The sequence below is a fragment of the Hymenobacter sp. 102 genome (assembly GCF_049949205.1).
In the GTDB taxonomy this organism is placed as follows: Bacteria; Bacteroidota; Bacteroidia; order Cytophagales; family Hymenobacteraceae; genus Hymenobacter.
The window spans coordinates 1,434,718-1,550,060 of the sequence record NZ_CP188172.1; the positions used below are offsets into that span (position 1 = coordinate 1,434,718).

The window sequence follows — 115,343 nt, forward strand, 5'->3', positions numbered from 1 at the left end:
CGGCTTCACGAGGAAGCGCACCTGACGGGCGGCGCTATCTACGGCGGTGTTGTTGGGCCGGATGGCGGGGTTCTGGGCCGTGAGCAGCGGCTCGGTAGCGGGCAGCCAGCGGGCAGCCAGGCGGGCGGCTTCCGGCTCGGTGATGGGCAGCACGGTGCCGTGGCGGGGGTGAAAGTTCATGCTCACCTCGCCATCCACCACCTTAAACGTGCGCAGGTCACTGGTGCGGGTAAACTGGTACTGGCCGCTCATGTACCGGTCGTACATCAGGATGTAGTCGGCGGAGCCGTTGAGCCGGAACGTGCCGGCACCCTCCACCGCGTCCTTGGTCTGCTGCACGTACTCGTCGCGCAGCACGTAGCCGCTGGTCAGCTTATCCGACACGGCTACTTTGATGCCGTTACCCTGGCCCTCGGTTTTGAAAAACAGGTAGAACTTGCCATCCTTGGCTACAATGTCACCGTCGATGCAGGAGCCGTTGGTGGGCGAAAAGAACAGCTGTTTCGGCTCACCTTCCAGGTCAGTAAAATCCTTGTTGGCGTAGGCATAGTAGATTTTGTCGGGGTCGTCGCCGTGCTTCAGGGAGAAGTACACCAGGTACTTCCCGGCCTTCGCGTCGTAAATGGTTTGCGGAGCCCACACCCGCTGCAGGTTTTCCTGGCCTTTGTAGCGCCGCTGGAAGTTGATAGCGCTGTGCGTCCAGTTCACCAAGTCCTTGGACTTGAGCAGCACCATGCCCCGGTTGGAACTCCAGCCCTTGGCCGATACCATGTCGGTGGCCACCAGGTAGAACTGCCCATCGGGCCCGCGCAGAATGTGGGGGTCCCGCACGCCGCCGGTTTCACTAATGGCGGCCGAGTTGATAACGGGCCGGTTGCCGTTGAGGGCGCGGTAGTGGTAGCCGTCGGGGCTGAGGGCAAAGCGGATGGCCTCCTCCTTCTTCTCGTTGCCGGTGAAGTACACGAACAGGTAGGCCGTGGTCTTGGGCGGCTTAGAACCCTTGGCGAAGCCGGGCCCAACCGTTGCCACCCCAAGCAGCAGCAGCAGCGCCGCAAGAGCAGTCCGGCGCAGCCAGCCACTGACCGGGGCAGCAAACGGGTTAGAACGAGTACCCCAATGGGCAACGGCAGAAACTAGAGGAGGCAACATGGCGGGTGGAAAATCGGCGGGAAGGAAGCTCCACGAAAAACTGGTTTTTCCAGCCGAAATCCACAACTACGCAACTCGCTGGCGAATTTCTTCCCCTACTTTGACCATTTCGGAGCCGTTAGCTCCTACCTTTTTAGACCGTCATGCTGAGCCCCGCGAAGCATCTCTACCGCTTCGTTGTTCGGTAGTGATGCGTCGACAAGCTCAGCATGACGGTCTTCCTCCTTCGCTAGCTCAACCCTACCCCGTGATTTTGAAGGCGTACGCCAGCCCGGCCGCCGGGGCCTGGGCGGGCAGCTGCACGCGCAAGCCCTGGGCCGTTTGCTCGAAGCTCAGCGGCTGCCCGGCTTCTCCCAGCAGCTCTACGCGGCGCACTGGCTGCGGGCGGAGCGAGTTGCCGGTGGCCAGGGAGGTGATGAACAGCTGCCCATCGGTGGGCCAGCCCAGGGCGGTGGCGTACAGCACGTCGCCCTTGGTGGCGAAGCGGATATCCTGCGCCCCGAAGGCTTTCCCTTTACCCTCGTTGAAGCCCTGGGCGCTGAGGGCTACTGCCTGCGCCTGGGCCGGACCTTCGCCGAACACGCCCCAGGGCCGGGTGCCGTAGATACTCTCGCCGTTGGCCTGCATCCAGCGCCCGATTTCGGCCACAATGGCCCGCTCCTGCTCGTCGATGGTGCCGTTGCCGCGCACGGGCACGCTCAGCAGCAGATTGCCGTTTTTGCTCACCACGTCTACCAGCGTCTGCACCACGGTTTGGGCGCTTTTATAGCCGTGCCGGTCGTATACGCCGCGGTTGTAGTGCCACTCGCCCAGGCAGGTGCAGGTTTGCCAGGGCAGGGGCTCGGTTTGCTGGCTCTGTCCCCGCTCGATGTCCCATACCAGGCAGCGGCGCTGCGCCTCGGTGAGAATTTTGCCGGTAATAACGGCTTCGTTGCGCCCCCGGTGCCGGCGGATGCTGGTGTTGTACTGGTAGGCCGCCAGCCGCAGCCCCACGTCGCTGACGGGCCAGAGCGGCAGAGCAGTGTCATCGTAGTACACCAGGTCAGGCTCGTATTTGTCGAGCAGCTCGGCGGTGCGCCGGTAGAACTTCTCGCAGTAGGCCGCATCGGGCTTGCTGGCCCCGTCGCCCCAGTCCCACTGCTGATGGATGGAGCCGGGGCCGCTGGGGGCGTGGTTTTGCGCGTAGAGAGCCTGCGGGTCGAGGCCCTCCCACCACTGGCCCTTGCCCTCGGCGGCGGTGAGGTGGCCATCGTAGGGCACGCCGGCCAACGGGCCGGTTTTGTCGGCCTGGCGGGCGGTGTCGTACCAGTTCCAGGCGTGGGCGGCGTGCACGCTCACCCCGAAGCGCAGGCCGTGCTTTTTGGCCGCTTTGGCCCAGCCGCCCACCAGGTCCTTTTTCGGGCCGAGACGGGTGGAGTTCCAGGGCTGGTGGCGGCTGTCGTAGAGGTCGAAGTTGTCGTGGTGGTTGGCCAGGGCCACGAAGTACTGCGCGCCGGCCTGCCGGTAGAAGCCCACCAGCTCCTCGGGATTCCAGGATTCGGCCTTCCACTCCCGGATGATGTCTTTGAAGCCGACCTTCGACGGGTGGCCGTAGTGCTCCAGGTGCGACTTATACTGCCAGCCTCCCTGCTCGTACATGCCCCGGGCGTACCAGTCGCCCGACTCCGGCTGACACTGCGGACCCCAGTGCGCCCACAGCCCAAACTTGGCATCCCGAAACCAGTCGGGCACCTGATATTGAGCCAGGGATTCCCAGGTCGGCTCAAAGCGCGGGGCCGTGGCGGCAGTAGCCGGCCGGCTCTGGCCCAGCAGCGCCCCCGGGAAATATGCAGCCGGAGCAGCCAGCGCCAGACTTTTCAGTAGTTCTCGACGGTTCATGGAAGGAGGGATAATGGAGCGGTGGTGACTATTTGAACAGTAGTAACCAGAAGCCCGCCATGCTGAGCTTGTCGAAGCATCTCTACCGCTTCGTCTGGATTCGTTCGACGAAGCGGTAGAGATGCTTCGACAAGCTCAGCATGACGTTGTTTCACACAAGACCAACGACAGCCAGTGCGGCGTTACTTCTTCTCTTCTTTCTGCACAGCCGGCTGCGTCACCAGGTCCACGTCCACTACCTTGGCCGGGAACCACACCGTCATTTCACCCTTGCCACGGTTAGCCCAGGCGTAGTACGGAATGGCCGTCAGCGTCTGCGGTACTGTTTGGATGGAGTTGGTGGCTTCGTTGACCTGCACGGCGGGCACGGTGGCGGTGAGGGCGGTGACGCCGTTGAGCAGTTCGGGCTTATAAGTAGCCGTGAACTGCGCCGTGGGCGGCACAATGAGGTTACTGGCGCGGCCCTGGTTGTCGGTCCACTCGGCGCAGTACATAAGGGGGCCGCGCTGCAGGGCCACTTTGCCCAGGTCGTCCTGCACGTGGGGGTTGGCCACCACGCGGCGCACTTCCATCGGCAGCGTCACCGTCACCACGTCGCCCTTATGCCACTTGCGGGGCAGCACGGCGTAGCCGTTGCGCAGCTGGTAGGGCACGGGCTGGCCGTTCACTTTCACCTCCACCTTAGCGGCTGAGGGCTGGGCGAAGGTGTAGAGGTTGGTCGGCAGGGCTTCGCCGCGGGCCCAGCCGGGAATGCGCACCAGCAGGTTGAAGTCGGTGGCGCGGGCGGGGTTGACGGTGAACTGCAGGCCGCCGTCCCAGGGGTAGTTGTTCTGCTGCACCAGCTGCACCTTGTCCTTACCCACCTGCAGGTCGGCGGTGCTGCTCACGAAGAGATTCACCAGCACGTCGCGGCCCTGCTGGCCGTACACGTAGCCGGGCAGGGCCGGAAACAGGCGGGCCAGGTTGGTGGGGCAGCATGAGCAGTCGAACCAGCCGGAGCGCTGGGCCTCGCTTTGGTTGAAGCTGGCCGAGTTCTTCACCTGCATGGCGTTGGAGTAGAAGAACGACTTGCCATCCAGCCCCACGCCCGAAATCAGGCCGTTATAGAGCACTTTCTCCAGCACGTCGGCGTATTTGGCGTCGCCGTGGAGCTGCCACATGCGCTGCTGCCAGTACACGTCGGCCACCGAGGCACAGGTTTCGTTGTAGGCCGTGGCGTTGGGCAGTTCGTAGTTCCGGCCAAACCGCTCCCCGTCGGAGGCCGCGCCGGTGCCGCCGGTCACGTACAGCTTCTTACCCACCATGTTCTGCCAAATGGTATCCACGGCCACCAGCAGCGGCTTGTCGCCGGTGAGGGCGGCCACGTCGGCCATGGCGGAATACAGGTATTCGGCGCGCACGGCGTGGCCGATGGCCTCCTTCTGAGCTACCACGGGCTGGTGGTCCTGCCAGTAAGCACCGTTCTTCCATACGTCCTGGCTTTTGGCATCGTAGCCCTTGTACTGCCCGCGCTGGTCCAGGAAGAACCTAGCGGTGGCGAGATACTTGGGCTGGCCGGTGGCGCGGTAGAGCTTCACCAGGCCCATTTCCACGATTTCGTGGCCGGGGGCCACGGCCCGCTTGCCGGGGCCGAAGGTGGCGCACACTAAATCGGCGTTTTTCAGGGCAATGTTCAGCAGGTTGCGCTTGCCGGTGGCTTCGTAGTGCGCCACGGCAGCCTCGTAGAGGTGGCCGGCGTTGTAGAGCTCGTGGCTTAGCTCCCGCTCCTTTTCCCACCGCTCCTTCCCGGCCCAGGCGTGCGGGTGCTGGGGGTCGATGGTACGGGCGGTGTAGAGGTAGCCGTCGGGCTCCTGCGCAGCCGCTACTTTCTTGATCAGTTCGTCCACGTAGGCATCCAGCTTGGCGTCGGGCTCCAGCTGCATCGAGTACGAAGCGCCCTCGATGGTCTTGTAGATGTCAGTATCGTCGAAGGGGTACGTGGTGGCGAACTTGCCCGATTTGGCGGCAGCCATTTCGAAGTTTTTCACCCGGTTGGTGGCCTCGCAGCGCTGAAACGAGGCTGGAATGGTAACATCGGTATTGGTTTTGAGCCGGGGCAGCCAGAAGTTGTCGGCCAGCTTCACCTTGGTAAACGGCACGGCCTGAATGGGATAATCAGCTTTCTGCTGGGCCAGCGCGGCGGTGGCGAGGCGCAGGCCCAGGGCCGTGAGCAGCAGCGGTTTCAGGGGGAAGCGAGTGGTAGGCATGGGAAGGGCTGTTGTACCGGATGCGGAATAAAACGAAGCGGGTTGGGCTCGGCCGGACGCGCGAAAACCGCTCCCCGCGCGGCACCCGCCGGCCGGTAGGTTCCCACACCTACCCGACTGGCTGCAGCAGCAGGCTTTCACTCGCCGGGGTGCTGGCTTGCAGACCACTTCCCCGATGCTGCCGGCGGCGCCGCGCGGTGCGCGGTTCTCCCACCTTCCCCTTCGTGTAGCAGGCGGCCCGCCAGCGCAGGCCCCGCAAAAACAGAGCAGGCCACAAACCCGCGGCACCCGGCCGGCGGTACCATTCCCACACAGTACCGCCGGCACTCGGATAACGACCTGCTTCTCTCAAAGCAAACGGGTCCCCTTCACCCTGGTCGTGCTGCGGCAGCGCACCCAAGGCGCCGCGTGGTTTGTGGCCTGCTGAAAGCCGTTGGCAAAGCGGTTAACAGTACTTCGTATCCCGTTCTGCCTATGGCAAAGTTCAGCAGCATCAGGGTAAAGCAGGCGGGACAAATTGGGCGTTTAGCCGGGTCTTATTCGTCAGCAAGTTGTTTTTCAGCGGGTTTTATAAAAGAACGTCATGCCCAGCCGGAGGCGAAGCATCTCACTCGGCTGATGTTGTAATGGTCGCTAGTGTGTAAGGCATCGGCCCTTATCGTGAAGCATACCGATGTTCGCGGCACAGATTCAGACGCATCTCATAATTTGCTATCTAAATCAGTGGTTGACTGCTAACCACTGATTATAACCAGTTGGCGCGCAGAAGCCCCCTGAGATTTTATTACCGCTTCTTTATGCCTCACTCAATCTTAAATAGAATTTTGGTTGTAGCTGCGGCAGCAATTGGGCTAAGCAGTTGCGAGAGAACATACCGTGGTGACCAACTCTCTGCTAATGAAACCACCCGAATCAAAGCACTTGCCCAACTGAGCGAAGACGAACAGATTTACCAGTTCTATTCTAATAATGACGGAGTCGAAGGTGCTGGTAATTACTGTACTACTAAACGCATCGGGCACTACTGGCGTGGCCAGCGCGCTTACGAGATAGAATCAGCTTATTACCAGGATATTGCACGAATCACGCCATACTATAATCCGCCCGGCGATTTTGTTGTCCCCTACTTACTTGTCACGCGTAAAGACAGCACGCAGTTCAAAGTGTTTGTGGGAGGGGAACACAGGCAGGTAAAAGATTTTTTTGTCAAATGTCTTACTCATTGGAGAGTTGGTCATTGAGTTTAGCCAGCAGTTGAGATTCCTCGACAAGCTCAGCGTGACAGGCTGTGCTCCTACTCCTCAAACCGCACTACCCGCCGGGTACCATCGGCCATCTGCACGGTGATGCTGCGGTAGTCGGCGGCCGACAGGCTGCGCACGGGCAGTAGCTCGGCTTTGGTCCACTTCTGGCCCGAGCGTTTCCAGAGCAGCAACGTAGCCAGCAGCGGCCGGCTTGGGGCTGAGGTGCCCACAGCGTTGAGCACGGTGCTTTTCTGGCTGACGGGGTGCAGACCGGTAGCGTCCACGGCTTCCACCGCGTCCCAACCCTGCAGGGGTACCAGGGCCAGCTGGTAGGTGCCGTTGTCGAGGAGGTGCACGGTGCGGCCCTGCACGCGGCGGGTGCTGCGGCGCACCGTGCCGGTGAGGTTGGGTAGGGCGTAGTGGCCCAGGCGCAGCGGCAGCGTTTCGGTGCTCTGGTTGACATCGAGCCGCAGGATACCGTTGGGCAGGGGCACGTCGGCCAGGCGCAGCTTCACGTTGGGGTTGGTTTCCAGCACGGCGTCGCGGTAGTACACGCCTTCCTCGAAGCGGCGGAAGGTGTACAGGCGCAGCGGCTCCCATTGCCCTTTCTGATTTTTGAACACGTAGTTCATGGCTACCCCGCCGTTGGGGCCGTCGGCCTGCCAGGGGAAGGCCGAGTTGTAGCTCAGGCGGTTGTAGTTCTCGTCGCCGCGGTAAGGGTCGGAGCTGGGCTGGTGGCAGGGGGCGCGCAGCTCGGCCGCGCCGGTGTTGGGGTAGTCGGTTACCAGAATGTTGGGGCCGGCCTCGAACTTGTTGAACACCGTGCCGCTGGCCAGCGCCGGCGTGGCCCAGGCGCCCTCGTTCTCGGGGGCGGTCCAGAAGGGCGAGTCGGCGGGCACCAGCAGGCCCAGAAAGGCTTTGGCCAGCCAGTACACGCTGCCCCGGCAGCTGTAGGGCTGCACGGCCGGCTCGAAGGCCCCGTAGAAACCCAGCGTGGGCACGTTGTCCTGCAGAAAATCGGGGTTCTGCAGAAACTGCAGCATAGCCCCCGAGGCAATGCGCCGCATCCAGCCGAAGTTGGTATCGGCGGCGGGGCGCAGGCCCATCAGCGGGAAGGGCACTACCGCCGCGAAGCGGTACGTGATGCTGCGTCCCCACATAATCATGTGCCCGTCGCGCCCAAACTGGTAGGGGTACGTGTCGTGCAGCGGGGCGAAGTTCGCATCGAGCTGGCGCACCACCTCGGGGTAGCGCTGCCGGCCGTAGTACTCGCTCCACAGCCGGCCGTACATCTGAAACGCCCACATGCTGTAGTAGTCATAGGTGGGCGCATCATTGTACCAGCCCTGGCCATCGTAGTGGGCCAGCTGCTTTTGCAGGTATTCTTCCAGCAGCTTTTTATTGACCGGGTAGCCTCTGGAATCGAAAAAGCTGAGGATGAAGATGTTGAAGTAGCGCCAGTTCTGCGGCACCGTGGGCCCGTCGCCGTAGCTAAGCATGGTGGCGGCCAGGGCATCCTTGGTGGGCTGGGGCAGCGGGTCCCACAGGATTTCGGGCGCGGCAAACAAAGCCACGCTCAGCCCCCCAAACTCTACCAGGTTCTGGCTGGGGCCACCATCCTTGGCCCGGGGCTTAATAAAGCTGGGGCTGGCGGGGTTTACCAGCAGGCCGAGCTGGTGGCGGTAGTAGTCGGCTACCCCGATGCCGTTGAGCGTGAGGCCGGGTTCTTCCTTCAGCAGGGGCGCGGCCATAAACAGCGTGCGGCACAGGCCCTCCAGCTTCTCGGTAGGTACCTGGCCGGGAGTGCGCGAGTAGCTTTTGCCCGGTTGCTTCGGAAACTGCATCGGGTCGTCCAGCTTATGCACGTAGCTGAAGGCCCCGCTGAGCAGGTAGCGGGCCGCCTCCTGCCAGTGGCGGCGCGTCATGCCGGTAAACGGGCTTAGCTGCCGGTCGGGCTGGTTGATTTCGAACGGGGGCAGCTTCTCGGCGGCGGGCGGCACCGAAGGCATACCCGCGTTGGTGGGCCCGGCCTGTTGGGCCCGGCCCGCCAGAGTCAGGAGCAGCAGCGCGGCGGTGAGGATGGGTTTGAGCACGGAGCGGTGGAAGGAGAATGGATGAGCTGATAAAACCGGCTGTCATCCTGAGCATGTCGCGCATCAAGCGAGGACGAAGGACCTTTTACGTTGCAACGATACTCGTTCAGACGTGGTAAGGTCCTTCGTCCTCGCTTGATGCGCGACATGCTCAGGATGACAGAAAAGATGGAGACAGACAAAGCAAAAACCGACGGCCGAAGCGGGTGCTCCAGCCGTCGGTTCAATTTCTTAATAACCGGGGTTCTGACCCAGATTGGCGCTGATGTTCCGGTCCCGCTCGGCCTGCGGAATGGGCAGCAGCAGGTTTTTCTGGGTGAGGCCGGTGACGAAGGCGCCGTTGAGGCGGGTGGCGCGCTCAATGAGCGTGCCGGTGCGCACCAGCGTAATGCGGCGTTGCTCCTCCCCAATCAGCTCCCGGGCCCGCTCATCCAGAATGAAGTTCAGGTCAATCTGGCTGGCGGTTACCTGGGCGGCCTGGGCCCGGGTGCGCAGCACGTTGATGGACGTGGCCGCATCCGCGAGCTTGCCCTGCTTGAACTGAGCCTCCGCCAGCAACAGGTAAGTTTCGCCCAGGCGCATCATGGGCAGGTCCTTGATGGTACCGAAGCCGAAGGTGTCGGTGGGGTCAAACTGGTTCCACTTGGTGGTGTAGGGCGTGATGTAGAAGATGGTATCCGAGCCCTTGAGGCCGGTTACCGGCTTGCCGAACGTAGCCGGGCGCGAGGCGTCGTTGTAGTAGAACTTGCGCTTGAGGTTGTACTTGGAGTTGCGCATGTCGGGCCCCGAGTTGTAGAGGCGGTAATCCACCCAGTTGCTCAGGCGCAGGCGGGCCAGCCCCCGGCCGCCCAGGGAGTCGGCCAGGGCCATGCCGGGCACGTTGTAGTAGGCCGGTACCCACACGCGGCGCTGCTGGGCGCTGGTGGTGCCGCCCGGAATCAGCAGTTGCTGCTCAATGCCCCAGATCAGCTCGGTGTTGCCCTGGCTGCGGCGCTGGTTGCCCACAATGAACATGTCGGAGAAATAGTCACCGGGCTGGTTGGACTTCACCCCGTAGCGGGCCCGGATGAGCTGGTACACGTTGCTGTTGATCAGGTCCCGCAGCACCTGCTCGGCCAGAGCGGGCTTGTTGTCGCGCAGGTACACTTCCCCCAGCAGCTGCTGGGCCGCGCCCCGCGAAATCCGCCCCGAAATAACCCGGTTGCCGGGCAGCATGCTCGGAATGGCGGTGGTCAGGTCGTTGATGATGAAGGCGTTGATGTCGGCTACCGGCGTACGCGTGAAGTCCGTGCGGGGCGAGGTAACGGGCTTGTCCACCAGGGGCACGTCGCCCCACAGCGTAGCCAGAAAGTTATAGGCGTAGGCGCGGAAGAAACGGGCCTCGGCGCTGATGCGGTTCTTGTAACCCTGGCGCACCGTGGAAGGGGCCATGACCGCGCCGTCAATAATCTGGTTGGCGTTGTTGATGGTGCGGTAGGCCCAGCTCCAGAAAATTTCCGAGCCCCGGTCCTGGGCCGTAAGCTGGTTGTAGTTGTAGTAGGGCACTTCCACGCCCTGCACCTGCCCGGGCATGGCCACGTCGGTACCCAGCTGCATGATGCTGATCAGCCCCTGCTGGTCGGAGTGGGTGTACTGCTCCCGCACCACCGACTGCAGGCCGGCCATGGCCGCCTCAAAACCCAGGGAGTCGGTAAGGACGGTTTGCGGGGTGTACAGGGACTTGGGGGTTTCGTCGAGGTATTCTTTGTCGCAGGAGCTAAGCACCTGAGCCAGGCCCAGCAAGCTGGCAGTGGCTAGTAAAATGCGTTTCATCGGTCGTCAGAGGGAATGCAAGGGTGGGAATTAGCGCAGGGTCACGTTCAGACCCAGCACGTAGCTGGCCGAGTTGGGGAAGTTGGGCGTACCGCCGTCCACGTTGCCCGTGCCGTTGCCCAGGGTGTAGTTCTGCTCGGGGTCGTAGCCAACCCACTTGGTCCAGGTGTAGAGGTTGCGGCCCGAGGCGTAGGCCGACACGCCGCCCAGCTTGAGACGCTCGGTGAGGCCGGCCGGCAGCGTGTAGCTCAGCGTCACGTCCTTGAGGCGGGTGAAGCTGGCGTTGCTGGGGTAGCCGTAGCCGCGGGGGTTGTAGTAGTTCAGGCCGGGGCGGTCCTGGCGGGCGTTATCAGGGGTCCAGTAGCCCACTTCCCGCGGGGTGTTCAGGCGGCCGCCCAAGTCCACCAAGTTCAGGGTGGGGTTGTTCTTGAGCACGCCCTGTACCGTTTGCAGGAACACGCGCAGGCTCAGGCCCTTCCAGGTGAAGGTGTTGGTGAGGCCCGCCGTGTATTTGGGCTGCGTAGAGCCCTGGTACTGCCGGTCGAGGGAGGTGATTTTGCCGTCCCCGTCGAGGTCGGCAAACTTCAGGTCGCCGGGCTTGGCGCCGGGGTCCAGGGAGGTAGCATCCTCCCCTACCTGCCACACGCCCACCATGCGGTAGTCGTAGATGGCGCCCAGGGGCTTGCCAATGAAGCGGCGGTTGCCGATGTCGTCGGTGCCGTTGCCGTACAGCTCCAGCACCTTGTTGCGGATTACGGAGAAGTTGCCGTTGGACTCCCAGGTGAAATTGGCGGCCCGCACGTTGGTAGTAGCCAGCGTCAGCTCCACGCCCCGGTTCTGCACCCGCCCGATGTTGTCGAGAATGGTGCCGTAACCGGTGATAATCGGAATCTGCCGGGCCAGCAGCAGGTCTTTGGTTTTGGCATCGAAATACTCCACCGTACCCGTAATGCGGTTATTCAGCACGCCAAAGTCCACCGCGTAGTTGGTGCTGGTGGTCTGCTCCCACTTCAGGTTGCTGTTGCCGATGTTGCTGGCCCGCAGGCCCACGGCCGTTACGCCGCCGTAGGCGTACTGCAGCAGGGCGTTACCGGTGATGGTGCCGTAGGGCCCGATGCCCTCGTTGCCGGTGGTACCGTAGCTAAAGCGCAGCTTCAGCTGGTTTACCAAGGAGTTGCCGCGCAAAAAGCCTTCGTTGGCCACATTCCAGCCCAAGGCCACCGAGGGGAAGATGGCGTATTTATCGGCATTGGCCCCGAATACCGACGAACCGTCGCGGCGGGCCGTGGCCGTAAACAGGTAGCGCGAGTCGTAGGAGTAGTTCAGGCGGCCCATCTGCGACACCAGGGCCCGCCGCTCACTGTAGGAGCCGATGGTGGGCGGATTGGAGCCTGAGCCAATGCTGTTGAACCCGATCTGGTCGTTGATGAAGCCCGAGGCGTTTTCGGTGGTGGTGAAGTAGGTGTTCTGCTGGGCGCTGTACAGGGCCGTCACATCGAAGTGGTGCTTGTCGATGTCGTGGTTGTAAATCAGCAGGTTTTCCAGCGTGTAGTTGTGCCGCTCGTCGTTGGTAAGCTGGGCAAAGCCGCGCTGGTTGCCAAACTGCCGCCCTTCGTAGTAGGCGTAGCGGTACGGCCGGTACGAGTACGTGCCGTTGATGCGGTATTTCAACCCTTTCAGAAAGGTCGGCTGCACCTCGGCGTAGGCCGTACCGGTGAGCTGGTTTACGCGGCTTTCCCGAGTAGTGGTAAGGCCCAGCAGCGGGTTGCGAATGAGTTGCTCCGGCGGCTGCGGAAAGATGGTGTAGGTACCATCAGGATTATACACGTTGCCGTAGGGGCTGGCTACCTGGGCTAGGCCCAGGTCCACGCGGCCCCCATCGTCGTTGTTGCGCGAGAAGAACGAGGACGTACCCACCGTCAGCCAGGGCGTCAGGTTGGCGTCGACGTTGGTGCGCAGGCTCACGCGCCCAAACTGGTAGCCCTTCAGCACTCCGCGCTGCTTGAAGTAATCCGCCGACACGAAGTACTTGATGTCGTTGGTACCACCCGAGAAGGACAGGTTGTGGTCCTGCAGGTAGCCCTGCTGGCTTACCAGGTCCATCCAGTCCACGGTGCGGTTGTTGTTGTAGTTGTCCAGCTCGCCGGTGTTGGGCACGGGCGTCACGTTGATGCCGCGCTGCCGGGCAAACTCCTGGTACTTGGCCGAGTAGGCCGGCCCATCGAGCGGATGCAGGCGGGTTACCAGGTTCTCGAAGCCCGCGTAGCCGTTGTAGCGAATCTGGGGCTTACCGGTTTTGCCCCGCTTGGTGGTGATGAGAATAACCCCGTTGGAGCCCCGCGTACCGTAAATGGCCGTGGAGGAAGCATCCTTCAGAATCTCAATGGAGGCAATGTCGTTGGGGTTGATGTCGTTGAAGTTGCCCGGGAACGGCAGACCGTCCACCACCAGATACGGGTCGGTGTTGGCCGTAATGGAGCGCACCCCCCGAATCTGAATGCGCGGCTGGGCACCGGGCAGGTTGGAGCCCCCCGTGATGGTCACGCCCGCCACCGCGCCCTGCAGGGCCTGGGCCACGTTGGCCACCGGCAGCTTCTCTAGGCGGTCCTGGGGCACCGACACCACGGAACCGGTTACGTCGGAGCGTTTCTGGGTACCGTAGCCCACTACTACTACCTCGTCGAGAGCTTTGGCATCGGGCTGCAGGCGGATGCTCAGGCTGCTGCGGCCGTTCACCGGAATTTCCTGGGCCGCAAACCCGATGGACGACACCAGCAGCACCGCGTTGCCGTCGGGCAGGCGCAGGCTGAATTTGCCATCGGCATCAGTGCTGGCCCCGGTGGCAGTGCCTTTCACCACCACGGTAGCACCGGGCAGCGGCTGGCCGTTATTATCAGTCACGGTACCCGTTACCGTAACTTCTGGCGCTGGCTCGCGGGTGGGCAGCGCGGCGGCCGACCCGGGGGCGGCAACGGCCAGAGCGGCGGGGAGGGGAGCCAGGGCGCCGTACAGGAGTAAATGTTTTACCCTCATAGATGCGTGGGTTGTGGGGGCCGGTAGGCCGAGTGGGAAAATGGTGTGTAGAAAGCGGATGAAGTCGGCGGAATACCCGGGCAGGCGGCGTGGGAACGCCAGCCCCGGCAAGCCCCGCTGATACTGCTGAAAATCAGTTGATCAGCAGTCAAATGTATTGGGCTTAGTATCCGAACTGCGGGCGTTTTCTGAGCAATAAGCGGGGCCTAATTCGCCGGCTGCTGGTTCCTTAAGTGGTTTCTCAGGATTTCGTAAGTAAGGCCTTACTTCTTTGAGCACAAGGATCCTGCACTGACACCGGAACCAGCGCCTACGCCCCTATTGCCCCGCCGACTTAGCGCCGGGTTGGGCGAAGAAGTCCAGGTTCCAGCGGTCCAGCCACTCAATGGTGGGCTGCCCCTGCCGGAATTGCACCGGCAGCCAGAGGTAGCGGCTATCCTTCAGGTCCTTGGGGTTCCACCGGTCGGCCAGGAAGATGAACGAGCCCGGCCGCCCCGGGGCCGGCAGCACGTAGGTTGACTGCCCCCCAAAGGTTTTCTGGGCATTGGGCCCGCGCATGGGGTCGCCCAGTTCCTGCCAGGGCCCGAACAGGGTATCGGCGACGTGCAGCGTGGCCTGGTTGGGGTCCCAGCCGGTGCAGCCGCTGGTGATGAGGTAATACCTGCCGCCGGTTTTGAACACGGCGGGGGCCTCCCGGTGGTTGCTGAACAGCAGGGTATCCTGCTTGGTAGCCGTCAGGAAATCATCCGAGAGCCGGGCAATGCGCAGGTCGTAGTTTTCCCGGGCCGAGTAGATGTGGTAGGCCCGGCCGTCGTCGTCGAGGTACAACGTCATGTCGCGCGACATGTGGCCGTTGGGCCGGAAGCTGCTCACGTAGCGGAAGGGTCCGGTAGGCTTGTCGGCCACGGCTACCCCGGCGCGGGCGGCACTGTAGCCTTTGCCCTTCAGCTCCAGGTGAAACCACATCACATACTTACCGGTCTTCTTATTGAAGAGCACCTTGGGCCGCTCCATCAGGCAGCCCTGCTCAATGTCGTGGCCGGGCTGGGTGCTGGGCTGCAGGGCCACGCCCTCGTAGCGCCAGTTGTACAGGTCCCGGGAAGAGTACACCGTCACGCCTTCTTCCTGCTGCTGGGCGCGCTTCTCCCCGTACCAGTAGTACGTTTTGCCTACCCGCAGCACGCCGCCGCCGTGGGCGTTGATGAGGTTGCCCTCGGTATCGTGCCACTGCTCGCCGGGGCGAAAGGCCGTGTGTTTCACGTTGGCGCCGACAGCAACGGCGGGAGCAGCCGGAGCCTGGGCCAGGGCTACGCCGCTCCAGAAACTCAGGCAAACGGCCGCTAGGTGAATACGCATGGTAGCAGAGAGTAGTAAAACGCCAAACTCCTGTAGCAAAGAGGTATGCAGGCCGGCAGAACAAGTAGGCAGTTCGGGACTCCGGGAGCACCTGAGCCGCCTTGCTACCCTAAAAGTAGCCGGCCGCTTCCCCCGCGAATGGGGGGGATTTTAGGCGAATTAGGGGGGTGTATTTTGGCGTAGGCGCTTTCGGCCGCCGGGAGCTTCCTGGGCTGGTTGGCAGGGGGGAGTAATTCGCGGACAGAATGTTATTTTCGTAGCCACAGCTCCTCCGTGGGGCTTGTGCATTGCTCCAGCCCAGCTGCTTTGCCCTGCGTCCTTGTTTCTTCTGCCGCCCCACCCCTACCCATTCGTGACGTTCCCGCTTCCCACCAAATGGCCCCTTGCCGGCTCCCTGCTTTGTCTGCTGCTGCTGCTGCCCGCGGCGGTGCAGGCCCAGAACACGGCCCCGGAAGACTTCCGCTTTGAGCACCTCACCGTCGACCAAGGCCTGTCGCACAGCGACGCCATGGCCGTGGCCCAGGACCGGTCGGGCTTTATCTGGGTGGGCACCAACCGGGGCCTCGACCGGTACGACGGCTACAACCTAAAGCAGTACGTGCTGCCCGTAAACCCGCGCAAGGGCGTTACGGCCAACCGCATTCAGGTACTGCACGTGGCCCCCGATGGCCGGCTGTGGGCCGGTACCGAGCGGGCCGGCCTCAGCCGCTACGATGCCGCCGCCGACCAGCTGCTGAACCTCGACGAAACCACTGGCCCCGAGCGGCTGCGGCCCCTGCTGCAGAAGCTTGCCCGCGTCAGCGTTTCGGCGCTGGCCTCCGATAAGCGCGGCCGGCTGTGGATAGGCACTCAGAACGACGGGGTATTTGTGCTGACCTTCGACAAGCAGGGCGCCCTTACCGACCTTACCCAGCTGGCTCCGCTCACGCCCTCGGCCCAGGACCAGCTGCAGGTAACCAGTCTGGCCGCCGACGTGGAGGGCAAGCTGTGGATTGGCACCCTGAACGGCGGCCTGCGCGTGGTGCGCCCGGAAAGCACCCACCTCACGGCCGAAGCTACCGAGCTGACGGCCCCCGTACGGGCCCTGCACCTGGACCGCCGCGGCGACTTATGGGTGGGCACTGGCCAACAAGTGTACTGGGTAGCCGCGGCCAACCGCCGCACCGTGCGCCGCCTCACCGAGCACCCCCAGAGCCTCACGTATCCGCAGCTCCAGTCCTTGCTACTGGATTCGTTTGGGCGGCTCTGGGTGGGCACCATCTACGGGCTGTATATCTGGGAGGCCGGGGCCGTTACGGGCACTACCCCACCCCTGCGCCCGGCTCCGCCTACCCTGCTGCTGCCCGAGGACGGGGAGCCGTTCAAGATCAACTCAGAGCGCGTCCACCAGATTTTTGAGGACCGCAACCAGATTGTATGGCTGTGCGCCTCGGCGGGCGGCCTCAATAAAGTGGACCTGCGGCAGAAGCCCTTCGGGCGGTTGCGGCGGCAGCTGGGCGGGCAGTCATCGTTGTCCAACAACTACGTGAACACGCTGTATAAGGAAGAGGCGCGGAATATCCTCTGGTTTGGCACCCGCAACGGCGTGGCCGCCTACGACCTGACCCGGCGCACGTTCCGCAATTACCTCAACCAGGAGAAAAACAGCACCACCCGCGGGGTCGATGTGGCGAACATCTTCCAGAGCAGCAACGGCACGCTCTGGTTTGGCACCCGGGGCTACGGCCTGGCCAGCCTGGTGCGGCGGGGCGGCCAGGATAAGCTCACCACCATGCGCCAACTGCCCAACGGCACCGACCTGGGCCGGGCCGGGGTGGAAAGCATGGCTGAGGACCGGTTTGGCACGCTGTGGGTGGGCACGTTCACCTCGGGCCTGGTGCGCCTTACGCCCGAGGGAAACGTGCTGAGCACCTACCGCGCCGGCAAAACCGGCCTGCCTACCAACCACTTTACCTACTTGCTCTACGACCGGCAGCGCGACGTGCTCTGGGCCAGCACCACCGATGCGGGCCTGCTGAAGCTCCGCCCCACCGCCGACTCGCTGCAGGTGCTGCGCCAGTTCAAAACCGACCCCACCGGCCGTACCAAGGGCCTCACCGTAAACTATGTGTGGCCGCTGCTGCTCGACCGGGAAGAAAACCTGTGGATGGGCACTATTGGCGGGGGCCTGCACCGCCTCAGCACCGATGCTCAGGGCCGGGAAACCGTGCAGAGCTACCGCAAATACCTGCCCGAAACCGACGTAGAAAGCATCCTGGCCGATGACGAGGGCCACCTCTGGATTGGCGGCACCGGACTGTACCGCTTCACGCCCGGCACCCGCCAGTACCTGCGCTACGACGTGGCCGATGGCCTGCAGAGCAACGCCTTTAAAATTGGCTCGGCGGCCCGGTCCCAGGATGGCACGCTGTACTTCGGGGGCGTCAACGGCATCAGCTACTTCCAGCCCCACACCATTCAGCCCAACCCCTACCCGCCCGTGGTGCAGATTACGGGCCTGCGCATTGCCAACCAGCCGGTGGCCGTGGGCCAGGAGTTCAACGGGCGCGTGGTGCTGCAGCAGCCGCTGTCCAAGCCGCAATCCGTAACCATTAAGGCCTCCGAAAACGACTTTTCGGTGGAGTTTGTAGGGCTGAACTACGCCAACCCCCAGAAAAACCGCTACGCCTACCGGTTGGTGGGCTACAACCAGAACTGGGTGTACCCGGCGCCCGGGCAGCGCACGGCTTCCTTTGCCAACCTGCCGGCCGGGCACTACACCTTCGAGGTGAAAGCCAGCAACGGGGAAGGCGTGTGGTCGAAGCAGGTGGCGGCCATGCAGTTTGATGTGCGCGCGCCCTGGTACAAAACCTGGTGGGCCTACGTGCTCTACGGGGTGGTTGTAGTGGGCGGCGTGCTGCTGTACCGCCGCAACGAAATGGCCCAGCAGGAGCTGCAGAACCGCTTGGCGCTGGAGCAGTTCCAGAAGCAGAAGGAGAAAGAAGTAACCGACCTGAAGCTGGGCTTCTTCACCAACGTCTCGCACGAGCTACGCACCCCGCTCACGCTCATTCTGGGGCCCATGGAGGAGATTATGCGCAGCACCGGCCCGGTGCAGGACTTGCGCGGCAAGGTGAACCTGATGCACCAGCAGGCCCGCAAGCTGCTGGAACTGGTGAATCAGCTGCTGGACTTCCGCAAGGTGGAAACCGGCAACGTGCCCCTGCGCGCCGTGCCCGGCGACGTTACCCGCTTCCTGACCGACATCTACGCCATTTTTCGGCTGAAAGCCCAGGAACGGGCTGTGCAGTACGTGCTGGACGTGCCCAGTGAGCCGGTGCAGCTGTACTTCGACCGAAGCAAGCTGGAAATCATCCTCACCAACCTGCTGGCCAACGCCTTCAAGTACACCCGCGACAAAGGCCGGGTGGAGTTGTCGGCCACCATCATTGGCAGCCCCGGCGGGGAGGCCGTGTACACCGGCGAACAACTCACGGGCAACTACCTCAAAATCAACGTCAGCGACACGGGCGTGGGCATTAAGACCAACGAGCTGGAGCGCATCTTCGACCCCTACTACCAAGCCTCGCACACCAACACCCTGCGCATGACGGGCACCGGCATTGGCCTCTCGCTGGCCCGGCAGTTTGCCGAGCGCCACGGCGGGCAGCTCACCGTGGCCAGCACCGTAGACATTGGGACGTCCTTCGAGCTGCGCCTGCCGTTTGGCCAGCAGCACCTGCGCCCCGAGGACATCCAGCCCGACACCGACGAGGCCACGCCCCTGCAGATCGACGAGGAGCAACTGCTCACGCCCCTGGAAGAAACCGACCTGCCGGCCTCGGCCCCGGTGCATGCGGGCCCGCCCCGCCTGCTGGTGGTGGAAGACAACGACGAGGTACGCCAGTACCTGCAGCAGCTGTTCGAGGGTGACTATATAGTGAGCACCGCCGAGGACGGCCTGGTGGGCTGGGACAAAGCCCTGCACCAGCTGCCCGACCTGATTATTTCGGATGTGATGATGCCCCGCAGCGACGGGTTGGAGCTGTGCCAGCGCGTGAAGCAGCATCCCAAAACGGCCCACATTCCGGTGCTGCTGCTCACGGCCCGCACCGCCGAAACCCACCAGTTAGAGGGCTTAGGCATGGGGGCCGATGATTACATGAACAAGCCCTTCAACCCCACGCTGCTGCAGGCCAAGGCCGAAACCATGCTCCGCAACCGTCGCAAGCTGCACGAGTTCTACCAGCGGCAGATTTTGCTGGAGCCCACCGAAATTGTGGTGGCCGATGCCGACCGGGAGTTCCTGGAATCAGCTATGGCCATTGTAGAGCAGAACCTGGAAAACCCGGAGTTCAGCGTACAGGTACTGGTGCGCGAAATTGGCATGAGCCAATCGGTGCTGTACCGGCGCATCAAGAGTATCACAGGCCAAACGGTTATCGAGTTTATTCGGGACGTGCGCATGAAGCGGGCCGCCCAACTGCTGGCCCACACCCAGATGCGCGTGTCGGAGGTGGCGTTCCAGGTAGGCATCGAAAATGCTAAGTACTTCCGCACCACCTTCCAGAAGATTTTCGGGGTGGCCCCGTCGGAGTACGCCAAGCAGCACCGCCAGCGCCGCGAACCAGCCTCCCCCACCGAGTAGCGTACACAAGGAGTTTCCACTCGGCGGGGAAGGCCGGTTCGCGGTTAGTTAGCGTTTACTTTGCAGAAGCCTCGGCGGGTACGGAGTGGCGTTGGGCGGCGGGTTGCTGCAGAAAATCCAGCACCAGTTCCAGCACCTTGGCCGGCTTCTCCTCAAATAGGTAGTGCCCACTATCGAGAATCCCGACTACTTCCACATTCTCCGCCATGTAGGGCAGGCTCATGCGCAGGTAGCCGTATGATACGCAGCTCCCGATGCCCAGCACCGGCATGGTGAGGCGGCTGTACGTGGCGGCATCGGCAATATCTTGGTTGAAAGCCTGGTACCAGGCGTTGGCCGCGCGGATGCTCTCGGGCAGGTCATAGTGGGCGGCGTACACCGCCCGCTCGAACTCCGTCATGTGGCTGTCATCGAGCATCACGTAGGGGAACAGGTAGTCCAGCAGGTAGCGGAACCGCCCGGCCAGCAGCTGCTCCGGCAAGTGCTTCACCTGGTTCAGGGCCATCCACCACGCGTACGGCTGCTGCCCGTCCATTTTCTCCCCGAACGCGCCGGGGGCCGGCAGCAGCGGCATTTGCCGCATCCCTTCGCTGGGGTGTGCCCCGTCGGCCAGAATCAGTTTCTCAGTAGCCTCCGGGTAGTTGAACCCGAAGCTGGCGGCCACCATGCCGCCAATATCGTGGCCCAGCAGCGAAGCCCGGCTAATACCCAGGTGGCGCAGCAGCTCGTGCACGTCCTGGGCCATCGTCTTTTTATCGTAGCCGGTAGCGGGCTTGTCCGAGCTGCCCATGCCCCGGATATCGAGGATGATGACGCGGTGGTGCCGGGCCAGTTCGGCGGCAATGGGGTGGTAGGAATACCAGGTTTGGGGCCAGCCCGGCAGGCATACCAGCACCGGGCCCTGCCCGCCCTCCACGTAGTGCAGCCGCACCCCGTTCACGGTGGCGTAGTGGTTGGTGAAGCCGGGTAGTTGTTTGATCAGCTCCTCATCGGAGTAGGCCGCGGGAATGGCAGAAAGCGTGTGCATGTGCGTGTATGTGAGGGTGAATCCGCTGCCAACCGGAGGCAGCCGGAATTACCCCAAAGGTCAGCGGCGGCCCCGCGGCACCACGCCCAATTCTTGCGCACTACTTGTCGATTCTTGCTCTTTTAGATTGCTCTACCCCCGCTGGTACGCCTGGGGGCTCTGGCCCACGGCCCGCTTGAAAGCCGCCGCAAAGTGCGCCGGCGAGGCAAAGCCCAGCGCATCGCCAATGGCGGCTACCGGCAGCGCGCCGGCCCGCAGCAGCTCCCGGGCCCGCCGGATTTTCCACTCCAGCACGTATTGGTAGGGCGAGCGGCCGGTGGTGTGCTTGAAGCGCCGGGCGAAGTGAAACACGCTCAGGTTGGCCAGTTCCGCCAGCACCTCCAGCCGAACGGGTTGCTCTGCGTGGGCTTCCAGGTAGTCGTCCAGCCGGGCCAGCACCGCGGCGGGCAGCCCAGCCACGGCTTTGCCAGCCAGCCGCCGCTCAAACGAGGCGTAGTGCTGGATAAGATGGTAGCTGAAAGCGGTTATCAGCGACTCGGCGTAGAGCTGCCCCAGCGCGTGCGGTTGGCTGGCCGCCGTCAGCAAACTCACACCCACCTGGGCCAGCAACCCATCCTCGCACCGAAACCGCTCGTGCAGGGAAAAATACCGGAGGTCCAGGTCGCGGCGGGCCCGGGTTTCCAAGGCGGCGGCATCCAGATTCACCTGCACAATGTCCACCGGTCCGTCCCAGCCGAAAGCGCCGTATTCGCCACCCGGGTAGATGCCCACATCCCCGCTCCGAAACTGGTCGACCTCTAACCGGGGTCCGGTCTGGCGGCTGTTGATGATGGGCTCGTTGCCCTGGTGTATCAGAACGAGGTGCTGCTCGTGGGCGTGGGCCGGCAGCGTCATGGCCTCCAGCTGAAACCGCTCCACCCGCACTCCCGGCCAGGCCAGCTCCGCACTGCTGACCAGGGCCGGGCGCTCATATAGCTCCGAGGTGTACGTGTAGCGAGATGGTGCCTGCATGCTGCAAGTAACGGTGAAAGGCCGAAAATGATGGTGCGAGCGTCAGCCACCGGAAGCCGGCGCTACTTCAACATCCAACTAACCATAGGAACGGCACTAGCCGCAGCATGTTCCTCCGCAATCTGTATTCACCGGCTCGTGCCAGCCTGACAAACTGACTATTACCTGTAACGGCGTGCTCTTGCAGGAAAAGGGCTTACAGGCTACCGACGAATCTGCCCCTGCACTTTCCTTAAAAAAGCCCCCGATTCCGGGGGCTGCGTCTGCTACTATTGCTAGTGAATTTGTGGGTTCTTTGGATCTAGTAGTCCACTGACCGATTAACCGGGTATGCAACGACGTTCTTTCCTCACGGGCCTGGGAGCCGGAGTTTCGGTGCTGGCATTGCCGACGGCCGTTTCCGCCGCCGCTACCCTGCCCCCCGCCCCCAAACCTACCGACCGGGACTACTGGGTAGCTACGCTGTTGCGGGTGGCCGAACCGGTACTGACGGCCACGGCCCAGAACCAGCTGCGGGCCACCATGCCCGTGGAAACCGCCCCCGGCCACGAAGCGGGCCGCCGGCAGGTAACGCACCTGGAGGCCCTGGGCCGCACCCTGGCCGGTCTGGCCCCTTGGCTGGAACTGGCCGACGTGCCCGCTGCGGAACGCGCCCAGCAGCAGCGCTGCGCCGAGCTGGCCCGCCAGGCCATTGCTAACGCCGTGAATCCGCAGGCTGCTGATTTCATGAACTTCACCCAGGGCGGACAGCCGGTGGTGGATGCGGCCTTCCTGGCCCACGCCCTGCTGCGGGCCCCTACCCAGCTCTGGGAAAAGCTGCCCGAAACCGCCAGGCAACAGCTCACGGCAGCCCTGCAGAGCACCCGCGTTATCAAGCCTTACTACAGCAACTGGCTGCTGTTCAGCGCCATAATTGAGACCGCGCTGCTCCGGTTTACCGGCAGCGGCGACCTGATGCGCATGGATTACGCCATCAAAGAGCACCAGACCTGGTACAAGGGCGACGGCACCTACGGCGACGGGCCCGACTACCACTGGGACTACTACAACAGCTACGTGATTCAGCCCATGCTGCTGGACGTGGTGGGCACGCTGGTGGCCGCGGGCAAGGAGAACAAGGAGCTGCTGGAGAAGCTGCAGGCCCGGGCCCGGCGCTACGCCGCCGTGCAGGAGCGCCTCATTGCCCCCGATGGCTCGTTTGCCGCCTTCGGCCGCTCCCTGGCTTACCGCTGCGGGGCTTTCCAACATTTGGCGCAGGCCTCGTTGCAGAAGCTGCTGCCCGAGGAGTTGCCGGCCGGGCAGGTGCGCAACGCCCTCACGGCCGTTATCCGCCGCACCCTGGAGGCTAAGGGCACCTTTGATGCGAAGGGCTGGCTGCAGATTGGGCTGTGCGGGCACCAGCCCGGTATCGGGGAGCAGTACATTTCCACGGGCAGCCTGTACCTGTGCACCACGGCGTTTCTGCCGCTGGGCCTGCCCGCCACCGATGCCTTCTGGAGCAGCCCGGCCCAACCCTGGACGGCCCAGCGCATCTGGTCGGGGCAGGACGTCAAAACCGACCACGCCTCCTAACGCCCACCTTTGGCTGCCTACCCGGCAGCCGAACCTAACCTGCTTTTCCCGATGAATATATCCGCCCTGCTGCTTCCTTTTACCGCCCTGTTGCTGGGTGCCCGCCCGGCTCCGGTGCAGCAAACCGTAACGGTGCGCAACCGCCTGCCGGTGGCCCGCACGCAGGAAACCGTGAGCTTGCCGGTAAGCCAGCTCTCGAAGGCCATGCAGCAGCTGGGGCCCAACGGACTGGTGGTGAAGGACGCGCAGAGCGGCGCGGTACTGGTGAGCCAATGGCTGGATTTGAACGCCGACGGCCAGCCCGAGGAGCTGCTATTCCAGACCGACGTGCCAGCCAGGGGCACCCGCCGGTTTGTGCTTACGGCCGGCACGCCCCCAGCGGCCTCGCCTACCCTCACCACCTTCGCCCGCTTTGTGCCCGAGCGTACGGATGACTTTGCCTGGGAAAACGACCGGGTGGCCTTCCGCACCTACGGCCCCAACGCCCAGGAGCTCTTTGACCGCAAAGACCCCAACGGCACCCTCAGCAGCGGCATGGACTGCTGGCTGAAGCGCGTGCCCTACCCGATCATTGACAAGTGGTACGGCCGCCACGTGCACGAAAAGCCCTTTGCCTACCACACTGATACCGGTGAAGGTTACGACCCCTACCACGTGGGCAGCAGCCGCGGCACCGGCGGCACCGGCGTGCTCGACGGGGATAAGCTGTACGTCTCGCGCAACTTCACCGGCTACAAAGTGCTGGCCCTGGGGCCCATCCGCACGGTGTTTGAGTTGACGTATGCGCCCTGGGATGCCAACGGCCGCCGCGTGACGGAAACCAAGCGCATCAGCCTGGATTTGGGCTCCAACCTCACCCGCTACGAGGAGCACGTAGCGGCCGATAAGCCCCTGCCCAACCTCACCGTGGGCCTCACCCTGCACGAGCAGAAAGGCCAGGTGCAGGCCGACCCCAAAGCCGGCTGGGCCCGCTACTGGGAGAAAATCGACGACTCCTACCTGGGCACCGGCGTGGTGGTGGCCCCCGGCTACCTCACCGATTACCAGGACCACCGCTCCGCCCAGAAAGACCAGAGCCAGCTCTACCTCATAACTCGTCCCAAAGCCAGCCAGGTAGTGTTCTACGCCGGGTTCGGCTGGCAGAAAAGCGGACAGTTTGCTTCCGCTGAAGCCTGGGACGCCTACCTCTCCCATTTTGCAACCTGTCTGGCCTCCCCGCTTACGGTTTCCGTAAAATAAACTGCCGCGCAGATTTTTCTCTTTTTCCCCTTCTCTTATGCAAGCCCTCGTTCACGCCATTGCCAGCGCCTTCACCGATGCTTTCGGCCACGATGCCGCCCTGCTGGTGCGCGCCCCCGGCCGCGTCAACCTCATTGGTGAGCACACGGATTACAATGGTGGTTTTGTGCTGCCCGCCGCCATCAACAAGGAAATTTTCTTCGCCGTAGCCCCCAACGACCTGGGCCGCATCCGGCTGGTTTCCTACGACAAGCAGGAGCGCCACGAGGTGGAGCTGACCGGCGAGCAGCTCACGCCCGGTCCGGTGCAGTGGGCCAACTACCTGCTGGGCGTAGCGGCGCAGTTTCAGAAGCGCGGCCTGGCCGTCCAGGGTTTCGACTGCGTGTTCGGCGGCACCATTCCAATGGGCGCGGGCCTGTCGTCGTCGGCGGCCGTGGAGTGCGGTCTGGCCTATGCCCTGAACCAGCTGAACAACTACGGGCTGAACTCGCTGCAGCTGGCCCAGCTGGCCCAGAAGGCTGAGCACGAGTTTGCCGGCGTGCTGTGCGGGCTCATGGACCAGTTTGCCAGCATCATGAGCCGGGCCGGCCAGGTAGTGCGCCTCGACTGCCGCTCCCTGGAGTACGTGTACTTCCCCTTCGATACCCAGGCCGCCCAGGTGGTGCTGTGCAACTCCGGCGTAAAGCACAACCTCGCCGACTCGGAGTACAACGTGCGCCGCAGCCAGTGCGAGCGGGGTGTGGCGGTGCTGCGCCAGCACTACCCCACCATCCAAACCCTGCGCGACGTAACCCTGGCACAGCTACAAAAGCACCAGGCGGAACTGGATGAGCTGACGTACCGCCGCTGCCGCTACGTAATTGAGGAAAATGAGCGGGTGCTGCGTGCCTGCGACTACCTCACGGCCGGCGACCTTACCTCCTTCGGCCAGCGGATGTACGCCTCCCACGCCGGCCTGCGCGACGACTACGAGGTGAGCTGCCCCGAGCTGGACGTACTGGTGGAAGCCGCTCGCGACTTGCCCGGCGTGTTCGGTTCCCGCATGATGGGCGGCGGCTTTGGCGGCTGCACCATCAACCTGGTGGCTCCCGAGCACGTGGAGGATTTCGTGGCTGAAGTATCCCGGCGCTTCACCGCCCAGTATGGCCGTCCGCTGGAAACCTACCACGCCCACATTGTGGCGGGCGTGAGTGCCGTGCCCGCAACCGTTGGCGCTTAATTTCTGACTTGCTTTTCCCTTTTGCTGTGGCTGAATTTGATCTGACTGAACACCCGCACCGCCGCTACAACCCGCTCACCGGCGAGTGGCTGCTGGTTTCCCCGCACCGCTCCAAGCGCCCCTGGCAGGGCCAGCAGGAGGCCACCGACGAGGCCCCCCGCCCCGCCTACGACCCTACCTGCTACCTCTGCCCCGGCAACGTGCGCGCCAACGGGGAAGTAAACCCCGCCTACACCGGCACCTTCGTCTTCGACAACGATTTTGCCGCCCTGCTGGCCGATACACCCGTGGGCGAGGTCAACATTGGCGGGCTCTTGCGGGCCGAGGCCGAATCGGGGGTGGGCCGGGTCATCTGCTTCTCGCCCCGTCACGATTTAACCCTGCCCGAAATGAGCCCGGAGGCTATTCGCGGGGTGGTGGACGTGTGGACCGCGCAGTTCCAGGAGCTGGGTGCCCGCCCGGACATCAACTACGTGCAGATTTTTGAGAACAAGGGCCAGGTGATGGGCTGCTCCAACCCCCACCCCCACGGCCAGATCTGGGCTCAGCGCACCGTGCCCGGCGAGCCGGCCAAGGAAACCCGGCAGCAAGAGGCCTACTTCCAGCAGCACGGCCGCAGCCTGCTTTCGGATTACCTGGCCCTGGAGCTGGAGCAGCAGCAGCGCGTGGTGCTGGCAAACGCGCACTGGGTGACGGTGGTGCCCTACTGGGCCATCTGGCCCTTCGAGACGCTGGTGCTGCCCCGCCGCCACGTGCAGGACCTGACCCAGCTCACGGGCGAGGAAAAGGACGCGCTGGCCGACATGATCCGCCAGCTCACCATCCGCTACGACAACCTGTTCCAGACCTCCTTCCCCTACTCCGCCGGCCTGCACCAGCGCCCCACCGACGGCCAGGAGCACGAGGCCTGGCACCTGCACCTGCACTTCTACCCCCCGCTATTGCGCTCGGCCACCGTACGCAAGTTCATGGTGGGCTACGAGCTGCTCGGCAACGCCCAGCGCGACATCACTCCCGAAGCCGCCGCCCAGCGCCTGCGCCAGCTGCCTGACGTGCACTATAAAGCTGCCCGTTAGTAGCTCATCTGACTACCAGTGGTACCAAAAGGGAGCCGGAAATGAATTTCCGGCTCCCTTTTGGTACCACTGAATTACGCCTGCACGTCATTCCGAGCGGAGCCGAGGAATCTCGCGTGCTGATGTTGTAATAATAATCCAACGTCAGCACGCGAGAATCCTCGGCTCCGCTCGGAATGACGTTCTAATTTTTATCTAGATAAGTGCCCGGCAGTGCAGCCCTAGAACGATTTGGTGAAGTTGACTTTGATTTTCACCTGGAAGTCGCCGATGACCTTGAAGATTTCCTTGAGGGTGACCTGCTCTACCTGGGTGAGCTTTTTGGGGTCGAGGTAGTTGGTGGGGGCGGCGTGGTCGTTGATGAGCTGGCGGGCCTGTTTCTGCAGGCGCATGCCCATGAGGTAGTAGTAGGCCTGCAGCAGCTCCTGGTACTCCTGCTCCCGAAACACGCCCAGCTCCCGCAGCCGGGCCAGCCGCTCGCCGGTATTGGTAAGGAACACCCGGTTTTGCAGGGCGTACACGCGCACCAGGTCCACGATGGGGGCCATGGCTTTTTTCAGGTCGAACACCTGCTGCCCGTCCTGAGCGAAGGTGCGGAAGCCGCGGAAGAACGTGAGCGGAGGCTCGTACTGCAGCGCGTTTTTGGCCATATAGAATAGAAACCGCTCCAGCGGCTGGACCAGCTCTTCGCGCAGAAAGCCCTGCAATTCGTCAATCAGCGTGAAGTCGCCGTACAGGCCCCGGCAGTCGAAGAAAGTAGCCATCTGCATCACCGTTTCGGGGTTCGACTCGCTCATCCACTGCCGATAGTAGCCCTTCCAGTACGAGAGGGAGTGCGTCCACTTGGAGTTTTTGGCCATGAAACCGCCCGTACAGTAGTGCAACCCAATGTGGTTCAGTTCATCCGACACCCGGGTGGCAAACCGCAGGAAATAGTCGCGCACCATGGTGCGCTGCTCGTTGGCCTTGTCCTCGTAGATGATGGCGTTGTCCTGGTCGGTGGCCAGGGTTTGCTCCTTGCGGCCCTCACTGCCCAGCACCATAAACACGAAGCGGGCCGGGGCCGGCCCCAGCTCGGCCAGGGCCTGTTCAATCACCTTCAGGGCAATGGTATCGGCCACGGTGGTGATTACCTGGTTCACGATGTCGGCCTTCACGCCCCGGCTCAGCAGCTGGTTCACAATGTCGGGCACCATCTCCCAGCGGCGCTTCAGCTCCCGGGTGCTCTGGGCCAGCTTCACGGCCTGAATGAACATAAACGGTGACTGGGCCAAATCCGCCAGCAGCTTGTTGCGGCTCAGAAAGCCTACGTACTCACCCCGGTTTTCCACCAGCAGGTAGCGGGTTTTGGTCTGGAACATCCGCAGCACGGCCTCATACACGAAGGCATCCTGATTGATGCTTACCAGCGGGGTGGCGGCCACCTCGCCCACCGGCCCGCGGGCGTCGCGGCACTGGGCTAGTACGGCGTCGCGCAGGGTAATATCGGTGCAGTACCCTACGATGGGCCCGCCCGGCTCCTGCTCCACAAACAGGCAGCTCACCTTAGCGGCAGCCATGCGGCGGGCGGCTTCAAAAATAGGTTCCTGGCTGGCACAACGCACCAGCTCCCGCACTTCCAGGGTGCTGATACGGCGCGAAAACAGCTGGTCGGCTACCAGAAAATTCTGCTGGGGCGGCGAGTCGGGCTTCACGAAGTGGGCATACTCCTCGTTGAGCATCCGCTCCCCGTACCGGGCCGTGAAGTAGGTAAAAAACGGCTCGTAGGCCAGGCACAGGGCCCGAAAGTCGCGGCGGGGCAGCTGCAGCACCCGCGTGCCCTTCAGCACCACCACCGTGCGCAACGAGCGTTTCTTGTTGAGCAGAATGGACATGCCCCCGTAGCAGGTACCCGGGCCGTAGAGCTCGGGCAGGCGCTTGTGCTGCTCACTATCGAAGAAAAACGTTTCGTAGCCGCCTTCCACGATAATATCGAGGTGGCGCAGTTTGGTCACGTCCTGCTGGTACAGCAGCGTTTCGCGGGGGTGTTGCACTTCCGTCAACAACTCTCCCAGCCCACTCAGTACTTCCTCGGGCAGCAGGTTGAAGGGCGCAACGGTACGCAGAAAAGCGAGGCGGTTATCCATGCCAAAACAGGTAAAGCAGTACAAACGCGCCCACCAGGCCCAGCACCCAGGGCCAGAGCGAAAAGCGCGGGGCAACCTCGGTGGGCTCCGTGAGCAGCGGCTGGCCATTAAGCACCGCATCCGGAATCAGCTGGCGGCGGCGCAGTTCAAAGAAACACCGGGCCGTGGCTTCCGCATCCAGGCGCGCGTCGTGCAGGCGGGCCATGGGCTCCCGAAACAGCAGCTCGTGCAGCTCGCCCAGCCGGAGCGGGCGCCCGCCCGGGTGCAGGCCAGGGGCGGCGCTGAGCTGCATGGTGCAAAACTGCGGCAGGGCCGGCAGCGGGTTTGGCAGGGCCGCACGCCGCAGCGCAGCCCCCAACACATGAAAATCCAGCCGCAGAAAATGCCCTATCACCCGGGGCTGATAGCGGCGCAAATCGGCCAAAAAGGTATTGAGCACCTGGATGGGCTCTTGCCCGTGGGCAGCCAGAAAATCGGCCGTCAGCCCATGAATGGCCACCGACTGGGCGGGTAGCTCAGCTGCCGATATCGGCAGATACGCTTCAAATGCCTTCACCAGCTCGCCCGCTTCGGTGTACACCTGCCAGGCCACCTGCACTACCCGCGGCCACTCCCACTCCTCGCTGTAGGGGCGGTGCCAACGGGCGGGCAGGCCGGTAGTTTCGGTATCCACGAAGAGCAGGTACTTGCTGGTCATTGCAGGAGTTACTAACGGGCCGCAGCGTTGGCCTGCCTGCCCGAAGCTGGTGGAGCCGCCGCTTCCCGCTGCGACGATTCGCGGATGAGCAACTGGGGCGGCAGCACCGTTTGGCGGGGCGTGAAGGGGGTGCCGGCGGCCTCAATCAACTCCAGCAGCAGCTGTACCGCAGCCTGGCCCATCTCATTGCAGCGCTGGTCGACGGTGGTGAGAGTGGGCCGCGTGATAAGCGTAAAGGCCTCGTTGCTGAACCCGGCCACCGCTATTTCCTCGGGCACCCGGCAGCCCTGGGCCTGCGCCTCCTGCAGGGCCCCCAGCGCGGCATAGTCGCCGGCGGCGAATACGGCATCGGGCGGCTGCGGCAGGGCCAGCCAGCCGCGCATGGCCTGGGCAGCTTCCGCCTGGGTCATGTCAGAAAAGCAGATCAGGGCCTCGTCGGGGGCCAGACCGGCGTCGCGCAGCGCGGCCACGTAGCCCTGGTGGCGCTGCCGGTAAATGCTCAGGTGCTGGGGCCCGGCCAGATGGGCAATGCGCCGGCAGCCCTGGGCCAGTAGGTGGCGGGTTGACTGGTACGCGCCCTCGTAATCGTTGAGGACTACGGCATTAACAGCAGCGCCCTCGGGGCTCCGGTCGAAAAACACCAGCGGCAGCCCCCGGGCCTGCACCTTGTCAAAGTGCGTGAGCTCCCGGGTAGTGCGCGACAACGACACCAGAATACCGGCCACCTGGGCGCTCAGCAAGGCCTCCACGTTGCGCTGCTCCTGCTCAGCATCCTCGTGCGACTGGCAAATGATGACGTTGTAGCCGGCCCGGCTGGCGGCCGTTTCAATGCCGTGCACTACCGAGGGGAAAAACCGCCCTTCGATGTAAGGCACGATGATGCCCAGCAGCTTGCTACGGCCCTTGCGCAGGGCCGAGGCCACCCGGTTGGGCTGGTAATTGTACTTCTTGGCCAGCTTCTGCACCTTCCGCTTCATCTCCGGCCCGATGCTGTGATGGTCGCTCAGGGCCCGCGAAATAGTAGTCATGGACACGCCCAGCTCCCGGGCCAGGTCGGCCATGGAAACGGGCGAGTGGGGCGCGGCGTCGGTGGTTTTTTTACGAGGAGGCATAGCCGGTTATCAGTTCAGGGCGCGGAAGCTGTTTGGCACTCGGGCAACCCGTCAGGCAGAGTAGCTTCAAACACAAAGGTAGGAGGAATGAAAGCTGACCACTTAAAACAAGGGCGTCATGCGGAGTTGATAAAAGCTGCTACTAGTGGTGTAGCTATAATCAACTCCGCATGACGCCCTAATCAGCTTCTAGCGCCCGCCAAAGGCCACCTCGTTGTAGCGCAGCTCGTTTTTGAAGGTGCGCAGCCTGGTTGCTTCGTCAATCACCAGGCACTCGATACCGGCCATTTCGGCGAAGTCCTCCAGATACTCGGTGGTCAGGTTCTGGCTGTAGCCGGTGTGGTGAGCCCCGCCGGCCAGAATCCAGGCGGCCGCTCCGGTAGCCAGGTCGGGCTGCACTTTCCACAGCACCCGGGCCACAGGCAGCTTAGGCAACTCCTGCTCCGGCGCCACGGCCTCTACCTCGTTCACCACCAGCCGGAAGCGGTGGCCCAGGTCCACGATGGTGGCATTGAGGGCGGGGCCGGCCGGGCAGTTGAACACCAAGCGGGCCGGGTCGGCTTTGCCACCGATGCCCAAGGGGTGCACCTCTACCTTGGCCTGGCCCTCAGCAATGCTGGGGCAGATTTCCAGCATGTGCGAGCCTAGCACCAGCTCGTTGCCGGGCTGAAAGTGGTAGGTGTAGTCTTCCATGAAGGAGTTGCCGCCGGGCAGGCCCGCGCCCATCACCTTCATGGCCCGCACCAGGGCCGAGGTTTTCCAGTCCCCTTCTCCCCCAAAGCCGTAGCCCTCGGCCATCAGGCGCTGGGTGGCAATGCCGGGCAGCTGGGCCATGCCGTGCAAATCCTCGAAGGTATCGGTGAAGCCAATGGCCTTCTTCTCCTGCAGAAACTGGCGCATGCCGGCCTCAATGCGGGCGGCCTCGCGCAGGCTTTCCCGCTGGCTGCCGCCGGCCCGCAGCGTGTCGCCCAGCTCGTACTGCTGCTCGTAGGTAGCCAGCAGCTCGTTTACCTGCTCCTCGCTCACGGCGTTAATCACGGCCACCAAATCTCCGATGCCGTAGGTATTCACCTCGTAGCCGAACTGCAGCTCGGCCTCTACTTTATCGCCTTCGGTTACGGCTACGTAGCGCATGTTGTCGCCGAAGCGCACGATGCGGCCGCCCTGCCAGTCGGCCCAGGCGCAGGCGGCGCGGGCCCAGATGCTCAGCCGCTCGTGCACCCCGGCACTCTGCCAGTGGCCCACCACCACCTTGCGCTTCAGCCGCATACGGGCCCCGATGAAGCCAAACTCCCGGTCGCCGTGCGCCGATTGGTTGGTGTTCATGAAGTCCATGTCAATGTCCTGCCAGGGAATGTCCCGGTTGAACTGGGTGTGCAGGTGGGCCAGCGGCTTCTGCAGAATCTTCAGGCCGTTGATCCACATTTTGGCCGGCGAGAAGGTGTGCATCCAGGCAATCAGGCCCACGCAGCCGGGCGTGGTGTTGGCCTCCTGCATCAGCTGGTAGATTTCCTGGGGGCCGGTGAGCACCGGCTTGTACACCACTTTCACGGGCAGCGCGGAGCTCAGGGCCTCGGCAATCTGCCGGGAGTGTTGGGCCACTTGTTCCAGGGTTTCGGGACCATAGAGGTGCTGGCTACCCGTGATAAACCAGACTTCGGAGTGCGAAAGATCAAGCATGAGAAAAGGGAGCCCCACTGCCCCGCCCGCCAGGCCGTTAAGACTGGCAGCCGCAAGGGTCAGCATTTTCGGCTATTTTTAAATTATCGATTGTGTAAAACGAGCAAAAAAACATCAGCAGGATTGCCCGTAGTAGGAGTTGGCGCCGTGCTTTCGCTCGTAGTGTTTTTGCACAAGGGCTTCTTTCAGGCGGGGCACCTCCGGGCGCAGGGTGCAGCTCAGGTAGGCCATGCGGGCTACTTCCTCCAGTACGGCACTGTTGTACACGGCTTTGTCCACCGTTTTGCCCCAGGTGAAGGGCGCGTGGTTGCCCACCAGCACCATTTCTACCTCCGTAGGCGTGAGGCCCCGGCGCTGAAACTCGTTGATGATTTGCCACCCAGTCTGGTGCTCGTAGTCGCCCCGGATAAGCTCGTCGCTCATCGGTGGGGCGCAGGGCACGTCCACGGTGAGGTGGTCGGCGTGGGTAGTGCCTAGGATAGGAATGTCCAGCTGCGTTTGGGCCCAGGCCGTGGCATAGGTGCTGTGCGTGTGCACAATGCCGCCAATTTCTTCCCAGTGCGAATAGAGTACCGCGTGCGTTTTGGTATCCGACGAGGGCCGCTTCTCCCCTTCTACTACCTGGCCGGCAAAGTCCACAATCACCATGTCCTCGGGGCGCAGCGTCTCGTAGGGCACGCCGCTGGGCTTGATGGCAAACACGCGGTTTTCACGGTCCACTACGCTCACGTTGCCGAAGGTGAACAGCACCAGCCCCAGTTTGGGCAACTGCATGTTGGCCTCGTAGCAGCTTTGTTTCAGGGTGTAATACATGTTGGTTTTTGGTTGGTTGTTGTTGGTTTCTGGCTCCTGTTTGGATTGTGCACCAGCGCCAAAAACCAGCTCTAGGCCATACTTTCCGTGTTCTGCTCCACAAACCGGCCCAGCTGCTGGTACTGCTGGTAGCGCACCTCGTAGTCGGCCACGCGGGCGGGGTTGGGCGCGTACGTGTCGGCAAAGCCGTTGCCCATGGCCCGCTGGGCGGCTTCCACGCTGGGGTGCAGGCCGGCGGCCACGGCCGCGTACATGGCCGCGCCCAGGGCCGGGGCCTGGTCCGATTCGGCCACCTTGATGGGGCGGTTGAGCACGTCGGCCAGGGTCTGCATCATAAAGGCCGACTTCTTGGCCACGCCGCCCAGGGCAATTACCTGCCGGATGGGAATGCCCTCCTGCTCAAACCGCTCCACAATGCGGCGGGAGCCGTAGCAGATACTTTCTACCAGGGCCCGGAAAATCTGCGGGGCGTCGGTGCCCATGGAGAGATTCAGCAGGGCGCCCTTCAGGGCCTGGTTGGCGTCGGGCGTGCGGCGGCCGTTCACCCAGTCCAGGGCCAGCACCTGGGATTCTTCGGGCTTCACGGCCGCAGCGGCGCGGCTCAGCTCTACCAGCATCGTGTCGCTCAGCTCCTGGCGCAGGGCCTGTTGCTGCTCGGTGGTCAGCACCTTGGAGTGCGGCAGCACGGCCCGCAGCGGCCACTCCAGCATCTGCCGGTACCAGGCCAGCAGGTCGCCCACGGCCGATTGGCCGGCCTCCAGCCCCAGCATGCCGGGAATCACGGAACCATCCACCTGCCCGCAGATGCCGGGCACCAGTTGCTGGCCCACCTCGTCCATGGGGGCCACCACAATGTCGCAGGTGGAGGTACCCATTACTTTTACCATGGAGTAGGCCTCGATTTCACCCGCCACAGCCCCGGCGTGCGCATCGAAGGTGCCCACGGCCACCACCGTGTCGGTGGTCAGCCCCAGGCGCTCGGCCCACTCCGCACACAGGTGACCGGACACCTGGTCGGCGGTGTAGGTGTCGTTGAACAGGCGGGCGCGCAGGCCAGTGAGTTTGGGCTCCAGGTGCTGCAGGAATTCCTCCGAGGGCAGGCCGCCCCAGCTCTCGTGCCACATGGCTTTGTGGCCGGCGGCGCAGCGGCTGCGCTTGAAGCTGTGCAGGTCTTGGCCGGTGAGCAGCAAGGTCAGCCAGTCGCAGTGCTCCATCCAGGAGTAGGCGGCCTGAGCCACGGCGGCATCGGTGCGGGTTACGTGCATGATTTTCGCCCAGAACCACTCCGAGGAGTAGATGCCGCCCTCGAACTTCGTGTACTCAACGCCGCCCCAGGTACGGACTTTGTCGTTGATTTCGGCGGCTTCGGCCAGGGCCGTGTGGTCTTTCCAGAGCACGAACATGGCGTTGGGGTTTTCCTCGAAGCCCGGCGTGAGGGCCAGGGCCACGCCCTGCTCGTTCACGGGGCCCGGCGTGGAGCCGGTAGTATCCACGGCCAGGCCCACAATCTGCTCGCGGGGCACCTTGCCGGCCACGGCCCGCACGGTGGCTTCCAGGCCCTCCAGGTGGTCGAGCGGGTGCTGGCGAAACTGGTTCTGGCCGGCGTTGCAGTAGCGCTGCTGCGCCCAGCGTGCAAACGGATGCACGGCCTGGGCCACTTCGGTGCCGGTGCGGGCATCCACCAGCAGCGCCCGCACAGAGTCGGTGCCGTAGTCAATGCCGATAACGTATGTCTTTTCCATTTAGTGAGATGGTGAGATGGTGAAATGGTGAGTTGATGTCAGGGATACTAGTGCCGCGCAGTCCGCGTCAGCAACACGGCACTCACCATTTCATCATCTCACCACTTCACCTAGGGGCGCACGCCGAAGGTGTAGCTGGTGGTTGAGCGCAGCGTCTGGCCGGGCTGCAGGATGGTGCTGGGGAAGGCGGGCTGGTTGGGCGAATCGGGGAAGTGCTGGGTTTCCAGGCAGAAGCCCGCGTGCTTCCCGTACACCTTGCCGCCCTTGCCCTTCAGGCTGCCGTCCAGAAAGTTGCCGGTGTAGAACTGGATGCCCGGCTCGGTGGTGCGCACCGTCATGGTGCGGCCCGTGGTGGGCTCGTACACCGTGGCCGCCTCGTGCAGGCCGTCGGTCTGGGTGAGTACCCAGTTGTGGTCGTAGCCGCCGGGCACCTGGGCAATCCGCTCCCCAATGGCGTGGGCTGAGGTGAAGTCGAAGGGCGTGCCCTTTACCGGGCGCAGCTCCCCGGTCGGAATCAGACTGGCATCCACCACCGTGTAGCGGTCAGCCGGGAGGGTCACCTCGTGGCCCAGCACATCTTTGCCCCCACCCAGGTTGAAGTAGCTGTGGTTGGTCAGGTTCAGGGGCGTGGCCTTATCGGTGGTGGCCGAGTAATCGATTTTCAGCTCGTCCTTGGCTGTGAGCGTGTAGACCACCGTCACATCAAGGTTACCGGGGTAGCCCTCTTCCCCATCCTTACTGCGGTAAGTGAGCGTGAGCGTCTGCCCATCGGCCGAGGAGCCGGGCTGGGCCTGCCACACTACTTTGTCGAAACCCTTCAGGCCCCCGTGCAGGTGGTTGGGGCCGTTGTTGGTGGCCAGCGTGTACTCTTTGCCGTCGAGCGTGAAGCGGCCCTTGGCAATGCGGTTGCCGTAGCGCCCGATCAGGGCCCCGAAGTAAGGACCGGATTTCCGGTATTCGGGGCTCTGGTAGCCGGCCAGGCTGTCGAAGCCCAGCACCACGTCGCCGAGCTGCCCTGCTTTATCAGGCACGAGCAGGCTGGTGACGGTGCCGCCGTAGGTACTGATGGTGGCTTTGAGCCCGTGGGCGTTGGTGAGCGTGTAGAGCTGAACGTCCGTGCCATCGGGCAGGCGGCCGAATGGGCGGGCGGTGGGTGTTTGGGTGGTATCCATGACAGTAGCGGCGGGGTCAGATGTAGTGGAGGAAGGGCGGTCGGCTCGTTCCGGGGAGTTGCAGCCGGCTACTGCCAGTACGGCGGCCAGCAAAGCAATGTGGTAGACGTTGAACATAAAGACCAAGGAGAAACTCAATCAACGGAGCAGAACTGTTAACAAAACCCTGAACGGCAATAACCAGCCCACAAGGTAGTACGCAATATCAGTTTACACAAACGATTGTGTAAACTGACAAGTATTTACTGTCTGTATTTCTCAAGAACCGGTAGTGCGTCGTCTCTCTATAGCAGTTTCGGGGCTGGCCTGTTTCCACAACATCGTCAACGCAGTCCACCCGATAACCAGTCGCCGCAGGCAGCATAGTGCTTTCGTATCAGAGCAATGACTGCTGCCATATTTTATAGGAATCGGTGATTCAGTCAGGCACAATTACGAGGTAACGACCGGGAAATTATTGGGAGCTGGCCCCTGCCGTTTGAACCGATATGGATGGCACTTACTCCTGCTTTCTGCTTTCGGGATTGCGCCCTGCCGTAGTTATCTTTGTAGATACCGCTGCCGCTTTTTCTACCATTTAAGGCAGAGTATTTCTTTTCTGGTGCCGTTATCTGCCGCATGAAAATTCTTCGCGTCCGTTTTCTCAACCTCAATTCCCTGCGCGGAGAGCATTTCGTTGACTTCAGCCGGACGCCCCTCTCCGATGCCGGCCTGTTTGCCATAACCGGCCCCACCGGCGCGGGCAAAACCACCATTCTCGACGCTATTACGCTGGCTCTCTACGGGCAGGTACCCCGGCACGAGAGCAGTGGCCCCGAGCACGTAATGAGCCACGGCACCGGGGAGAGTTGGGCTGAGGTGGAGTTTGAGGTGAACGGGCAGCAGTACCGCAGCAAGTGGGGCCAGTACCGGGCCCGCAAGCAGCCCGGCGGCAAGCTCCAGGACCCCAAAATGGAGCTGAGCGAGCGGAAAACGGCCGAGGACGGCACCGAATCGTGGCCGTTTCTGGAAACCTACAAATCCAAGGTACCGCCGCGCATTGCCGAGCTGAGCGGACTGGAATACAAGCAGTTCCTGCGCAGCGTGCTGCTGGCCCAGGGCGACTTCACCCGCTTCCTGAAAGCCCCGGCCGGAGAGCGGGCTCAACTGCTGGAAAAGATTACCGATACCCGCAAGTACTCCGATATTTCCCGGGCCGCGTTTGAGCGGGCCAAGCAGGAAAACCTGCTGGTAGAGCAGTTGCGTCAGGGCCTGGAAGGCGTCACGTTGTTGTCGGCGGAGGAAGTAGAACACTTGCAAACCGAGCTGCAGGACCTCAACGCTCAGCTTGCCAAAGCTACTGCCACGCAGGAACAATGGCGCGAGGCCCGGCAATGGCACCTGCGCCTGCAAGAGCTGCGCGAGAAGCTGCGCACCACTCAGCAGCGGCAGCAGGAACTCGCTGCCCAGGCCGAAACGCTGGCTCCCCTGCGCCAGCGCCTGGCCCTGCACCAGCAGGCCGCGCCCTTCGCCACCGACCATGCCCTGTTACTCCAAACCGAGCGGCAGCTGAGTACGCTGCAGCAGGAAGCGGCCACGCTCCAAACCCAACTGCCCCAACTGCAACAGGCGGCCGCCGCCGCCGAAACGGCCGGCACGGCCGCCACGCAGGCGCACGAGCAGGCGGCGGCCACCCTGCGCATCCAGGAGCCCCGCCTCCGGGAAGCCGAACTGCTGGACCACCAACTTCGGGAAAAGCAGCAGCAGCTGGAACAGGGCAAGCAGGAGTATCAGGAGCAAAACCAGCTCTGGAAGCAGCAGAACCAGGAGGCCACCACCGCCGACCAGCAAAGTAAGCTGCAGCGCCAGCAGGCTCGGGAGCTGCGCGAGTGGCTGCTGCCACGTACGGTGCTCAGCACCGTGGCGGAAGCCCTGCCGCCCCTGAGCGGCTACCTCCAGGACTGGCAGTACAACCGGACGGAGCTAACCGAGCTGAGCCGTAACCTGCAGATGCGCCAGCAGCAACTAGCCGTGGCCACCGTTACCGAGCAGGCCAGTTCCGAATTGCTGCGCACAGCCCAAACCCAACTAGCCACGGCCACCGAGCAGCAAACCGCCGCCTCCGCTACCCGCCTCGACTGGCGCCACCAGCTTAGCCACCACGTAGCCCGCCTGCACCGGGAGGAGACGGCCCTGGAAACTAGCCTGCAGGACTTGCGCCGCCTCATGCACGCCCACCAGCTGATTCTGACCCACGAAGAAGCCCGCCAGCAGCTGCAAGCCGGGGAGCCGTGCCCCCTATGCGGGGCTTTGGAGCACCCGTACGCTGCGGGCGTGCTGGGCGTGAGCGAGGACTCGGTGCAGCGCGACCGGGAGCGGGAAAAGGCACTAACCCAGCAGATTGTAACGCTGAAAGGCCGTATCAACCGGTTAGTAAGCATTAGCGGGTTACTAGAAACCGATACGCTGCCCACCGCACCCGAAAGCACCGTGTTGCGCTGGCTCTCGGAGGAAGAGGAAACCACCGTGCCCGGCATTGTGCGCGGGTTGGTGCAGGAGCTGCGCACCCTGGAGCAGCAGCAGCAGGAAGCGCGCCTGGCCCAAACCAAAGCCGAGGCCGACCAATACAACGCCCGCCAGCAGCAACAGCAGCTCCAGACGGAGCTGCAGCAACTCACCCTGCGCCTGCAGGATGCCCAGGAGCAGGCTCCCAAAATCAAGGACATCATCAGCAGCCTGCTCAAAACCTTCGGGCTGGAATTTTCGGGCGAGAATGGGCCGGAGCTGGTGCGCCGCTTGGAGCAGGCTGGCGCCACGTACCGCCAGAAACTGCAGGAAGCTGAAAAGCTGGAACGGGAACTGGAGCTGACCCAGGAGCGTGCCAACGCCGCCCAACAGCGCCGCCAGGAGCTGCAGCAGTGGCTGGACAAGCGCAAAGCCGAGTTGCAATCCAGCCACGCTGAACTACAGCAGCTGCAGCAGCGCCGCCAGGAGCTGCTCCCCGATGCCAACGTGGCCCAGGCCCGGCAGCAGCTGGAAACCGCCCTGCTCCACGCCGACCAGCACCGCCAGCGCCTCGACCAGCAGCAGCAGCAGCACCGCACTGCCTTATCCGTAGCGGCGGATAAGCTTCAGCAGCGCGAGCAGGCCGTTAGCCACCAGCAACGGGAGCTGCAGGAGCGCCGTGCAGCCCTCATTCAGGCTCTCACTGCCGCCGGCCTCAGCCCTGACCCGGCTATCCTGCCGGCATTACTGTTGCCCCACGCCGAGGCTACCACCGTGCAAACCCAACTACAGCGCTACGAGCAGGCTATACACGCCGCCAATCAAACCGCTGAGGAAACCAGGCAGCAGCTAACCACCGAGGAAAATCGCCGCCTCACCACCGAACCCCTGGAAGCAGTAAGTCACTATCTGGCAGCCGCTGGCGAGCAGTTGGCCGCCCTGCACCAGCAGGTTGGGCAGCGCCAGGAGCGCCTGAATGCCCACTTGGCCGGGCAGCAGCGCCACGCCACGCTGGCCACGCAGCTGGAGCAGCAGCAGCAGGAAGCCCGCCGCTGGCGGCAGCTGGCCGACCTCATCGGCTCGGCCGATGGCAAGAAGTTCAGCGAGTTTGCCCAGGGCCTCACCCTGGCCCGCCTTACAGACCTGGCCAACCGCCACCTGCACCGCTTCACCGACCGGTACCGCATCCTGCGCAACACCGAGCAGCACCTCGATTTACTGATTCAGGACGAGTACCAGGCTGGCGCTGTACGCACCATGAATTCCTTATCGGGTGGGGAGAGCTTTTTGGTGAGTCTGGCCCTGGCCCTGGGCCTCTCAGAGCTGGCCGGCCGCCGCACCCAGATTGACACACTGTTCATCGATGAGGGCTTCGGTACCCTTGACCCCGATACCCTGGACGTGGCCCTCTCGGCTTTGGAGTTGCTGCAGGGCACCGGCAAAACCATCGGCATTATCTCCCACGTCGAGGGCCTGAAAGAGCGCATCAGCACGCAAATCAGCGTAAAAAAAGGTGCCGGAGGCATCAGCTCTTTGCAGGTGCTAGGATTTGGGCAGGAGGTGTAAATGCTGCTCGAAATGACAGTTCAAGTGGTTCAACGTACTTCCGCCTGGCCCGCCTCCCGGATTTCGGCCCAGGTCCAGTAGCGTTTTGGCTTAATGCCTGCGTAGCCTGCCCGAAAAAACGCTACTACTTCCTGTTCCAACTGCTCCGCTGTGATGGAGGAAGTATAGATGGGTCGCTGGTCGGGGTCGGCGTAGCGCTGCACTTTGGTGAGGCTTTTACCACCCAGCCGCAGCAGCGGCCCGGTATCGGTAATGCCGTCGAAGGTCCAGCGGCGCGGGGTAGTTTCCAGTTGATTCAGGCGGGCCGTGAGGGCGTCCAGCGGCAGCCGCGGCAGCGTAGGCCGGCTTTCCAGGTCAATCCAGGTAGTGTACTTATACTCAAACTCATAGCGCTGCTGCCCATACAGGCTTAGCACCATGTCAGAACCCGCCGTCGCCCCGAACAGTGCGTAGTAGGGCAGCGGCTCCGGCGTGTGCACTACCGTCAGTCCAATTTCGGGGTAGCGGCGCAGTATAGTAGCCGGACTTTGCAGCACGGCCACTCCCTGCCGGACCCGGGCGTACTCCGGCTCCCAGGCAGAGCGGGCGGTTTCAGGGTTTTCCAATACGGCGGCAAACCGCGGCAGAAACCAGGCAAATTTCTCGGCCGAAGCCTCGTCTTCCCGCTGCCGCCGGGCCGGGGCTCCAAAGGGCTCGTAGAAGCGGGCCTTTTCCTCGGCATTCAGCCAGCACACCAGTTGCAGTGCGTGGTCGGCCTGCGGGTCCTGCCACTCAATTTCCCGGAAGTCGCCGAGGGTAGCAACCAAGCGCAGCAGGTGCTCGTGGTGCAGGGCCAGTTCCGGATTAAGCAGGCTCCACACCCCCACAAAGCCATCAATATCGAAGTGGTTGGCTGTAACCGCCCGCGCTTCCAGCCCTGGCCAGGCGGGCCGACGCAGAGCCCGCAGCACTGAGCCGGCGCTGGTATCGTCGCGCAACTGGCTGGGCGTGGCTGCCCCGCGCCAGTGGGCCAGGGTGAGTACTGCCCCCAGCCCGGTACTATCAACTACAATAGTGGGCTGCTGCCGCAATTGCCGGAAAGGCACAAACTGTTTGGAAGAAAACACGGGAAAAGTGCTCGGTGGGCTAGGCAAAGGTACACGGCCAGGCCGGGTTGCCTAGCGGCGGGCCCGGCGGTTGCTGATGCGCTCTACCCGGCTGCGACGCACCCAGTGCAGGTATTTCTGCAGCTCCTCAGCCGTCCGCAGGCTTTCAATGGTGTTGTAGCGGCGGGCCAGGTCCTTATTATCCAGCAACAGGTGCACGGTACTGTGGCAGGGCTGGCACAAATCAACTACCGGCCCGTAGCGGCCTCCCTGCTCCCGCGGCACCAGATGATGACGGGACGTTTGCTGCACCTCCCGCTCGCACAACCCGCAACGGCCCGCGCCCGGATCAGGTAAAATTATCGGGGGGCCATAATTTCTGTTCTTGCGCATACCAGTTAAGTGCGGTCGTACGATAAACTGAAGCTGAGCGGTTTGAGTGGATCGAAAAAAAATAAGGTAAGGACAACAAAATTTTATTGCAGTTATCGGATATCGTTTATATTTGATTGCGCCTCAGCTGTATGCTCCAGTGAAATACACTCTGGCAGGTGCAGCTTCAGTTCTTTCGTATCCGAACGGGCTTTTGTCTTTTTCACACTCTTATTGTTTTTCTATGCGCGTTTCTACTCCAACTCTTTCTGTTCGCCGTTTGCTGCAAACTGCTGGCTTACTGCTGGCTCTGGTAGTGTTTGCGCCCAAGCAGGCCCACGCCCAAACCTGGATGGTGTCCACGGAGGCCTACGTGAAAATCGGCGTGATGGATAAATTCGGCCAACTGGGAGGCTACACGGCTAAATTCATAGTAATCAGCCAGGATAATGGCAAAGAATACACCCTCGTGAAGCAGGTTCCGAAGGGCCAGAACGGCATAGACGTAATATTCCCTTCGGAAGCTTCGGAATCTGATTATTTCAAAACTGAGCGCGGCGAAGCGGGTAAAGCCACCCCGGGCCGCTACACCTGGGAGTGCCAGGTGGGCGGGAAAAAAGTAGTGGGCGGACGCTTCGGTTTTTCTGAAGTCGCAAATGATGTTACCTTGGTGGGGAAAAAATAACCTTCCCTTTTCACCCACACTCACCCACACCCAAAAGCCCAGTGTTGCAGCACTGGGCTTTTTTGTGTTTGTGCCGGTGTGGTACGGGCACACCATTTCCGGCACCTCAGTCGTATAGGCTCTGACTGCCGGCGCGGTGCCGGCGGCTACTCTCCCCCAGCAACATGCCTAAAAAGTCGTTTTCTGAACTCATTAACAGCCCGGGTATGCCGGTGCTGGTCGATTTCTACGCCGATTGGTGCGGGCCCTGCAAAACGATGGCTCCTATTCTGGAACAGGTGGCTGGCCAGCATCAGGGCAAGCTCAAAGTCATTAAGATCGACGTGGACAAGAACCAGGCAGTAGCCCAGCAATTTCGGGTCCAGAGCATTCCCACCCTGATTCTGTTTCATAAGGGGCAGCCGGTATGGCGGCAGGCAGGCGTAGTGCCGGCGGCTCAAATCAGCCAGGTGGTGCAGGGAGTGCTGCAGTAAACTGCCCCGACGCGGGGGGCTGCCGGAGCCGTTGAACATTCCCGTTGGCGCGGGGTTATTCAGCCATTTACATTGGGTATCCGTACTTTCGGACTCATGGATAACGAGGGTCGAATGAGGTTTTGGTTACTGCTCACCATTTTTTGGGTAGCCGGCATGGCCGGACCGAGTTGGGCCTGGGCTCAGGCACAGTACATCCTTAGCGGCACCGTACGGGCCGGCAGCACCTCGGAAATACTGCCGGGCGCTACCGTGGCCGTACCTGCCCTGGGCCTGGGAGCCACCGCCGACGAGCAGGGAGCCTATTCCCTGCGTTTGCCCGAGGGCCGCCACCAGGTAGTGGTATCCTTCATTGGCTACGACGCCCAGACGCTCGTGCTCAACCTGACCCGCAACCAGCGCCAGTCGTTTCGGCTGAGCAGTGCCGGCAATCAGTTGGGCGAGGTGGTGGTGGAAGGCCGGGGCACCCTGCAGCAGAAGCTGCAAACTGCCCAGATGAGCGTGGACCGCCTCACGGCCAAGGAAGCCAAGCTGTTGCCCGCTTTGTTCGGGGAAGTGGACATTCTCAAAACCCTGCAGCTAAAGCCCGGCGTGCAGAACGGCGGCGAAGGCACCTCGGGCCTGTTCGTGCGCGGGGGCTCTGCCGACCAGAACCTGGTGCTGGTGGATGATGCCTTGGTGTACAACCCCAGCCACTTGTTCGGGCTGTTTTCGGTATTCAACCCTGATGCGGTGCAAGCGGTAGATTTGTACAAGGGGGGGTTTCCGGCCCAGTACGGGGGGCGGCTGTCGTCGGTGGTGGATGTGAAGATGCGGCCCGGCAACGCCGAGAAGCTGGGTATAAGCGGGGGCATCGGGCTGATTTCCTCGCGCCTGACGGTGGAGGGGCCCATCAAAAAAAGTAAAGGAGCCTTCCTGGTATCGGGGCGCCGTACATATTTTGATGTATTTACCCGCCAGATTAACAAGCTAAATGAGGGGCAGGACGACTACAACCCCATCCCCGACTACTACTTCTACGACTTCAACGCCAAGGCCAACTACAAATTGGGCAGCAAGGACGAGCTGTTTTTGTCGGGGTATCTGGGCAATGATGAATTTGGATTCAACTCCCAGAATGGCTTCGATTTTAGCTTTAACTGGGGCAATGCAGTGGGGTCTTTGCGCTGGAATCACGTGTTCAATCCGCGGCTGTTTCTGAACACCACGGCCTCCGTCACACACTATAAGTACCAGATCAGAAACCAGCTGGACCAATTTGCCTTCAACCTCTCATCTGACATCCGGGACCTGACGCTGCGCTCTGACCTGGACTACCTGCCCAACGACCGGCACGCGCTGAAATTCGGAGTAACGGCCACCCACCACCGCTTCGGCACGGGCAGCCTGCAGGCGGGCTCCGCCGACGGCCGCCTGGCCCTGGGCTCCGACATCAGCTACCCCGGTGCCGAAGCGGCTCTCTACGCCTCCGACACGTACAAGCCCACCGAGAAATGGCAGCTGGAATACGGCCTGCGCGTTTCGGGCTTCCAGTCGGGCTCCGACCAGTACGGGGGGCTGGAGCCCCGGGCGGCGGTGCGCTACTCGCTTACGCCCACCGTGTCATTGAAAGGCAGTTACGCCCTCATGTACCAGTACGTGCATCTGGTTACCAACTCCGGGGCCTCCTTGCCTACGGATATCTGGTATCCCTCCCGTAAATCCGTGAAGCCGCAGCGGAGCCAGCAAGTGGCTACCGGTATCAGCTGGCTGCTGGGCGACGGGCGCTACCTCATCACCAATGAGGTGTACTATAAATGGGCCCAGCGGCAGATTGACTTTAAGGACGGGGCGCAGCTGTTTGTGAACCCCGATCTGGACTCGGAGTTCCTATTCGGCAAGGGCTGGGCGTATGGCAACGAGGTGTACCTGGAGAAGAAACAGGGCCGCACCACCGGCTGGATTGGCTACACCCTGGCCTGGACCAAACGGCGCTTCCCACCCCAGCGCGGCACCACCGGCATCAACAACGGCAACACCTTTTACCCCACCTACGACCGGCGCCATAACCTGACGGCCGTGGTGCTGCACAGCCTCTCGGAGCGGGTACAGCTTACGGGCTCGTTTGTGTTCAGCTCGGGGCAGGCCACTACCCTGCCACTGGGCCGGTTTGTGTTCCAGGACCTGTACGGTGAGCGGGCCTCGGCCGTGCCCATCTACCCCCAGCGCAACACCTACCGGCTGGCTCCCTACAACCGTCTTGATTTGGGGGTGGTCTGGAAAATGCGGCCGAACCGCTGGTTTCCGGAGTCGGACCTGACGTTCAGCATCTATAACGCCTATAACCGCCGCAACCCCTACTTTGTGTACTTCGACCAGGTGAAGGATGAGCAGACGGATGAGGTGGTGAGCTTCCGGGCCCGGCAGGTGTCGCTGTTCCCGGTAATTCCTTCGGTGACGTATAACTTCAAATTCTGAGCACGAAGTATGCAGATTTCTTGGGTTACGCAGATTATAGGGGCTGGTTCCGGGCGCAGCGGGCAGCCGGGTGGCCGTTGGGCACTGGGGCTGCTGGCGGGCGGGCTGGCTTTGCTGAGCGGCTGCGGCCTGCAAAAAGATATTGACGTGGAGCTGCCCGCATATCCGCCCCAGCTGGTAGTGGAGGGCTACCTTGAAAACGGCCAGATTCCGCGCGTGGCCGTCAGCGAATCGGTACCATATCTGACGGCCCCCACGCCCCAGGTACCTACCGATGTGAAGGCCTTCGTGATTTTGCCCAACGGTCAGCGGCAGGAGTTGCTGTTTGCCCCGGGCACCGACCGGCGCACGGGTAAAATCTACACCCACGCCGGCACCCGCCGCCTCACCATTCAGCCCGGTCAGACGTTCGGGCTGGAGCTGACCGACTCCAAGGGCCGGCGCGTAACGGGCTCGGCTACTATGCCCGCACTGGTGCCCATTGATACCGTGGAGTGGAAGTTCAACGACAAGCAGGGCGAGTTTCGCAAGGCCTATGTGCTCACCCGCTTCCGCGACCCCGCCGCCACCACCGACTTCTACCGCCTCCAGATTCATAAGAGCCGGCTGGCTACTTCCCCCAGCGTTGACTACACGCCTGAAGACCGCCTCAACAACGGCCAGGAGTTCACGCTGGGTACCAGCTACGAGTTTGCAACTGACGATACGCTGTTCGTGACGCTGTACCACTTAGATCAGCCGTACTACCGGTTTCTGCAGTCGGTGCAGGATGCGCGCAACGCCAACGGCAACCCGTTTGGGCAACCCGCCGCCATCAAAAGCACCGTGGAAGGCGGTATTGGCGTGTTTACGGTGCTCAGCTACCAGCGCCGCCGCGTTATTCTGAAATAACATGCCGGCCGTTTAAAAGCTACCCGCCGGGCAGCCTCCGCTGCGGGGTCACCCGGAAATACCCCTTGCCCTACAAACGCAGAAAAGGCTTCCTGCCAAATGGCAGGAAGCCTTTTTCACGCATCCTGAATTCGACTCTATAGCTTCTCCAGTACCCGCCGGAACAGGGCGGTGAGGCGGGGCTCGGCTACGGCGGCGGTGCGCAGAATATCCGCCAACGACACCTTTTTGAGCTTGCCCGGAGCGCACAGGTCGGTGATAACCGACACGGCCAGCACAGGCAGGTTCATGTGCACGGCGGCAATCACCTCGGGCACCGTGCTCATGCCCACGGCATCGGCCCCAATGGTACGCAGGTAGCGGTACTCGGCGGGCGTTTCCAGCATGGGGCCGGGCAGGCTGGCATATACGCCCCGGCGCAGGAACTGAGCCAGGCCCAGTTCCTCGGCCGCTTCCTCGGCCAGGCGCAGCAGGTGCAGGCTGTAGGGCTCCATCATATCGGGGAAGCGCAAACCCAGCTCATCCAGGTTTTTGCCGATGAGGGGGTTAGTGGGCTGCAGGTTGATGTGGTCTTCCAGCAGCATCAGGTCGGAGTAGTTGTAGTCGGGGTTGAGGCCGCCGCTGGCGTTGCTCACCAGCAGGTGCTCAATGCCCAGCAGCTTCAGCACGCGCACCGGAAATACAATCTGCTCCATCGTATAGCCCTCGTAGTAGTGAAACCGGCCGCGCATCACCAACACCCGCTTGCCGGCCAGCGTACCGGCCAGCAGCTCGCCGGCGTGGCTTTCCACCGTGGATACCGGGAAGTGCGGAATATCGGCGTAGCTGAAGCGGTGCTGTACATCTAGTTCCTCAGCCAGAGCACCCAGGCCGGTGCCCAGGATAATACCGGCCTGGGGGTGAAAACCCTGTAAAGTATGGCGGAGGTAGGTCGCGGCTTCGTTCAGTTCTTTCATCATCTGTTTTTTTGGTGCAAGGTACAGGTTCGCGCAGTGGCGTGCGGTGGGCGGCGCGGTGACTCGCAGGGCCGTTCAGTGGGCCACTGCGAGTCACCGCACTGCCCACCGCACGAAAACAAAAAACCACCGACTTGCGCCGGTGGTTTTCTATGGAGAGCAGAAACTCCTATTGCACCTGCACCTCAAACGGCATGCGCATCTGGGCACCTTTCATTTCGGAGAGCTTCTTGTACTGCTGGTACATGGGGTACATCGGGCCCATTTCCTCCTTCACCATGCGCAGCTTGGCTTCCTCAGAAAAAGAGCTGAGCAGGCTTTCGGCAAACGATTTCTGCCGGGGCAGCTTCTGAATGCGGTAGTCACCTTTTTTGAGATTGGCGCGGCGGGCGGCAATGTGCAGGGCATCATCCATGGAGCCCAGCACATCTACCAGCCCGCGGGCTTTGGCTTCAGTGCCCGACCATACCCGGCCTGAGGCCAGGCGGCGCAGACGCTCCACCGGCATTTTGCGGCCCGCGGCGGCTTTGCTGGTGAAGTCGGCGTAGATGCGGTTGATTTCCTGCTGAAACTGCTGCTGCTCAAACGGGGTGAGGGCACGGGTGATGGTGGGGAAATCGGAGAACTTGCCGGTAGTCACGCGGTCAGTAGTTACCCCGATTTTGTCGCGCAGGAAGGGCTCAATATTGGGCAGCACCCCGAACACCCCGATGGAGCCGGTAATGGTGGTCGGGTGAGCTACAATCGTGTCGCAGCCCATGGCAATGAAGTAGCCGCCCGAAGCCGCCACGTCCGACATGCTGGCAATTACCGGCTTCACTTTCTTGGTGAGCATCACTTCGCGGTAGATGATATCAGAGGCCAGCGAGGAGCCGCCGGGCGAGTTCACGCGCAGTACCACGGCCTTCACGCCTTTATCGAGGCGGGCCTTGCGGATGGCTTCGGCAAAGCGGGTGCTGCCGATGCTCTCGTTGCCGCCTTTGCCCGTTACAATGTCGCCCTCGGCGTACACCACGGCAATGCGGTTGCCGCTGGTGCTGCCCTCGTCCTCGTCGGCCGATTTCTTGTAGTCCGACAGGTCTATCAGGCTCAGCTTGTCGTCTTTCTCCACGCCCAGCTTGCCCTTGATGTAATCGGTAGCCTGGTCGTAGTAGCCCAGGTCGGTTACCAGCCCGAGGCGCTTGGCGTCGTCGGCGTTGTGCACCAGCATCGAGTCACTGATGACCTTGAGGCGGGCCGGAGCAATTTTGCGGGCGGCGGCTACCTCCGCCAGCATCGAGCCGTTGAGCGAGTTCAGGAACGAAGCCGTCTGCAGGCGGGCTGAGTCGGACATGTTAGTGCGGAAGAACGGCTCCACGGCACTCTTGAACGAGCCCACGCGGAAAATCTGCGCCTGCACGCCCAGCTTATCGAACAGGTTTTTGTAGTACATCGTCTCCGACGACAACCCATTAAACTCCAGCGTGCCCTGCGGATTCAGGTACAGCTTATCGGCAATAGAAGCCAAGTAGTAGCTCTTTTCCGACTGCGCATCGGTGTAGCTCACGATGAACTTGCCGGCTTTCTTGAAGTCGAGCAGCTCTTGGCGCACTTCCTCCAAGGAGGCCATACCGCCCTGCACCAGTTCCAGGTTCAGGAAAATGCCTTTGATGTCGTCGTCCTTTTTGGCGCGGCGGATGGCATTTTTCAGCTCATCCAGGCCAATGGTGCTGCTCTGCCCACCCGTAAAGCCCGAGAAGGGGTTAGTGAATTCCCGCTCCCCAATGGGTTTGTCCAGGGTCAGCTCCAGTACTGAGTTGCGGGCCACGGTCACTTCTTTATCGGAGGAGGCGGCGGCCACAATGAAGCCCACCAGCAGCACCACGCCCAGCAGGGAAAACAGCACGAGGCCGGTGAAGGAGGCCAGCACGTACTTAAAAAATTGTCTCATGGAAGTAGCAGGTTACGTATCTGAAGCAAAAGTAGCCGCTTTCCGCCCCCGCCGCCGGGTATTCAACCAACGGCCCGGTTTGGGGCGGCAACGGACGTTGGGAGGTGGTTAGGTGGATAGGTGGTTGAATGGTTAGGTAGTTGGGTGGTTGGAAAAGAACTGTCATTCTGAGCGCAGCGAAGGACCTTATCAAGCCAGAACGAGCCGTTGCAACGGTTGCCGTTACAACGTGATAAGGTCCTTCGCTGCGCTCAGGATGTCAATCCAACCACCCAACTACCTAACCACCCAATCAATACCCGTATTTCTCGCCCCAGAGCTGGCGCAGGCGCTCCTGGGCTTTGGCTTCGGCGGGGTTGTGGCCGGGTCGGTAGAACACGGTGCCGCTGAGCGCGTCGGGCAGAAACTCCTGGTAGGCAAAGTTGCCGGGGTAGTCGTGGGAGTACTGGTACTGCTGGCCGTAGCCCAGCTCGGCCATGAGTTTGGTGGGCGCGTTGCGCAATGGGATGGGCACCGGCTGCACACCCTGCTGGCGCACCAGCGCCCGAGCTTCGCGGATGGCTTTGTAGCTGGCGTTGCTCTTGGGCGAGGTGGCCAAGTACACCACCGTCTGCCCCAGAATGATATCCGACTCCGGCATGCCAATCACCGTAACGGCCTGGAAGCAACTCTGGGCCAGCATCAGGGCGTTGGGGTTGGCCAGGCCTACGTCCTCGGAGGCCAGAATGAGCAGGCGGCGGGCAATGAACTTCACGTCCTCCCCGCCTTCCAGCATCACGGCCAGGTAGTAGAGGGCCGCGTTGGGGTCGGAGCCGCGGATGCTCTTGATGAAGGCCGAAATGACGTCGTAGTGCATTTCGCCGCCCTTGTCGTAGCGCGCCAGGTGCTGCTGGGCCAGCTGCTGCACCACCGCGTCGGTTATCACAATCTCGCCGGTTTTGGGGTCGGGGCGGCTGGCTTCCACCACAATTTCCAGCAGGTTCAGCAGCTTGCGCGCGTCGCCACCCGAAATGGTGAGCAGGGCCCCGTACTCCTGCATCCGCACCTTTTTCTGGCGCAGAATTTCGTCGTTGGCTAACGCATTGTCCACGATGCCGGTGAGAATATCCTTGCCCAGCGACTCCAGCACGTACACCTGGGCCCGGCTCAGCACGGCCGGAATCACCTCGAACGAGGGGTTTTCGGTGGTGGCCCCGATGAGCGTGACCACGCCCTGCTCCACGGCCCCCAGCAGGGCATCCTGCTGGCTTTTGCTGAAGCGGTGAATCTCATCAATGAACAGCACCGTGCCGCGCTGCTTTTTGGCCCGCTCAATTACCTCGCGCACGTCCTTTACGCCGGCATTCACGGCGCTGAGCGAGGCGAAAGGCTTGCCCTGCTCCTGGGCCAGCAGGTTGGCCAGGGTGGTTTTGCCCACGCCCGGCGGGCCCCACAAAATCAGGCTGGGCAAACGGCCGGCGTTGAGGTAGCGGCGCAGCACGCCCTCGGGCCCGATGAGGTGCTGCTGCCCGGCGTATTCGGCCAGGGTTTGGGGACGCATGCGCTCGGCCAGCGGCGCCCCGGGGCGCGGAACGAATGGCTGCGCAGCAGGCGCAGGGTCAGAATCGAACAAAGAACCGGTAGACATAAGGTAGGTTTGTGGCGTAAGCTTTAGCTTGCGCCGGGCGTGTCATCACGCTGTACGTACTCGGACCGGCACTGGCTTCGCGTTGCTGCCCACAAACCGGTCCACGGCGCAAGCTAAAGCTTGCGCCACATTCTCGCGCAATGAAGAATTCAGTGAAGGTGCACAGCGCCTTGTTTATCGTGGCCCTGATTTACGCCGCCAACTACAGCATCTCCAAGGACGTGATGCCACGCTACGTGGGACCGTTCGGGCTGGTGCTGCTGCGCGTGGTGGGCGCTACCGTGTTTTTCGGCATTCTGAGCCGGCTAGTAGCCCCGCAGGACCGCATCACGGGCCGCCCCGACCAGCTGCGGGCCATTGCCTGCGGCATCCTGGGCATCGGGCTGAACCAGCTGCTGTTCTTCTCGGGCCTTAACCTCACCTCTCCCATCAACGCCTCCCTGATCCAGACCATTGCGCCGGTCGTGACGGTACTGGCCTCGGTGGTGCTGCTGGGCGAGCGGCTCACGCTGCCGCGGCTGGCGGGCATCGGGCTGGCCGGTGTGGGGGCCGCCAGCATTATCCTGAGCCGGGGGCCGGTGGCGGCTGGGGGCCAGGATGGGCTGCTGGGCAACGTGTTCATTCTGCTCAACGCCACGGCGTTTGGGGTGTACTTAGTGCTGGTGATGCCGCTCATGCGCAAATACCACCCGTTTACGGTGCTGGCCCGCATTTTTTTGGTGGGGGCGTTTTTGGCGGTGCCGGCCGGCTGGCAGCAGGTGCAGCAACCCGATTACGCCAGCTTCCCATTAGGCATCTGGGCGGCCATTGCCTATATGGTTATCTGCCTCACCATTCTGGCCTACCTGCTCAACAACTGGGCCCTGAAGTACGCCTCGCCCTCGTTGCTGGGAGCCTACATCTACCTGCAGCCGGCGCTGGCGGTACTCATTGCCGTGAGCTTGGGCAAAGACGTGCTAACCTGGGACCGGGCCTGGCAGGCGCTGCTGATTTTCGGGGGCGTATTTCTGGTGAGCCGCAAGCCGAAAGCTGCCCCGCAGCCGGTGCCGCTGGAGCCGGTGCAGGATTAAAGCTCTCAGAGCTTCCGCCTTGGGTCAATCGCACGGTTTTCCGGGCGGGTCTGCCGAACTTTGGGGCTACCCCTCCCCTGCCGTGGCTTCCGCCGACACTCGTAAAATCATTCACCTCGACATGGACGCGTTTTACGCCTCCGTGGAGCAGCGCGACAACCCGGCGCTGCGCGGCAAGCCCGTGGCGGTGGGCGGCTCCCGGGCCCGGGGCGTGGTGGCGGCGGCCAGCTACGAGGCCCGGCAGTTTGGGGTGCGCTCGGCTATGCCCTCCAGCACCGCCCTGCGCAAGTGCCCGGAACTGGTGTTCGTGAAGCCCCGCTTCGAGGTGTACAAGGAAATATCCCGGCAAATCCGCGGCATCTTCGCCGGGTACACCGCCCTGATTGAGCCCCTTTCGCTGGACGAAGCCTACCTCGACGTAACCGATAACCACCGGGGCGTGCCGCTGGCTACGCAGGTGGCGCGCGAAATCCGGGCCGAAATCCTGCGCCAGACCCAACTCACGGCCTCCGCCGGCATCAGCTACAACAAGTTTCTGGCGAAGCTGGCCTCCGACTACCACAAGCCCAACGGGCAATTTGTTATCCGGCCCGGACAGGGTGAGGCGTTTGTGGAGCAACTGCGGGTGGGCGAGTTTCACGGCATCGGGCCGGCCACGGCGGCGCGGCTCAACCAGCTGGGCATTTTCACGGGGCTGGACCTCAGGCAGCAGTCCGAGGCGTTTCTGCGCCAGCACTTCGGCAAGGCGGGCTCGCACTACTACCTCATTGCCCGCGCCCAGGATAACCGCCCCGTGGTGCCTGACCGGCTGCGCAAGTCGGTGGGTTCCGAAACCACCTTCGAGCACGACCTGCACCTGGCCGAGGAGCTGCGCGCGGGCCTGCAGCCCTGCCTCGATGCGGTGTGGGGCCACTGCCAGCGCACGGGCGTGCGGGGGCGCACCGTCACGCTCAAAGTCAAGTTCACCGATTTCCAGCAAATCACCCGCAGCCGCACGCTGGTGGGGCTGGTGCCCGGCCCCGAGGCGCTGGCGCAGGTAGCCCATGAGCTGCTGCTGGCTCTGCTGCCCCTCAACAAAGGCGTGCGCCTGCTGGGCGTGTCCCTCTCCTCTCTCGAAACCCCGGACGACCTGGTGGGCCGGCAGTTGGCTCTCCTGTTGTAACCGGGCATAAAAAAAACTCCCGGCATATTCAGCCGGGAGTTTTTCAGAAATCGGTTGAAATACGAGCCTAGTTATCGGCCTTCATTTTCGATTTGCTGCGCTTGTTTTTGGCCTTTACATCAGCTCCGGTAGTGGTGGCGGGGCGGTAGGTGCCGTTGGTCGTCGACTGTGTTTCTACCGTGGTAGTCGTGGCCGGTACCGGCGTAGTCGACATGGGCGTGGTCGTGGTGGTCGACTGGTTAATGGTGCCCTGGCTCTGCATGGGCTGACCCTGCATCGGTACCGTAGTCGTCGGCTGGGTCGTTGTCGTGGTGGTATTGGTGGTGCTGGTTTGGGCGTTAGCGGCAGTAGCACCAGTCACGAGCAGGGCGGCAATGGCAAGAAACTTTTTCATAGCAGGTCAAATGAGGAGGTGAAAAATCGGGCGGCTTCACTGAGTCGTAAGCCTGTCGACTATGCCTTTAACGTCAGCGCCCAGGCTTTAGCCAAAAATGCCCGTATTTTATAACCTGTTCATTGCCAGTTACTCGCCAACTTAATCCGTTTATTTCAGTAGTTCGTGCAGCACCGTTTGCATAGAAAATACCCGGTTGCCGGCCTCCTGAATCACCAGCGAGTTAGGCGAATCCAGCACGGCATCCGACACCTCCACGTTGCGGCGTACGGGCAGGCAATGCAGGAATTTGGCGTCATTGGTGAGGGCCATGTGCTGGGGCGTGAGCATCCAGGTGGGGTCGTTCTGCAGCACCTGCCCATACTGCTGGTAGCTGCTCCAGTTTTTGGCCTGCACGTAGTCGGCCCCTTCCAGGGCTTTTTTCTGGTCGTATTCAATGCGGGCACCCTTCGTAAACTTAGGGTCCAGCTCGTAGCCCTCGGGGTGAGTGATGACGAAATCCACCCAGTCAATTTCCGAAAACCAGTCGCAGAACGAGTTGGGCACGCACTGAGGCAGGGCGCGCACGTGCGGGGCCCAGGTCAGCACCACTTTCACCCGCTCCTTCTGCTTGGTTTCGGCCACCGTAATCAGGTCGGCAAAGCTTTGTAGCGGGTGCAGCGTGGCGCTTTCCAGGCTGATAACCGGCACCGTGGCGTATTGCAGTATTTTGTTGAATACTTCCTCGCTGTAATCGGCTTCCCGGTTTGTGAGCGTGGGGAAGGTGCGCACCCCCAGCACGTCGCAGTACTGGCTCATCACGGCAATGGCTTCCTTGATGTGCTCCTGCGTGCCGCCGTTCATCACCGCGCCATCGGCCATTTCCAGCGTCCAGGAGTCGGCACCGGCGTTGAGTACCCAGGCCTGCGCGCCCAGGTTGTAGGCGGCTTTTACGGAGCTGAGCCGGGTACGCAGGCTGGGGTTGAAGAAAATCAGCCCCACGGTTTTGTTGCGCCCCACGTGCTGGTAGCCAAAGGGGTTGGCTTTGATTTCCAGCGCCTGTTGCAGCAGGGCCTTATAGTCGCCCGCATCGGCGAAGGAAGTGAAGTTTTTCATGGCAAATACAAAAACGAAGGCGCAAAGAACGGCAAACCCGACGGATTGCGCTGCAACTCGTCGGGTTTGTGAACTACTGCCTGGAGCCTGAAAGGCCGCTAGTACGGCAGGCCGTCAATGCTGGGATGGCGCTGCTCGTGGTAGAAGCTGAAGCCCACTTTGCTGCCCCGGCTTACCTGCTGGTTTTCCAGCTTCTGCTTCACCGAAATCTTCTGAATGTCACTCAGCGGCGGGGCAATCAGGTCGTTGTTCACGGCGGCAATCATGGCGCTTTCCACGAACAGCTTGAGGCTGTCCTCCGTCACGGGGTTGTCCGACATGTCATTATCGGGCAGCTCCAGCTGCTGCACACCTTCCAGAAAATAGTGGTTATCGATGTTGATGAGCAGGCGGCCCACCAGGTAGCCGGGGTCGTTCAGGCGCTGGTACTTGATGCTGTCGGCCATGAAGTTGTAGGCCATGATGTGGCCGAAAAACCGCCGCCGGAAATCGTCCTCCACGTAGCGCGTCGCCATGGGGCCGTAGTCGTCGGGGAAGGTGACGATGTTGGAGTGCAGCACGAACACCAGCAGGTCGCCCGAGAACCGGATGTGAAATTCCATATCGTTCACCGGCCGGTATTCGATAATGACGGTGGAATCGACGGGTGTGATGCGGCGGCTCAGCTCCACCACCAGCTCCTGCGACACTTTCCGCAGCAAATCAAAAGTAGCCAGCGTATTGCGGTAGATGGACTGCTTGGCGGAAGATTTCTGCTTCAGCCCATCAAAAATCACATCGAGGCGGTCAGCGGGCGAGGGCTCGGGGGCACCGGGCGCATTGGGGGCCTGATTAGTGGAGTGGAGGGAGGCAGTAGGTGCGGCCAGCGGGGCGCCGGGCGTACCGTCGTCGGTTTGGGGCAGAGTAGCGGGCGAGGTGTGCGGCATTACCATGTGAGTAAAGGAGCTGATCTGAAACACAGAAACAAGCCCGGATTCAACAACCAACTGCGCCGGAGCACAGTCTCGGAATCTGGTACCTACGCAAACTAGCCGGCTCTTAGTTTCGATGCTACGGCTTTCGACCAAGCGGCTTCCCGGCCGGATTATACCTGGCAGGGGCCCGGCAAATTTAGCTTTCCACCTTGCCGGACAACGGTGGCGGCGCTATCAGCTGCCCGGCCACCGGCCAGGCCGGGCTGCGAAATGCCACCGTACGCAGCCCCTGATACGGAAAGCCGGGTACGGCGGGCAGCAGCATCGGCTGGGCCAGCGGATGAGTCAGGGCCTCCCCAACGGTACGCACCGCGCCGGCCGGCACGGCCAGGGCTTCCAGGGCCGCCAGCAGCTCCGAACCGTCCACCTCGGCAATACGTCCGGCCAGCAATGCCTCCAGCTCCTGCCGGTGCGCTACCCGGCTGGGGTTGCGGCGGAAACGCTCATCCGCCGCCCACGCCGGCCGTTGCAGCACGGTGCACAGCTGCTGAAACTGCCGGTCGGAGCCCACGGCCAGCAGCAGGCGCGTGCCATCCCGGGCGGTGTACACGGTACCGTAGGGCACAATGCTGGGGTGGCCGGAGCCCATGGGCCTGGGGTCGTGGCCGGTGACGAGGTAGGTGGCCGCCTGGTTGGCCAGGGAAGCCAGCGCGCTAGCCAGCAAGCTTACCTCTACCAAAGCGCCCTGGCCGGTCCGCTCGCGCCGGTACAGGGCCGTGAGCAGACCTTCCTTGAGCTGATGGGCCGTGAGCAAATCGATGAGGGCTACGGGCATTTTCTGGGGCGCATGGCCGGGGCCGGCGGCGTTCAGGTGCATGAAGCCGGTTTCGGCCTGCAACACGGCGTCGTAGCCGGCGCGGGTTTCGTGGGGACCGTAGCCGGTGATGTGGCCGTAAATCAGGCGGGGGTTCTGGGCCGAAAGCGTGGCGTAGTCGGCCCCGAGCTTCTCGGCGTCGCCGGGCTTATAGGAGGTCAGCACGATGTCGGCGCGGGTGGTCAGCTGGAGCAGCGCGGCGCGGCCGGCTTCGGTGGTCAGGTCGATACTCTGGCTGCGTTTGCCCCAGTTGGCGCTGCTGAAGTAGGCCGTTACGGTAGTGGCGGGGTCTTCGGCGGGGGTGCGCCAGGTACGGGTGACGTCGCCGGCCGGGGCTTCCAGCTTGAGCACCTCGGCGCCCAGCTCCGCCAGAAACTGGCCCACCTGCGGCCCGGCCAGCACCGCAGCCAGCTCCAGCACCCGCAAGCCGGCTAAGGGTAATTCAGAGGCAGTGTTCATGCGGCCGAAGGTAGGAGGCCCGGCGCACACTCAGGATGCCAGGTAGCCCCGGTCGCGCAATTCGGTCCAGGGGTCGTGCAGCTTCTCCAGCCGGCCCCCGTGCAGCAGATACACCACATCGGCCAGGGCCAGCACTTCGGCGTAGCGGTGGTCGGTGATGAGCAGGCCGGTGCGGTGCCTGGCCGTTTGCAGCAGGTGGCCCAGTTGCTCGACGTGCACCGGCATAATTCCCGAAAAGGGTTCATCCAGGAGCAAAAACCGGTGGTCACGCGCCAGCAGCAGCAGTACCTGCAGCAGCCGTGCTCCGCCCCCGGACAGCTCCTGCAACCGGCCGCCGGCCCGCACCTGTTCCTGGAATTCCGGAAAACCAGCCAAAGCAGCCACGGCATCAACGCCCAGCAGGCGGGCGGCCTGCCGGATGGTAAGGCTACCGGGCAGCAGGGGCACTTGCGGCAGGTAGCTCATGAGGCCGGCTTGCCGATACGCGGGCATTACCCGCTGCCCATTCACCCGCACAGAAGCATCGGGCACGGCGCGGGAGCCGAAAATAGTTTGGAGCAGGGTTGATTTCCCGCTGCCGTTGCGCCCCAGCAGTGCTACAATCTGCCCGGTTTGCACCCGCAGGTACACATCCGATAAAATGGTGCGCTGCCCGAAAGCCAGCTGAATTCCATCGGCCTCCAACACCCATGGACTTGTTTGTGCAGCAGGCATCATGGAATCAGCAGCCGGGCGGCCTCTACGAGTAGGACAAACACAACCCCATCGAGCAGCAAGGCGCTACCCCACAGCTGCCAGGGCGACAGGTGAAGGTTGCGGTAAAACCAATACTGGTGCGGCCGAAACTGGCTCAGCAGGTAGATAACGGGTGGGAAGGTAATTAGCTTCAGCAGCAGCAGGGGTACCAGCCGGGGCGGCCAGTTCCCAAACATCGGGAGCAGGGACGAGCCGATAATCAGCCCGGATACGGCCAGCGTGTACCCCAACACGGAGCGGTAAAATAAGGCCAGTGCCTTCAGATGATGGAGCATGGATAAAACTAAACCAGAATATGCCGGGCTAACGCGCCGGCCGCCGGTTTAGTCTTTGTGCCCCAACCGTGCAAACACCGGAAATACCACTTCCCGCTCACCGGGTCCCCACAGCCGCGTCAGCTCCCCGGCAATCTGCAGCACGGGGTCCTGCTGGTGCTGCTGCTGGTAGTTAGCCACGCTCGACCACGTGCGCAGGTAGTTCAGCAGCCACTCCGCCGACCACTGCCGCCGCACCGCGAAACGGGCAGTTTGTACCCCGGCAAACGGGAATGGCAGCCGGGCGTACTCATCCACAATGTGCCAGCGGTTATCATCCCAGTAGGGCCGCATGGTGTCGTCGTGAAAGTGCCGCACCAGCGGGTCTAGTTCAGGGCTGATGGAGAGCAGATTGTAGCCCCATTCGGCCAGCACGCCGCCCGGCCGCAGCACGCGGCGGGCTTCGGCGTTGAAGGCGTCCATATCAAACCAATGCAGGGCCTGCGCCACCGTTACCAGATCGAAGCCATCCCCGCCAAACGGCGTATGCTCAGCTTTGGACGTTTGGTAGCGGATGTTGGGCCGTTGCGGAGCCTTACTTAACTGGGCGGCGCTGATGTCGGTGGCGTCTACCTGGGCAAAATGCCCGGCCAGCACGGCCGCTACCTGCCCGTTGCCGGTAGCGCAGTCCCAGGCGGCGGCGCGGCCCGGCACCTGCGGGAGCAGCCACTGGTACAGCTCCGCCGGGTAGTCGATGCGGTAGCGGGCGTATAAGTCTGCCTGAGAGGAAAACCGGTCGAGCGTAGCCATGGTGTGGGGTTGATTGTTTGCAAGAAGACAGGCCGTCATTAAGAAGGTAGCCGAAGAATTTCGCGCACTGACGTCTGGTTTACTACCACCACATCAGCACGCGGGATTCTTCGACTACGCTCGGAATGACGTTCTTGGCTAAGTATTGCTACCATTCTGCTACTTAGTAAAGACAAAAAACGCCCATGTCCTCTCCCATTCAAACCGGCCTTTTGGCCTACGGCATGTCGGGCCGCATTTTTCACGCGCCGTTCGTGCAGGCCCACCCTGGCTTTCAGCTACGGGCCGTGGTGGAGCGCAGCCGCAAGCAGGCCCAGCAGCATTATCCTACCGTTACGAGTTACGACAGCGTGGCCGAGCTACTGGCCGACCCGGCACTGGAGCTGGTCATCATCAACACGCCCAATGACACCCATTTTGCCCTCGCCCGGCAGGCCTTGCAGGCCGGCAAGCACGTACTCATCGAAAAGCCCGTAGCCACCACCGTGGCCGAGCTGGATGAGCTACTGGCCCTGGCCGCGGCCCAAAACCGGCACGTGCTGGCTTACCAGAACCGCCGCTGGGACTCCGATTTTCAGCTGGTGCGCCAGGTGGTAGAAAGCCGGCAGCTGGGCAAGTTGACTGAGGTGCATTTCCGCTTCGACCGGTACAAAACGGCCCTCAATACCAAAACCTTCAAGGAAGACCCCGCCGTGCCCGGCAGCGGCCTCAGCTTCGACCTGGGCCCGCACGTGCTGGATCAGGCCCTAAGCCTGTTCGGCCGCCCTGAGCAAACGCGCTTCACCCGGGCCCGCCACCGCCCCGGCTCCCGCGTCGATGATTACTTCCACGCTCATCTGCAGTATCCGCAGGGCCTCAACGTGTTTGTGGCCGGCAGCCTGCTCACGGCCGCGCCGGTGCCGGCCTACGTGCTGCACGGTACGCTGGGCTCCTTCCAGAAAAGCCGCGCCGACGTGCAGGAAACCCAACTCGACCAAGGCCAGCTGCCCACCGCTGCTACCTATGGCCACGAGCCCGCCGGCCAGGAAGGCACCCTCACACTGGTGCCCGCCCCCGGCGAAACCCGGGTTTCGCACCTGACTGCGCCCCAGGGCCAGTACCAGGGCCTGTTCGACGCCGTGCACCAGACCATCCGCCACGGCCAGCCCTTCCCGGTGCGCGCCGAAGAGCTGCGCTGGCAGCTGGAGATTCTGCAACTACCCACGCACAAGCAGTTTTAGAGCAAATTCCGAGTTACTGCGCAAGGTGTAGAGACGTACCAGTGGGCACCTCTACACCCTGGGCAGTGACTCAAAAAATGTTCGGAGGTTACTTCACATACTGCGCCAGCGCTTCGCGCAGGGCGGCTCCTTTCAGATTAACCGCCAGGATTTTCCCGTTGGGGTCAATCAGAAAGTTCTGCGGAACGCCGGTGACGTGGTACAGGCGGGCGGCCGCGTTTTCCAGGCCCTTCAGGTCCGAAACCTGGGTCCAGGGAAGCTGGTCGGCGGCAATGGCTTCTACCCACTTGGCACGGCCTTTTTCGTCGTCAATGGATACGCTCAATACATCGAAGTTGCGGCCTTTGTATTCATTGTAGGCCTTGACGACCGTCGGATTTTCCTGACGGCAGGGGCCGCACCAGCTGGCCCAGAAATCCACCAGCACGTACTTGCCCCGGTAGTCATGCAGGGAAACCATTTTGCCGTCGGGAGTTGGTTGGGTGAAATCGGGGGCCTGGGTACCCGCCATTACCCCCTTCATGCCCGCCAGCCGCGCGCCATACTCGCGGCCGGCCGCGCTGCTTTTAAGCTCCGGACTCAGGGCCGCGTAGAGCGGTGCCACTTCCTCATAAGCAGGCTCAATCATCTGTATTGCCGTCAGCGCGTGCAGGCTGACCCAGGATGCCGGGTTGGCTTTGATGAAGGCGTGCTGGGTGGCGGCTATCTGCTTATTAAAGCTGGTGAATTTAGCCTGTACCTGCTCCCCGAAAGCGGGGTCCTGCTGTTGCTGGGCTGAGGCCTTCTGCAATTCGGCTCCATACGCCTCCACGTTGGCAAAGACAGGTTTCAAGGCCTCCTTCAGCCGCAGATTATCGGCATTGACCGGCCCGCCTTTGATGGAGACGTGGGTCAGCGAATCGGGGCTGGTAACGACTACCGTGCCCGGTTCCAGGAATATGAGCGTCTGTGCCCGCGCACCGCGCAGGTTAGCCGGCCGGCCCTTTTGGCGTAGCAGCAGTTCAGCCATAACCGGCTCCGCAGCCGTGCCCCTGATTTCAAACGCGCCATTCTTCACCACGGCGGAATCCAGCGCCGAAAGGCCGCTCACCAGATACACTTTGGCCGGCGCACTGACGGTGCCAAGCTTCCCCTTGATGGTATAGGTAAATGGCTGCTGGGCCTGGGCAAAGCCGCCGCTTAGTAGCAAAATCGGCAGGATACGCTTCTTCATACGTTGGATAAGAGGATGATGGGAAATACGCGCCAGATAATGCCCAGGACGCAGGGGTTTTCGGCAGCGGACAAGTAACGGAAATTTCGCCGCTCCACGGCTGCCGCCGGGCCCGGGGCGGGTTCCGCCGTCAATCCCCTATCTTTGTTAGCAAAGCACACAAGCGGTTTGCTGACCGAGACGCAAGGTCAGCCCTCTATCATCTTAACGAAGCTGTACCTTGACGTTTCACGAGTTTAACCTGCACGATGACCTGCTGGCGGGCATCGATGCCATGAATTACCTGAATGCCACGCCTATTCAGGAGCAAGCCATTCCGCGCATTCTGGAAGGCAAAGATTTGATTGCCTGCGCCCAGACCGGCACCGGCAAAACGGCGGCCTACCTGCTGCCCCTCATCGACAAGATTTCCCACGCCAAGCACGGCACCACCTCCACGCTGGTGTTGGTGCCCACCCGCGAGCTGGCCACTCAGATTGATGAGCAGGTAACCGGCTTTGGCTATTTCGTGGAAGCCAGCTCCATTGCTATTTACGGCGGGGGCAAATCGGAGGGCTGGGAGCAGCAGAAGCGCGCCCTTACCTCCGGGGCCGACATCATCATTGCCACGCCCGGCCGCCTCATTGCCCACATGCAGATGGGCTACGTGAAGTTTGAGGACCTGAAATACCTGGTGCTCGATGAGGCCGACAAGATGATGGACATGGGCTTCTCCGATGACATCCTCAGCATTGTGCGCCAGCTGCCCAAGCAGCGCCAGACGCTGCTGTTCTCGGCCACCATGCCCAACAAAATCCGGGAGTTTTCGCAGCAGATTCTGAATCAGCCCGAGGAAATCCGGCTGGCCGTATCCAAGCCCGCCGCCGGCATCGACCAGCAGTTCTACATGGCCTTCGACCGCCAGAAGATTTACCTGCTGGAGCACATCATCAAAACCCAGGATGTGCAAAGCATGGTGCTGTTTACGAGCCAGAAAGCGGCCGTGGGCGGCATTGTGCGGGCCATTAACAAGCTCGGCATTGAAGCCCGGGGTATTTCGTCGGACCGTACCCAGGAAGAGCGGGAGGAAATCATGCGGGCCTTCAAAAACAAGCAGTTCCCCATCCTGGTAGCCACCGACGTGCTCAGCCGCGGCATCGACATTGACAGCCTCAGCCACGTGGTGAACTACGACATTCCCCGCGCCGCCGAGGACTACGTGCACCGCATTGGTCGCACGGCCCGCGCCGCCACCAAAGGCACGGCCATCACCTTTATCAGTGACCAGGACCAGGACAGGGTGGTGAAGATTGAGAAGCTGATTGAGCGGGAAGTAGAAAAGCAGCGCATCACCGAGGCAATGGGCCTGGGCGAAGCGCCCGAGTTCGACCCCAAACGCTTCAGTGGCCTGCGCGGCAAAATTGGTGGCCGCCCCGAGCGCGGCGGCCGGAGCGGCGGCTCCGGCGGTGGTGGGGGCCGTGACCGTGGCCCCCGCTCCGAAGGAGGCGGCCGCAGCGGCGGTGGCCGCGACGGAGCCCGCCCCAACCGCGGCGACGGTAAACCCGACGCCGACCAGCAGGCCCGCATTGCCCGCGCCGCCGCCGCCCTGGCCGCCCTCGATGCCGGCCAAGCCCCCGCTCAGCCCTACCAGCGCCCGCCCCGCGAAGACCGGCCCGAGGGCAGCGAAAGCCGCCCCCGCCGCGAGCCACGGGAGCCCCGTGCCCCCCGCCCGGAAGGCGAAGCCCGCCCGCCCCGGGAGCCCCGCGCTCCACGCCCGGAAGGGGAAGCCGCTGCCCCCCGGGCCGAAGGCGACAAGCCGGAAGGCCAGCGCCGCCGCAAGCGCGGGGGCCGCAACCGCTCAGGCCGTGGCCCTCGCCCCGAGGGCGGCGCACCGGAAGCGGCAACTACTGCACCGGCTGCCCCCAGCGCGGAGTAAATTGCAAGCATAGAAAAGCCCCCGTTACGTAGCGTAACGGGGGCTTTTCTATGTTTTTTCTGTACGTTAGGCAAATGTAAGATTATGCTACTGTGGCAGGATTACTCTGTCAGATAGGCCATAAATCCTTCTACGAAATAGTCAATGTTTTCGTGATTTTCCTCGAACCTGTAGCATAGCTCCGGTTGCGCTTTGCAGGCGTTCCATTGCCGTTGAATACTGAGTAAATCTTCCGTTGTGAATTCAAACTCCTGCTCCTCTAACACCTGCATAGCCATCTGCTTGGCTTCGTACCCCTGATAGAACAGAATTTCAAACAACTCTTTCAGGTGGTGCCGACAGTCCAGGGTTTGCAGGGCGTACACCAGCGTACCGTTATAGCCTCTGGTATTAGGGGTACGAATAGCAGCCAGCAACGGCTCAATGGCTCGATTATCGGCCCGGCCGCGCAGAGCTAAGGCCGCTGCGTTTCGGGCACGCGGATTTGTGTCGGATAACAGACTGAGTAGCGCATCAAATCCCTGGTTTCCAGGTAAGTTGGCTAGTTGATTGCATGCGGCATTAGCCTTCTGCCAATCATCGGATGTCGCTTCCTGCTTCAGCTGTTCAACCTCGCTCATATACTTACGTTTACAGCACCTGCCCTAGCCCAAACAGCAAGGTAAATACCAGCGTGGTCAGCGCCATTTGCTTCAGCAGCGGGTCCAGTTGCATACTGTCCTGGCGCTGCCACACGGCGGCGGCATTGCGGGCCAGTAGCGGGGCCGCCAGCAGGAACAGCCACTGCCAGGGCGAGTGGTAGGTGAGCACCACGTAGAGCACGGCGCACACCAGCCCGGCCGTGAGTAGCACCACGTGGTACACGCGGGCCCGCTGGGGGCCCAGCCGCACCGGAATGGTGATTTTACCAGCCAGCTCATCGGAGCGAATGTCGCGGATGTTGTTCACGTTGAGTACGGCCGTGGCGAAGCAGCCCAGCGCGGCGGCGGGCAGCAGCACGGGCAGCGGCAGATTGCCGGCCTGCAGAAAATACGTGCCGCACACGCCCACCAGCCCGAAGAAGATAAACACCGACACGTCGCCGAGGCCGGCGTAGCCGTAGGGCCGGGAGCCGGCCGTGTAATTCACCGCCGCCCAGATGGCCGACAGCCCCAGCACGAAAAACGCGGCTGTAACCCACACGGCCGCCGCGCCCAGCGCCACCCACAGCAGGGCCACTCCACTCACCAACGACAATGCCCCGAACACCACCATGCCGCGCTTCATCTGCGCCGGGCTAATGGCGCCGCTTTGCACGGCCCGCTGCGGCCCCTCGCGGTGCACACTGTCGGCCCCATTCTGGGAGTCGCCGTAGTCGTTGGCCAGGTTGCTCAGGATTTGCAGCAGAATGGTAGTGAGGGCTGCCAGCGCTACCACACTGCCCCGGAACTGTCCGTTGCTGGCCGCCAGAAAGCCCCCCGCCATGATGCTGGCCAAAGCCAGCGGCAATGTGCGCGGCCGGAAGGCCGAAATCCAGGCTTTGGCGGGACTGGCGGGAGCAGAAACGGAAGACGACATGACAGGAAATTAAACTGTGGCAACGCATTGCCTGCGCCAACCAATTAGAATAGTGTATTTTTCTAGCCAGCAGATGGGGCTAATGCAGCAATCCGCTCGGCTGTCAGCTCATCAAAGTGTGCTACCACCAAGTCGGCATGACTCAAATCCTGCAGCGGAGAATGCGCACTGCTGTACCCGATGCAGTAAATGCCGGCCGCCTTGGCCGCTGACACGCCGTTGCTGGAATCCTCAATTACCACGCACTGGTTTTTGGGGGCCTCCGACAGGCTGGCGGCGTGCTCGAAAATAGCAGGGTCGGGCTTGGAGCGGGGGAAGTCTTCGCCGCTTACCAGGTGCGAGAAATACGGCCCCAGCGCAAACCGCCGCATCACCCGCTCAATGGTTGATTTAGAAGCCGACGAGGCCAGAATCAGCTGCAGCTGGTGCTGGTGCAGGTCTTCAATGAGGCGTCGCACTCCCTCCAGCAATTCCAGGTCGGGCTTCTCATCGAAGGCCCGGTTGAAAAACTCCCGCTTCATCAGCACCAATTCCTCCACGGCCGGCTCCAGGCGGTGCTTGTCCTTGAGGTATTGGTACACGTTTTTGGTGGAGCGGCCCGTGAACGTGGCGTACTCGGCCGCCGGCACCTCAATATTCAGCTCCGCAAAATGTCGGTAGTAAGCATAGCGGTGAACGGGTTCGGTATCGACGATGACGCCGTCCATATCGAAAATAACGGTGCGAACCATAGGGCGAAAATTGGCTTTCGGGGCGAAGGTAGCGCCCTGACGCAAGAATAGCGCGCAACCCGGGGCTGCGCGCTATTCTTATTGAAGCGCATTGAAACGCGGGCTACTAAAGGCCAGCCGACAGGTATTTACTTCATAATGGCTGCTACCAGCTCCTCGCTCATGGGCTTTACTTTGGACGGATAGAAGGCTACCACGTGGCCTTTCTCATCCACCAAATATTTGCAGAAGTTCCAGGTAGGCACGTCGCCTACCGCGCCGTTTTTCGCTTTGTCGCTGAGGAACTTGTACAGCGGGGCCGCGTCGTCACCTTTCACCGACACTTTGCTGAACAGCGGAAAGGTTACGCCGTAATTTTTCTCGCAGAACAGGGAAATCTGCTCGTTGGTACCCGGCTCCTGCCCGCCGAAGTTGTTGGCCGGAAAGCCCAGCACCGTCACTTTGTCGCCGTGCTTTTTGTACAGCTCTTCCAGCTCTTTGTACTGCGGAGTGTAGCCACACTCGGAGGCCGTATTCACGATGAGCAGCTTCTTGCCTTTGTACTGGCTCAGCTTTACCGGCTTACCGTTGATGTCGTTGACGGTGTAGTCGTACACCGTGCCCGTGGCGGCAGTGGTTTCGGAGGTCATGGCCGGAGTGGTGGAGTGAGTGGGAAACGAGGCGTAACCGGTAGCAACCAGCGCACCTAAGAGCACGAAAGCTTTCATTGCAAGCAGCGTATGGGGGAAATTCAGTGGAAAACCGCCAGACCTACGCAATGTTCGCGCCAGCAGTTTTGAGACTGACAAGGTACGACCGGTAAGGCCTCCGGCGGCGCTTCACGGGTTGCCAATGCCAAAAATCTGTACATTTGGCCTTGGCCGCGTCCTCATTCCCCGGCTGCCGTACGCATGCGTAAGACTCTCTATTCGGTCGTTACCGGAACAGGCAGCTACCTTCCCTCACAAGTTGTCAGGAACGAAGACTTTATCAAATCGTCGTTTTTTGATGCGACTGGCCACCCGCTCACCAAGCCGGGTGCTGAGATTGTGCAGCAGTTTGCCAACATCACCGATATTCAGGAGCGGCGCTACGCCGAGGATAATCAGGTAGCTTCAGATCTGGCGTTTCTGGCGGCCCAGGATGCGCTGCACTCCAGCCATACCGACCCTGAAACGCTGGATTACATTCTGGTGGCCCACAATTTCGGCGACGTGGCCCTGGACAACCGCCGCTCCGATTTCGTACCTACGCTGGCGGCCCGCGTCAAGCACAAGCTCGGCATTGAAAACCCCAACTGCGTAGCCTACGACCTGCCCTTTGGCTGCCCGGGCTGGCTGCAGGGCGTTATTCAGGCCGATTACTACCTGCGCTCCGGCGACGCCAAGCGAGTATTGGTCATTGGAGCCGAAACCCTCTCCCGCGTGTGCGACCCGCACGACCGGGACAGCATGATTTACGCTGATGGGGCCGGTGCCATGCTGCTGGAAGCCCGGGAAACCGACGCGCCGGTAGGCATTCTGGCCCACGGCACCCGCTCCGATACTATCCAGGCGGCGCACCTGCTGCGCATGGATAAGTCGTTCAATCCCGCCTACGAGGGCACTGAGCTGTTCCTGAAGATGGAAGGCCGCAAGCTGTATGAATACGCGCTGAAAACCGTACCTCAGGCCATCAAGGACACGCTTGATAAAGCTGGCCTGCCCATTACGGCCATGCGCAAGCTGCTCATCCACCAGGCCAACGGCAAGATGGACGAGGCCATTCTGAAACGCCTCTACGCCCTGTATGCTATTGATGCGGTGCCGGCCGGCGTGATGCCCATGACCATTTCCTGGCTGGGCAATTCCTCCGTAGCTACCCTGCCCACCCTGCTGGACCTGATGCTGAAAGGCCACCTGCCCGACAACGACCTACAGCCCGGCGACGTCATCGTGTTTGCCTCCGTAGGTGCCGGTATGAACTGCAATGCCGTGGTGTACCAGATGTGAAGTGTCATTGCGAGCAGCGCGAAGCACCCGAAGGACAGCGCAGCTAATCCTTCCTTTTCATAGGTAAAAACCCTGAGGAAATGACAAGCCCCTAACGTCCATGCTGGCGTTAGGGGCTTTTGCCTAGGTCAGAGTTGAGAGCTTCGTGACGTGTCATTGCTTCGCGCTACGCGCAATGACACGTCACAATTTCACCTGTTTAGGTAGTGCGCGGGGTGAGCCATTTTTCCAGGCTCACGGGCTCGTAGGCCAGCATGGCGTCCAGCATGCCGTGGGGCTCGGGGTGGCTGAGGAGCTGGTTGCGGTTTTCGCGGCGGAGCAGCGCTTCGTCGGCCATGTGGTCGAGGGCGCGGAGCAGGTGGTCGTAGTAGCCGGCCACGTTGAGCACTCCGATGGGCTTCTGGTGCAGGCCCAGCTGGCCCCAGGTGAGCACTTCAAACAGCTCTTCCAGCGTGCCGTAGCCCCCGGGCATGGCCACGAAGCCCTCGGCCAGGTCGGCCATCATCAGCTTCCGCTCGTGCATACTTTTCACGATGTGCAGTTCCGTAACGCCCCGGTGCTCCACTTCCTTAGCCACCAGAAAATCGGGAATAACCCCGATAACCTGACCACCGTGGGCCAGTGCGCTGTCGGCCACAGCACCCATCAGGCCAACCCGGCCCCCGCCGTACACCAGCGTGATACCCCGCTCGGCCAGGGCCTTGCCCATTGCCTGGGCCTGCAGGGTAAACTGTTCGTTGGTGCCGCTGCTGGCACCGCAATACACGGCTACGCTTTTCATAATAGTACTGTCATTGTGAGCATGTGACGCATCAAGCCCGTGTGGAAGCAATACTTCCTTCTCCGGCTCCGGGGTTTTGCCTACGTGCGAAGCCCCTGACGTGGCAACCACGTCAAGGGCTTATCAGATTTTTGAGAGTGACACTACGAAGGAGGAAGGATTAGCTGCGCTGTCCTTCGGGTGCTTCGCTCGGCTCGCAATGCCAGCCAGGTTATTACATCCGCTCAGGCACCTGAATGCCCAGCAGGCCCAGGCTGGCCTTAATGGTACGGCCGGTTTGGGCTGAGAGTGCCACGTAGAATGAGCGGCTGGTTTCGTTGGGCTCAGTGAAGATTTTGATGTCGGTGTAGAAGCGGTTGTAGGCGCGGGCCACGTCGTAGGCATACTGAGCTACCACGGCGGGCGAGAACGTGCGGGCAGCTTCCTGCACTACGCTGGCGTAGCGGCCCAGTTCCTGCACCATTTCGCGGGCGGCAGCAGGCAGTACCGGCAACGGGCTCAGGTCGGCCTCCTGGCTGATGCCCATTTCGGCAGCCTTGCGCAGAATAGCGGCAATACGGGCATGGGAGTACTGAATGAACGGTCCCGTGTCGCCTTCCAGCTTCACCGACTCTTCGGGGTTGAAAAGCATCCGCTTCTTGGGGTCCACTTTCAGCAGGTAGTATTTCAGCGCGCCCAGGCCCAGCATGTGGTAGAGCTGCTGTAGTTCCTGCTCAGGGAGGCCCTCGGTTTTGCCTTTTTCGAGGGTGGCAGCTTGGGCGGCCTCCACTACTTCGCGCACCAGCTCGTCGGCATCCACCACGGTGCCTTCCCGGCTTTTCATCTTGCCCGAGGGCAGGTCCACCATGCCGTAGCTGAGGTGGTAGATGGCGTCGGCGTAGGGCTTGCCCAGCTTCTTAAGCACGGCCTTCAGCACCTGCATGTGGTAGTTCTGCTCGTCGGCAATAACGTACACGCTCAGGTCGTAGCCGAAATCCTGGTACTTCAGTTCGGCCGTGCCCAGGTCCTGGGTGATGTACACGCTGGTACCATCGGCGCGGAGCAGCAGCTTCTCGTCGAGGCCTTCCTCCTTGAGGTCCACCCACACCGAGCCATCTTCTTTCTTGAAGAATACACCCTTTTGCAGGCCTTCCTCCACCCGCTCCTTGCCCAGCAGGTAGGTGCCCGACTCGTAGTAATACTTGTCGAAATCAACGCCGATGTTCTGATAGGTGGCGTCGAAGCCTTCGTACACCCAGCCGTTCATCTGCTTCCAGAGGCTTACCACGTCCTCGTCGCCGGCTTCCCAGGCGCGCAGCATGTCCTGGGCTTCCAGCATCATGGGGGCCTGGCGCTTGGCTACGTCGGCGGCTACGCCCTCGGCCTCCAGCTGCTTCACCTGCTCGCGGTAGTGCTTCTCAAACAGCACGTAGTATTTACCGGCCAGGTGGTCGCCCTTGATGCCGGCACTCTGCGGGGTTTCGCCCTGGCCATACTGCTGGTAGGCCAGCATGGATTTGCAGATGTGGATGCCCCGGTCGTTGACCAGATTGGCCTTGGTTACGGTAGCGCCGGTGGCTTTCAGGATTTCGGCCACCGAGTAGCCGAGGAAGTTGTTGCGCAGGTGGCCCAGGTGCAGGGGCTTGTTGGTGTTGGGCGAGGAGTACTCTACCACCACGTTCTGGGGGCCACCGGTGGGCACGGACGCACCCGCCGGCGTCTGACGGAGTTGCTCAAACGCCTTTATCCACTCGGCATCGGCAATTTCCAGGTTCAGGAAGCCCTTCACCACGTTGTAGCCGGCTACCAGCGGCGAGTTAGCTACCAGCCACTCGCCCAGGGCCTGGCCAAGTTGCTCGGGACCTTTGCCCAGCTGTTTGGTGAAAGGGAACGTGATGAGGGTAAACTGCCCGGCAAACTCCTTGCGGGTGGGCTGCAGCGTCAGCTGCGCGGGGGCTACGGCAGCACCAAATACCTGTTGGATAGCGGCCTGAAGAGCCGTTTTGAGGGTCTGTTCGAGTTGTTGCACGGAAAGCGAATCGCTTGATTACGTGAAGCCCACCGGGGGACTTCGGAAAGATTATCGGACTGGTGGCGGACCAAACGGGGCGTAAGCAGCAGCCATAGCGGGAGGCAGGGCCGCTGCACGATGCTAGCACCCACCCCGGCCGATGGTTACGCCGGGAGTCGTCGTTGCCGAAGCCAATAATCCGATACCATAGCTACTTATGCCGCTCGCATAAGGGCGGGCTGCTGATGCAAAGGTAAAAACCTACGCCGGAAGCCGCCCGAAAAATATCCCTTCCTCGCCGAAATGCCCTTCCGCAGGCGGAGCACGCCACCGCGCTACCCGGTTTCGCCGCAGCTACCATCATTCCCTTGCGCTGCACCCCGCCATTTCCGACCTTAGGCTATGGCTACCTCCCTACTCATCCTCACCGATTTTTTTCAGGCGGCCGATGCGGCCCTGAACTACGCTACCAATCTGGCTGCCCCCTTAGAGGCCCGCCTGGTGCTGTTGCATGTGCGCCGCGACTCCGTGCTGGACCCGGAAATGTTTACCGGGCAGCTCTCCAACCTCAGCCGCGAAGCCATTCACCTGGCCCTGAGCAGCCTAGCCCGCGACTTATCGGTACCGGTGGTGGCGGAGGTAGGGCACGGGCGCGTAGCCTTTGCCGTGGCCGATGCCGTGAGCCGCCACCACCCTGCCCTGGTGGTGCTGGGACGCCCCGACTTAACCAGCACGCCCGATGAGCTGGTCACTACCACTTCGCTGGATATTCTGCGCACGGCCCCCTACCCCATGCTGGTGGTGCCGCATACGGTACGCAATTCCGCCTTACCGCGCCGCGTGCTGCTGGCCACCGATGGCGAGGAGTTTACCCTGGGCCAGTTTGCCGGCACTGCCCGCCGCCTGCTCAACGCCCTCCGCGCTGAACTGACGCTGTTGCGCGTGGTACCCCAGGAAACGCCGGAAGCCGATACAGCCGCCTTGGACGCCGTGCTGCGCACCGGCCTGACTGCCGACCTATCCACCGTGCACACGCGTACGGTTACAGCCGAGCAGCCCGCCGAAGGCATTTTGCAGCTCGCTCCCGAGTATGATCTGGTAGTACTCATTGCCCGTCGCCGCAGCTTTCTGGGGCAGCTGTTTCACCGTAGCGTCACGGCCGATATCATCCGCCGCAGCTCTGTGCCGGTGCTGGTGCTGCCGGCTCAGGAGTGAGCGTGCCCACCCCGGCTAATGCTCCCAGCAGAAACCTAGAAAGAAACGGCTACCGCAGCACCTGCTCACGGCACCGGCCGGAGCCCCACCCCTCCCCACCGGAAGTAGCCGCCGATGATGACGGGGCAGGTGAGAGCGTCCTGAAAGCCGAGCTGCCGTTTTCATCGGACGTTACAATTGCCCCGTCATCACGCTACGGTACTGCGGCGCTTGGTCTGCTTCACGTCCCGCTCAATCTGGTGCATTACCTGGCGCAGGTTGGAGTCGATGACAGTGAGCAGGGGCTGCAAGACGGCAACCTCAAAGGGACCAGGATATTTTTCCAGGTGCTCCACGGGCTCCAGCACGGCTCCCATGTGTAAGTGCATCAAACTCGGCTTGATTTTGTGCGCTCCCGCCTGCAAGCGGGGTAGGCTACCGTCGGCCAGGGCACTGTGCAGCTCCTGCAGGATGGCCGTGCTACTCTCCAGGAAGGTTGCCAGCATGAAATCAATAAATTGCTGGTCGCCCCGGGCTGTTTCGTGGAGCAGGGCCAGGTCATAAAGCTTTTCCGGACGCTGCTCCTCCTGCTGCTGGGGGCGCGCAGTCCAGTTATACACCATCTTGAGCAGGTCCTGTTCCTGAAAGGGTTTGGCCAGGTAATCATTCATGCCGGCCGTAAGGCATTTTTGCTGCTCGCCCCGAATGGCGTTAGCCGTGAGAGCCACAATGGGGGTAGTCACCTCCAGCTCCAGACGTAAAAACTCGGTAGTTTCCAGACCGTTCATCACCGGCATCTGCACATCCATCAGAATCAGGTCGAAGGGCACGGCGGCTTGCCGGATCAACTCCACGGCCACTGCTCCGTTTTCGGCCTCCGTCACGTCCACGCTGGCCTGCATCAAAAACGACTTGGCCAGCAGGCGGTTGAAGTCGTTATCCTCCACCAGCAGCACACGCCGCCCCCGAATGCCGGCCTGAATGGCTTTGGTACCAAACGACACCGCTTTGCAGGGCATATCGGCAGCGGAGCCAATGGGTAGACGCAGGGTAAAGCTGATAACGGTGCCGTGATTTTTCTCGCTTTCGATGCGCAGCTCCCCTCCCATCAGGCCCACCAGCCGGCGACAGATACTCAGCCCCAGTCCCGACCCCCCAAACTTGCGCGTCACGGACGAATCCTCCTGACTGAAGGCGCTGAAAATCCGGCTCAGGTATTCCGGCGTGATGCCGATGCCCGTATCACTCACGGTAAACTCCACTGCGGCTTCCTGCGCCGTGAAGTCCACCAGCTCACAGCTCACTGTTACCTGCCCCTTTTCCGTGAATTTGACGGCGTTGCCAGCCAGGTTTAACAATACCTGCGTAATGCGGTACGGGTCACCGATGAGCACGTCGGGAATGCCGGCTTTCACCCACGTGACCAAGTTGAGGCCTTTTTCCTCGGCTTTGTACTGCAGGGTTTTCTCAATCTGCTGACACAGGGCCTGCGTACTGAAGCCGATGTGCTCCAACGTAAGCTTGCCAGCATCAATCTTTGATAAGTCCAGCACGTCGTTGATGATGACCAGCAGGTTTTCGGCCGAGGTACTGATGGCATTCAGATAGTTGTCCTGGGTTTTGGACAGAGGCGTCTTGGCCAGCAGCTGACTCATCCCCAGAATGGCGTTCATGGGCGTGCGGATTTCGTGGCTCATATTGGCCAGAAACTGGGCCTTGGCTTTCGAGGATTCCTCAGCCTGCTTTTTGGCCTCGCGCAGGTTGGTTTCCAGTAGTTTCTGGTGAGTAATATCCATGAAGATGCCCGTAGTGCCTATCACGGTACTGGCTTCGTCGTAGAGCGGTGCTCCCCCGATGAGCATCCATTTCAGAACTCCGTTTTTGGTTCGTACCTGCGCCTCATATACGTCTGAAATGCCTTGCAGACGCTCGATCTGCTTACGCTTCAGCAAGTCGTCATCATTCGTTGAGCAAATCAGGGAGAAGATGGAATGGTCCAGCATTTCCTCCTCCTCATAGCCGATAATTTCGCAGAAGCTATCATTCACGTAGCGGACCCGATCCTCTAAATCTACTTCTACCAGGCCCAGACTCATATTCTCAATGATGGTCTGGTACTTCTGCTCACGCCGCTTCAGCATGTACTCGTCCTTCTCCTGCTGAGTAATATCCTGGAAAGTCCAGAGGTGGCCGATGTTTTCGTGGTGGTGGTAGATAGGCTGGGAGCGGCGCTGAAACACCCGTTCATTGGGCAAATGCAGTGTTTCGGTGCCCTGCCAGCGCGTGCGGAACAGGTCCCGCAGACAGGTGCCTACCGGCATGGGGTGCGCCCTAACCACTGGCGACATCTCCAGGCACGAGGACAGATCCATACCGATGAGCTCATCGGGGGAGCAGGGCAGCTGGTTCAGCTGGCAGAACTCCTCGTTAGTGAGCAGCACCCGCGCGTGCTCATCCACCAGCAGAATTGCGTCGTTGAGGTTGGCAATCACGTTGCGCAGGCGCAGAGAGGAAAAAGCCAGCTCCGCCTCCGTTGTTTTGCGCCGGGTAATATCGGTGATAATACCCGAAAAAATCAGGGGCATTCCCTCGGTAGTGAGCCGGGTGACGGCTCCGCGGCACAGCACCCACTTGTAGCTGTTATCGTGACACCGCAGGCGGTGCTCAATGTTGAGCAGGGTAGTATGCCCCAGCAGTTGCTGCTGCCAGGCGTGGTGCACCAGCTGCAGATCTTCGGGGTGAATGCGGGCGGCCCAGGCCGCGTAGTCATTGGGAAATTCCTGTTCTGAGTAGCCCAGCATCTGGCGGTACGCGGCCGAAAAAACCATGCTTTCCGTTTGGTAGTGATATTCCCAAAACCCGTCCCCAATCAGATTAAAGGTTTGCCGCCACCGCTCTTCAGTGGTGACCAACTCCAGACTGGTTTTCTTCAGTTGGGTGATGTCCTCCATAATGCCGGTGTACACCAGCCCCTGGTCATCCTGGCGTGAGAGCACCGAGGAGCCCCGCCACCAGCGTATCGGCTGGCCGGGCACCACCAAGCGGCCCTCAAACTGCCAGGGAGTGCCCGTTTGGATGGATTTGCGCACCGAAGCCCGCCACTGTTCCTGGTCTTCGGGATGCACGAATTCACTTAACTGATCCGCTTCGTTCAGCTGAATGCCGAATATGTTGTAGAGCTGGGGGCTTACGTACTTGAAGAAAAAGGATCCGTCGAAGTTTTCGCGCCACTGGTAGAGCACCACCGGCACCTGCCCGGCTACGTTCTCAAACCGCTCCTCACTGGCCCGTAGCGCGTGCTGAAGCTGCTGTTGCTGCTCCTCCAGGTGTTGTACCTGGGCCCGTAACCAATCTATCTCGGCCTGCAACTGGGGAGAGTCCAGAAATGATACCATAGTTATACAGCGGGAAAAAGTAGAATCGATAGGTTCACATTTTCAAGGTTACAGCTCACCGTCCTGCACCATTTTGTAAATGGTAGACTTGCCAATGTCGAGCTTGCGGGCCACCAGCGGCACGTTGTGGTCGTATTTGTCGAGGTGGTGACGGATGATGTAGCGGCTGTATTCGCGCAGGGTGCGCTGCTCAGAGAGCAGGCCCAGGTCGGTACCGCTGGTAGCGGGCGTGAACAGCAGGTCGCGGGGCTGAATTTCCTGCCCATTACAGAGGGCCGCGGCCAGCTCCATAATAGTTTTCAGCTCCCGCACATTGCCAGGATACGCGTGGGCCAGCAACCGGGTCTGCACCGCTTCCGACAGAGTTGGGACAGGCCGCCCCTGCTCCTGGCTAAACTCCTGCAAAAAGTGCTGGGCCAGAAACAGAATATCGGAGCCCCGCTCGCGCAGGGGCGGCAACTCAATGGGCAGGCCAATCACGCGGTAGTATAAGTCTTCCCGAAACGCCTTTGATTTGACTTCATCCGCCAGGTTCTTGTGGGTAGCCGTAATCAGACGCACATTCAGCTTAATGCGCTCATTGCCACCTACCCGTTGCAGCTCCCGCTCCTGCAACACCCGCAGTAGCTTGGCTTGCAGGGGCAGGCTCAGTTCCCCTATCTCATCCATAAACAGAGTGCCGCCATTGGCTTCCTCAAACTTGCCGATTTTGCGGCTAATGGCTCCCGTAAAAGCGCCCTTTTCGTGCCCGAACAGTTCGCTTTCCAACAGTTCTGAGGGAATGGCGGCCATATTTACTGCTACAAAGGGCTTTTTACTGCGCTCCGAGTTCAGGTGCACTGCCTTGGCCACCAACTCCTTGCCCGTACCCGTCTCACCCGTGATGGATACGTTTACCGGCGTCTGGGCAGCTCGTTCCATCAGGTGGAAAGTGCGCTGCATGGCCGGGCTATTGCCCTTGAGCAGGCGCTGGAAGTCGTTTTTTTCCTGAAGCTGAGTTTGCAGCTGCCGCACCTGCTGGCGCAGGTGGGTAGTTTCGCGGATTTTGAGCACCGCGTTCCAGAGCAGGTCCTTCGTGTACTCGTCCTTCACCAGGTAATCGGTGGCCCCCATGCGCAGCAGCTCCACGGCCGTGGTAATTTTGCTTTGGGCACTGATTACAATGATGGGAAGCTCCGGCTGCTGCTCCCGGATGCGGCGCAGCAATTCCCGGCCTTCCATGTCCGGTAACCCAAAATCAATCGTTACTACATCAGGTGGCGTACTCAAGTGCCGCAACAGCTCCTGACCGGAGGTGTAGAGTGCAACCTGATAATCGGGGTTCAGCGACAAGTGATACTGCAGTAGTTGCCCGTACCACGGGTCATCTTCTACTATCACAATGGAAAAGGGTAGTGGTGAATTCATCGGCGGGAAGTAGTAGGCTCAAATAGTTCAGCCGGCCTCTACTAGCCAGGTAGGCACAGTAGAGAGCAGCGTGAACCGAAATCCGGTGGAAGCCCGTAGCAGCGGGCACGAGCGGCAGCCGCAGCAGCCGCATATGCAATTGACCAGCGGCCAGGTATATTCGCTGGTAGGAATAGTAGCCCTATACTTAGAAATATTACACTTCAGTTCCGCGAATAAAAAATGGTACCTAAAAAAGAACCCCAATGCCCATCAAGCTCGTACCATAGCGTACAAAGATAGATCTGGGTTGCATGAACGCGCAAAAAACCAGCCTGAGGCCTATTCCAAACACGAAATCCTCATTTATCTTTTTCCCATATTGATTCGAATAAACGCTTATTTATTGATCAATATCAAGTTTGGTTTGTACAAAATAATTCGCAACCTATTTATCTTCCCATATTAGAAAAATCAAATCCAAATTGAGATTATACCCTTTAGTTGATTAGGCAGACTAGTGTATCTGAGGGTATTCTTCCTCGTAGAACGGAATGAGCACTTGGTAATGAGCCAGCTGGTGCTGCAGTAGCTCCTGGGGGCCGAGTTGGCTGAGGCGCGGAGCCAGATTGGAGCTGGGCAGCGCAGAGCATACTTTCTGAATGAGGTAGCTGTATTTGCGGGCCACTACTTCCCAACGGTAACGACGGTGAGCAATTTCGCGCATGTTGCGGGCCAGGGCCTGCCAGGCCTCCCGGGGAGTGCCGGTGAGGTGGGCGCGCAGCTCCTCGGCGCTGCCGAAGTAGCGGGCTTTGTGCTCGGTGGTGGCTTTGTTGAAGGATACGTGAAAAGCCAGCACGGGCAGGCCCAGGTGCATGGCCTCCACCAGCGAGGGGTTGGTGCCGCCGGCACTGTGGCCGTGCACGTACACGTAGCAGTTGCTGCGTAGCACATCCAGGGTGGTCTGGTCGTAGATGGGGTCGAGCAGGTGCAGGTGGTCGAAGCCCTGGTAACGGGCCCGCAGCTGGCGGCCAAACTCGCTGTTGTTCCAGTTGCCCACCAGCACGAAGGGATACGCGGGCAGCTCGGCAAACACGCTCAGAATAAGCTCCACGTTGTTTTCGGGCTCGATGCGGCACACCTTGAAGGCGTAGGGCTCCTGCAGGAACGGGTACTGCTGGCAGTGGGCCGGGGTGCTGGGCTGGGGCTGGGCATGGTCGCCGCCGTACTCAATCACGCGGCTGCGGGTGCTGTAGGCGCGGGCCGTGTAGTTCTGGATGGCGTCGTTGTCGGAAATATCGGCGTGGCTGAAGCGCACGGCCAGGTACTCGGCAAAGCGCAGGTACCACTTGGCGGGCTTGCTCCACTTGGCCCGCCGCCACTCAATACCATCAATGGAAATGATGATGCGCTTGCGGGTGAACAGCTTTACGAAGGGCAGCAGAATCCCGCCGGAAACGCCCAGAATCAGCAGCACATCGGCAAAGAACAGCGCGTGCAGAATGGAGAGGCAGTCGTAGAGGATGCTCTGGAAGCCGTTGGCCTCCAGCGGCAGGTAGCGCAGGCGGGCGCCCTGGTAGTGCGTCTGGCGCTGCTCCTTAGGATATTTCTTGCCGCTGCAGTACACGGTCAGTTCGTGCTCGGCGTGCAGGTATTTCACCAGGTAGGCCGTGAGGGTTTCGAAGCCGCCGTAGCAGGCCGGCAGCCCCACCGTGCCGATAACGGCTACTTTCTGTGATTTCATGGATTGGGAGGTAGTGATGCGAGGATGGGAAGAATGGTGCCGATGGGCCGGCCCGGAGACGCAGTACTGGGCGTCTAATCGTTGCTGATGTTGGTTGTTTAGGAGCCGCCTGAACGGTGTAGAGATGCAATATTTTGCGTCTAATCGTTGCTGATATTTTGGATTCAGGGCCGGCCGTTCAACGGCGAGACGCAAAATCTTGCGTCTCTACACCGTTCAGGCGGCCTGGGAGGCGGCGTACACCACTGGAATCTGCGCTGGAGCTTCGGGAGCGGCGAAGCACTGCTGTACCTGAAAGGCAAAGGCTTCGGGGGCGAAGGCGGCGGCGCGCTGCCGGGCGGCGGCGGCCAGGCGGGCGTAGGTACTGGGGTGGCGGCGCAGTAGCTCCAGGGCCTGCACCAGCCGGGGCAGCTCCCGGCCATCGAGGGCGAAACCCGTCTGGCCCACCACGTTCACCTCGGCTACGCCGCCCACCGGGGGCACCACCACGGGGCGGCCGTAGCTCAGCGCTTCCAGCACCGTCATCCCGAAGGTTTCCACCCACTCATCGGGGCGGGAGAGGTTGAGCACCACGGCCGCCCGCTGGTAGAAGGGGTGCATGTTGCCGGTGGTGGAAAACAGCGCGAGGTTGGCCGGGGCCGGGTGCGCGAGCCGGTAGGCCTGCACGGTGGGCGTATCGGCGTTCAGCACCAGATCAAAGCGCATATCGGGCAAGGCGGCCGCCAAGGCATAGAACTCGGGCACGCCCTTGTAGTCCTTCAGCGAGCAGGCCATGAGCACTGTGAACGGGGCAGTGGCCGGCGGTGCCTGGGCGGCCTGCCGCACAAAGGCCGGACTCAGGGCGTTGTAGATAACCCGCTGCCGGCGCACCCGCAGCTTCAGCGTTTCCCGCACGTACTCCGACACGAACATGGCCTCGTGGGCCGTGCGGTTCACCACCGCGCACAGCAGCCGCCTAAGCAGCGCGGGCCGGATGGACACCTCGTGCACGTGGTACACCACCCGCGCCCCCCGGCACCGGCCGGCCAGCGCCGCGCCGAAGGGCAGCAGCGAATTCACGTACACCACCGAGCCGGGCCGGGCCAGCCGCAGCACCTTCCAGAACACCACCAGCTGCACCCAGCCAAAGCGCAGCAGCGTGCGCCACGCGCTGGCCGACCATTGGTAGGGCAAGGCGTGGGTGCACACCCCGGGCAGGTGGCTGAGGTGGCCGGCCGGGCCGGGCGTGGCCGTGAGCAGCTCCAGGTGGTGGCCGGCCTGGTGCAGGGCAGCCAGGGCCTGGCGCAGCACCAGCGGGCTGCCGCTCCGGTCGTTAAGCAAATGAACGGCAATGATGTGGCTCATGAGGCAAGAACGTGGGTGTAAATGGCCCGCAGCTGCTCGCCGCGGCGGTTCCAGGTGTGGTGAGCGGCTACGTGGCGGCGGGCCAGGGTGGCCTCGGCAGCGCGTAATTCAGGGTTGCGCAGCAGGGCGGTGAGGCGGGCGGCAAACTCGTCGGCGTTGCGGGTGAAGGAGCCGTAGCACACCTTCAGGCCCGAGGCCGGGGGCACCAGCTCGCCGGGGCCGGCGTTGGCGTAGCACAGCACCGGCACGCCGTAGCTCAGGGCCTCGGGCACCACCATGCCCGCGCCTTCGTGCGAGGGAAAGAAGAACACCGATGCCTGGGCGTAGCTGGCCAGCACCTGCTCGCGCGGCAGCCAGGCCTGGTGCCGGGCGCAGTGCTCCAGGCCGTGGCGCCGCAGCAGCTGGTGCAGCCGCGCCTCCTCGGGCCCGCTCCCGATGAGCTGCAGCCGGCAGCGGCTTTGCTCCTGCGGGCTGAGGGCGTGGTAGAAGCGGGCGAAGGCGGTAATCACCATGTCAAAGCCCTTCAGCGGTACCATGCGGCCGGCAATCATCACCACAAACTCGTCGGCCGGGGTGGCCGGGGCCGGGGTCAGGCGGGGCAGCTCCACGGCCACGGCGGGCACCAAAGAGGCCTGCCGGCCGCTGAGGCCCAGCACCGGGGCCACCGTGGAGTTTACGCAGAGCACGTGGCCGGCGCGGCGGCGCGTGAGTTGCAGAAACGGGTCGAAGCGCCAGAAGCCGCGCTTCATCGTCCAGAGCAGCCGGTCGCGCAGGTAAGCGCGGCGGCCGTGGCGGGTGAGGTGGTTGCGGGGAATGGCCGGGTGGTGGCCCACCGGCCCCCACACCAGCGGCCGGCCCAGCAGCCACAGAAACGAGGGCGTCCAGTCGCTGTGGAAGTTGAGGCTGTGCACCACATCCACGGCCGGGCGGCGCCAGCACAGCCACAACCCCAGACTCAGCTGCCACATATAAAAGTAGAGCACCGACAGCAGCGGCCCCTTCTTCCACCACCGGCACCAGGCCGGCAAATCGAAGTAGCGGAACTCGATGCGGGCGGCCTGGGCGGCCAGCTCGGGGTGAGCCCGCAGGTACCGCTCGATATCGGGGCGGTTGTTGCGGCGCGTGACGGCCACTACCTGCTGGTGGCGGGCGGCCTGCAGCAGGAAGTTCCAGCCGGTGGCATCCTCCGAGCCTTTGTAGGGGTTCACGGCGTAGGCCGTAATGAGTACACGTGTTTCCATTTAGGCGGGTTCGGGCTGAAGGTGAGCGGCGCGCACCGGGCGGGCCACCCGGGAGCTGATGACGCGGGCCGGCACGCCGGCGGCCACGCAGTTGTCGGGCAAGGAGCGGGTGACCACCGCCCCGGCGGCCACCACGCAGCCCGCCCCGATGCTCACCCCGTCGAGCACTGTAACCTTGCTGCCAATCCAGCAGCCAGCCCCGATGTGGATGCCCCGCTGGGTGGTGCCCTGCAGCCGGATGGCCGTCTGCACGTCGGCGTGCACGTGGTTTTCGGGGTGGCAGCTGAAGTACTGGCCGATGATGCAGTCATCGTCGATGCGCAGCCCGCCGCCGCCGCCCAGGTAGGCAAACTCCCCGATGCCCACCCGGTTGCCGATGAAGATGTACTGGCCCGGTGCCTGCAGGGAGGTGGACACAATTACCTGGCTGAAGGCCCCGATGCTGACGTGGTGGCCCAGCTGCAGGCCCCCGGTAGAAAGGCCGCTGAACCGCACCTGCTCGCCCACCTTCAGCCACTGGCCAAACCGGATGCTGCCCAGGTACTCAAACCGCACGCCGCGGCCCAGCATGGCCCCGTGGGGGTTGCGGCCGCGCAGCCACAGCAGCTGCCCGCGCAGCAACGCCCGGGCCGTGCGCCAGCCAAAGCCGGCCACCCCGCTCAGCCCCACGGCCGGGTGGATGGAAAAATCGGGGTTGCGGAGGCGCACCAACCGCGTGAATAACTGTCTCATTGAATTTCCTGCCGGATATAGGTGCTGATGGTGGATAGCGTCGCGTCCAGGTCGTGGTTGCGGATGGGGATGTAGCGCGAGTGGCGGTAGCGGCTGCCCAGCTGCCGGAACAGGTCCTGGTATTTGCGGGTGAGCAGGGTGATGTCGGCGGCGGGCATTTCCTGCTTGCGGCGCAGAATCTCGGCCGCATCGGCGTAGAGGAAGAAGTTGAGCCGGGGCTTGTGCACGAAGCGGTACAAAGAGCGGGTGAGCCCCTCGGGCAGGCGCAGGTTGCTGCGGCGGCTGTCGTTGATGAAGTCGAAGTAGTACCGGTCGTAGAGCACGATGTGGCCCCGGCGGGTGTGCTGCAGCCACACCACGGCCTGCCCCACCACGTAATCGAGGTAGTAATAGGCGAAGCGCACCAGCGAGGACAGCTGGCTCTGGTTCCGGCCTTGGCGGGGCAGGCTCTGCACGGCGCGCTGCTCGGCCCCGGCCTTGCCGTACTTCCAGGCGCTGAGAATGGGCAGCACCGAGGGCCGGTGCCGAATCACCACCACCCGCTTGCGCCACTGCTTTTCCAGCCCATGCCGCACGTGCTCAATCACCGTCGATTTGCCGGCCCCGTCCACCCCGCTGAAGGTGATGAGCATGCCCTGGGGCCGGAAGTGCGAGGCCAGCGTGTGCCAGCCGTAGGCCAGGGCCCGCCGCCCGCGCAGCAGCCACCCGTTGCCGGGCTGCCGCTGCACGGCCCGCTGCAGCGCCGGCAGCAGCGCGGCATCAAACTCGGCGGCCTCGGCCAGGGAGCCAAACGAGAGGCCATAGTCGCGGCGCAGATTGTCGAGCAAAGCGCGCTGCTCCGCGGCGGGCTGCTGCTCGAAGTGCCAGAGGTGGCCGGCGGGGACGGAGCTGCCATTCAGCCAGTAAAATAGCCAGGTGTAGGCGAAATCGTGGGCTAGGGAAGGCACCGGCACGCCGGGGGCCACGGTGCGCGCCCCGGCCAGCACGGCCGGGGCCGGCAGCAGCCGCAGGGTTTTGCGCTCTACCTCGTGCAGCAGATCAACCGACAGAAACGTGTCGTCGTGCAGGTGGCAGTCTACCGACAGCATGTGGGCCTGGGGGCGCACGGTGGCGGCGCGCACCAGCGGGTGGCGGCGCAGGAACCGGGCGGTGGCCCGGGCGGCGGCCCGGGGCAGCAGCGCGTCCACGTCGGAGGTGGGGCGCAGCTCGTAGGCGTCGGCGGCGCGCAGCTTCAGCACTACCCCCCCCCGGCCGGGCAGCGCGTCGAGCAGCTCGGCCAGCACCAGCCGGCGGTGGGGCTCGGTGGGGGCCAGCTCCAGGTTCACGAGGCCGTGCCAGCCGGCCAGCAGCCACTGCACCTGGGTGTGCCACTCGGGCTGGGCGTGGTAGAGCAGCAGGCCGCTGCTCACCTGGTGCAGCAGGTACAGGTGCCAGGCCAGCCGCACTTCCGCCGGGGCCAGACCGGGGTCGAGCTGGGCGGCCAGGGCCAGCGCCTGGTCGCGGATGAGGGCCGGGGCCAGCCGCTCCACCAGCAGCCCCTGCTGCACCTGAAAGTGGAACAGGTCGTAGAGCACCGGGGCCTGCTCGGTGGCAAACTCCAGGTCGTAGAGGGCCAGGTGGCCGGGGGTGGCCTCGTCGGGGCCGGGGGCTACCCAGCAGTTCCAGGGCGTGAAGTCGCCGTGGGCGAAGCCGAAGCCCAGCTGCTGCTGGGGGCTGAGGCCGGCGAGCAGCGTGGCCAGCTGGCGGCGCAACCCCACGGGCAGGCGGGTATCGGGCAGGTTGAGCAAATCGGCTACCTGATGGTGCACGGTGTGCCAGAACTCGGTGGCGGCCAGGGGCAGGCGGCGGGCGGCAGCGGCCGTGGCGCACAGGTAAGTGCGGTGGGGCAGCTCCAGCGAGGCGCTGCGGGTGGCGCGGGCGGGCTGCACATCGGTCTGCACCAGCAGGCCGGGGGCGCTGGCCAGCAGCTGGGGCAGCGGCACAGCCCGCAACGCGGCCGGCCGGGGGCGGGCCAGCACGGCGGCCTCGCGGGCTATTCTGGCTTCGGCCTCAGGGCCCAGCGCCAGCTTGGCGAATACGCGGCAGCCCTGGGCATCGGGGGCGCAGCACACGGCTTTGCGGTTGGGGCCGGGCGTGCCGGTGAACAAGGCAAACGAGCCGGGCAGCCAGCCGGGCCGGGATTCGGCCTGGTAGCGGCCGGGCAGCACCGGAAACAGCAACCCCTGCAGGCGGCAGGCAAAGGCCAGCCGCACGGCCTGGCTGAACAAGCGGGCTTTCCAAGTGGTGGCGTTGTAGAAAGCCAGGAACAGCGGCTGCCGCTCCCGCGCCGGCCACACCCAGCGCAAAGAGCCATCGGGGTTGCGGATGCCGCGCAGCTGCAGCTCACCGTCGGGCCGGGCCGCGAAGCCCAGTCGCCCCAGCAGCCCGGTCAGCAGGTCAGAATCAGAAGAAGTCGTAGAGGTTTGGCGCATGCCGGCCTCGTTGCCAAGTCAGTGCCAGCCCCTTTTTTTATTTTCAAATCCTTAATTAATAACCACTTAATCCCGCAGCCCCACGCCCACTTGTCCACCGGCTGGAGCGCACTCCAGAATCTGGAGCGGCGGGCGCGACCGGGTGCCAGGACGGGGCGGCGGTACCCCCGCGCTTTCCCCGTTACTTTACGGCTTTCGTCTATTCGTCTGCCGTGTCTGCTCGTCCGTTTCTTGGTTTTTCGCTGCTTCTCGTGCTGCTCACCTGGCTGCCCTGGCCCGGGCGGGCCGCTGCGCCCCAGGTCGATTCAACCCGGAAGCCGGTAGCGTACCACTTCGTCATCACCAGCCTGCCTACCAACACGCCCGCCGATGCGGCGGTGTATCTGGTAGGCTCGTTCAACCACTGGCAGCCGGCCGATGCCCGCTACCGGTTCCGGCGGCAGGCCAACGGGCTGTACGGGCTCACGCTGCGCACCAGCCTGCCTGGCTTCGAGTACAAAGTGTCGCGGGGTAGCTGGGTCGCCATTGAGGGCAGCGGGCACGGGCAGGTGCGGGCCAACCGAACGGTAACGCGCCAGCAGGCCCGGGCCGGCGACGTGGAAATCCGGGTGCTGAGTTGGGAAGACCTCTCCGGCACGTTCCAGTTTTACTCGCTTTACGACCTGCTACTGTTGTTTTCGTGCTTCCAGGCCGCGTTGCTGCTGGTGGCCATTCCCAGTATTCAGCAGGCCAACCGGGCGGCCAACCGCTGGCTGCTGGCCCTGCTGGCGCTGGGGGCCGGGGGCACGCTGCTCACGGTGCTCAGCAGCTACCGCGCGGTGGCCAACGCCTACGCCCAACTCACGCTGCTCCCCGATTTCGTCTGGTTTCTGTACGGGCCGCTGTTCTACGGTTACATCCGCCGGCTGCTGTTCAACGAGGGGCCGGCGCGGCAGCAGTGGTGGCAGCCGTGGCGGCCGTGGCTGCCCGCCGTTGGGCAGGCGCTGGTGTACCTGCCCTATTTTCTGCTCGACAGCTACGAGTTTCAGCTGCGCCTGGTGAGCCACGACGCGGGGCTGCGGGCCGTGCTGCTGCTTACCGGGCTGGTGGCACTGCTCACCAACGGCGCCTACTGGCTGGCCTGCCGCCGGGCCATCCGGGCCTACACCCGGCAGTACGAGGCCAGCGTATCGTACGCCCAGAACCTGCGCTACCTGTCCACGGTGCTGGGCATTCAGGCCGTGTGCCTGGGGTTGTGGGCCTTCCTGTTTGGGGTGGTGCTGGCCAGCCGCTGGGTGCCGTTCGACGTGTACACCCTGGCCGCCCGCAGCCAGGCCCTGATCTGGCTGGTGTTTTCCACGCTGCCTTACTTCCTGGGTTACGTGGTGCTGCACCAGCCCGAGATTTTCCGACTGGTACCGGCCGCCGAAACCCGGCCCACCGGGCCGGCCGAGGTGCCCCCCGCCGCCGACTGCCCGGCCCCGCCCTCGCCTGCCACTCCCCCACCGGCCGCCGACCGGCCACCCGCACCCCGGCCGGTGCCGGCAACCCCGCGCCCGGCCCGCGTTCCGGCGGCTATCGACCTGGCTACTGCCCAGGCCACGGTGGCCGCTTACATGCGCGCCCACAAGCCCTACCTCAACCCCAGCCTCACGCTACCCGAGCTGGCGGCCGAGCTGCAACTGCCCCCGCACGTGCTGTCCCGGATTATCAACGAGGGCTTCGGGCTGAACTTCTTCGACTTCATCAACGCCCACCGCGTGGAGGAAGTAAAGCAGCTGATGACTTCGCCCCAGGCCCGGCAGTACACCTTGCTGGCCCTGGCCCTGGAGGTAGGCTTCAACTCCAAAACGGCCTTCAACCGTGCCTTCAAAAAGCACACCGACCAAACCCCCAGCGCCTTCTTCACCGGCCTGCGGGAGGAGTAGCACCCGGGCCCAACGTGCCACTTTGCGAAAGGCGCACCACTTTATAAAGACGCTAAAACACTTATTATTAGCAAATTAACTAACACAACCAGTACAAACGGCGCTGCCTGGCAAAGTGGGGCGAGGGGCCGGCTGCCACCACCGAGATTTGCTTACCGCCGTGGTCAAGCCCCCCAGCCAGCCGCGGCGGGAAGCCTTCTGTTCTTCCCACCCGGTGGCCGCTCGGGCCGCCCCGTTTTTCCCCGTTATGGTATTTCGTTTTTTCCTGCTGGCCCTGCTGCTACTGGCCGGCAGCGCCCGGCCCTCGGCGGCGGCCCGCCCCACCCCCATCCAGCGCATCGACCCCACCTTCTGGTGGGTGGGCATGAAAAACCCCAGGCTGCAGCTGCTGGTGCACGGCCCCGGCCTGGCTGCCAGCACGGCCTCCCTGAAAGCCTACCCGGGCGTTACGCTCGACGGGTTTCAGCGGCTGGAGAGCCCCAACTACCTGCTCATCAACCTCACGATTTCGCCGGACGCCCGGCCCGGCCGGCTGCAGCTGACTTTTACCGGCCAGCAGAAATTTACCTACCCCTACGAGCTGCGGGCCCGCACCACGCCCCAGGACCCGACCAAGGTGCAGGGCATCAGCAGCGCCGACTTCGTGTACCTGCTCATGCCCGACCGGTTTGCCAATGGCGATCCGACCAACGACGTGATAAAGGGCAACCGCGCCCCCGGCGTGGCCCGCGACTCGATGTATGCCCGTCACGGCGGCGACCTGCGCGGCATTGAGCAGCACTTCGACTACCTGAAGGAGCTGGGCGTCACGGCCATCTGGCCCACCCCGGTGGTGGACAACAATATGCCCAAGGCCGGCTACCACGGCTACGCCCTCACCGATTATTACCAGGTGGACCCGCACTACGGCTCCAACGAGGACTACGTGCGCTTTGTAAACCGCGCCCACCAGCAGGACCTGAAGGTGATTCACGACGTGGTGCTCAACCACATCGGCAGCGGCCACTACCTCTGGCTCGATCAGCCGGCCAAGGATTGGTTTCACCAGTGGCCCACCTTCACGCGGGGCAACTACCGCAACGGTACCGTGAACGACCCGCACGTATCGGCCCTGGACCGCCGGCTGTTCAGCACCACCATGTTCGACACCACCATGCCCGACCCGGCCCAGGAAAACCCGCTGGTGGCTACGTACCTGATTCAGAATTTCCTGTGGTGGATAGAATACACCGGCGTGGATGGCTACCGCGTGGATACCTACACCTACTCCGACCCGACCTTTCTCATGAACTGGGGCAAGGCTATCCTCGATGAGTACCCCAGGCTGGGCATGTTTGGGGAAACCTGGATGCAGGAGGCCGAGGGCGTGGCCCAGCAGGCGTTCTGGACGCGCAACGTGTTTCCGCCGGTGAACGGCTTCAAGAGCAACCTGCCCGGGGCCATTGATTTTATTCTGCGCCAGGCCCTGCTGGAAAGCCTCACCAAACCCGCCGGCTTTGCCGAGGGCGTGGCCAAGCTCTACTACGCCGTGCAGGGCGACTGGATGTACGAGGACGCCAGCCGCAACGTGATTTTCCTGGATAACCACGATGTGGACCGGGTATTTTCGGTGCTGGGCGAGGACGTGCGCAAGCAGAAAATGGCTCTGGCCTGGCTGCTCACCGAGCGGGGCATTCCGCAGCTCTACTACGGCACCGAGGTACTGATGAAAAACTTCAGCCGCCCCGATGGCCTGCTGCGCTCCGACTTCCCCGGCGGCTTCCCCGGCGACCAGCACAACGCCTTTTCGGCCGCCGGCCGCACCCCGGCCGAGCAGGACGTGCACGAGTACGTGCGCCGGCTGGCCACCTACCGCAAAACCCACCCCGTGCTGCACACCGGCCAGCTCACCCACTTCGTGCCCGAGGACGGCGTGTACACCTACTTCCGCCACGACCAGCAGGGCCACAGCGTGCTGGTGATGCTCAACTGCAACGCGGCTGAGAAAACCGTTCCGCTGCAGCGCTTCGCTGAGCGCCTGCGCGGCTTCACCACCGCCCACGATGTGCTGACGGACGCTGCCATACCCGATCTGCACACGGCCCGCGTGCCCGCCTACACTGCGCTGGTCTGGGAACTGCGCTAAGCCAGGTTGCCCCGGCTTGCCCCCTGAAATACTCCCCCGTTGCGGGCAGATCCGCTACGGGTGGGCCTGCCCGCAACAGGGGAGTATTTTACTTTACGATCCGGGGTTGCTAGAGCGGGCGGTGGCTGGCCCACCAGCTCCGGGCCCGGCTGCCGAAGGAATCGGGCCGGCGCTGGCTGGGCAGGCGACGGGGCCGGAAATAGTCGCGGCCGGTGCCGGCGGCGGGATTGGCGGCGCGGCGGAGGCGGCCGTGGCGGCGGCGCGAAGCCGGGGGCATGGTGCCCCCAGTGGCCGATTCCGGCACTTCGGGGCGGAGTGGCGTGCAGGCCTGGGCCCGCCCGGGCACGGCGCACTCCCCTACCAGACACAAGCCAGTCAGCAGACCCAGCCGCAGAACGTACATCAGTTGTTGCATGAATTAAAAAGAAAGGCAGAACAGGAAGAAGGGAGCGGAAGCCGACCTAGCGGGCCACCAAAGCAGCTACCCGGGGCGCCACTGCGGCAGTGCGGGCCTGCGGGGTACGCCCGGCCGGCCGGGCAGCGGCGGGGCCCGCGCCCTCACGGGCCAGAGAGAGTGGCGGTTGCCGGTAGCGGTTGTATTTGCCCATAACCAGCAACAGCAGCATAAGCAGACAGGCGACAAAGTGCTTCATAGGAAACAAGAGGTAGAAATAGACAAAGCAGAAAAACTCAGGGACCAGCCGGGTCGGGAAGTACCGCATCGGCAATCTGCCGATACCGCAGCCACTGGCAAGCGGCCCCTTCCTCGGCAAACACGCGCAACCAGGCGGGCCCTGAAACCGGGGCAGCACGGGCCGGGGGCAGGCTCAGTATGGCCAAGGTCAGGGGCTCGGGACCAAGCCAGCGCGTGGCCAGCGGATAAAGTATTTCGGTAAGCCAGGTGGTCTGGTGCGGACAGAGCGGGTCGCGCCGCCGCACATCCAGCAGCCAGCGGGCGGCGCGGTGCTGCCGGGCCGTTTCGAGGCTGCGCAGGCACACCTCCCGCAATTCGGGCGGGCCGCCCGGCTGCTGGCAGCGCACCACCAGAATGCCCAGGTCGGGGCGGAAATGGATGGAGTAGGCGTCCGTCATAGGCAGAGTGCAGCAAGTGAATACCAGGGCGCAGCACGCCCCCCGGCTACCGGGGCCGTTAGCTGGCCGCGGGCAGCAGCGTCAGGTCGGGGCGGCGCAGGCGCAGCACCCGGCGCTCGGGAGCCGTGAGGCGGGCGTTGAAGCGCAGGCAGGTGAGGAAGATGAGCAGCTGGTAGAACAGGATGCCGAAGTTGGACTGGCCGAAAATCCCGAACTCAGTAAAGGAGTTAATCAGCAGCGGAATCAGCAGCCCCACAAACAGCAGGCGGGCCTGCCGGTCGGGGCTTTGCAGGGCCCCGCGCACCAGCAGCAGTAGCTGGGCCAGCACGATGCCGAAGCCCACCACGCCCAGGTTCAGCAGCACCTGAATGAAGGTGTTGTGCGTCATTTGGGCGGCGTAGGTGTGGGTGCTCTGGAAATACTCGCCGTAGGCAATGCGCATGAAGCCGTAGCCCAGCAGCGGCTCGCGGGGCAGCCCTTCGGTGAGCAGGGCCTGCCAGAACGGGAGGCGGCCGGTGAGGCTGAGCACTTCCTCCAGCCCGCCCTGCTTGACTACCAGCCCGGCCAGCAGCGGCAGGCTGGCCCCTACCCCACCCAGGGCCAGCAGCTGCCAGCGGCGGCCGGCCTGGCGCAGGTGGAAAAACAGCACCAGCCCAAAACCCGCCAGGGAAGAACGGGAGCCGGTGAGCACCAGGGCCACCACCAACGGCAGCAGCTGCAGCAGGGTGCGGCGCAAGCGGTATTTCTGGTAGAAGTTAAAGCTCAGGCCGGAGGCCCCCACCACGCACAGCATGCCCAACTCGTTGGGGTTCATCAGGAAGCCGCCCAGCCGGGCCTCCTCGCCGCCGTGGGTGAGGCGGTAGAACGTATCGGGCGCGGCCACGGCCCCCACCAGAAAGCCCAGCACCAGCCAGCAGCAGGCGTTACCCACCACCCGGGCGAAGTGGATGTTGCTGCCCGCATAAAACGTATCCAGCAGCACGAAGCACTGGGCGTAGAAGTAGGCAAACACCAGCGTTTCCACCACCATCAGCAGCTGCAGCAGCGAGTAGCCGGGGTTGCCCGACCACAGCAGCGAGGCCAGGCCCAGCAGCAGGTAGGCCCCGTAGAGCAGCACCGCCAGGCTGTGCTGCCACCGCCAAGCGGCCACCGCCCCGCGCCGCTGCAGCCACTGGCTTACGCCGGCCGCGGCCAGCGTCATGGCCAGGCGGGAGCCGGTTTTGAGGAGGCGGGTCAGGCCCACGTCCTCGCTCCAGGTGAAAAAGCCGGCCAGCTTGATGAGCAGAATCAGGGTGAGCAGCACCTGCACGGTGCGCAGCAGCCGCTGGTGGTTGGGAAGCGTATCGGTTTTAAGCATAGTAGGCGCGGCGGTACATGCGCTGGTAATCGTTGAGCAGCGTGGGCCAGTAGAAGGCCGTGGTTACCATGGCGTGGCAGCGCTGGGCCAGCTGGCGGCGGGGCACCGTCAGCCACTGGCGGCGCAGGCGGTCCAGGCCCTCGGCCAGCAGCTCGGGAGCGGCGGTGGGCAGCACCAGGCCGCACTCGAAATCACGGATGTAGGAGCCGAAGTTGGTGGCCTCCGTTACCAGGCAGGGCACGCCCAGGGTGGCCGCTTCCAGCACGGCCGTGGGCAGGCCTTCGTAGTGCGAGGGGTGGGCAAACACGTCCAGCTGCGACAACAAACCCATCTTCTCATCGCCAAACCGGCTGCCCAGCAGCTTGATCTTGCCCTTGGGAGCCTCGGCCGCCCACTGCTCCACCCGCTTGCGGTCGGGTCCGTCGCCGATAATCCAGAGCTCCACGCCGGGGGTGCGGCGGGCAAACTCGGCGAAACCCTTAATCAGACAGCTCAGGCCCTTGTGCCGCTCATCGAGGCGGCCGCAGAAGCCTACCCGGAAGATGCCCCGCGGCTCGTCGCGGTCCGGCAGGTGCAGGGGCGCGGGAATCTCGAAGCCGTAGGGCAGCAGACAGGTACGCACCTCGTTGGGCAGCTGCTGCAGGCCCCGCACTTCGCTGTGGCCCAGGCACTGCACCTGGGCGGCGTGGGTAAGCAGGTACCGCTCGTAGAACTGCATGTACAGGCGCTTCATCAGCCGGCTTTTGTGCATGGCCGCCGCGCTGTAGCTGCCGTGGGGCGTGAGCACGTAGCACAGGTTCAGCTCGGTGAGCTTGCGAGCCAGCGTGTGGTACACCGGAATAAAGCCCCCGTGCAGATGAATCACCGTTTTGCCCTCGATGCTTTCCAGGGCGGCAACCAGCTCCTCATCCAGCTGAAACGGACTGCGGCAGGCCCGGAACAGGGAGGTGGCAAACTCCCGGGGCGGGTAGTTCACTTCCAGGTCGTGGGTGATACCCCACACCTCCACGTTCCAGCCGGCACGGTGCTGCTGGGTGGCCAGGGCGTGCACCACCTTGTTCACGCCGTTCATGCGCTCGGGGTTGGCCTTGCCCAGAATCAGGTGGATAATGCGGATATCGGGCTCCAGCTCGGCGGGCGCGTCGGCCGGCGGGAGGATCAGGGATTCGGGAATACTAACCATGAGGTTGTTGAAAAGAAGGTCGGCGGGATAAAATCAGACTCCAGTACAGGCCCAGCACCAGCTGGGCCCCAATCCAGCCCAGCACCACGCCCGTGGCCTGGTAGTGCGTGAGCAGCCAGCGGGCACTGAGTACCGAGAAGCCGATGCTGAGCGCGTAGCCCACGAAGTAGGGCCGGGCGCTGGGCAGCAGCCGCACCGTGAGGCGCAGCGGGTACACCAGCAGAATCACCACGTACAGCAGGCAGCACCAGCGCAGCACGCTGCTGTGGGCCGCCTCCTGCGACTGCACCCAGCGCACCAGCGGCTCGGCCAGCAGCGCCAGGGCCAGCAACGGGCCGGCGGCCAGCCCCAGCATGAGGCGGGTGAGGCGGGCGCGCTGCCGCCGGAACTCGGCCTCGCTGCGCTGCCGGCTCTGGCTCAGGCGGGGCAGCACGTAGTTTTCGGCCGCCTGCAAACCCACGTTGAACAGGCCCATGATGGTTTGGGCCAGCCGCAGAATACCCAGCGTGGCCAGCGGCGTGCTCAGGCCCGCCAGCACCAGCAGCACGTTGCCCGACGACCACTGCAGCAGGGCCGTGGGCAGCAGCCAGCGAGCCTGGGGCCAGTGCTGCCGCACCACCGCCCGCCAGCCCGGCCCCGCGGCCGGGCCCCGGAGTAAAGCCGGCAACCCCAGGGCCAAAGCCGGCAGCGTGGTCAGCCCCATCACCCAGAACACGGCGGGCAGCGTGGCCGCCCGGCCGGTGGCAGCCCAGCCCAGCAGCACCAGCAGCTGCCCCCCGCACGAAACCGCGTCGGTGAGCAAAGCCAGCGGCACCCGGTCTTCGGCCAGCAGCAGCTTGCGCACCGTGTCCTGCAGCGTGGCAGCCCCCAGGTACACCAGGAAGGCCACCAGCACGGCCCCGGCCTGGGGCCGCAGCAGCAGCCCGGCCCCTACCGCCAGCCCCGCCGCCCCCACCCCGAAGGCCGCCTGCAGCTCCAGCAGGGCCCGGCGGTAGGCGGGGCGGTGGGCGGCCGGCACCGTGGCCAGCACCACCTGCATGGGCTGGGTGATGAGGGCGCCCTGCACGGCCAGCAGCAGCAGCAGCCCCATCTGCCAGGCACTGAACTCGCCGAAGATGCTCAGCCCCAGCCCCCGGGCCACGAACAGGTTGGTCAGGAACGTGGTGCCGCTTACCAGGCCCTGGTCGGCCAGGGCCCAGTAGCGGGCCGGCACCGGCGGCCAGGCGCTACGCCGTAGCGGGAGCGCCAGCACGGACGGCAGCACGGCGGGAGGTGGGGGCGGCTACGGCCAGGCGCGGCCACAGGCAGGCCAGGAAGCCGGGGCGGTAGCCTTCCCGGTTCAGGCAGCACTGCACGTTGGGCAGGTTGTACTCCTCCATCAGCTGCTCCAGCTCAGCCAGGCGCGTGAGGGGCGTGCGGTGGCTGTCCACTACCACCAGGTTCACATCGGCCCCGGCCATCACGGCCAGACTGTGGCTGTCGGCGTCCAGGGGGAGGTTGCGCACCAGCACCACCTCGTTGGGCAAAGCGTCGGGGTTGAGCGAGTTACGATCCTGCAGTGTGATGCTGCGGAAGCGGCGGCCCTGCTCGGCCAGCGCCACTGAGAGGTGGCGGAAGAAGAAGGCCTGGCCCTCGGAGCCGGTGAAATCCGTCACCACTACTTTGGCTCCGTCGCGCAGCAGGCCTTTCAGCTCCAGGCGCGTTACCAGCTGGCGGAAGTAAGCCAGCTGCATCTGCGGCTCGGGCAGCAGCGGCAGGGCGGCGGCCACGGGCAGGCGGGTGTTGCGCTGCAGGCGCAGCGTGTCCTGGGGCGTGGCGCGGGCGGCATCCAGCCCGTACACCAGCACTACGCCGGCAATCAGCCCCAGCAAGCCGGCCACGGTGTAGATGAGCACGGGGTTGGGGGCAATGGGCTCCTGGGGCACCAGGCCGGTGGCAATAATGCGGTGCGAGGAGCTGGGCGTGGCCTGGGCAATGCGGGCCTCGGTTTCCTTCTCGTGCAGGAAGGTGTAGAGCTTCTCGTTGAGCTGGCGGTTACGCTCCAGCACGGCCAAATCTTTCTCCCGGTCGGGCAGGCCGGTGAACACCTGCTCGGCCTGGCCGATGGCGGCGTCCAGCTGCTGGCGCTTCACCACCAACGTGTTGCGGGTGTTGCGCACACTTTCCAGCAGGTGGGCGTTCAGGTCGGCCAGCTTCTGGTCGAGGGCCTGTACTTTCTCATCCTCGGGGGTGAAGCGCACCAGCAGGTCGCGGCGCTCGGCCTGCAAATCCTTCATCTTGCGCACGATGTCGCCGGAGGCGTTGTCGCTGAAGGCGGCGAAGCTGGGGGCCAGGTCCAGCACGTTGCGGTGGCCGGCCTGCATCTGGCGGTACACATCCTCGGCGGCCGAGAGGCTCATATCCAGGGTGGCGCGCTGCAGTTTCAGCTCGGCCACTTTGTGCAGGTCGGTATCCGTCTGCTGGCCGATGTTCACGATGCGGCGGGTGTCGCGGTAGCCGGCCACCGAGTTTTCGGAGCCCGCCAGGCTGCGGCCCACCGTCTGGAGCTGCTTGCCGATGAAGTCCACGGTGGTGTTGGCCACCTTGTACTTGGTTTCGAGGTAGTCCTCCATGTACACCTGGGCCAGCGCGTTTACCAAGTCGGCGGCCTTTTCGGGCACGGCGCTGCGGTAGGTGATGCGCAGCACGGGCGTTTCCTTGTCCACGCTGGTAATGTCGAGGCGGCTCAGGATGGCGTCCTGCAGGCGGGCCGGCGAGTGGCGCACCACTTCGTAGGTATCCAGCAGCGGGAAATCGGGACGAGAGGCCAGCAACGCCAGGTTTTTCTCCACCACTACATCACCTTCGCTCAGGTGCAGCAGGCTGTTGAACTCGCCCTGCACGGTTTCGCCGGCGGGGCTGGTTACTTCCACGCTCTGGGGCGAAAGCACCGTTACCCGGAACGCTTCATCCTCCCAGCGGTGCCCGCGCAGCGTCATGTGCACGCTGATGGGGCTGTCGTGGTACAATTCGGTTTTGCGCAGCGTGCCCCTGCGGTACACGGTGGTGCCCAGCTCCAGCCGGCCCAGGGCCTTACCCAGCAGCAGCGGCGACTTGAGCAGCTCCACCTCGGCGGCGGTGCGGTTGTCGGGCGAGAACACGTCCTGGGTTTTGAGCAGGGTGGTATTTACCACGCCCTCGTTGCCCTCGGCCAGCTTGATTTTGGCGGTGCTTTCGTAGAGCGGGGTGGCGTAGCGCAGGTACAGGCCGGCCAAAGCCAGGGCCGCCACCGTGCACAGCGCAATCAGGGGCAGACCGCGCCACACCGGGCGCAACAGGCGCAGGTTTTGCTGAAACTCGTTCATCAGATAGAAAGGAAAAGACGGGTGATAATGATGATGGCACTCAGGCCGGACGCCACGGCCAGCATGCCGCCCGATTTGCGCTCAAACTCCTTGGAGGACTTGGCCGGCACGTACACCACGTCGCCGGGCAGAATGAGCGTGTTGCTCTGCACGTAGGTGTCCATGCGGGTGAGGTCGAACACGCTTTCCTGCACCTTGCTGCCCTGCTGACGCAGCACCTTCACCACGCGCTTATCGGCGTAGTTGTTGAAGTCGCCGGCCCGGCCCAGCACCTGCACCAGGGTGGTGCGGTCCTTGTCGAGCACCAGCTTGCCGGGCGTGTTCACCTCGCCCAGCACGGTTACTTCCTTGTTGAGCACCTGCACCGTTACCAGCGGGTTCACTACCGATTTGCCGAAGCGGGCCTTGAGGGTCTCCTCGGCCTCGGGCACCGTGAGGCCGCCCAGGGCCACCTTGCCCAGCTTGGGCACCGTTACCTCGCCGTTGTTGTCCACCAGCAGAAACCGGGCGTCGGGCTCGGTGCTGGGCTGGGCGCTGTATACCGAGCCTACGCTCAGCTCCTCGTGGTCCCACACGCTCAGGCTCAGCTTGTCCTCGGGCCGCAGGCGGTACTGGTAGTCGAGGGGGGCCTGCAGGGGCGCGGCGGCGGGCCGGCGGCTGGCGGCCTGAAACAGGTTCTGGGTGCAGCCCGGCAGCAGCAGCAGGGCCAGCAGCAGGGAAAACAGCTGAAACAGGGAGAAGAACCGGTTGGCCCGGGCCGGCCGAACCATGTTCAGCCGCTGGCGCACCCGCATAATGCGCTCCAGTACCGCGTTGAGCTTGGAGCGCTGGGTTTCGTTTTTCACGATGTAGTCGAAGGCCCCGAATTTGAGCGACTCCACGGCCACCTCCACCTGCTGCTGCCCGCTCACGAACACCACAAGAATGTCGGGGTTGAAGCGCTTGATGGCCTTGAGCGCATCCATGCCCGACACGCTGCCCATCATCTGGTCCAGGAAAATAATGTCGGGCTCGTCGGTGAGGCTGTTGAGGCAGTCGGAGCCGTTATCGAAGGTTTTGATATCGTGGTAGCCCTGGCTGCGGATGGCCTGCTCCATCAGCTTCAGGCAGAACAGGTCGTCATCGACCAGGAAGATTTTGGGTTGATCTGGGTGCATAGCAGTACGTTTGGCCTGCCAGAGGCGAGGAACGTGCCACCACTCGAAAAATAATTCAACTAGTTAATTATCAATTATTTAATAACACGCAAAAAACAAGCCGGCTCTATTTTCTGGAGCCGAATCCAGAAAATAGAGCCGGGAGCAGCAGAAGCTGCACGCGTTAGTAGGCGGTGTTTGTCAGGAAGGGCTCGACGAAACTTAGCAGCCGGTGCACCAGCATGGGGCGGGTGGGCGCTACTTCGGCCAGCAGGTTGGGTAGTTGCTGAAAGTTTACGCAGGTAAGCGGCAGTCCAAGGGGTACCACGCTGCAATCGGGCAGGCCCACGCACCAGCTGGTGAAGCTGCGTCGCGACCAGGGCCCCTCCATCAGTACCTCGCAGCTATGGTTGCGGCGGTCGAGGGTAATGCGCTGGTAAATGGCGAGCACATGTTGTTTGCGGCCTTCCAACAGTTGGGCAAAGCGGCCGTCGGGGGTATGCAGCAGCAAACCGGTCACATCTGCGGCTTGGTTTTGCATGCTGCATTGTTGGAGCAGCTGGGGTAGCGCTTCGCCAGTAAATTCGTCGCTGGCGTAGCTTTGATACATGAGGTGATAAAGTGGCATTGTACAGGCGAAGATAAGCCGAACGATGAACTTGCGGCCGACAGTTGGCTGACCAGCAAATCATTGCAGAATACTTATCTGGGTGAAACAGGTTGCATTATATAGATATTTTCTAATATACATCAACCAGAATTCCAACGAATGGTAAGTCCGTTTATTATTCGGAGCGGACCTGAAAAGCGAATTGGCTTGAGCCGCCACTATAGTAAACAACAAAGCCGCCCGGTATTCCGGGCGGCTTGCAGAGAGGGTAGCCAACTTACCGGTGCTTAGGGCCGGGTGCCGTGCTGCACTGTGGGCGGGTACGCATCAGACAGGCGGAAGCGGCCCACCACCAGCTGAGGAGCAAGGCCGGAATCCGGCTCCGAGAAGCTGAACGTCCCGCCTACCACCACCTCCCCGGCCGGATTCAGCGCCACGGCCGTTGCTTCATCGGGGCCCCGCGTGCCCACAGTCTGCGCACCTAGCCACGCACCCTCCGTACTCAGGCTGCCCAGGAATACGTCGAGCCCGCCCTGGTTGGCCAGGGCGGCACCGGGACCCACAGCCGCCCGACTGCTGCTGCCTACTACGTACAGCGTACCCAGCGCCGAGAGGGCCAGCCCCTGGCTTGTTTCCAAGGCTTGGCCCTGCACGCTGGTTACCCACTGCCACTGGCCGGCGGCACTAAGTCGGGCCACGTAGGCATCGTCGCCGCCCTGGCTGCTGAGGTGGTGAGAACCAAATGAGGCGGATCCACTGTAGGAGCCCGCCACGTACACCCGGTTCTGCTCATCCAAGGCCAGGGCGTTGCCGTAGGTGGTACTGGCGCTCAGTCCTGCCGTAGCCCACTGCCAGGTGCCGTTGCCGCTGAGTTGGGCCACGAAGGCATTGTGGGTGCCCTGGCCCGCCACCGGGTATGCCCCAAAGCGGGCGGTACCGCCCACATAGCCCGTGGCCACCACTTCGCCCTGCCCGTTGATGGCCACCCGCCGAACGGCTCCTTGTTCTGAGGCTCCAACCGAGGTTGCCCAGGTCCAGGTACCGCTCTGATCCAGGCGGGCCACGAAGCCATCGTTGCTGGCCGCCGCCTGCAGCCGGTGCGCACCAAATACGGCTTCTCCCTGGAAGCGCCCCCCGATAACTACGGTATTCTGCGGCCCAGCGGCCAGCGCCAGGGCCTCATCCTGGCCAGGGCCGCCGGCAGTGAGTACCCCGCGCCACGCGCCCTGCTGGGTCAAAGCGGCCACAAACACATCCTGCCCCCCCTGGCTAACGGCCTCCCGCTCTCCGAAGGCTACCCGCCCGGTAAACGAGCCTGCCACCAACAGATTGCCTTGAGCATCCAGGGCTAGGTCGGTAGCCCCGTCGCTTTCAGCCCCACCTACTCCCACGGCCCAGGCCCATTGCCCGCCGGCCGTGAGCTTGGCCACGAAGGCATCACTGCGGCCCTGGCTGACTAGCCGGGTCGCCCCAAACCGGATTTGCCCGGTAAATCGGCCGGTCAGGTAGGTGTTGCCGGCGGCATCGGTGGCCAGGCGCTGCAACACGGCCGAGCGGGTTTCGGTGCTCTGGGCCAACCAGGGCCCGGGCTGCTGCTGAGCCTGGGCCGGGCTCATATTACCGGCCGCGGCCAGCAGCCCGGCAGTCAGCAGACGCCCTGGCACGTGCTTCAGCAAACGAATAGAAACGGCAGGAAAATGAATACGGGGCTGAGTGGAAAAAGCGCGGGCAAGCATACGGTGGAGTTGGAAGAGAAAAGGAAGTCGAGTACAGTGACCCAGCTTTCCTGCCAATTCAGGCCCATATTTCCATTCACCTGATTATCAGGATATATCACTGGGAGAGCACAACCTTACGCGTCCAGTTACCGGACGCCGGGTCCAGTTGCTGGACAGCGCGCAGTCCAGAATACAGCCCGCTCCCGGCCAGAGAACCCATCTGCACCAGCTCAGGCGGGATGTTATTGCGCCCGGCCGCGTGGGTAGTGGGTATGCAAGCTGGTAATCATGCGGCCGGGTGCTCCTGCCCCCGGCGTCCCTCGCTATGCGCTGCCTGGGGCCCGAAAACAGCGCTGACTATTAGCCGCTTGGCTGCTAGTCCTCGTCGGGCTAGGCAACTGCCAATGCAAATCCGAGCCGGCAACGCACTCTTCTCCCCCGCCGGTAGTCGCGCGCTCCGGGTAAAGCCAGCCTCCTACACGTACTATACATCGTGAGCGAGGCCCCGAAAGCCGGTTAAACGCGTGGATACAGGCTTTCTGCGTGAGGGGCGCGCACATCAGGTACTCGCCGAAAGAGCCCCCTGCCTCCGGCCGCTGCCGGGCGCAGCATGCCGTTGCCGAATTCGCTACCGGTTAGGCAGCAGAGGCCACAAAAGGGTTGTGACCGGTAAGTAGTTAAAGAAAAAAAGACCGGAGCATTGCCCCGATCCTTAAAAGCGTAAACTGCGTTATTTCCGGCGGTCTGAACTATCGGCTGTCAGAGCCGCTGGTTCCGGAGCCGTTAGTATCAGAGCCGCTGGTTCCGGAACCGTTGGTGTCAGTGCCGTTGGGAGTGGAGTTACCGCTCATCCCATCACCTGAAGTGTTTGTGCCGGCATCATTGCCTTCCATATATACGGTATCCGCACTGGCATCAGTGCCGGCGGCATTGGATTCAGTTGATGCGTTGGAGCCGCCGTCGCTGCTGCAGGCCGTCAGCTGGGCTCCTGCGAGGACCAGACTCAGTAAGGCGAGTCAGAAAGATGTTTTAGACATGTGTGAAGGATAAGGATTTGTGAAAGAACTAAGTGCCTTGCTATACGGATGTAGTGCCGGGTAAAGAGGATGAGCAACTACGTAATCTGGCCGGTAACCACGTAGGCAAAAACACGGAAAATTCCTTGGGAGCCCCCGCGCCACCGTACCGGACCGTGGCCGCTGCAGGGGGTCCCCATCCCGCCCCTCACTCCCCGAGCTACCAAGCAACGGGCTGCCCGGAAGCCAGCAAGCCCGCCCTTCCGGGATGGCAGGAAACCGGGGGAAATGCGGATTTTGCTCCGGCTAACTACGGATTTGTCGCCCCGTATTTCCGCTGACGAAGAATGCTGAGGCGCGCGCCAGTTGCACAAACAAACTACTCATATTCATCCCATTACACCCTCAACCACTAGCCTGGCCTGTTGCCGACGGCGGCTATTATACGCTGAACGAACCTGCTACCGGCGGCGTAGGCAGAACAGGTCGGTGGCGCGGTCCACTCCTACTCTCTCACTTTTCTGCCCGGCAATGTTTGATAAACTGGAAACCCTGGATGACCTCCTTACTGTGCAGCTGAAAGACCTGTACAGCGCCGAAAAACAACTCATCAAAGCCCTGCCACTCATGGCCGACAAAGCCCACGATGAGCGTTTGCAGGCCGGCTTCCGCAAGCACCTACGCGAAACCGAGGAGCAGCTTAGGCGCCTCGAACAGATTGGGGAGTTCCTGAATCTTTCCCTCGGGGGCCATACGTGCAAGGCAATGGCGGGACTTATTGCCGAAGGTCAGGAAACGATGTCGGAACGGGCCACGGCCGAAGTGATGGATGCGGCCCTGATTGCCGCGGCTCAGCGCATTGAGCACTACGAAATTTCGGGCTACGGCACGGCTACGCACTTCGCCAGCCGGCTTGGGCACGTGGAGGTAGCCGATATGCTGCGCCAGTCGCTGGCCGAGGAACAGCTGACCGATACCAAACTCAACAACCTGGCTAAGGAACACCTGAACCAAAAAGCCCTGTAGCCCCAATCCGGGTGCCGGCCCTGCGTTGTGTACCGGACTGGCTCAGTACGCGCTACGCCTGCATTTCCGGGGCGTTGGCGGCGGGGCCACTTCTGCCTGCACCGTCTGCCCACCGGTTGCGGCCGGTTCCGGCAGCTCATTCTCCCTCGGCCGCGCATGCAAAACGGTACCCTGATGCTGCCCGGAGCAATACGATGGCCGACACTATCCGCCAGATACACTTCGGGAGCCTGAAAACCTGCATGAACGGCACTTTACGGGTCACTATTTTCCTTTTCCTGCTTCTCAATGCCCAATCCGTTTCCTGTTCCCAAAGGCAAGCTACTGCTGATTGGCGGCCACGAGCAGCGTGATAAAGCCGGTCCTTCGCACGAGCAGTCCCCGGAATTCATTTTGCAGCGCTTCGTGGAGGAGTTGCCCAAAAAAGAAACCATTGTGGTGATACCCGCTGCCTCCGAAGAACCGGAAGTATCGGCCCGGGACTACATCCGCCTTTTTCAGCGCCTGGGTATCAAACACGTGGAGGCGCTGCACGTGCAGAGTCGGGACGAGGCTAACAGCGCGCAGGCCCTGGAGCTGCTGAACCGGGCTGATGGGGTGATGTTTACAGGTGGCGACCAGCTGCGGCTCACGACCCTGCTTGGCGGCACGCTGGTGCTGGCGCGCCTGACGGAGCGGTATCTGCATGAACCCATCCTCATTGCCGGCACCAGCGCCGGGGCCACGGCCATGAGCACGCCCATGATTTACCAGGGCCGCAATGATGCCGGGTTCGTGAAAGACGAAATACACATCACTACCGGGCTGCAGCTGCTGCGCGATGTAGCCGTGGACACGCACTTCATTGCTCGGGGCCGCATCGTACGCATGGCGCAGATTATTGCTACCAATCCCGGCTGCATTGGTCTGGGCTTGGAAGAAGATACGGCCGCCCTCATCACAAAGGGTAATGAGCTGGAAGTCGTCGGCAACGGAATTGTGGTGCTACTCGACGGCCACGACTGTACCGGCAATACCATTGCGGAGGTGCAGCCCGGTGACGTATTTTCCATCCGCGACCTGCGCCTGCACCTGCTGGCCAAGGGGCAGCGGTTTCACCTGCCGGGCTTTGCCACCCGCAAGCCTCCCCTGCTAGAACCAACGCCGGAAAAGCCGGAATAAGACTCCAACGTCTCTGGTCTTCACCAATTCCACCGCTGAGGCACGCCCAACCAACGGGCGAGTCTCAGCGCATTATTTTGCCCTGATTGTCCCAGTGACTCGATTGAATGCCCAGGCTGCCCGGCACCCGCTTGATGGTGCGCGTGAACCGTTCGCCCGCAATCAGGCCGTTGGGCTGCTGCCGGCCGAAAAACAGTAGCACCGGCTCGCCGTGCTCGTTGGTAACAAAGGTGATGTTGTAACCCTTAAACACGTCGTGCAGGGTGGCGTTGGGTTCGTACGTGTTGCTGAGTTTCTTTTCCAGCTCGGGGTGCAGGGGCATAGAACGAAAGGTATGGGGGTGAAAGATGCGCAGTATTCGGGCCGGGGCCCGGCGGCGGGGCCTACCCGGTCAGGGCTGCGGGCGGATTGGGGGACTGTAGCAGGCGCTCATCCAGCAGGTAGCGCTGCAGACCACTTTCCAGACCGGGCAGCAGCATGCCCTGCCGGCTGCGCAGGGCGCTGTTGGCCGGGCGCGCGGCGGCCCAGCCGAACGCAGCGGCCGGTCGTGCTTCAATGCCGGCAGCATCCAGACCAGCGGCCCGCACCGCGTAGCGGGCCAGTTCAGCCCAAGTGCAGGTACCATCATTGGTGAGATGCCAGATGCCGCGCTCCTCGTCCAGCAGCAGGTCAAGGGCCGTATTGACCAGGTCGGGTACGTAGGTGGGCGAGATGATGAGGTCATCGGCGGCGGCGAAAGGCTGACCGGCGCGGGTGGCTGCCAGAACGTGGTGTACGAAGTTGTGCGCGTCCCAGGCACTGAAAAAGGCGCTGGTGCGCACCACCAGCGCCGCCGGCAACCGGGCCAGCACGGCTTGTTCGGCCCGCAGCTTGCTGTGGCCGTAAATATTGAGGGCCCGGGCCCGGTCGGTTTCTTGGTACGGCTGGGGCTGAGCCCCATCAAATACCAGATCTGTAGAGAAAGTCAGCAACTGCAGGCGGCGCGTGGCGCAGGCCTGCGCCAGCAGCGCCGCACCAATGGTATTTTCGCGGTAGCAGCGGGCCAGGTCGGTTTCGGCTTCGTCTACGCGCACGTACCCGGCTGCATTTATCACCGCCCAGGGCTGGTAGCAGTCTAAGGCCCTGGCAATGGCGGCGGCATCGGCAATGTCCAGGGCGGCGCGGTCAAGGCACACCGCCTCCAGCCCCCGCAGGTGGCACACCCGCCGGAACGCCCGGCCCAGGGTGCCGTGGCAGCCGGTAATTAACAGCGGTGGACTGGTGAGCGAGGAATTGCCAGCAGAGAAGGACGCAGAATGCATACGAGATAAGACTGGATGAAGTGGCCGTACCACAATCCGGTGGTAACGTGCATCAGCCAAGCGGCGGGGCCGAAAAACGGATAGGACGCTGCCACCATCCCAATCCTTGGACTACGGGATGCGGATGGTGGCCGTGGCGGATCAGATTGCGCACCATGGCACTGAGCGCCGTGGGCCGGGGCTGACCGCTCCGGACATCGAAGACGCCACTCTCGTAGGAGGCTCCGTCACGGATGAGCAGGGTATCCCAGTCGTATGCTCCCAGCAGCGACCAGACGGTGAGGCCAAGTACCTCCACGCCCTGGGCTCGCAGCCGGTTGGCCGTTTCCCAGCTCTGGTGCAGCCAGCGCAACTGCTCCTCGCGGGTGCAGCCCAAATGACACTCCGTGATGGCCAACGGCTGACCGTAGCGGAGCCAGGCCTGCGCCAGCAGCGCCTCCAGCCCCACCGGACATACTTCCGGGCTGCGTATGGCCTCCACATCTGCGTAGGAAGGATGACCGGCGTTGCCGGACTGCGCATCCTGCTTGGAGCAACCGGGCAGCTGATCATCCAGAAACCGCTCACTGGTGGCGTAGTAGTTGATGCCCAGGATGGCGGGCGGCATGGGATCCTGCGAAAATACCAGGAGCTCGGTCTCGCTCAGGCCGTGGCGGCGCAGGTAGTGCCACAGCGGATGATGTTGTGTAACGGTACCGCTTAACAAGTCAAAGGTGAGCCAGCGCCGGTTATTCTCGAACGCCGCCCGCTCCGCCAGTACCGGGCGGGCGTGAGCGTACCCTAAATCCTCGGTTTGCACCAGCTGCGCGTCCGGATTAACGCCCCGGATGGCCTGCATAGCCAGCTTAATAGCCAGCACCTGATTATACAACACACGCACAAATACCTCGTCGGAAGTACCGTGCGGGTACCACAGGCCATACAGGCCGCTGAAACGGGCCGTAGTCAGGGGTTCGTTGACGGGCGTGTAGTAGCGGACCCACGGGTAGCGGGCTGCTACCAGCCCGGCGTAACGGGCCAGGCCGGGCGCAAAGGAGGGCTGGTTGAGAGCAGTGTAGCGCGGGCCACTGCCGTGGTGCACCAGGCCTACAATTGGCTCGATAGCCAGGGCCTGCAACCGGTGCAGGCGCTCATCGGCCCAGCGCCAGTCGGGACTGTCGAGGCTGTCCGGGGCCACATGCTCCCACAGAATAGGGTAGCGCAGCGTACGCAGGCCCAGCTCGGCGAAACGGTCCAGATCGGAAAGCCGATGAATGTGTCCGCTACGCGTGAGTTGGTCCGAGTACGCGTCGCCCACCCGGCGGCAGGTACACTCTACCCCACCCCAGAGCGGTACGTTGGGTATCGGCGACATACGTGCACAGCTATGCCTGGCGACTTTGCGCCGGACGGCCACTTTCCCACGGCCGGGCGGTAAGCCAGGCAACGGTGGGGTTTATCCAGCCGGGGTGGTGCCAGGCGGGCACTGCCAGCATTGGCGCTTTCAGAAGAAACGGGGTTTTAGCCGCCACAGCGTGTGGATGGGCCAATCGATGGTGAGGGGCAGACGAGGGCGTTTTCATAGTAGAAGGTAGCGTGGAACCACTGGAGTAGTGGCTGGGTACATTCTACGGATACTGGGCCGGCGTAAAGAAGCAAAAAGAGCCTCCAAGACCAGAATTACGGGATTTTCCCGCCTGATTCCGTACATCTACGGAGGCGGCGCGCCGAACTACCGAAACCACGCGCGGGGCGGCCTTCCAGCCTGATACAGCCTGGCCAAAGCGGGCAGCTTCAGGTAAGCCACCCCTGGCTGACGGCAGTTTTGATTAGCGCAGCGGTGTTGCGGGCCCCGGTTTTCTCCATGATGTTCTGGCGGTGGGTTTCCACGGTCCGAGGGCTGGTGAACAGCTTATCAGCAATCTGGGCGGTGGTCAAGCCTTCGGCCACCAGTTGCAGAATCTCCTGTTCCCGCGCCGACAGGCCGCCGCTCGGCCGGGCTGGGGGTTCAGGCACACAGGTTAAAACCCGGTTGAGCATGCTCAGCCCCAACTCGGAGCACAGAAAGCGCCGGCCAGCCGCCACGGCCCGCACAGCTACCACAATTTCATCGGGGCCTGCATTTTTCAGCACGTAGCCGCTGGCTCCCGCGGCCAGCACCTGCCCAATGGCCCGCTCGTTGTCCACCATGGAAAGCACCACCACGCGCACCTGCGGATACTCCACGTGCAGGCGCTCAGTGGTGGCCAGCCCGTCGAGGCCCGGCATGTGCAGGTCCAGCAGCACCACGTCGCAGGGAGTGGTGGGAAGCTGGGCCAGAAGCTGCTCACCGTTTTCAGCCTCACCTACTACCTGCAGGAAAGGATCCTGCTGAAACAAAGCACGAAGGCCGTGGCGCAGCACGGCGTGGTCGTCAACCAGAAAGAGGCGGATCATAGAGGGAGGAATCAGGATGGGAACCCGGGTAGGGAATTCGGATGCGTACGTAGGCCCCACCGGAGATGACAGAACCGATTTCCAACTGCCCACCGAGCAGTGCTACTTGGTCGCGGATGCTGCGTAGGCCCAGGCCCGTCTGCTCAGTTGGTGTACCCGAGAAGCCACTGCCGTTATCCTCGGCCCGCAGCAGTACCCAGCCAAGCATACTTTCCAGCTCCAGGCTGGCCTGAGTGGCCCCGCGGGCATGTTTTGCAATGTTCTGAGCCAACTCCTGAGCCATGCGGTACACAGCCATCTGCAGGGACGGCGTCAGGGCAACGGCGGATTCATCCAGCTCTACGTGGCTGAGCATGCGCAGCGGTGGGGTGCTCATTTTGTTGGCTATATCCTGCAGGGCGGCGGCCAGGCCAAATTTTTCCAGCACCATCGGCACCAACTCGTGCGATAGAGCCCGGGTCTGGCGGATGGCCTCGCTCAGCAGCTGGTCAGCCTCGGCCCGGGCGGTGGCAAGTGTTGGGCTGGTGCCCGCCAAAGAGGCGTGTACCTGGTCGAGGCGAAGCTTGGTTGCGCATAGAATCTGGCCGATCCCGTTGTGCAGGCTCTCGGCCATGCGCCGGCGCTCCGCTTCCTGCGTAGCCTGCACGGCCTCAAATAAAGCCCGTTGCTGCGTCAGGCGCAGGCGTAGGTTGTCGGCTTCCAGCCGCTGCAACTCCGTCAGGTCCAGATCTACGCCCAGTACCCGGGCGGGGAAACCGGTTTCGTCCCGAAGTACCACGGCTTTAATGCGGACGGTCTTCACCTGCCCATCCACCCGCAGGCGCAGCGTGTGCTCCACGTTCTGACCGGTGGTTAGCCGCCTCACCAACTGCTCGGCCCGGGCTCGGTCTTCCTCCACTACCAGTTGCAGGTACACATCGGGGCCGACGGGCTGACCCGGTGGCAGGTGCACGAGGTGATACATCCCTTCCGACCAGCGCATGTGGCCGGTGACCAGATCATAGTCCCACGAACCCAGGCCGGCAACGGCTTCGGCCTGCTCCAGCAGCCGCAGGTTTTTCAGGCGTTCCTGCTCGGCAATTTTGCGCTGGGTAATATTCAGGTTGGTGGCTACCACCCCGTCGCCCAGCTTCACAAACTGGCACGCATACCACTTGTCGGAGCCATCGAAAGGATACAGGTACTCTACGCCCTGCGGCTCGTCGGTTTCCAGGGCCCGCAGAATCAAATCAAAAATGCCTGTTTGTCGAATGCCCGAGTACTCCTGGGTGTAGAGCTTACCTACCATATCAGTACGGCCGGTTTCGCGCTCCAGCTCCTTGTTCACCAGACCAATCCGGAAATCCTGCACCTGCCCCTTCTCGTCGCGCACGGCATAGAGTACCGACATAGAAATAAGGCTGGTATCGAGCACGGATTGCAGCAGGTCGCGGCTGGCCTGTAGTTCATGCGTGCGGGCAGCAACTTCACGGGCCAGCCCCGCTTGGTCAGCGGCCATTGCCACTTCAGCCAGCTTGCGCGAGTGGATGTCGGTGGCTGCACCGAAGCATTCAACCATTGCGCCATGCTCGTCATAAATGGCCAGGGCCTGCACCAGAAACCAGTGGTACTCACCCGTAGCCGAGCGGATACGGTGCTCCTGCTGCAGGGGCTGCCCGCTCTGCATAGCGGCGCGGTAGCGCTGCACGGAGGCTACCCGGTCATCGGGGTGGATGACGTCGGTCCAGCCATAGCCAGCCGCTTCAACCGGCGTCTGGCCGGTGTACTCGTACCAGCGCTGGTTGTACCAGCGGGTTTCGCCCGCTGCGTTGCTGCGCCAGAGTAGGTCAGGTACCAGGTTGGCTACCATGCGAAACTCCTCCTCCGACTGCCGCAGTGCTTCTTCGGCCTGCTTACGGGCCGTAATGTCAAGAATGGCCGTGACGTAGCCGGTTACTTGATCGTGGCGGTCACGCAACGGTGCGGCAAACACCTGTGTCCAGATCAACTGCCCTTCGGCCGGAGTGTAGCGCATCTCCAGGCCTGACATAACTTTCTCGCCCCGCTGGGCCCGGGCGCCGGGAAATTCGCTGGCGGGCAGCGGGTGCCCGTCCGGCCCCATCGCCTGCCAGCGCGGCAGCTCCGTCGTGGCGCAGGAGGGGATGGTATCGATGGGCAGGTAGCGCCGCATCTGGTGGTTGGCCAGGGTCTGGCGGCCATCCGCGGCGTTCAGGCCGATGCCTACCGGCAGCGCGTCGAACACTGCGGCAAGCGTGGCCTCACTTTCGCGCAGGGACTCCTCAACGCGGGCACGCTCTACGGCCCCCCAGATACGCTCGGCCGCTTCTTCCAGCAGCGTTACTTCCTGCGGGCACCAGGCGTGGGGAGTATTGTGGCCGATAACCAGCGTGGCCGTCAGTTGTGCCTGCTTGGTCAGAGGCACAATTACGGCAGCGCGGATATTCTGGCTATGGTACAGGGCGCGCTGCTCCTCCGAGAGGTCGGGAGAAGTAGCTATATCAGGGCACACCCAGGTCTGCCCCCGCAGCAGCCAAGGCATGGGCCAGATACTGAACGGGTAGCGGCGGCCGGGCCCGGCAATGTCTGCATCATGCCAGTCAGGTGCCACCACAAACTCCTGAGCATCGTGGTCCAGATCAACGTAATACGCCCGGCTGGCGCTGAGTTGCCGGCCCAGCAGCTTGGCAGCTGTAGCGTGAATGTCCAGGGGATGGGAAAGCGGCCGCAGCGCATCACTGAGCTGCAACAAAAACTCATGCTGTTGCTCCCGACGCTTGCGCTCGGTGATGTCGTTGAAAACAAGTGCAATCAGCCGGCCACTGGTATCACCAACACGCGTGTAGTACGTGTCAATCCAGCGGTTCAGGCCGAGCATATAGGCTTCTGTACGCACGGGTTTGCCCGTCTGATACACGCTGGTAAGCGCGGTTAGCCACTCCTGCTCCACACCAGGCATTACTTCGCTGGCTTTTCGCCCCGCCCAGCCACTCAGACCTACATGGCGTTCTACGCCCGGATTCATCTCCCGCCAGATCATGTCGGTAACCTGCCCGCTGTCGTCAGCCAAGACCTCTACAATGGCAAAACCCTCGTCCATTGTCTCGAACAGCGTCCGATACTTCTCTTCTGAGGCAGCCAGGACAGCTTCGGCCCGGACCCGCTCCACGGCCGCCCAAATGCGCTCAATAGCCTCCTGCAGCAGCGTCACGTCTTCGGTGGGCCAGGTCCGGGGCATGGCATCGGCCACCACCACCATGGCCAGCAGCTGGTCTTTTTTTACGAGCGGTATCATCACCCAGGCCCGGGGGGTGCCGAGGGCCGCGTACCAATCCTGGTGCTCGCGGGTGTGGGTAGCCGTCAGCGCGTCGCTGCACCAATGCGGCTGTCCAGCACGGGCCTTGGTCAGCGCTCCGGGGCCGAGGGCCTGGAGGTGCAGCACCTGGCCGACCAGGGAAGGCCGGTTGGGAGCCCGGTTTTCGGCGCTGATGCGCAGGATGCCTTCCTGAGTGAGAGCTTCCGCGTACAGGGCCTGGGTGCTGCCCAAGTGGGCGCGTAATACCGCTAACGCCTCGTGTTGCACAACCTGCGGATCCGTAAGCGGACGCAGCACATCGGCCAGCTGCAGCAGAAACTGCTGGCGCTGCTGGGCCCGTTTGCGGGCGGTGACATCGGAAAAAAGCACGGCAACCTGGCGGGTGGCGGGGGGGCCGATGCGGAAGGCGTGTACATCAAACCATCGGCCCACGATTGGCTCAAAATGCTCCACGCGCAGGGGCTCGCCGGTGCGGGCCACCCTTCCGTAACTCTCAAACCAGAAGGCCTCCAGGTTAGGCAGCAGTTCGCGGGCCGTGCGGCCCTGGGCATCGGCCGGCATACCCGACTCGCGCACGAACACCGGATTCAGCTCCTGGTAGCGAAAATCAAGCGCCTGCTCACCGGTCTCGTCGAACAATACCTCCAGAATGCCAAAGCCTTGGTCCATGCTGTGAAACAGGGCCTGGTACTTGTCGCTGACCTGCTGGGCCAACTCCTCCTTAAGCTGCAGAATCTCCAGCTGGGCCTGTTGACGCTCAGTCACGTCCTCCCAACTGTGCACCAGCCGGTCACGGTCAAGCGGGGTATTGGTGATGGCAAACCACATGGCCCGGCCCCGGAAGTCGGCGGGCCGCAGGTAACGGTTGCGCTGGCCCGAGACCAGCGCCTGGCAGAGCTGAGCTAGCTGGTGTCGTCCGTTGTCGCCGTGGTCGGTAAAAAGCTTGCCGGTAAAATCTTCCCCCAGCATTTCCCGGCTGGCCCGGTTGATGTATTCGTGCACGAAGTTCACGATGTCGCCCGCCTCATCACGCACGGCCCGGTACACTGCCAGCCCGATATGGGGAGCGTCGATAACATCCTGCAGCAAAGCCCGGTTTTCGCGCAGCTCCTGCTCGGCACGTTTGCGGGCCGTAATGTCGTGGGTAGTGGTAGCAACCCCATCACCCAGCTTTACAACCGACTGATAAAACCAGCCGTCGAATTGCTCGTGGGTGTAATGCCGCTCTGACTGGTCGGGCACGCCCGACTCAAGCACCTGCCGAAAGGTGTCGAAAATGCCCGTCTCTACTACGCCGGGATTCAGTACGCACAGCCGCTGGCCAATCACGTTGCCGTATTCCCGCTCGGCAGCGGCGTTATTCAGTACCCATGTAAAGTCCACTACCTGGCCCTGCTCGTCGCGCACGGCCGCAAACACCTGCACCAAATCCAGCGAGCTATCAACGGTGCGCTGGAGCAGGGCGTGGTTTTCCCGCTGCTGCTGCTCCGCCTGCACCCGTTCGGTTATGTCCTGCACCAAACCACGCAGCTGCTCCGCAGTACCGGCGGCGTCGCAGCACACTTCTCCGTGGGCTTCCAGGGTGCGCCACTGGCCGTCGGCGCGGCAAATCCGGCGGCGGTAGGTGTAGGGCTGCCGGGTACGAATGGCTTCTGCCAGCACCTGAGCAACAGCGGCCACGTCGTCGGGGTGGGAGCGAGTATCAATGACGGGCAGCGACAATTCAAACCGTTGCGGCTCCTCACCGAAGAGCCGGTACATACCGTCGGAGAAATAGCACTTGCCGGTGGCCAAGTCTACCTCGTAGGAGCCAATGTGGGCAATGGCTTCCATATTGAGCAGCAGTTGCCTGCTGCGCTGCCGGGCAGTCGTATCTTCCCAGAACACCCAGTACTGCCCGGCCGGGGCTGGCCCGAGGCGCAGGCTTGCCCATTGCTGCGTGTGCGGGAGCCACGTATCGTCGGGTTGCGCCTCGCCAACCACCAGCAAGTGGTGCAGGGCCGTGCGGAGGGCCGGTGCAAGGGGGGCTTCTGTCAGCCGGCAGCCTATAAGCGCTTCGGGTGCGACCCCACCCCACTGCGCCGCCGTTGAGTTCACGTACCGTACGTTATACTGCGCATCCAACAACAGCACACCCCAAGGCAGGGCAGCCAATAAGTTGACGCAATCGAATGGGCCTTCTGACAAAGAAGGATCAGGCCGGAAAGGTGGGGTTGAATGCATGCCAGTTAAGCGGGATTCCTGGCTCCGCCACCCAAGTGTACGACACTTTTTTTAGCTAATCTCTGTACCTCATGCGCTAGCTGAACCGTAGCGCAGGGCCTACAGCAGCAATTCGGCATCCTCCAGAGAGGGTACAATATGCAAAGCCCCGCCCGCGTCCGCGAGGATGGTATGGAGCTGGTGCTCTACCACCGCAGGCACCTGACACAGTACCAGCCGGGCCTTTCGGCGGTGCAAGCGTTGCTGACAGGCCCAGAGTAGCCAAGCCTCCGTTGCCGACAGGGTGTGGAGCAGCCGGCAGTCAACCCAAACGGCAGGCTTGCCGCTGCGGCAAGCCCGGGCCAGGTGTGCAGCCAGCTCTGCTTCGCCCACCGTGGCAGCCAGGGCCAGCAGGGAGCCGGCCGGAAAGAGTTCGTGGCAGATAACCATGGCAACAGCTAAACGGACATGAATTACTACCCCAAATTTCCAACTAAACAACCACTTGACTATCAGTAGAATTTCGTAAATAATTTAGAGAAAACTACGGATTTGCTGCCACCTGCCCCGGGTTACAATCGAAGCTATTCAACCTTGGTCAGACGGCCGCGACTACGCTATCCGACGGAGTTATCCGGCAGAGCTTCGCTGACAATCGTTCCGGCTAGGGAATATGCCCCGGCTAAGACGAAGGGCGGGCAGGTAGCCAAATTCCGGGGCCGTCGGCTCGCAGGTACTACAGATTTTCAGGCCCGAGGCTGGGGGGAGCCTGACCTGGTTGCCCGTCAGCTTTCTGAAACGCTTGCCTGCGCGGCGCAAACGTCCTTACTGGCCTTTCTCCACCTGCCGCGCCAGGCTGCGGGGGCATTTATGGTCTGTTGCCGCCGCTTTCTGGGGTTGCCGCCTCACCGCAGCGTGACGGCTGCGTATCATCCGCCGCAGTTTTGTGCTGGGGCCGTTCCTGCCAATCCGGGCGTAATCCCTCCGTGCTATGCCTCCCAGGGAGGCCTTGCGCCCGGGCCGGCAACTAGTGTACCGGCCGAAGCACCAACTCCACCCGCTTGGGGTGGTTGTCCGTCACCACGGGGTAGGCCTCATCGTGCAGGTACAGCAGCCGGCCGCCGTCGGTAATGCGGGCCTGCACGGTGTACACACTGCCCGGCGCAATACGAGCCGCATCATAATGCAGCACGAAGCCGAACGGCACCTGCCGCCCGTTGGGCCGGATGGTCACGGAATCAATTACCGTGGCGGCCACATCCTGCAACGCCACGTCCTGCAGCACCACCCGCACCACCGCCGTGGGCGGCAGGGCCATGCGGTTGCGGTAGGTGATGGTGCCCGTCACGGAATCGGGGGCCGTCGCGGGGGGCGAAATTCCGCTGCCGGCGGCCGGAGCGGTGGTGGTGGAGGGTGAGGCCGTGCAGCCAGCCAGCACCACGGGCACGGCCAGGTAAGCAAGTAGTTTCATGAGCAATAGCGTGTAAAGGAGGAACGCCCCGGTAACGAAGCCGGCGCGTTCCTTCTTATACGCGCCCGGGTTACCGGCTCACTACTTCCTCCAGCCGCAGGCGGTTCTGAATGGCATCGGTGGCGGCTTCCAGGATGTCGAAGGCGTTGGTGGCCATGGTGTTTTCGGAGTCGAGGGTGGGGTTGATTTCCACCATCTCAAAGCACACCACCCGGTCGTTGTCCAGCAACGCGCGGCACAGGCTGATGGCCTCCTCCACGTTCAGGCCATCCACCACGGGCGTGCCGGTGCCTTTGCTGAAGCGCGAGTCCAGGGAGTCCACATCGAACGACACGTACACCAGGTCGCAGAAGCGGAGGCGCTCAAACACCTCCCGCGCTATCTGGCGGGTACCTTTTTCGCGCACTTCGGCAATCTGGTAGTTTTTGATGCCCAGCCGCTCAATAATGGCATCTTCCTCGTGCTCGGTGTCGCGCACGGCAATGTACACCAGGTGCTCGGGGGCCACTTTCGCGCCCGGCTCGCCCAGATTTTTGAGCTTCTGCCAGAAGAATTCGGTTTCGGGCTCGGGCTGGTTGCGCTGACATTCCCGGTTATCATCGCCCAGCGCAATGGCCAGCGGCATGCCGTGCATGTTGCCCGAAGGCGTAGTGTAGGGCGAGTGAATATCGGCGTGGGCATCTACCCACACCACGCCCAGCATTTTGTGCGGATACGCGGCTTTAATACCCGCAATGGTGCCGGAAGCGTTGCTATGGTCGCCGGCCAGTACCAGCGGAAACTCGCCGAAGCGCAGGGTTTGCTCTACGGTGCTGGCAATGCCTTTTTGCACCGTGTAAATAGAATCGATGTGCTTAGCCTTCGGGAAGTGGTTTTTCTCGAAGAGCACGTGGTTCAGGTCCGGAATGGCCACGGAGTTGAACCGGCGGAAGTAGTCGGAGCCCTTGTTGAGGCAGGCTACTTTCAGGGCATCTACGCCCAGGCTGGCGCCACGGGTGCCGGCTCCGAGTTCGGAGCGGACCTCCAGAAGCTTAATGCGTCGCATATTACATTGGCAGAAAAAAGGTTAAGTGGTTTAGATGCTTGCCGATTGAGCGGGTGGGAATCCTCTCAGGCTTGACGCGCGCGGACCTTCCGGCGCAACCAACGAACAAAGCACAACCAAAACCCCCGGGAGGGGGTATCTTTGCATCTGCAATTTAGTGCATAGTTGGCAGTGCTTGGTACTTAGTGAGGAGTTTCCGCTTCGCACTCACAACCAAGTACCCAGCACTACGTTTCGTGTACCTTTTTCTTCGTTTCCACCCTAAGCACTAGGCACCAGGCACTAGGCTCTACTACATGGATACCTACCACTCCCTGATTTCCCAGACGTTCGACTTCCCCACCGACGAATTTCACGTGGAGAATGATGAGCTGCGCTTCCACGACATTGATTTGATGGCACTGGTAGAAAAGCACGGCACCCCGCTGCGCATTGCCTATCTGCCCAAAATCAGCACCCAGATTCAGCGGGCCCAGGAGTGGTTCCGGCTGGGCATTGAGCAGACCGGTTACCAGGGCAAATACTCCTATGCCTACTGCACCAAAGCCTCGCACTTCAGCTTTGTGGTGGAAGAGGCCCTGAAAAACGGCGTCCACATCGAAACCTCGTCGTGGTTTGACACCAACATCATCCGGGCCATGCACGCCAAGGGCCGGGTGCAGAAGGACACGTTCATCATCTGCAACGGCTTTAAAACCGAGGAGTACAAGTACGAAATCACGCGCCTCATCAACGACGGTTTCGTGAACTGCATGCCCATTCTCGACTCACCGAACGAGGTGGATTACTACCACAATAACGTGCGCGAGAAGTGCAACGTGGGCATGCGCCTGGCCTCCGACGAGGAGCCCCGCTTCCAGTTCTACACCTCCCGCCTGGGCATCCGCTACACCGATGCTATTCCGCTTTGGGAGCAGAAAATCAAGGACGACCCGCGCTTTGAGCTCACGATGCTGCACTACTTTATCAACACCGGCATCAAAGACACCAGCTACTACTGGTCGGAGCTGAGCCGGTTTGTGCACAAATACTGCGAGCTGCGCAAGGTGTGCCCCACCCTCACTACTATCGACATTGGCGGCGGCCTGCCCATCCAGACCAGCATTCAGAAGGAGTACGATTACCCCTACATGATTGCCGAGGTGCTGCGTACCATCAAGCGCATCTGCGAGGAAGAGGGCGTGCCGGAGCCGGATATCTTCACCGAGTTCGGCATTTTCACGGTGGGCGAATCGGGGGCTACCATCTACAGCATCCTCGACGAGAAGCTGCAGAACGATAAGGAGCTGTGGTACATGATTGACGGCTCGTTCATCACCAACCTGCCCGATACCTGGGCCCTGAACCAGCGTTTCATCATGCTGGCCCTCAACAACTGGAACCGCTCGTACAAGAAAATTCAGCTGGGCGGCCTCACCTGCGACTCCCAGGATTACTACAACGCCGAGAAGCACATCTACCAGGTGTTCCTGCCCGAGCGCAAGCCCGCCACCGACACCAAGCCGCTGTATGTGGGCTTCTTCCACACCGGGGCCTACCAGGAAAGCCTCTCGGGCTACGGTGGCGTGAAGCACTGCCTGATTCCGGCCCCCAAAATGGTGATTCTGGACCGGGACGCCGACGGTAACCTCACTGACCGGGTATTTGCTGAGGAGCAAACCGCCGACTCCATGATGCGCATTCTGGGCTATCAGGCCTAATACTCAGGCAGAACGAGTCCTCTGAAGCAGTGTTTCGGAGGACTCGTTCTTTTGCCGATAGGTTGCACGCAGCCGGGAGTTCCCGTACCTTTACTCACAGACCCCAAAACTGCCGGCCCCGGCCCGCTCACATCTTACTTAGCATGAAAAAAGTACTACTCCTGGCGTGTGTGGCCGGCCTTGGGCTGAGCTCCTGCAACAAAAAGTCGCAATGCCCGGCTTATTCGAGCACGAAAGATGCCGCTCGCGTTTCGTCTACCATCGTGGCCCAGCATTCGACTCCGGTTGAGCGTCAATAGCTTGTAGTTCCCAAATCGGACTGCCAGAAAGAGGTTTCTCTCCGCCGGAGGGGAACCTCTTTTTTTTGTATTTTACATAGTTAAAATTAATCAGCCTATTCGCACACTTTTCCGCTGCTGGCAGCGTTGACGGTAGGAATTGTGGCTACCTCTGAAGTATCTGAGCCTGTACGCCCGCCACACCTAGTTGTCCTTTTCCATGAAAAACTTATTGCTCTGGGGGGCCATCCTGTTGATGGGAGCCTCCGCTTGTCGTCGGCAATGCCCGGCGTACTCGGCCACCAAGCCGGCCAACCGCGTGGCCTCGTCGCTGACGGCCAGTGCCCCGGCCCCCGCCACCAACCGCCAGTAGTCCGCCTGGTGGTACCCGCTGCCAGCGCGGCTTCCGCCCTCCGGGGATGGAAGCCGCGCTGCTGTTTTTAGGCCCCGGTCGATATGGCCAGAATCAGGTCGGTAGCGGCCCGCAGGTCAGCCACGTGGGGCTGGTAGCCAGCCTGCTCCTCGGGCCCTACCAGAATGCCCCGCACGCCCACGCGCTGCCCGGCCTCGATGTCGCGCAGCCGGTCGCCTACCATCCAGCACCGGGTGGCATCCAGCCGGAACCGGGCCAGGGCTTTTTCCAGCATCAGGGAGCCGGGCTTGCGCGCCAGAGACTCTGATACCTGTGGATGGCCCGGAGCAAAGTAAAACGCATCAATCAGCCCGCCGGCCGCGTCCTGCAGCTTCTGGTGGCAGGCCTGTACGTGAGCCGCCGTGTAGAGGCCCTTGGCAATGCCGGCCTGGTTGGTTACCACCACCAA

The 115,343-nt window shown here is 62.7% G+C and carries 84 protein-coding genes (2 of these 84 only partly in view); 23 read left to right on the plus strand and 61 right to left on the minus strand.

The annotated features are described in order from the left end of the window. The 3 genes from ACN19L_RS06290 to ACN19L_RS06300 all read right to left on the minus strand — a co-directional run. Nucleotides 1-1,149, minus strand: the 5' portion of a protein-coding gene (locus ACN19L_RS06290) for a family 43 glycosylhydrolase (RefSeq protein WP_426492679.1). It extends 1,083 nt beyond the left edge of the window; 1,149 of the gene's 2,232 nt are visible here — the first part of the coding sequence; the start codon lies at nucleotides 1,147-1,149; its stop codon lies off the left edge, out of view. Between the two features lie 240 nt (nucleotides 1,150-1,389). Further along, nucleotides 1,390-3,027, minus strand: a complete 1,638-nt coding sequence (locus tag ACN19L_RS06295; protein ID WP_426492680.1) for an alpha-L-fucosidase — start codon at nucleotides 3,025-3,027, stop codon at nucleotides 1,390-1,392. 182 nt (nucleotides 3,028-3,209) lie between these two features. Next, a complete protein-coding gene (locus tag ACN19L_RS06300) occupies nucleotides 3,210-5,273 on the minus strand; it encodes a glycoside hydrolase family 127 protein (RefSeq protein ID WP_426492681.1) in 2,064 nt (687 codons plus the stop codon). Between the two features lie 797 nt (nucleotides 5,274-6,070). Between ACN19L_RS06300 and ACN19L_RS06305 the strand changes: the two genes are divergently transcribed. Further along, nucleotides 6,071-6,514, plus strand: coding sequence for a hypothetical protein (locus tag ACN19L_RS06305; protein WP_426492682.1), 444 nt, complete (start codon nucleotides 6,071-6,073; stop codon nucleotides 6,512-6,514). Between the two features lie 53 nt (nucleotides 6,515-6,567). Here ACN19L_RS06305 and ACN19L_RS06310 read toward each other — a convergent pair whose 3' ends face one another. The 4 genes from ACN19L_RS06310 to ACN19L_RS06325 form a co-directional block, all read right to left on the minus strand. Beyond that, on the minus strand, nucleotides 6,568-8,610 hold the full coding sequence (locus ACN19L_RS06310; RefSeq protein WP_426492683.1) for a DUF2264 domain-containing protein: 2,043 nt from the start codon (nucleotides 8,608-8,610) through the stop codon (nucleotides 6,568-6,570). Between the two features lie 231 nt (nucleotides 8,611-8,841). Further along, nucleotides 8,842-10,422, minus strand: coding sequence for a RagB/SusD family nutrient uptake outer membrane protein (locus ACN19L_RS06315; RefSeq protein WP_426492684.1), 1,581 nt, complete (start codon nucleotides 10,420-10,422; stop codon nucleotides 8,842-8,844). Nucleotides 10,423-10,452: 30 nt separating this feature from the next. Then, nucleotides 10,453-13,455, minus strand: coding sequence for a SusC/RagA family TonB-linked outer membrane protein (locus ACN19L_RS06320; protein ID WP_426492685.1), 3,003 nt, complete (start codon nucleotides 13,453-13,455; stop codon nucleotides 10,453-10,455). Between the two features lie 318 nt (nucleotides 13,456-13,773). Beyond that, nucleotides 13,774-14,811 (minus strand): glycoside hydrolase family 43 protein, encoded by a 1,038-nt coding sequence (locus ACN19L_RS06325; RefSeq protein WP_426492686.1) that lies wholly within the window; start codon nucleotides 14,809-14,811, stop codon nucleotides 13,774-13,776. A 352-nt stretch (nucleotides 14,812-15,163) separates the two neighbouring features. Between ACN19L_RS06325 and ACN19L_RS06330 the strand changes: the two genes are divergently transcribed. Continuing rightward, nucleotides 15,164-19,438 carry a hybrid sensor histidine kinase/response regulator transcription factor gene (locus tag ACN19L_RS06330; protein ID WP_426492687.1) on the plus strand — a complete coding sequence of 1,425 codons (4,275 nt, stop codon included), beginning with the start codon at nucleotides 15,164-15,166 and terminating at the stop codon, nucleotides 19,436-19,438. Nucleotides 19,439-19,493: 55 nt separating this feature from the next. Here ACN19L_RS06330 and ACN19L_RS06335 read toward each other — a convergent pair whose 3' ends face one another. Both ACN19L_RS06335 and ACN19L_RS06340 read right to left on the minus strand, forming a co-directional pair. Next, the gene (locus ACN19L_RS06335) at nucleotides 19,494-20,465 is read right to left on the minus strand and encodes an alpha/beta fold hydrolase (protein ID WP_426492688.1); all 972 of its coding nucleotides are present in this window, start codon (nucleotides 20,463-20,465) and stop codon (nucleotides 19,494-19,496) included. 132 nt (nucleotides 20,466-20,597) lie between these two features. Continuing rightward, the gene (locus ACN19L_RS06340) at nucleotides 20,598-21,476 is read right to left on the minus strand and encodes a helix-turn-helix domain-containing protein (RefSeq protein WP_426492689.1); all 879 of its coding nucleotides are present in this window, start codon (nucleotides 21,474-21,476) and stop codon (nucleotides 20,598-20,600) included. A gap of 330 nt (nucleotides 21,477-21,806) precedes the next feature. Here ACN19L_RS06340 and ACN19L_RS06345 point away from each other — a divergent pair, with 330 nt between their 5' ends. The 4 genes from ACN19L_RS06345 to ACN19L_RS06360 are packed head-to-tail and all read left to right on the plus strand — an operon-like array spanning nucleotide 21,807 to nucleotide 26,582. Continuing rightward, nucleotides 21,807-23,048: a DUF2264 domain-containing protein gene (locus tag ACN19L_RS06345; RefSeq protein WP_426492690.1), complete on the plus strand. Its 1,242-nt coding sequence runs from the start codon at nucleotides 21,807-21,809 to the stop codon at nucleotides 23,046-23,048. Between the two features lie 51 nt (nucleotides 23,049-23,099). Beyond that, complete coding sequence (locus ACN19L_RS06350) at nucleotides 23,100-24,287, plus strand: DUF4861 family protein (RefSeq protein WP_426492691.1); 1,188 nt, start codon at nucleotides 23,100-23,102, stop codon at nucleotides 24,285-24,287. A 37-nt stretch (nucleotides 24,288-24,324) separates the two neighbouring features. After that, nucleotides 24,325-25,506, plus strand: coding sequence for a galactokinase (galK, locus tag ACN19L_RS06355; protein ID WP_426492692.1), 1,182 nt, complete (start codon nucleotides 24,325-24,327; stop codon nucleotides 25,504-25,506). 26 nt (nucleotides 25,507-25,532) lie between these two features. Continuing rightward, nucleotides 25,533-26,582, plus strand: coding sequence for a UDP-glucose--hexose-1-phosphate uridylyltransferase (locus ACN19L_RS06360; RefSeq protein ID WP_426492693.1), 1,050 nt, complete (start codon nucleotides 25,533-25,535; stop codon nucleotides 26,580-26,582). 221 nt (nucleotides 26,583-26,803) lie between these two features. Here the strand turns inward: ACN19L_RS06360 and ACN19L_RS06365 are convergent, their stop codons facing one another. From ACN19L_RS06365 to ACN19L_RS06395, 7 genes are all read right to left on the minus strand, one after another. Further along, the gene (locus ACN19L_RS06365; RefSeq protein WP_426492694.1) at nucleotides 26,804-28,708 is read right to left on the minus strand and encodes a DUF294 nucleotidyltransferase-like domain-containing protein; all 1,905 of its coding nucleotides are present in this window, start codon (nucleotides 28,706-28,708) and stop codon (nucleotides 26,804-26,806) included. Next, on the minus strand, nucleotides 28,701-29,405 hold the full coding sequence (locus tag ACN19L_RS06370; protein WP_426492695.1) for an exonuclease domain-containing protein: 705 nt from the start codon (nucleotides 29,403-29,405) through the stop codon (nucleotides 28,701-28,703). The genes ACN19L_RS06365 and ACN19L_RS06370 overlap by 8 nt, the downstream gene beginning before the upstream one ends. Nucleotides 29,406-29,416: 11 nt before the next feature. After that, nucleotides 29,417-30,517 carry a LacI family DNA-binding transcriptional regulator gene (locus ACN19L_RS06375; protein ID WP_426492696.1) on the minus strand — a complete coding sequence of 367 codons (1,101 nt, stop codon included), beginning with the start codon at nucleotides 30,515-30,517 and terminating at the stop codon, nucleotides 29,417-29,419. A 189-nt stretch (nucleotides 30,518-30,706) separates the two neighbouring features. Next, complete coding sequence (gene araA, locus ACN19L_RS06380; RefSeq protein ID WP_426492697.1) at nucleotides 30,707-32,197, minus strand: L-arabinose isomerase; 1,491 nt, start codon at nucleotides 32,195-32,197, stop codon at nucleotides 30,707-30,709. A 114-nt stretch (nucleotides 32,198-32,311) separates the two neighbouring features. After that, nucleotides 32,312-33,010: an L-ribulose-5-phosphate 4-epimerase gene (locus ACN19L_RS06385; RefSeq protein ID WP_426492698.1), complete on the minus strand. Its 699-nt coding sequence runs from the start codon at nucleotides 33,008-33,010 to the stop codon at nucleotides 32,312-32,314. 71 nt (nucleotides 33,011-33,081) lie between these two features. Continuing rightward, nucleotides 33,082-34,752: a ribulokinase gene (locus ACN19L_RS06390; RefSeq protein WP_426492699.1), complete on the minus strand. Its 1,671-nt coding sequence runs from the start codon at nucleotides 34,750-34,752 to the stop codon at nucleotides 33,082-33,084. Nucleotides 34,753-34,862: 110 nt separating this feature from the next. Then, a complete protein-coding gene (locus tag ACN19L_RS06395) occupies nucleotides 34,863-36,041 on the minus strand; it encodes an aldose epimerase family protein (protein ID WP_426492700.1) in 1,179 nt (392 codons plus the stop codon). A gap of 501 nt (nucleotides 36,042-36,542) precedes the next feature. On the opposite strand from ACN19L_RS06395, the gene ACN19L_RS06400 reads away from it, so the two are divergent. Further along, entirely contained in the window at nucleotides 36,543-39,974 is a 3,432-nt protein-coding gene (locus ACN19L_RS06400) for an SbcC/MukB-like Walker B domain-containing protein (RefSeq protein WP_426492701.1), read from the plus strand. 29 nt (nucleotides 39,975-40,003) lie between these two features. Here the strand turns inward: ACN19L_RS06400 and ACN19L_RS06405 are convergent, their stop codons facing one another. Next, a complete protein-coding gene (locus ACN19L_RS06405) occupies nucleotides 40,004-41,080 on the minus strand; it encodes a DUF6687 family protein (protein WP_426492702.1) in 1,077 nt (358 codons plus the stop codon). A gap of 51 nt (nucleotides 41,081-41,131) precedes the next feature. Continuing rightward, a complete protein-coding gene (locus ACN19L_RS06410; protein ID WP_426492703.1) occupies nucleotides 41,132-41,452 on the minus strand; it encodes an HNH endonuclease in 321 nt (106 codons plus the stop codon). A gap of 139 nt (nucleotides 41,453-41,591) precedes the next feature. On the opposite strand from ACN19L_RS06410, the gene ACN19L_RS06415 reads away from it, so the two are divergent. The 4 genes from ACN19L_RS06415 to ACN19L_RS06430 all read left to right on the plus strand — a co-directional run bounded on the left by ACN19L_RS06415 (nucleotide 41,592) and on the right by ACN19L_RS06430 (nucleotide 45,937). Further along, on the plus strand, nucleotides 41,592-42,116 hold the full coding sequence (locus tag ACN19L_RS06415; RefSeq protein ID WP_426492704.1) for a hypothetical protein: 525 nt from the start codon (nucleotides 41,592-41,594) through the stop codon (nucleotides 42,114-42,116). Between the two features lie 164 nt (nucleotides 42,117-42,280). Further along, a complete protein-coding gene (gene trxA, locus ACN19L_RS06420) occupies nucleotides 42,281-42,589 on the plus strand; it encodes a thioredoxin (RefSeq protein WP_426492705.1) in 309 nt (102 codons plus the stop codon). A gap of 114 nt (nucleotides 42,590-42,703) precedes the next feature. Further along, nucleotides 42,704-45,046: a TonB-dependent receptor gene (locus ACN19L_RS06425; protein WP_426492706.1), complete on the plus strand. Its 2,343-nt coding sequence runs from the start codon at nucleotides 42,704-42,706 to the stop codon at nucleotides 45,044-45,046. A gap of 9 nt (nucleotides 45,047-45,055) precedes the next feature. Beyond that, nucleotides 45,056-45,937 (plus strand): DUF4249 domain-containing protein, encoded by an 882-nt coding sequence (locus ACN19L_RS06430; protein WP_426492707.1) that lies wholly within the window; start codon nucleotides 45,056-45,058, stop codon nucleotides 45,935-45,937. 137 nt (nucleotides 45,938-46,074) lie between these two features. On the opposite strand, the gene ACN19L_RS06435 is transcribed toward ACN19L_RS06430, so the two are convergent. The 3 genes from ACN19L_RS06435 to ACN19L_RS06445 all read right to left on the minus strand — a co-directional run bounded on the left by ACN19L_RS06435 (nucleotide 46,075) and on the right by ACN19L_RS06445 (nucleotide 50,363). Then, on the minus strand, nucleotides 46,075-46,896 hold the full coding sequence (locus ACN19L_RS06435; RefSeq protein ID WP_426492708.1) for a purine-nucleoside phosphorylase: 822 nt from the start codon (nucleotides 46,894-46,896) through the stop codon (nucleotides 46,075-46,077). A gap of 166 nt (nucleotides 46,897-47,062) precedes the next feature. Next, a complete protein-coding gene (gene sppA / locus ACN19L_RS06440) occupies nucleotides 47,063-48,823 on the minus strand; it encodes a signal peptide peptidase SppA (protein WP_426492709.1) in 1,761 nt (586 codons plus the stop codon). 292 nt (nucleotides 48,824-49,115) lie between these two features. Next, nucleotides 49,116-50,363 carry a replication-associated recombination protein A gene (locus ACN19L_RS06445; protein WP_426493566.1) on the minus strand — a complete coding sequence of 416 codons (1,248 nt, stop codon included), beginning with the start codon at nucleotides 50,361-50,363 and terminating at the stop codon, nucleotides 49,116-49,118. A gap of 227 nt (nucleotides 50,364-50,590) precedes the next feature. Here ACN19L_RS06445 and ACN19L_RS06450 point away from each other — a divergent pair, with 227 nt between their 5' ends. After that, a complete protein-coding gene (locus ACN19L_RS06450; RefSeq protein WP_426492710.1) occupies nucleotides 50,591-51,520 on the plus strand; it encodes a DMT family transporter in 930 nt (309 codons plus the stop codon). Between the two features lie 82 nt (nucleotides 51,521-51,602). Beyond that, nucleotides 51,603-52,682 carry a DNA polymerase IV gene (gene dinB, locus ACN19L_RS06455; RefSeq protein WP_426492711.1) on the plus strand — a complete coding sequence of 360 codons (1,080 nt, stop codon included), beginning with the start codon at nucleotides 51,603-51,605 and terminating at the stop codon, nucleotides 52,680-52,682. Between the two features lie 67 nt (nucleotides 52,683-52,749). Here the strand turns inward: dinB and ACN19L_RS06460 are convergent, their stop codons facing one another. The 7 genes from ACN19L_RS06460 to ACN19L_RS06490 all read right to left on the minus strand — a co-directional run bounded on the left by ACN19L_RS06460 (nucleotide 52,750) and on the right by ACN19L_RS06490 (nucleotide 58,238). After that, on the minus strand, nucleotides 52,750-53,076 hold the full coding sequence (locus ACN19L_RS06460) for a hypothetical protein (RefSeq protein WP_426492712.1): 327 nt from the start codon (nucleotides 53,074-53,076) through the stop codon (nucleotides 52,750-52,752). A gap of 150 nt (nucleotides 53,077-53,226) precedes the next feature. Beyond that, the gene (locus ACN19L_RS06465; RefSeq protein ID WP_426492713.1) at nucleotides 53,227-54,171 is read right to left on the minus strand and encodes an N-acetylornithine carbamoyltransferase; all 945 of its coding nucleotides are present in this window, start codon (nucleotides 54,169-54,171) and stop codon (nucleotides 53,227-53,229) included. A 98-nt stretch (nucleotides 54,172-54,269) separates the two neighbouring features. Then, nucleotides 54,270-55,097: a hypothetical protein gene (locus ACN19L_RS06470; protein WP_426492714.1), complete on the minus strand. Its 828-nt coding sequence runs from the start codon at nucleotides 55,095-55,097 to the stop codon at nucleotides 54,270-54,272. Nucleotides 55,098-55,281: 184 nt separating this feature from the next. Next, nucleotides 55,282-56,418 carry a CaiB/BaiF CoA transferase family protein gene (locus tag ACN19L_RS06475; protein ID WP_426492715.1) on the minus strand — a complete coding sequence of 379 codons (1,137 nt, stop codon included), beginning with the start codon at nucleotides 56,416-56,418 and terminating at the stop codon, nucleotides 55,282-55,284. 30 nt (nucleotides 56,419-56,448) lie between these two features. Next, on the minus strand, nucleotides 56,449-57,135 hold the full coding sequence (locus ACN19L_RS06480) for an ATP-binding cassette domain-containing protein (protein ID WP_426492716.1): 687 nt from the start codon (nucleotides 57,133-57,135) through the stop codon (nucleotides 56,449-56,451). Further along, nucleotides 57,132-57,449 carry a hypothetical protein gene (locus tag ACN19L_RS06485; RefSeq protein WP_426492717.1) on the minus strand — a complete coding sequence of 106 codons (318 nt, stop codon included), beginning with the start codon at nucleotides 57,447-57,449 and terminating at the stop codon, nucleotides 57,132-57,134. The genes ACN19L_RS06480 and ACN19L_RS06485 overlap by 4 nt, the downstream gene beginning before the upstream one ends. Nucleotides 57,450-57,497: 48 nt before the next feature. Continuing rightward, the gene (locus tag ACN19L_RS06490) at nucleotides 57,498-58,238 is read right to left on the minus strand and encodes a class I SAM-dependent methyltransferase (RefSeq protein ID WP_426492718.1); all 741 of its coding nucleotides are present in this window, start codon (nucleotides 58,236-58,238) and stop codon (nucleotides 57,498-57,500) included. 185 nt (nucleotides 58,239-58,423) lie between these two features. On the opposite strand from ACN19L_RS06490, the gene ACN19L_RS06495 reads away from it, so the two are divergent. After that, nucleotides 58,424-59,458, plus strand: coding sequence for a Gfo/Idh/MocA family oxidoreductase (locus ACN19L_RS06495; RefSeq protein WP_426492719.1), 1,035 nt, complete (start codon nucleotides 58,424-58,426; stop codon nucleotides 59,456-59,458). Between the two features lie 88 nt (nucleotides 59,459-59,546). On the opposite strand, the gene ACN19L_RS06500 is transcribed toward ACN19L_RS06495, so the two are convergent. Continuing rightward, on the minus strand, nucleotides 59,547-60,671 hold the full coding sequence (locus tag ACN19L_RS06500) for a redoxin domain-containing protein (RefSeq protein WP_426492720.1): 1,125 nt from the start codon (nucleotides 60,669-60,671) through the stop codon (nucleotides 59,547-59,549). Nucleotides 60,672-60,945: 274 nt separating this feature from the next. Between ACN19L_RS06500 and ACN19L_RS06505 the strand changes: the two genes are divergently transcribed. Further along, entirely contained in the window at nucleotides 60,946-62,586 is a 1,641-nt protein-coding gene (locus ACN19L_RS06505) for a DEAD/DEAH box helicase (RefSeq protein WP_426493567.1), read from the plus strand. A 101-nt stretch (nucleotides 62,587-62,687) separates the two neighbouring features. Here the strand turns inward: ACN19L_RS06505 and ACN19L_RS06510 are convergent, their stop codons facing one another. From ACN19L_RS06510 to ACN19L_RS06525, 4 genes are all read right to left on the minus strand, one after another. Next, complete coding sequence (locus ACN19L_RS06510) at nucleotides 62,688-63,206, minus strand: HEAT repeat domain-containing protein (protein WP_426492721.1); 519 nt, start codon at nucleotides 63,204-63,206, stop codon at nucleotides 62,688-62,690. Nucleotides 63,207-63,216: 10 nt separating this feature from the next. After that, complete coding sequence (locus tag ACN19L_RS06515; RefSeq protein ID WP_426492722.1) at nucleotides 63,217-64,143, minus strand: 1,4-dihydroxy-2-naphthoate polyprenyltransferase; 927 nt, start codon at nucleotides 64,141-64,143, stop codon at nucleotides 63,217-63,219. 62 nt (nucleotides 64,144-64,205) lie between these two features. After that, nucleotides 64,206-64,874 carry an HAD family hydrolase gene (locus ACN19L_RS06520; protein ID WP_426492723.1) on the minus strand — a complete coding sequence of 223 codons (669 nt, stop codon included), beginning with the start codon at nucleotides 64,872-64,874 and terminating at the stop codon, nucleotides 64,206-64,208. A 128-nt stretch (nucleotides 64,875-65,002) separates the two neighbouring features. After that, entirely contained in the window at nucleotides 65,003-65,581 is a 579-nt protein-coding gene (locus ACN19L_RS06525; RefSeq protein ID WP_426492724.1) for a glutathione peroxidase, read from the minus strand. A gap of 183 nt (nucleotides 65,582-65,764) precedes the next feature. On the opposite strand from ACN19L_RS06525, the gene ACN19L_RS06530 reads away from it, so the two are divergent. After that, a complete protein-coding gene (locus ACN19L_RS06530; protein ID WP_426492725.1) occupies nucleotides 65,765-66,844 on the plus strand; it encodes a 3-oxoacyl-ACP synthase III family protein in 1,080 nt (359 codons plus the stop codon). Between the two features lie 199 nt (nucleotides 66,845-67,043). Here ACN19L_RS06530 and ACN19L_RS06535 read toward each other — a convergent pair whose 3' ends face one another. Continuing rightward, nucleotides 67,044-67,625, minus strand: coding sequence for a TIGR00730 family Rossman fold protein (locus tag ACN19L_RS06535; protein WP_426492726.1), 582 nt, complete (start codon nucleotides 67,623-67,625; stop codon nucleotides 67,044-67,046). 214 nt (nucleotides 67,626-67,839) lie between these two features. After that, nucleotides 67,840-69,633: an arginine--tRNA ligase gene (argS, locus tag ACN19L_RS06540; protein WP_426492727.1), complete on the minus strand. Its 1,794-nt coding sequence runs from the start codon at nucleotides 69,631-69,633 to the stop codon at nucleotides 67,840-67,842. Between the two features lie 384 nt (nucleotides 69,634-70,017). Between argS and ACN19L_RS06545 the strand changes: the two genes are divergently transcribed. Continuing rightward, nucleotides 70,018-70,830, plus strand: a complete 813-nt coding sequence (locus tag ACN19L_RS06545) for a universal stress protein (RefSeq protein WP_426492728.1) — start codon at nucleotides 70,018-70,020, stop codon at nucleotides 70,828-70,830. A 188-nt stretch (nucleotides 70,831-71,018) separates the two neighbouring features. On the opposite strand, the gene ACN19L_RS06550 is transcribed toward ACN19L_RS06545, so the two are convergent. The 7 genes from ACN19L_RS06550 to ACN19L_RS06580 all read right to left on the minus strand — a co-directional run bounded on the left by ACN19L_RS06550 (nucleotide 71,019) and on the right by ACN19L_RS06580 (nucleotide 83,122). Then, nucleotides 71,019-74,204 carry a PAS domain S-box protein gene (locus tag ACN19L_RS06550; protein ID WP_426492729.1) on the minus strand — a complete coding sequence of 1,062 codons (3,186 nt, stop codon included), beginning with the start codon at nucleotides 74,202-74,204 and terminating at the stop codon, nucleotides 71,019-71,021. Between the two features lie 48 nt (nucleotides 74,205-74,252). Next, nucleotides 74,253-75,611, minus strand: coding sequence for a sigma-54-dependent transcriptional regulator (locus ACN19L_RS06555; protein WP_426492730.1), 1,359 nt, complete (start codon nucleotides 75,609-75,611; stop codon nucleotides 74,253-74,255). A 496-nt stretch (nucleotides 75,612-76,107) separates the two neighbouring features. Next, complete coding sequence (locus tag ACN19L_RS06560) at nucleotides 76,108-77,334, minus strand: DUF1972 domain-containing protein (RefSeq protein WP_426492731.1); 1,227 nt, start codon at nucleotides 77,332-77,334, stop codon at nucleotides 76,108-76,110. A 216-nt stretch (nucleotides 77,335-77,550) separates the two neighbouring features. Beyond that, on the minus strand, nucleotides 77,551-78,678 hold the full coding sequence (locus tag ACN19L_RS06565; protein ID WP_426492732.1) for a glycosyltransferase: 1,128 nt from the start codon (nucleotides 78,676-78,678) through the stop codon (nucleotides 77,551-77,553). Further along, entirely contained in the window at nucleotides 78,675-79,919 is a 1,245-nt protein-coding gene (locus ACN19L_RS06570; RefSeq protein ID WP_426492733.1) for a glycosyltransferase family 4 protein, read from the minus strand. The genes ACN19L_RS06565 and ACN19L_RS06570 overlap by 4 nt, the downstream gene beginning before the upstream one ends. Beyond that, nucleotides 79,920-80,651, minus strand: coding sequence for an acyltransferase (locus ACN19L_RS06575; RefSeq protein WP_426492734.1), 732 nt, complete (start codon nucleotides 80,649-80,651; stop codon nucleotides 79,920-79,922). After that, on the minus strand, nucleotides 80,648-83,122 hold the full coding sequence (locus ACN19L_RS06580) for a hypothetical protein (protein ID WP_426492735.1): 2,475 nt from the start codon (nucleotides 83,120-83,122) through the stop codon (nucleotides 80,648-80,650). Before ACN19L_RS06580 ends, ACN19L_RS06575 begins: the two co-directional genes overlap by 4 nt. Nucleotides 83,123-83,334: 212 nt before the next feature. Between ACN19L_RS06580 and ACN19L_RS06585 the strand changes: the two genes are divergently transcribed. Continuing rightward, nucleotides 83,335-85,029, plus strand: coding sequence for a helix-turn-helix domain-containing protein (locus ACN19L_RS06585; RefSeq protein WP_426492736.1), 1,695 nt, complete (start codon nucleotides 83,335-83,337; stop codon nucleotides 85,027-85,029). Nucleotides 85,030-85,276: 247 nt separating this feature from the next. Next, nucleotides 85,277-87,154 carry an alpha-amylase family glycosyl hydrolase gene (locus ACN19L_RS06590; RefSeq protein ID WP_426492737.1) on the plus strand — a complete coding sequence of 626 codons (1,878 nt, stop codon included), beginning with the start codon at nucleotides 85,277-85,279 and terminating at the stop codon, nucleotides 87,152-87,154. A 109-nt stretch (nucleotides 87,155-87,263) separates the two neighbouring features. On the opposite strand, the gene ACN19L_RS06595 is transcribed toward ACN19L_RS06590, so the two are convergent. From ACN19L_RS06595 to ACN19L_RS06640, 10 genes are all read right to left on the minus strand, one after another. Beyond that, nucleotides 87,264-87,569 (minus strand): hypothetical protein, encoded by a 306-nt coding sequence (locus ACN19L_RS06595; RefSeq protein WP_426492738.1) that lies wholly within the window; start codon nucleotides 87,567-87,569, stop codon nucleotides 87,264-87,266. Nucleotides 87,570-87,615: 46 nt separating this feature from the next. Then, nucleotides 87,616-87,807 (minus strand): hypothetical protein, encoded by a 192-nt coding sequence (locus ACN19L_RS06600; RefSeq protein WP_426492739.1) that lies wholly within the window; start codon nucleotides 87,805-87,807, stop codon nucleotides 87,616-87,618. 37 nt (nucleotides 87,808-87,844) lie between these two features. Further along, a complete protein-coding gene (locus tag ACN19L_RS06605) occupies nucleotides 87,845-88,246 on the minus strand; it encodes a hypothetical protein (protein WP_426492740.1) in 402 nt (133 codons plus the stop codon). Nucleotides 88,247-88,304: 58 nt separating this feature from the next. Further along, nucleotides 88,305-89,603, minus strand: coding sequence for an O-antigen ligase family protein (locus tag ACN19L_RS06610; protein WP_426492741.1), 1,299 nt, complete (start codon nucleotides 89,601-89,603; stop codon nucleotides 88,305-88,307). Continuing rightward, entirely contained in the window at nucleotides 89,596-90,786 is a 1,191-nt protein-coding gene (locus ACN19L_RS06615) for a glycosyltransferase family 4 protein (protein WP_426492742.1), read from the minus strand. The genes ACN19L_RS06610 and ACN19L_RS06615 overlap by 8 nt, the downstream gene beginning before the upstream one ends. Continuing rightward, on the minus strand, nucleotides 90,779-92,050 hold the full coding sequence (locus tag ACN19L_RS06620) for a hypothetical protein (protein ID WP_426492743.1): 1,272 nt from the start codon (nucleotides 92,048-92,050) through the stop codon (nucleotides 90,779-90,781). The genes ACN19L_RS06615 and ACN19L_RS06620 overlap by 8 nt, the downstream gene beginning before the upstream one ends. After that, nucleotides 92,013-94,130, minus strand: a complete 2,118-nt coding sequence (locus ACN19L_RS06625) for a Wzz/FepE/Etk N-terminal domain-containing protein (RefSeq protein WP_426492744.1) — start codon at nucleotides 94,128-94,130, stop codon at nucleotides 92,013-92,015. Before ACN19L_RS06625 ends, ACN19L_RS06620 begins: the two co-directional genes overlap by 38 nt. Further along, nucleotides 94,130-95,287, minus strand: coding sequence for a response regulator (locus ACN19L_RS06630; protein WP_426492745.1), 1,158 nt, complete (start codon nucleotides 95,285-95,287; stop codon nucleotides 94,130-94,132). The genes ACN19L_RS06625 and ACN19L_RS06630 overlap by 1 nt, the downstream gene beginning before the upstream one ends. 163 nt (nucleotides 95,288-95,450) lie before the next feature. Next, nucleotides 95,451-95,894, minus strand: a complete 444-nt coding sequence (locus ACN19L_RS06635) for a BLUF domain-containing protein (RefSeq protein WP_426492746.1) — start codon at nucleotides 95,892-95,894, stop codon at nucleotides 95,451-95,453. A gap of 269 nt (nucleotides 95,895-96,163) precedes the next feature. Further along, on the minus strand, nucleotides 96,164-97,612 hold the full coding sequence (locus ACN19L_RS06640) for a hypothetical protein (protein ID WP_426492747.1): 1,449 nt from the start codon (nucleotides 97,610-97,612) through the stop codon (nucleotides 96,164-96,166). Between the two features lie 1,529 nt (nucleotides 97,613-99,141). Here ACN19L_RS06640 and ACN19L_RS06645 point away from each other — a divergent pair. Both ACN19L_RS06645 and ACN19L_RS06650 read left to right on the plus strand, forming a co-directional pair. Further along, nucleotides 99,142-99,636: a ferritin-like domain-containing protein gene (locus tag ACN19L_RS06645; protein WP_426492748.1), complete on the plus strand. Its 495-nt coding sequence runs from the start codon at nucleotides 99,142-99,144 to the stop codon at nucleotides 99,634-99,636. Nucleotides 99,637-99,924: 288 nt separating this feature from the next. After that, nucleotides 99,925-100,797, plus strand: a complete 873-nt coding sequence (locus tag ACN19L_RS06650; RefSeq protein WP_426492749.1) for a cyanophycinase — start codon at nucleotides 99,925-99,927, stop codon at nucleotides 100,795-100,797. A gap of 64 nt (nucleotides 100,798-100,861) precedes the next feature. On the opposite strand, the gene ACN19L_RS06655 is transcribed toward ACN19L_RS06650, so the two are convergent. The 8 genes from ACN19L_RS06655 to rocF form a co-directional block, all read right to left on the minus strand. Then, nucleotides 100,862-101,119, minus strand: a complete 258-nt coding sequence (locus ACN19L_RS06655) for a hypothetical protein (RefSeq protein ID WP_426492750.1) — start codon at nucleotides 101,117-101,119, stop codon at nucleotides 100,862-100,864. Between the two features lie 61 nt (nucleotides 101,120-101,180). Then, nucleotides 101,181-102,098, minus strand: a complete 918-nt coding sequence (locus tag ACN19L_RS06660; RefSeq protein ID WP_426492751.1) for an SDR family oxidoreductase — start codon at nucleotides 102,096-102,098, stop codon at nucleotides 101,181-101,183. 52 nt (nucleotides 102,099-102,150) lie between these two features. After that, nucleotides 102,151-103,452: a family 1 glycosylhydrolase gene (locus ACN19L_RS06665; protein WP_426492752.1), complete on the minus strand. Its 1,302-nt coding sequence runs from the start codon at nucleotides 103,450-103,452 to the stop codon at nucleotides 102,151-102,153. A gap of 419 nt (nucleotides 103,453-103,871) precedes the next feature. Beyond that, on the minus strand, nucleotides 103,872-104,513 hold the full coding sequence (locus ACN19L_RS06670) for a response regulator (RefSeq protein ID WP_426492753.1): 642 nt from the start codon (nucleotides 104,511-104,513) through the stop codon (nucleotides 103,872-103,874). Further along, the gene (locus ACN19L_RS06675; protein ID WP_426492754.1) at nucleotides 104,491-109,980 is read right to left on the minus strand and encodes a PAS domain S-box protein; all 5,490 of its coding nucleotides are present in this window, start codon (nucleotides 109,978-109,980) and stop codon (nucleotides 104,491-104,493) included. The genes ACN19L_RS06670 and ACN19L_RS06675 overlap by 23 nt, the downstream gene beginning before the upstream one ends. A gap of 168 nt (nucleotides 109,981-110,148) precedes the next feature. Then, nucleotides 110,149-110,478 (minus strand): hypothetical protein, encoded by a 330-nt coding sequence (locus ACN19L_RS06680; protein ID WP_426492755.1) that lies wholly within the window; start codon nucleotides 110,476-110,478, stop codon nucleotides 110,149-110,151. A 577-nt stretch (nucleotides 110,479-111,055) separates the two neighbouring features. Then, entirely contained in the window at nucleotides 111,056-111,499 is a 444-nt protein-coding gene (locus ACN19L_RS06685; protein WP_426492756.1) for a YbaY family lipoprotein, read from the minus strand. A 70-nt stretch (nucleotides 111,500-111,569) separates the two neighbouring features. Beyond that, on the minus strand, nucleotides 111,570-112,544 hold the full coding sequence (gene rocF / locus ACN19L_RS06690) for an arginase (RefSeq protein WP_426492757.1): 975 nt from the start codon (nucleotides 112,542-112,544) through the stop codon (nucleotides 111,570-111,572). 296 nt (nucleotides 112,545-112,840) lie between these two features. Here rocF and ACN19L_RS06695 point away from each other — a divergent pair, with 296 nt between their 5' ends. Then, nucleotides 112,841-114,244, plus strand: coding sequence for an arginine decarboxylase (locus ACN19L_RS06695; protein WP_426492758.1), 1,404 nt, complete (start codon nucleotides 112,841-112,843; stop codon nucleotides 114,242-114,244). A gap of 498 nt (nucleotides 114,245-114,742) precedes the next feature. Further along, a complete protein-coding gene (locus ACN19L_RS06700) occupies nucleotides 114,743-114,895 on the plus strand; it encodes a hypothetical protein (protein WP_426492759.1) in 153 nt (50 codons plus the stop codon). A 67-nt stretch (nucleotides 114,896-114,962) separates the two neighbouring features. On the opposite strand, the gene ACN19L_RS06705 is transcribed toward ACN19L_RS06700, so the two are convergent. Next, a protein-coding gene (locus ACN19L_RS06705; RefSeq protein WP_426492760.1) for a D-glycero-alpha-D-manno-heptose-1,7-bisphosphate 7-phosphatase crosses the window boundary here: on the minus strand, nucleotides 114,963-115,343 show its 3' portion. 138 nt of this gene lie beyond the right edge of the window; only the last 381 of its 519 coding nucleotides appear in the window; its start codon lies beyond the right edge, outside the window; it ends in the stop codon at nucleotides 114,963-114,965.

Coding starts and splice junctions, on each gene's coding strand:
- ACN19L_RS06295 (WP_426492680.1), bottom strand. CDS start 3,027: ATGAACCGTCGAGAACTACTGAAAAGTCTGGCGCTGGCTGCTCCGGCT.
- ACN19L_RS06300 (WP_426492681.1), bottom strand. CDS start 5,273: ATGCCTACCACTCGCTTCCCCCTGAAACCGCTGCTGCTCACGGCCCTG.
- ACN19L_RS06305 (WP_426492682.1), top strand. CDS start 6,071: ATGCCTCACTCAATCTTAAATAGAATTTTGGTTGTAGCTGCGGCAGCA.
- ACN19L_RS06315 (WP_426492684.1), bottom strand. CDS start 10,422: ATGAAACGCATTTTACTAGCCACTGCCAGCTTGCTGGGCCTGGCTCAG.
- ACN19L_RS06320 (WP_426492685.1), bottom strand. CDS start 13,455: ATGAGGGTAAAACATTTACTCCTGTACGGCGCCCTGGCTCCCCTCCCC.
- ACN19L_RS06325 (WP_426492686.1), bottom strand. CDS start 14,811: ATGCGTATTCACCTAGCGGCCGTTTGCCTGAGTTTCTGGAGCGGCGTA.
- ACN19L_RS06335 (WP_426492688.1), bottom strand. CDS start 20,465: ATGCACACGCTTTCTGCCATTCCCGCGGCCTACTCCGATGAGGAGCTG.
- ACN19L_RS06340 (WP_426492689.1), bottom strand. CDS start 21,476: ATGCAGGCACCATCTCGCTACACGTACACCTCGGAGCTATATGAGCGC.
- ACN19L_RS06345 (WP_426492690.1), top strand. CDS start 21,807: ATGCAACGACGTTCTTTCCTCACGGGCCTGGGAGCCGGAGTTTCGGTG.
- ACN19L_RS06350 (WP_426492691.1), top strand. CDS start 23,100: ATGAATATATCCGCCCTGCTGCTTCCTTTTACCGCCCTGTTGCTGGGT.
- galK (WP_426492692.1), top strand. CDS start 24,325: ATGCAAGCCCTCGTTCACGCCATTGCCAGCGCCTTCACCGATGCTTTC.
- ACN19L_RS06365 (WP_426492694.1), bottom strand. CDS start 28,708: ATGGATAACCGCCTCGCTTTTCTGCGTACCGTTGCGCCCTTCAACCTG.
- ACN19L_RS06370 (WP_426492695.1), bottom strand. CDS start 29,405: ATGACCAGCAAGTACCTGCTCTTCGTGGATACCGAAACTACCGGCCTG.
- ACN19L_RS06375 (WP_426492696.1), bottom strand. CDS start 30,517: ATGCCTCCTCGTAAAAAAACCACCGACGCCGCGCCCCACTCGCCCGTT.
- araA (WP_426492697.1), bottom strand. CDS start 32,197: ATGCTTGATCTTTCGCACTCCGAAGTCTGGTTTATCACGGGTAGCCAG.
- ACN19L_RS06385 (WP_426492698.1), bottom strand. CDS start 33,010: ATGTATTACACCCTGAAACAAAGCTGCTACGAGGCCAACATGCAGTTG.
- ACN19L_RS06390 (WP_426492699.1), bottom strand. CDS start 34,752: ATGGAAAAGACATACGTTATCGGCATTGACTACGGCACCGACTCTGTG.
- ACN19L_RS06395 (WP_426492700.1), bottom strand. CDS start 36,041: ATGTTCAACGTCTACCACATTGCTTTGCTGGCCGCCGTACTGGCAGTA.
- ACN19L_RS06400 (WP_426492701.1), top strand. CDS start 36,543: ATGAAAATTCTTCGCGTCCGTTTTCTCAACCTCAATTCCCTGCGCGGA.
- ACN19L_RS06410 (WP_426492703.1), bottom strand. CDS start 41,452: ATGCGCAAGAACAGAAATTATGGCCCCCCGATAATTTTACCTGATCCG.
- trxA (WP_426492705.1), top strand. CDS start 42,281: ATGCCTAAAAAGTCGTTTTCTGAACTCATTAACAGCCCGGGTATGCCG.
- ACN19L_RS06425 (WP_426492706.1), top strand. CDS start 42,704: ATGAGGTTTTGGTTACTGCTCACCATTTTTTGGGTAGCCGGCATGGCC.
- ACN19L_RS06430 (WP_426492707.1), top strand. CDS start 45,056: ATGCAGATTTCTTGGGTTACGCAGATTATAGGGGCTGGTTCCGGGCGC.
- ACN19L_RS06435 (WP_426492708.1), bottom strand. CDS start 46,896: ATGATGAAAGAACTGAACGAAGCCGCGACCTACCTCCGCCATACTTTA.
- sppA (WP_426492709.1), bottom strand. CDS start 48,823: ATGAGACAATTTTTTAAGTACGTGCTGGCCTCCTTCACCGGCCTCGTG.
- ACN19L_RS06445 (WP_426493566.1), bottom strand. CDS start 50,363: ATGCGTCCCCAAACCCTGGCCGAATACGCCGGGCAGCAGCACCTCATC.
- ACN19L_RS06450 (WP_426492710.1), top strand. CDS start 50,591: ATGAAGAATTCAGTGAAGGTGCACAGCGCCTTGTTTATCGTGGCCCTG.
- ACN19L_RS06460 (WP_426492712.1), bottom strand. CDS start 53,076: ATGAAAAAGTTTCTTGCCATTGCCGCCCTGCTCGTGACTGGTGCTACT.
- ACN19L_RS06465 (WP_426492713.1), bottom strand. CDS start 54,171: ATGAAAAACTTCACTTCCTTCGCCGATGCGGGCGACTATAAGGCCCTG.
- ACN19L_RS06470 (WP_426492714.1), bottom strand. CDS start 55,097: ATGCCGCACACCTCGCCCGCTACTCTGCCCCAAACCGACGACGGTACG.
- ACN19L_RS06475 (WP_426492715.1), bottom strand. CDS start 56,418: ATGAACACTGCCTCTGAATTACCCTTAGCCGGCTTGCGGGTGCTGGAG.
- ACN19L_RS06480 (WP_426492716.1), bottom strand. CDS start 57,135: ATGATGCCTGCTGCACAAACAAGTCCATGGGTGTTGGAGGCCGATGGA.
- ACN19L_RS06485 (WP_426492717.1), bottom strand. CDS start 57,449: ATGCTCCATCATCTGAAGGCACTGGCCTTATTTTACCGCTCCGTGTTG.
- ACN19L_RS06490 (WP_426492718.1), bottom strand. CDS start 58,238: ATGGCTACGCTCGACCGGTTTTCCTCTCAGGCAGACTTATACGCCCGC.
- ACN19L_RS06495 (WP_426492719.1), top strand. CDS start 58,424: ATGTCCTCTCCCATTCAAACCGGCCTTTTGGCCTACGGCATGTCGGGC.
- ACN19L_RS06500 (WP_426492720.1), bottom strand. CDS start 60,671: ATGAAGAAGCGTATCCTGCCGATTTTGCTACTAAGCGGCGGCTTTGCC.
- ACN19L_RS06505 (WP_426493567.1), top strand. CDS start 60,946: ATGAATTACCTGAATGCCACGCCTATTCAGGAGCAAGCCATTCCGCGC.
- ACN19L_RS06510 (WP_426492721.1), bottom strand. CDS start 63,206: ATGAGCGAGGTTGAACAGCTGAAGCAGGAAGCGACATCCGATGATTGG.
- ACN19L_RS06515 (WP_426492722.1), bottom strand. CDS start 64,143: ATGTCGTCTTCCGTTTCTGCTCCCGCCAGTCCCGCCAAAGCCTGGATT.
- ACN19L_RS06520 (WP_426492723.1), bottom strand. CDS start 64,874: ATGGTTCGCACCGTTATTTTCGATATGGACGGCGTCATCGTCGATACC.
- ACN19L_RS06525 (WP_426492724.1), bottom strand. CDS start 65,581: ATGAAAGCTTTCGTGCTCTTAGGTGCGCTGGTTGCTACCGGTTACGCC.
- ACN19L_RS06530 (WP_426492725.1), top strand. CDS start 65,765: ATGCGTAAGACTCTCTATTCGGTCGTTACCGGAACAGGCAGCTACCTT.
- ACN19L_RS06535 (WP_426492726.1), bottom strand. CDS start 67,625: ATGAAAAGCGTAGCCGTGTATTGCGGTGCCAGCAGCGGCACCAACGAA.
- ACN19L_RS06545 (WP_426492728.1), top strand. CDS start 70,018: ATGGCTACCTCCCTACTCATCCTCACCGATTTTTTTCAGGCGGCCGAT.
- ACN19L_RS06550 (WP_426492729.1), bottom strand. CDS start 74,204: ATGGTATCATTTCTGGACTCTCCCCAGTTGCAGGCCGAGATAGATTGG.
- ACN19L_RS06555 (WP_426492730.1), bottom strand. CDS start 75,611: ATGAATTCACCACTACCCTTTTCCATTGTGATAGTAGAAGATGACCCG.
- ACN19L_RS06560 (WP_426492731.1), bottom strand. CDS start 77,334: ATGAAATCACAGAAAGTAGCCGTTATCGGCACGGTGGGGCTGCCGGCC.
- ACN19L_RS06565 (WP_426492732.1), bottom strand. CDS start 78,678: ATGAGCCACATCATTGCCGTTCATTTGCTTAACGACCGGAGCGGCAGC.
- ACN19L_RS06570 (WP_426492733.1), bottom strand. CDS start 79,919: ATGGAAACACGTGTACTCATTACGGCCTACGCCGTGAACCCCTACAAA.
- ACN19L_RS06575 (WP_426492734.1), bottom strand. CDS start 80,651: ATGAGACAGTTATTCACGCGGTTGGTGCGCCTCCGCAACCCCGATTTT.
- ACN19L_RS06580 (WP_426492735.1), bottom strand. CDS start 83,122: ATGCGCCAAACCTCTACGACTTCTTCTGATTCTGACCTGCTGACCGGG.
- ACN19L_RS06590 (WP_426492737.1), top strand. CDS start 85,277: ATGGTATTTCGTTTTTTCCTGCTGGCCCTGCTGCTACTGGCCGGCAGC.
- ACN19L_RS06595 (WP_426492738.1), bottom strand. CDS start 87,569: ATGCAACAACTGATGTACGTTCTGCGGCTGGGTCTGCTGACTGGCTTG.
- ACN19L_RS06600 (WP_426492739.1), bottom strand. CDS start 87,807: ATGAAGCACTTTGTCGCCTGTCTGCTTATGCTGCTGTTGCTGGTTATG.
- ACN19L_RS06605 (WP_426492740.1), bottom strand. CDS start 88,246: ATGACGGACGCCTACTCCATCCATTTCCGCCCCGACCTGGGCATTCTG.
- ACN19L_RS06610 (WP_426492741.1), bottom strand. CDS start 89,603: ATGCTTAAAACCGATACGCTTCCCAACCACCAGCGGCTGCTGCGCACC.
- ACN19L_RS06615 (WP_426492742.1), bottom strand. CDS start 90,786: ATGGTTAGTATTCCCGAATCCCTGATCCTCCCGCCGGCCGACGCGCCC.
- ACN19L_RS06625 (WP_426492744.1), bottom strand. CDS start 94,130: ATGAACGAGTTTCAGCAAAACCTGCGCCTGTTGCGCCCGGTGTGGCGC.
- ACN19L_RS06630 (WP_426492745.1), bottom strand. CDS start 95,287: ATGCACCCAGATCAACCCAAAATCTTCCTGGTCGATGACGACCTGTTC.
- ACN19L_RS06635 (WP_426492746.1), bottom strand. CDS start 95,894: ATGCCACTTTATCACCTCATGTATCAAAGCTACGCCAGCGACGAATTT.
- ACN19L_RS06640 (WP_426492747.1), bottom strand. CDS start 97,612: ATGCTTGCCCGCGCTTTTTCCACTCAGCCCCGTATTCATTTTCCTGCC.
- ACN19L_RS06645 (WP_426492748.1), top strand. CDS start 99,142: ATGTTTGATAAACTGGAAACCCTGGATGACCTCCTTACTGTGCAGCTG.
- ACN19L_RS06650 (WP_426492749.1), top strand. CDS start 99,925: ATGCCCAATCCGTTTCCTGTTCCCAAAGGCAAGCTACTGCTGATTGGC.
- ACN19L_RS06655 (WP_426492750.1), bottom strand. CDS start 101,119: ATGCCCCTGCACCCCGAGCTGGAAAAGAAACTCAGCAACACGTACGAA.
- ACN19L_RS06660 (WP_426492751.1), bottom strand. CDS start 102,098: ATGCATTCTGCGTCCTTCTCTGCTGGCAATTCCTCGCTCACCAGTCCA.
- ACN19L_RS06665 (WP_426492752.1), bottom strand. CDS start 103,452: ATGTCGCCGATACCCAACGTACCGCTCTGGGGTGGGGTAGAGTGTACC.
- ACN19L_RS06670 (WP_426492753.1), bottom strand. CDS start 104,513: ATGATCCGCCTCTTTCTGGTTGACGACCACGCCGTGCTGCGCCACGGC.
- ACN19L_RS06680 (WP_426492755.1), bottom strand. CDS start 110,478: ATGGTTATCTGCCACGAACTCTTTCCGGCCGGCTCCCTGCTGGCCCTG.
- ACN19L_RS06685 (WP_426492756.1), bottom strand. CDS start 111,499: ATGAAACTACTTGCTTACCTGGCCGTGCCCGTGGTGCTGGCTGGCTGC.
- rocF (WP_426492757.1), bottom strand. CDS start 112,544: ATGCGACGCATTAAGCTTCTGGAGGTCCGCTCCGAACTCGGAGCCGGC.
- ACN19L_RS06695 (WP_426492758.1), top strand. CDS start 112,841: ATGGATACCTACCACTCCCTGATTTCCCAGACGTTCGACTTCCCCACC.
- ACN19L_RS06700 (WP_426492759.1), top strand. CDS start 114,743: ATGAAAAACTTATTGCTCTGGGGGGCCATCCTGTTGATGGGAGCCTCC.